The organism is Bacillus sp. S71 (assembly GCF_016625265.1).
Classification (GTDB): domain Bacteria; phylum Bacillota; class Bacilli; order Bacillales; family Bacillaceae_G; genus Bacillus_A; species Bacillus_A cereus.
In genome coordinates this window covers 1-81,091 of record NZ_JACVUW010000015.1, presented here as the reverse complement: position 1 = coordinate 81,091, position 81,091 = coordinate 1, and the positions used below count along the sequence as shown (strand labels likewise).

Here is an 81,091-nt window from a genome sequence, read left to right as displayed (position 1 = left end):
TTCTACTACCACCTGCTTCATTGGTTGTTCTTCCACTTGTGGTTCTGCTACCTCTTGTTGTACTGGCTTATTCTCTACTCGTACATTAGCAGAAGGCTGCATTGCATTTGCTCTAGCTGCATGTCTTTCCATTAATCGTGTTCTATCTTGTTTCAACATAACAACATTAAATGGTACATGACGCTTTTTCTCACGTTTTGGTTCTTCTTTTTTTACAACGGGTTGTTCTTCTGCGACCGGCACTTCTTCTTCAACTGATTGCTCTTCTACGACCGGTGCTTCTTCTACAACTTGTTTATTTTCTTCTGTTTCTGCAATTAAAACATTCGCAAAGCTTTGAACATCGTTCTTTGTCTGTTCATCAGCCTCAGCTACATGTATGAATTCACTGTTTTGTTCAATTACTTCATCTTCTTGCTGAATTTCCTCAAGTGCTACAAATGTCTCTACTACAGGCGCTTTTGTTTCTGCGATCACTTCTACTTCTTCTAGCTCTTCTGTTTCCGCAATTACTTCCACTTCTTCTGACTCTTCTGCTTCTGCGATTACTTCTACTTCTTCTGCTTCTTCCGTTTCTGCAATTACTTCCACTTCTTCTGATTCTTCTGTTTCCGCAATTACTTCCACTTCTTCTAGCTCTTCCGTTTCCACAATTACTTCTACTTCTTCTGACTCTTCTGTTTCTGTAATTACTTCTACTTCTTCTGACTCTTCTGCTTCTGCAATTACTTCTACTTCTTCTGACTCTTCTGCTTCTGCAATTACTTCCACTTCTTCTGATTCTTCTGTTTCTGCAATTACTTCTACTTCTTCTAGCTCTTCTGGTATTTCCACAATGATTGTTTCTTCAAGTTTTTCTTCTGCTTTGACAATCACTGATTCTTCTGGAGCTTGCTTTTCTACTTCAATAGTAGGTTGTTTTATTTCTGTATTACGTTTAATTTCTTCTGATAATATTGTATCCTCGTGCTCTACTTTAGAAGCTACTAATTCTTCTTGTAGATTGTTTTCGTTTAACACCACTACATCTTTTTCTAGCTTAGCACTTTCCATCTGCTCAGCTACTGTTTTATGGAGTAATTCATCCGCTGAAACTTCCTGCGGTGTACTCATTTCTTTAATTACTTCTTTTTCTTCTACTAAAGGCACTTGGCGTTCAATTTCATAACCGTTTTTCTCTAGCCATTGATCAACAACTGATTTTTCTTCTTTTTTGCCCTGTTGGCCTTTCTGTTCAACTACTTCACCTGGAGCAGAAGACGTTGCTTGCCCTTCTGAGAAATCAGATAATTTATATCCTTTTTTCTCTAACCATGCATCAACAACTGCTTTTCCCTCTACAGATATTTCAAGATCTTCTCTTTCTTTTACTTCCTCCTGCTTTTCAACCTTTTTCTCTACTGAAGGACGATTATATCCATAAATTGGCGAAATCATTTCTGTTGGACGAAATGGTCTACGGTTACTCTCTTGCGAAGGTGCAGATGCCTTTTTAACGACAGACTCCCGCACCGGTTCATATTGCACTTCCGGTTCTTCATATGTAGAAACAACCTTTTCCACATACGGTCGTCTGCTTCTTTCCACCTTTATTCCTCTTTGGGCAGTCGGTTCTTCATATGCTACTCCTTGAACAGGTTGTTCTTCAAAGCGATTTACTTCGCTTTCATCCTCTTCATCGAACCCATTATCCGGTACTAAAGGAAAACGGCATTTACCTGCATTCCTACTTGCCATTTGTGCTTCTCTTGCTTCAGTGTAGTGGTTTACACGAGGAATTTTCGGCTGACTTTCAATTTGCTTTGGTACTTCTTTATTCATCGCTGTTTGTTCTTCCTCTTTGTTAAACAGCTTTTTCATCCAATCTAACATGCTTACCACTCTTTCTACTAAATAGTAACATCCTTTATTGTATCAGCATTCGGCAAAAAGTGCAGGTAAAATTAAGCATGTCATATTTATCCACAATATTCTAATTTACGAGTGTTTTCATATGGAAAAACGCAGCCTTTCATGTAAGACTGCGTTTAAGCTTTACTCTTCCGATATGCATCTACACTATCCGTTACACTTTGCAATAAAGAATTTACATACTGCGGGTCAGATAATTTTTTGTCTTCTTCATAGTTTGACATAAACCCAAGTTCTAATAGTACGCCAGGTACTTTGGACCAATTGAATCCAGAAAGGTCATCCCTAAATTTAATTCCATTTACTTTCACTTGCTGATTTTCTCTCATTTTATTTACTATCGTTTGAGAGATTTGAAGACTTTCCGCATAAATCTCTTTCGTATACGGACTTCCTTCTGCCGGCGTCAATACAGCAAATCCACTTTGGTTTGGATTTTCAGAACCATCTGCATGAAGACGTAAAAATAAATTAGCCTTATGATTATTTGCGAATGTCGCCCGTTCTTTATTACTTATATCAACGTCTTGTGACGTTCTTGTCATTAACACTTGTATCCCTTTTTCTTCAAGCTTTTCTTTTAATAAAAAAGCCATTTCTAATACCAGTACAGCCTCTCTCTTTTTCGTCACAACACCTGTTGTACCGTCTGTCACTTTATATTTTTGCGTTGTTGCCCCTGGTCCAATCGGCTCTAAATTTAAATTCGCTTTTTGTTGATGCCCTGGATCAATAACGACGAGAAACTTTCCTTGCTTTTCATTACTCTCTACTTTTTGTTCATTATTTTGCACTGGTTGCTCAATTGGCTGCACTGGCGTAGTTTCTTCTTTCTTTTCCTCGGCTGATACTTCCTCTTGCCTATGTTCTACTTGCGATTCTTCGTTCTTTTCTTGTTCTTGCTGCTTTTCTACCGGTGCGTCTTCTTTGGTATCTTTGTTTTTCTCTTGTATAGAAGATGTAGTTTCTTTTTTCGGCTGCTCTTGTGAACAACCGGCCATATATATTCCAATGAATGCAATCATGCTCATTATTTTTATATACTTCATACTTCTCTCCCATCACTTTGCACCGGATTCAAAGTTTTTCTTATAATTGCCCTATAATCTCATCCATATTTCCAATATAAACTGGCTGCCATGTTTCTGTACCACGTTCTGCAGTATAAACTGGATAAGCGTCATCATCTATATTTACGAAAACTGGATCGCCCATATCCGTTTCATATCCAATTACAATCCATCCTTCTTGCCACTTTCCGTTTTCTTCACTTATTAATGACTTTTTATGTTTATCATATCGGTAACCGATTTGTCCTTTTTCTAATTCACTTTCACTAAACACATATATTTCATAAGTACCTAGCTCAACATCTTGCTGTTTTGAAGTTTCAATTCGTTTTAGAAGTTCTGCGATTTTTGGTTGTTGTTTCATACGTCTATCCCCTTCTATTTTTCTAAATTTTAACTAGTTTGTTTATAAAATACAATATAGATTTTAAGACAAAAGGTGACACCTTTATCATATTTACGATTTTTTGAGTATATCTATCACAACTCTCAATATATTAACGATTCAACACGAAATTTCGACTTACCAACAAAAATGACAAAAAAGAGAGGCTGCCCAAAAGGACAACCTCTCTTTTCTTATATCAATTAAAATTTAAATTCTTGTCCAACTTCAAAACTATCTTCTAATACAAGAATACCTTTTTCTTGTGGAGCGTCTGGAAGCTCTAATTCACGTGCAGAGCAGATCATTCCAGAAGAAGGAACACCGCGAAGCTCAGCTGGTTTGATTAACATACCACTTGGCATTACAGCACCGATTTTTGCAACGACAACTTTTTGTCCTGCATCAACGTTTGGTGCGCCACATACGATTTGTAATGTTTCTGTACCGATTTCTACTTTACAGATGTTTAACTTATCAGCATTTGGATGCTTTTCTTTTTCAGCTACATAACCTACAACAAATTTCGGAGAAAGATCTGCTTCTACTGTTTCTTCAAAGCCGTTCTTCGCTAAAATTTCGTTGATTTTCTCAACAAGCTCTTTCGTTAATGTAAGGTTACCTGTTTCTGTTACTTCTAAATAAGAAGATGCATTAAAGATGTTGAATCCTCCCGTTACGTTGCTTTCACGATCATAAACGCGAGCAACATCTCCTTTGCGATCAAAAGTACGGTTCTCTAAAGTAATATCTTGTAAGGCAACAATTAAAGTGTCACCAATTCCTTCAAGGTTGTAAAAAACGTTCACTTCGTTCATCCTTTCTCTTTTCCATCTGTCTTCTTCCGATTCTTCGCTAAAATAAAGATTGGTTCAAAGTCTCCATCTTCATATACGAATGAAAGTGATGTAATCGGAACATGCCCTTCGGCAAAAAATTTCATTGTCATTTGTGCAATAATATCATAACCGATTTCGTTAACGATATCAGCAATAATTAATACATCTTGGTGAGGAACAGCAACAACCATGTCACCAGAAATCTTTTCACGCATCGATTGTAGTAACGATTCGTTTAAAATACGCGTCGCGTCATATCCATCATTTGTGTTTAAAAAGTAGAATGTATTACCCGCTACTGTGTCTTGTTTAAATTCATAACCTAATGAACGAGCATTGAATAATGCCATTTCACGTACTTGCTGTTCTGTAAGTTCTAATTTTTGTAACAGACGCTCATCGATTAGTCGATACGTTTTATTCGAATCTAACGCATAGTAAATACGTGTTTCCGCCGTATGATCCGTCATAATAAACGGATTTCCTTCTTCTGCTTGTTTCGGGAAAGAAGTAGAGCGAATAACAGGTAAAATTTTCGCTCCGCTATTTTCTTCTTTATGCATCGCAATTAGCGCTTCTTGTACATAATAAGCAACCTCTTCAATTGCTTTTTCTTTATTCACTTCCCATTTTGCCACAACTCCTGGAAGCGATACGTTAATACCTTTTTTAGAGTCTTTCTGTTCAATACGTAGAACTTCTTTCTCGCTATCATACTGAAAGTCCCATTCTGGGCGAGATAATTTCTTCATTAACTCGTCTTTCATCTTTTTACTTGTCATCTTCATCTCTTTTTCCTCCCTTCCAAAAAAATAACCTCCCCCGCGAAGGTAGAGGTTGTTTTACAATTCAATTGGCAAATTGCCTTATTTTAAACCTTCAATAAACTCTTCGATTTGTTCTTGTGTTTTACGATCTTTGTTTACATAGCGACCAGTTTCTTCACCCTTATTGTACGCTACAAAGCTCGGAATGCCAAATACGTCTAATTTTACACATAGATCAATAAACTCATCACGATCTACATAGTAAAATGAGAAATCACTATATTTCTCTTCTACTTCTGGCATAAATGGGTCTACAAAACGGCAGTCTGGGCACCATTCTGCTGAGAACATAAAGACTACATTCTCTTCATTTTTTAATTGTTGGAATTGCTCCATGCTTTCTAATGACTTCATCTATATTTCCTCCTCTAACGAGTGCATGTTTTCATGTTATAATCTTTCTTTTATACTACCATACATCACGCATGGTGCAAGGTTTATGCTTGCTTTTTGTCATACTTATATTGCCCAACAAGTAACTTAACAACGTGTACAAATAATTCCGTGCGATCAACATAATCATCTGTAAAAATACCGATTGCACCTTCGTGACTACGAATATCTTTTCTATGTACAAACTCTTCCATCACTTCACTTAACTCCTTGCCCTCTTCAAGAGGTGCTAAAAAATCATCCGGTAATGTAATACGTGCCCCGCCGGCAACAAATATTTTACCATCACTTGTTGCTAGCGCGCCCCAATTACACATAAATAAACCGTACTCCGTTTTCATTACGCCGCCTTCTAGCCCAATACCAATTTGAGCTCCTCCTTCCTCTAGCGCTCGCTTTGCTCTATTAATCGCTCCTTGCATCGTCTCTTCATCTGAAAACGGCTGATTTGCTACTCCTGAAGGAACAGAAAGAGATGTAATTTCAGCATCTTTCCAAACCTTCTCCACAGCGCCAACCTTCGTTTTATTCTTCGATCCAACTACTACCTTCATTTCGTTCACCTCTATAAAAATTCATCATTCTATTCTAATATCCGCTTCGGCACAAATTAAGTACCAACCACTACCACACACCACCAGGGAATTCCTTCTCCCCATAAAAGAAGGTCGCTTTCTACAATATTACTGGTCCTAAACACAAAAACAGGCTTCTTCTTTCTTCCTATCCGCGGTCTTAATACATCATTCGAGCACCCATTAGGCACTAACCGCCACCACTCATCGCTGGGTCATCTCTTCAACCTAAAAAAAGAAGGGTTTTTCGCCCTTCTTCTCTACGCGTTATTCTTAATTGTCTCTAACGTCGTTTTATCTGTTGTTCTTACAAGCTTCGTAATTAATTCTTTCGCCGCTGCATAATCATCAACATGTAAAATTGAAGCATGTGTATGAATGTAGCGTGCACAAACACCAATTACTGCTGATGGGATACCAGAGTTACTTGTATGTACACGGCCCGCATCTGTACCACCTTGTGAAATAAAGTATTGGTACGGAATGTTGTTTGTTTCTGCTGTATCTAAAATGAATTCGCGCATTCCTCTATGTGTTACCATCGTGCGATCGTAAATACGAAGAAGGGCACCTTTTCCTAATTGACCGAACTGCGTTTTGTCACCAGATGCATCGTTTGCTGGACTTGCATCAAGCGCATAGAAAATGTCTGGTTGAATCATATTTGCAGCGGTTTGCGCTCCGCGAAGACCTACTTCTTCTTGTACAGTAGCACCAGAATATAATGTATTTGGTAATGTTTCATCTTTTAATTCTTTTAACAATTCGATTGCAAGACCACATCCGTAACGGTTGTCCCAAGCTTTCGCCATAATTTTCTTCTCATTTGCCATCGGTGTGAATGGGCAAATCGGCACGATTTGTTGTCCTGGTTTTACACCAATTTCAATCGCATCTTCATAACTATCTGCACCTATATCAATTAACATATTTTTTATATCCATCGGTTTTGCACGTTGCGCGTCACTTAATAAATGAGGAGGAATAGAACCAACAACCCCAATAACAGGACCATTCTTCGTCATAACTTGTACACGCTGCGCTAATAAAACTTGGCTCCACCAGCCGCCTAACGTTTGAAAACGAAGCATTCCGTTTTTCGTAATTTGCGTAACCATGAAACCTACTTCATCCATATGACCTGCTACAAGAACACGCGGGCCAGTTTCGTCCCCTTTTTTCAGACCAAATACGCTACCTAAACCGTCTTGTACAATTTCATCCGCATATTTGCTTAATTCTTGTTTCATAAAACGGCGTACATCATGTTCAAAACCTGATGCACCTTGTAATTCTGTTAACGTACGAAATAATTGCAATGTCTCTTTATTCACGAAGTCCCCTTCTTTCAAACCTTAGTAGAATACCTCTTTTATTGTAACGAAATTTTCGAAATGTTTCTAGTTTCTTCTTTTTTAGCTGTATTTGCTTTATAATTATTATTGGTACACTATTTTTATTTTATAGAATTGAGGTGAATATATGAGCTGGAAAGGTTTAGTAGCAGGTCTTGGCGTTGGGTTCGCAGCTGGTTATCTCGTTGCAAACAAAGTACAAGAACAATCCCATATTTCTTCAGAAAAAGCATTGAAAATGGTGAAACAAGCATTAAGTCATAAAGGTGAAATTACTGGCTCTTGGGTACATATGGTTCCAGAGACATTTGAAAAATATGATGTCGCATATGAAGTTTATCGCGGCGGTCTTACAACAATGTTAGATGATATACAAGAACGATTTGAATTTTTAGTTGATGCTAAAACAGGTACTGTTTTAGAGGTTATAGCAGCATAAAACGGAGGGTTCCCATTAGGTGAACCTCTTATTTTTTTGAAATTGCGGGTATTGATTAAAATTATATCAGCGATTTTTTAAATATATCGACTTACCGGCAAAATTCTATAATAAAAAAGAAGCTGCTCCAATAAATATAATGGAACAACCTCCTATTTTTATGCTTCTATACTCGTTTTCCGTTCTATTTTTTCTACGATATGCCCTTCCTCATTCCACTTCACAGCACGATAATATGCATCATGATAAAACGTAAACCACGCCTCTTTGTCAGCACCATACTTCATCCACTTTTGTTTATTTTCAATCGAGGTCATCGGATAATCATCGTATGCCATTACCCATAATACATTTTGATGCGCGTGCGTCGGCAAGAGATCTGCTAAATGTAGCATCGTTTCCCCTTGACTCTCCAAAGCGATAACTGCATGTCCATCACTATGACCACCCGTATGCGCCATCTTAATTTCATCTGTAATTTCTATTTCTTGCTGGAACGTAACAACTTGATCTACAATCGGTTCCCAATTTTCCTTCCAATATGTATTACGGGATCTAATATTTGGGTTCCTCATTTCATTCCACTCTGTTTCACTTACGTAAACTTTCGCATTTGGAAACGCTGGTACAAGGTGATCCCCATCCCATTTTGTTAGGCCAGATGCATGATCAAAATGAAGGTGTGTCATTAAAACATATTGAATATCTTCTGGCTTTAATCCCTGTTTTTCTAACGATTCATAAACCGATGATTCTTCTGTTACACCTTGATTTCGTTTCATCTTCTCATCCAACTTACCGTTTCCTATTCCTGAATCAATGAGCATATTTCCATCTTTCGTTTGTAAAAGTAACGGATCTGTTCGTAAGTAAATATGATTTGTGTCATTATGTTTATATTTACGTGACCAAAGTACTTTCGGCACAACACCAAACATTGCCCCTCCATCTAAATGTGTATTTCCGCCTTTTAACCACGTTACTTTTATATCTCCAATTTGTAACTGTTCCATTACACATCCCCCTTTCAATTAATCTTAACATAAAATTCTGATTATTTTAGATATAAAAAAACCTATGCATTACTGCATAGGCTCTGTACGATATTTTGCTTCAACTCGGTAAATACGATGACCTTTACTAGAGAATTTCTCTTCGTATTCAGTCATGATGTTACCTTCAAAGTCGCTGTTATGAAGATCTAAGCTTAAGTAAGTTAGTAACATACCATACTCATAAGAGAATATTCAAATAAACCTTGGTTATCTGTTTTGAAATGAATTTCTCCGCCTTCTACTAACACTTCTTCATAATTGCGTAAAAACGTTTTATACGTTAAACGACGCTTCGTATGACGCTTCTTTGGCCATGGATCTGAGAAGTTTAAATAAACGCGATCAATCTCACCTTTTGCAAAGAAAACTGTTAAATCTTCAGCATCTTTATTAATTAACTTTAAGTTCGGCACTTCTTCTTCAATTAATTTATCAAGTGCATCTACAACAACACTTGTGAATTTTTCAATTCCAATATAATTAATATGTGGATTCGCTTTTGCCATATCATACATAAAGCGGCCACGACCTGTACCTACTTCAATATGAATTGGTTGTTCATTTCCAAATACTTCTTTCCAGTTACCAGCGCGCTCCTCTGGGTTTCCGATTACGATATGTGAATACTCGTTAATTCGATCCATTGCATATGGTTTATGTCTTAAACGCATAGATGTCTCCCTCTCTTTACAAAACTATTTTAAAGGAATAATTCCTTCTTTCTTTTTTTAATCAATCTACCAAACAAAAAACCAAGTACGTACGAGCACTCGGTCCGTTTCTTTCAAGTATAAGATGTACCATTTTGATAAAAACTACATACAGCATTAAACATTCCATGACGAAACAGCTTTTTCTCTTACATTTGAAGAGAAAAACAATCGAAAGGATGATCCGTTCATGCCAATTAATCAACAACATCAATTAGAAGTGCTGAAAGATATTTTAGTCAACCACCAAAGTGATTGCTGCGGGACAGTTTCAGAATGCGAGCAATTAGAGCGCCTCATTCAATCGTTACTCGCAAACGATAATATAAGTAGTGACGCTAAAACAATGCTAAACGATGTATATTCTTATAGTCAATCGGGTAAATCTTCCTCTAATTTGGACAACCATATTTCCAATAATCAAGAACAACTTACTCAGTGGATTGCTGGAATGGACAATTTTTCTTAAGTATTATTCTGAAGCAAGTAGTTGCTGTAAATATTGATGCCAATATTCAGCTTCTGCTTGCTGTTTTTTTGTTGTATGCCATTGAATAGACAAAATCGTTTGTGCTATCACATACCATCTCATGCGCCTAAGCAGCGATTCATCCATTTCAATATCATAAAAACAGAGCCACTCACTCCACTCCTGGCGCGGAATGTACCAATATAATAACATACCAAGGTCTAGAGCTGGGTCAGCAATTACAGCTCCATCCCAATCAATTAAAAACAACTCATCTTCATCCGACAATATCCAGTTGTTATGGTTTACATCACAATGGCATACAACGAATTCATTGTATTCAATAGCTTTTAATGAATCCATTAAATATTGAAGGCCTTGCTGAATTGTTTCATCATCCCTTATATCTCCTCTTAAAACGAGTTGCAGTTGTTGTAATAACTCTTGTGCGTGAAGCGGTTGCTTCCCAAGTCTTTGAATCATCTGTACAAGCGCTTTAGAGGAGTGAATTTTCTTCAAAAGTTTCGCAACACGTTCTAGTTTCATATCCTCTGGCTCTAACTTCTGTCCCGGAAGCCATTTTTGAGCAGAAATTACATCACCGTTCGTTACCCTTCTTGTCCAAAGTAATTTTGGAACAATTCCTTCTGCTGACAATACCGCTAAAAAGGGCGATGTATTCCGCTTTAAAAATAACTTCTGTTGTCCGTTTTGCGCAATATATGCATCGCCCGTTACTCCACCAGCCGGTACAAGACTCCACTCTTTTCCTAATAATTGTTCCAACCATTCCATATTCATTACCCGTTAACAAATCCTTATCTTTTATAGTTATGAAAAGAAAAACCGCAACATTTCTACACATGTTGTGGATTCATATATTTTACTGTAAATGAAAAGAAAAATTAGCCTCAGCCAAAAATTCTCTATTTTATTTTACAAAACCTGTCATAGAATGACAACTTATCAAAATCGTCACCTTTGTCAATTCTACATTTATTACATTCTCATCGTCAAGTAGCGATTTGTCACATTATCGTCAATATATACGTGCTAATTGGAGCGAGCCTAAGTTCCTTTCCTCTAAATGAAGAAATTGGCTCTATTTTCGCTTGCTTTTCGTCTACTATCACATGCCACGTTTCTTCTTTCGGAAGTTGCACAGTTTTAGCTTCTAAACCGCTATTAAATAAAACGACAATCTCTTTCCACGGCCCAAACGATTCTGCATGCTCTAGGTGATATGCAAGTACTTCTGTAGATGTTTGTAAAAAAGTCATATGTTTTTTTATAAGGTCTGCGTTTGGTAATCGGAATGCCCCATGCTCTTTACGAATCGCAATTAAACCTTTTATATAGTTAACGGTCTCTATTTCTTTCTCTTTTTGATCCCAATCTAATTGATTGATCTCATCACTTGCATTATAGCTATTTTCATTTCCTTTCTTCGTACGATAAAACTCTTGTCCTGCATGTAAGAAAGGAATACCTTGTGAAAGAATAACCATTGCGCTCGCTAGCAGGTGACGTTTTTTCAAAATCGCTTCTGATTCTTCATTACTGCGCACTAGTTTATCCCACATCGTCATATTATCATGACATTCTACATAGTTAATGCTTTGCGCCGGCTCTAGAAACAGCCCTGTTTCTTTCATACTTAAAAGACTTCCTGCTGCAATATACTGCAAATGATTACAGTCTACATGCCCACCAAATGCAAAACCACGCTTATTTATATGAAATGTACTCCCTTTTATCCCATCACGAAATTGATCATTAAACTGTGCCATATGTGGCATTTTCTTCGCATTATTTAACGTTGCTTTTTCCTCACGAGGAAGCGGTGTTTGTAAGTCCCATCCTTCTCCTAATAACAAAGCATCTCGTTTTATGTTTCGCACTTCTTTTTCTATCATATTCATTGTATCAACATCTAAAATTCCCATTAAGTCGAATCGGAATCCATCGACATTATATTCAGTAAGCCAATATAAAATAGACTCTACAATGAATTTCCTCATCATTTTCCGTTCAGATGCTATATCATTTCCGACTCCCGTCCCATTAGAAGGCATACCATCTTCACCATGACGAAAATAGTATCCTGGAACAAGCTTTTCAAATGATGATAGCTCTCTTTCATAAACATGATTATATACAACATCTATAATTACCCTAATGCCATGCTCATGAAATGTCTCAATCAACTGTTTACACTCTACTATCCTGTTATACGGATCAGAGGGATTTGTAGCATAAAATCCTGTTGGTGCATTGTAATATAATGGATTATAGCCCCAATTATAGGCAGACGAAGGATTCGCCTCATCTACACCACCGAAACAATATAACGGTAATAGTTCAACATGTGTAACACCTAAATCTTTTATATGAGACAACCCTGTTAAAGTCCCATTCCGTCCTGTTGTTCCCTCTTCCATCAATCCTTTATATGTTCCCTTTTGAATCACTCCACTATTTTGATGTATAGTCGCATCACGAATATGCAGTTCATACAATATGGCATCTGTCATTGATTGTAATGGTGGTAATCCTTCTCTTCTTGTTACATTCGTTTTTTCTAAATCGATAACAACACCGTGTTTTCCGTTTACCGTCACCGACTTTGCATAAGGATCTACAGCTTCGTTCCATATTAAATTAATACAAACGAGAAATGTATAGCGTGCTCCGTCTAAATCACCTTGTAATGTTTGAATCCAAACTCCGTTTTCTCCCCTGTACATTTCATGATCGGCATATTCTTTATCGCTCTTATAAATTCTTACTTTCGCAAGCCTTGCAGTCGGGGCCCATACTTTAAATGTCGTTTCTTCTTTTTGATACACAGCACCTAAATCTGTACCTTCGTAATAATACTTTTCATCGAAAATTGTTGTTCGAATAACAGCACCTATTTGTAAATCCGTTTCTTCATTCCGTTCATCTCGTACTGTATAATACTTTCCCACATCTAGCGGCTCTTCTATAAAGCACTCATACTTCGTTGCATCTGGAAGCGCAATCGTATGAGCAATCGGTAAATCTTTCACATTACTTCCTTCTTGCAAACGAAATGTCCGACTTGTTCCATACGCATGTGGGAGCAAAATTGTAATTTTATTCATTTCATCTAAATAGGCATCAAATGGACGTTTTACTTTCAACATAAAAAAATCACCATCATTCTCAAAGTTAAAATAAAGTGAAACTTTAATGAGCGAGATAAAATGAGCTGCAAATGATAAGGCTTTTCTTATCAACAAGACTCTATACAGTAACTCCATTCTTCTCTATAGTATATTCACCTGCATAAAAAACGTTTTCACCATTCTATTTTTGTAATTTTATTTCAGCAATCGATTTATACTTCGGGGTTTCTTTCACGTGGGATTCGTATAAAGTAATTGTATCTGCTTGAAATGATATTTCAGGTACTTCTTTTATACTTTCTAAATGAAACTTTTCTTCTCCTATCCATTTACGAGCAACAGTAATATGTGGATGATACGGGCGTGTTTCTAGAGAAAATCCATTTTCTTCACAAATGACATGTACTTGCTTTTGCAACTGAAACAAATCGTGATTCTCACTTACCTTCGCCCAAAAAATACGGGGCTGATCTTCTCTACCAAACGTTGAAAAACCTTGTAACGTGAACGATAGTTCTTTTGTTTTTGTAAGTGTTTGTAATCCATTCTTTATACCTTTTAACTGTTCTTCTGTCGCACCTCCTAAAAAGGAAAGGGTAATATGATAATCTTCCTTATGTACCCACGAGCGAAATGGTAATTCCTCATTCGTATCCTCTTTATAGTTAGACAGCACTTCTTTTATATGATTTGGTAACGTAATTGCGACAAAATAATGCCTATCCATGTACACCGTCTCCTTCTTTCTATTGTTTCTTTTCTTTCTTATCTCATTCAATTAAAAAGAAGCCGCCCTCTAAAGTAGAGAGCGGTCATTATTCATATATCGGCGATTAAAGTTTCACTTTACTTCGCTAGTTCATGAATTGCTTGCGCATAAATTGCTGTTGCTTTTAATAAGTCTTCAATTTCAATGTACTCATCTTTTTGATGCGCAAGTTCTTCTTTTCCAGGGAATAGCGGTCCAAATGCCACACCAGCTTTTAATGAGCGAGCATAAGTACCTCCGCCGATTGCTAACAATTCAGCTTTTTCACCTGTTTGTTCCTCATATACACGTTGCAACGTACGAATTAACTCGTGATCTTTATCAACGTGATGCGGACGAGAGTTAGAATAGTCTGCTACTGCAAATCCATACGTACCTACATATTCTTTTAACTTTGCAATCATTTCTTCAAAGTTAGTCGTAACTGGGTAACGTACGTTTAATCCTAAATTACCACCATTCTCTTTCTTATAAGAAAGGCGACCAACATTCACTGTTAATGGACCGCTAATTTCATCTTTATAAGCAATAGTAGCTTTTTCACCAAAAATATCACCAGTAAATGTTTCTGTTGCAAATGTCGCAAATGCAGTTGCTTTTCCATCAAGTGAAACTGTAGTTAAGAAGTTTGCTAATAATAAACCTGCATTTTCTCCTTTTTCAGGAGTAGATCCGTGCGCTGAAATTCCTTCTATTTGCAACGTCACTGTATTGCCTTCTATAGTCGATTTCCCTATTTTTTTAGCAGTTTGTAAATACTCTTCATATGCTACTGTAAGTGCATTTACATCTTCTCCTGTAATAACCGCTTCTGCAAAATCAGGAACCATATTTAAACGACGCCCTGAATCAAATGAAACAAGTTCATATGTACCTTTTTTCTCTTCACTACCATTTTGCACAACTTGTATATCAGAAATTCCTTTTTCTGCATTAATAATTGGAAAGTCTGCATCTGGTGCAAAACCGATTGTTGGCATTTCTTCGTTTTTAAAGTAGTGATCTACACATTTCCAATTGCTTTCCTCATCTGTTCCTATAATCATACGAACACGTTTTGAAAGAGGTAAGCCTAATTCTTTCACAATTTTCATCGCATAATATGCTGCCATCGTTGGGCCTTTATCGTCAATTGCACCACGTGCAAAAATCTTTCCGTCGCGAATATCCGCACTATACGCAGGAGTCGTCCAGCCATCTCCTTCTGGTACAACATCAACGTGACAAAGAATACCTACTAACTCTTCTCCTTGTCCCATTTCAAGATGACCTGCATATCCTTCTAAATTTTTAGAAGCAAAACCTTCAGCTTCTCCTTTATGTAACATGAAAGATAGCGCTTTTTCTACACCTTCACCGAATGGTGCGCCTTCTTTCGCCGATTCTTCTTCCCATACACTTTTAATTTGTAAAAATTGTTGTGTATCACGAATTAAATCATCTTTTCGTTTTGCAACTTCTTCAGTCCAATTAATCGCTGACATCACGCATCCATCCTTCACTATATTATCTCTTTCATCATAGCAAACCGAAATCCCTTATGCCATACACGAAAACTAAATACCGAACAATTGTAATATTTCAGACATTTCTTATTAGTTTTTCTTTTATTTTTTCAAAAAAATTTGCAGGAATTTGGCGTTTTACGTAGAATTTTATGTGTTAGTTGACTGACCATATATACAATGTCAACTACCAATATTTTTCTATATAAATATTTGTTAAACTTTTGTAAAATTTAAGTAGATTAAAGCATGAATTTTATCATGTAGAGTACAATGGTAGTAACGACCTTCTTTCCTGAATGGGGTCAAAAAAACTAGTAGAGGAGTGGTTTTCTCTTGAAACCTACAACTACTCGTATGCTAACACGCATTAAATCAATTTATATGTACATCAATGAAAACGGAACGGTAACGACGAAAGACCTTGTAGATGAGTTCGGGATCACACCGCGAACGATACAACGTGATCTAAATGTGTTGCAGTTTAATGAACTCGTGTATAGCCCTTGCCGCGGTAAGTGGACAACAACAGGAAAGAAAGTGAGAATGACCTCATAACGAAAAATAATTGTATGTAAATAAATACATACCCCTTTCTAACTATTAGAAAGGGGTTTTTTCTGCACCTATAAGGGTACTACTTTTCAGTATCTACTTGATATGTTCTTAACATTTCTACTTCTTCATCTGTTAGCTCTCGGTATTGTCCAAGTTCTAGTTCTTCATCTAATACTAACGGACCCATCTCTGTTCTTTTTAGGTAGACTACTTTTTTCCCTACCGCTTCAAACATACGCTTCACTTGATGGAATTTTCCTTCCGTAATCACAAGCTCAATTTCAGAAATATCATCGCTTTTCAATATTGTAAGCGCACCTGGCTTTGTTTCATAGCCATCGTCTAAAATAACACCTTTAGCAAACTCTTTTACATCCTCTTCTGTTACTACTCCTGCAACGTGTGCATAATATTTTTTCGGCACATGCTTTTTCGGAGATAATAATTGATGTGATAACTTCCCATCATTTGTTATCAATAAGAAACCTTCCGTATCGATATCAAGTCGTCCAACTGGGAACGGATCAAAGATTGCATCTTCTAATTCTAATAAATCTATTACTGTTTCATGATTATCATCTTCCGTCGCTGAAATAACACCTTGTGGTTTATGCATCATTAAGTAAACAAACTCTTTGTATTCCACAACTTCACCGTGAATCATAACTTCTTGCTCTTCTACATTTACATGAACTTTCGCATCTTTTACTGGCGTTCCATCAATTTTCACAACGCCATCTTTCAATAATTTCTTTACTTCTTTTCTACTTCCATATCCCATATTCGCTAATAATTTATCTAATCTCACGTTTTTCACCTTCTTTATTTATCATAGAAAAGGGGACGTAATTACGCCCCTCTTGATTTCAACTTTATTTTAAATCTACTACCAAGTTTACGTTGAATTTTATCTAATGCTTCTCCGCCAAATACTCTTTCAAGTACTCCTGTGCGAATTGCTAACAATCCGTAAACAAGACCACCAATACCTGCACAAATCGCAACTGTTATAAGAGCACCAATACGGCCATCAGGCGAAATCATGAAGGATAGAAGCCATTGTGATAGTTTTACAGCAACGACCATGATAAGTGTCAGTACTGCAATTTGGAATGTTCTTTTATATACAACACCGAATGAATAGTGTGCGTATTTTTTAATTTGTCGATTTGTATACCAAACAGAAGCTAAGAAACCAACTGCGGTTGCTAGAATTGCTCCTACTGTACCGAAATAACGAATAAAGATTACGTTACATACAAATTTCAAAATAACACCCATAATAAGCGCGACAATCGCATGCTTTTGCTGATTAATCCCTTGAAGAATTGCCGCTGTTACTGTAAATAAAGCAAATAACAATGCAACTGGTGCATACCACATTAATACTTGTCCACCTAATGGATCTGAGTCATAGAAAGCAGTGTAAATTGGATATGCAAGTGTTGAAATACCGATAACTGCTGGCAATGTTAAAAACATATTTGCCTGGAATGTTTGTGTAATTTGTAATTTCAAATAGCGGTATTGTTTTTCAGTAAATGATTTTGTGATTGCTGGTACAAGCGTTAAACTAAACGCTGTTGCAAGTGATACAGGAATCATAATTAACTTATGCGTCCACATTGTGAAAATACCGAGAGCTCGCTCTGCGATATCACCTTGACCAATCGCCTGCATAATTGAGTTAAATGTCAATGTATCAATTTGTTGATATAAAGGAATTGTTAACCCAATTACAACGTAAGGAATCGCATATGCAAATAACTCTTTAAACAATTGAACGGTGCTTACTGTTGATTCTGGTACAGTTTGTTCAATTAAATATTGATCCAAATATTTTTTACGTTTTAGCCAGTACCAAATTAACACACCGAGTGCTCCAACCGCTGAAACGAACGCAGCAAATGTCGCTACTCCAACTGCTGTTGCAACTGTACCGCCAAGTACTTTAATAACGATAAAACTACCTGCTAATAAAAAGACGATACGAATAATTTGTTCAATAATTTGTGAAACGGTAGTTGGTCCCATAGACTGGTGACCTTGGAAATAACCACGAATTAAACTCGCTGCTGGTACAACAATAAGCGCGAAGCTTACAAGACGAATGATCGTCGTAACTTCTCCTACATTATTGTGTATACTTTGTTTACCAAGCATCGCTTCTGCAAACAATGGCGCCGTCATGTACAGTACTAGGAACGAAAGAACTCCTGTTACTATCATCATAACCATTCCCGAGCGGAACATTCTCCGGCTCGTTTTATAATCGCCAAGCGCATTATATTTGGAAACAAATTTTGAAACAGCAAGTGGCACACCTGCCGTTGCGATACTTAAAAAGATCGTATATGGAATGTATCCATATGTATAGAGCGTTCCGCCTTCTGTTCCTACTAATGCATGAAACGGAAAGACGTAAATCATGCCTAAGAACTTTACTAAAAATGTCCCTAGCGTAACAATAAGCGTTCCGCGCAGAAATTTCGAATCGGACATACAAAAATCCTCCTACATCTACATAAAGTGAAACTATAATTAGTTGGAGACTTCTCTCCTACTCCTTATTAGTTGAACCATTCGAGCATTTACAGGCTAACAGACTCCCTATTTACTTCTCCTAAATCTTGAGGTTTTAGTCTTATCGCCTACAAATGGCAGGATAGTGCTGAACTCTAACTTTTGTATTGTACCACAATTCTCTCATTAAGCAGTACTTCACTCTATTTTTCTTTTAAGGGAAAACATGCTATTCTTTTAGGCAGGAAATGTAGAAAATGAGGTCGATATATTATGCATTATGATGTTATTGTCATCGGCGGCGGTCCTTCTGGGCTAATGGCTGCAATTGGTGCTGCAGAAGAAGGCGCAAATGTCTTACTTCTTGATAAAGGAAATAAACTTGGGCGTAAACTTGCAATTTCTGGTGGCGGACGCTGTAACGTAACGAACCGTCTACCACTTGATGAAATTGTTAAACATATACCAGGAAACGGTCGCTTCTTATACAGCGCTTTTTCTATTTTTAATAATGAAGATATTATTACATTCTTCGAAAATCTCGGTGTTAAATTGAAAGAAGAAGACCACGGTCGCATGTTCCCTGTGTCAAACAAAGCACAATCTGTTGTAGACGCACTTTTAACACGATTAAAAGACTTAGGTGTAAAAATTCGTACAAATACGCCTGTTGAAACGATTGAATATGAAAATGGTCAAACAAAAGCAGTTATACTGCAAACAGGCGAAGTGTTAGAAACAAATCACGTCGTTATCGCTGTTGGCGGAAAATCAGTTCCTCAAACTGGATCTACTGGAGACGGATATGCTTGGGCTGAAAAAGCGGGTCATACAATCACAGAATTATTCCCAACAGAAGTACCTATCCTTTCAAACGAGCCGTTTATACGTGACCGCTCATTACAAGGTCTTGCTTTACGTGATATAAACTTAAGTGTATTAAATCCGAAAGGAAAAGCTATCATTTCTCACAAAATGGACATGCTCTTCACTCATTTCGGCCTATCTGGACCTGCTGCTCTTCGCTGTAGCCAATTCGTCGTGAAAGCACTGAAAAAGTTTAAAACGAATACAATACAAATGAGTATTGATGCATTGCCAGAGGAAAATAGTGAACAACTATTTCAGCGCATGCTGAAACAAATGAAAGAAGATCCGAAAAAAGGAATTAAAAACGTTTTAAAAGGTTATGTTCCTGAACGTTACTTCCTATTCTTATTAGAAAAAAATGAAATTGACGGCAGCGAACAAGCTGGACAAGTTTCTCACGAAAAGATTCGTGCACTTGTGAAAGACTTTAAAGAGTTTACTGTGAATGTAAATGGTACGCAGTCAATTGAAAAAGCATTCGTTACTGGCGGAGGTGTATCCGTGAAAGAAATTAATCCGAAAGAAATGTCTTCTAAATTTACGAACGGCTTATATTTCTGCGGAGAAGTTCTTGATATTCATGGTTATACTGGTGGCTATAATATTACATCAGCCCTTGTTACTGGTAGAATTGCTGGAACGACTGCTGGAGAAAACGCGAAAATGCAATATTAAAAAAAGAAACAGGGATTCCTGTTTCTTTTTTTAATATTGCCATGAAATCATTATCGGCGATTTCTCAAATATATCGACTTACCGACAAAAAGCGACAAACATCTGCTCCATGTAACTTTCCATTGCTTTTTTGTTGCTTTATATACCTTAGTACCTTTATATTTTATATTGTTGAATATTTAAAAAAGGGTAAGGGGAAAACAAATGAGAAAAAAAGTCATGATGTCTTTAATGTTAATGACGTTTCTTTCTGCGGTAGAAGGAACGATTGTTAGTACAGCAATCCCTCGTATAACGAGTGATTTGTCAGGCGTCGAACTTGTTAGTTGGGTATATGCAATTTATATGCTTGCAACAGCTGTTTCGACTCCAATATACGGAAAGCTCGCTGATTTATTCGGTCGTAAAAAGGTTTTACTGATCGGGGCTACAATCTTTTTAGTCGGTTCTGCACTTTGCGGAGTCGTTACATCGATGGAACAATTAATTTTCTTCCGCGCGCTTCAAGGTATCGGTGCTGGTGCTGTTATGCCAATCACAATGACGATTATTGGAGACTTATATAGCGAAGCGAAAGACCGCGCGAAAGCACAAGGTTGGATGAGTGCCGTTTGGGGTGTATCCGGTGTTATCGGACCGTTAGTAGGTGGATTTTTAGTTGATTCCCTTTCTTGGCGTTATATTTTCTTCTTAAACGTCCCATTCGGAATTATCGCTTGCTTAATGATTGTAATTTACTACAAAGAATCTATTAAACCTGCTAAACATCATATCGATTATCTTGGTGCAACAGTCTTCTCATTAAGTACAATCGCTCTACTATATGCATTATTAACAGGTAGCAGTAAGCAAAACTGGGGAGACATAACAATTATCGGCCTATTAATCTTCGCCGTCGTTTCATTTATTATTTTCTTATTCATCGAGAAAAAATCTCCGGAACCATTAATTCCGCTAGCACTTTTCTCTAACCGTACATTATCTACGATAAATATATTAACTCTTATTGCTGGCGCAATGATTATTAGTATTACTGTGTATCTTCCAATTTGGAGCCAGGGTGTTTTAGGAAAAAATGCAACAGAAGCTGGACTCATTTTAATGCCAATTCCTGTTATGTGGACATTTGGTGCTATGTTCTCGGGTAACTTAGTTGGCAAGTTAAAAACGAAACAAATTATTTTACTTGGAGCTAGCATCTTATCAGTTGCTACGTTCTTATTATTTACACTATCAACAAATTCACCATCATTCCTTATTTATGTAGCAGTCGGATTATTCGGCTTAGGAATGGGGCTTGTGACACCGATTTACATGGTAACAATTCAAGCAGCCGTGCCAGCTCATACACGCGGGACAGCTGTTGGTTTAAATACATTTATTAATACATTTAGTCAAACGTTAGGTGCTGCAATATTCGGTACAATCTTTAATACGATGATTCACGCACGTGGTATTAAAAATCTTGATCTTGTATCTGGTGGACATGGCGGTACTACAGCAAACGTAGTAACCGAATCACAATCCGCATTAGCATCAAGCGTACATGTCATTTATATGAGCACTTTCGTATTAGCAGTATTTACATTAATTATTGCTTGGCTTTTATTAAAACCAGCTACACAAACAAGTGAGCAACAATAAAAAGGATGACCATTTTGGTCACCCTTTTTTTATTCTTCATTCTCCACAATATGTTTCAGCATGGATAATTTATTATCCCAAAAACGTTCATAATACGAGAGCCACTGTTGTAATTCTTCTAATGGTTCTGGATGCAAACGATATATCTTCTCTCTTCCGCTTTTTCTTCCACTTACTAAATTCGCTTCCGAAAGAATATGAAGGTGCTTTACAACCGCAGTACGACTCATCGGAAAATGATCCGTTATTTTGGAAATCGGTAACTCTTTGTCACTTAATAACCGTATTACTTCTCGGCGGGTTGGATCAGCAATTGCTTGAAATACATCATATTTCGCTGCTGACGAGGACACTTAGCCTTCGACAACCTTTTTCAGTTTTTCATTTACAATCGCTACCCAACCACCGCTCATTCTATCGCGAATAATAGAGCTCTTCGCATTCGCTTTCGGAAGAATTTCATCAGGATGTTTCCAGCCGCCGTGAATTAACGTAAATTCTGTTTTGTTATCTCCTAAGTCTTTCAAATTAAATGAAACAACCCAGCCATCTGTATCCCATGAGAAAGATAAATGGTTTGGCTCATCAATTTCTAACACTTTACATGGTGATGGCCCAAATGGCGATTGCACATGAAATTCATGCCCTACCTCTAATACAAAATCATTTGGCATAAACCATGACGCAATCCCTTCTGCAGTTGATACTACACTCCATACCTTTTGAATAGACGCGTTAAAAATGATTGTTTGTTTAATATCATTTAATGTATTTTGTTGTTCCATTTTCATTCTCCTTTACTCGGCGTTATAACATAACACCTTTTGGTTTCACTTCGATAATATAACACCTTTTAGTTTCATGTCAATGCTAATTCTTTTACTGTTGAGAAATTCTCAACATTTTTTCAACAGGACAAACACCCTCTTAGCATTTCCTCATAATATACTCACAAAGGCAATACAAAATAAAAACTTCTCTCAACATGAAACTCCATCATTCATATTGAAAGAAACGCCTTACTTATATCATGCGTACTTCGTCTCTCCTCCTTCCCTCAGGGACAATACGCGAGATATGACAAATCAGAAGGAATATGCCCACCATTTGAGTAGGTAGTTATTTCTCTTCTCCTCAACATTTCCTTAGGAGCGAAATGACTACCGACTCACTTTTTTCAAACAAAATAAAAAGGGGTTGAACGCTATGTTCTATTGCATTAACTGCTCTGATATTCACCATGAAAAACATCCGAATGATAAAGTATTTAAAAACGGTTTTTATATTGATCCATTTTTAGGTGATCGTTATCACCTTGGTATGTGTAAAGATGCCCAAAATCATGAAACAGGGGAGCCTCTTTTAACGACAAAGAAATTAGGCGCACCCCAATCTATTATGAATGTATTACCGACACATGTTGTCCCAACATAAAGCATAAAAAAGAGCTGGCTCACCCAGCTCTTTTTTATGCTTTATAAACGATCATTGCTGAAAAACAATAAATTTGGTTTTCATCGTCGTTAATAGAAACACCAACTTGATATTTAATATCTACAAAGTTGCTATCATCAATCTTTTTCAAAAAAACATTTACAGCATCTTCTAAGTCTTTTTCGTGACTTTCATCAAATACTTTCACACGAATCATGTTAACACCGTCCTAGATCGCAGCCCTCCGCCGCTTGATTATTGCCACGGTGCGTATCTATGATGCGATAAAACTTTCCATTCTCATATATATATCCGTCTTCTAACACATATTCTTTATCTTCAGTATAGACATAAAACTTACCTATCATAAATTTACTCGTATATAATTCCAAATAATTTTGTCTAAATTTAGCTACAACTTTATTTGTAATATCAATTTTTATTGTGCGCCCCACCTTCTCTCCCTCCTTTGCAAAGAACGGATTTAGGTATATTGTATTAGCGCTTTTACATTTTATGCTTAAAAATAAGTGGATATGCCTTCTTTCTTCACCTGTACTATTTTTCTAAAAAAATCACGATAAATAAGGTCCCCCAAAAAAACATAAAAAAGCACTTTATCTTATTGACTCGAATATAAATATTATGTTATTATATAAAATTTGACATTTTTACATACGTATGCTACCATTAAAAGTGGTTACCACATATGGAGGTGGATGATTTGTTTCAAATTGGTGATAAAATCGTTTATCCAATGCACGGTGCAGGAATCATTGAAGCAATTGAAGAGAAAGAAATATTAGGTACTTCACGTCAATATTGTGTGATACGCATCATTAGTAAAGATATGCAAGTAATGCTTCCGATGGATCAATTAAAAAAATCGGGTATTCGTTATATCGTTGATCGAGGTACGTTAGATGATATACTTCTTGAATTTCAAAACGGGGAGTCAGACCCATCACTCTCATGGAAACAAAGATATACAATGAATATGGAAAAAATGAAAAATGGCAATTTACAAGATAGCGCAGAAGTTGTTCGGGATTTACTTCGCCGCAATAAAGAGAGAGCATTAAATGCGAGCGAAAAACAAATGCTAGATAATGCACGAAAAATGATGATTAGCGAAGTCGCGCTCGTACAAAATGTTACTGAACATCAAGCAACAGAATTTCTTCAAGATACAATTAATCACTAAATTTAAAATAGCTGGCCGCTATTTTTTTTGTAAAAAAAGGACGAAGAGTTTTATCTCTTCGTCCTTTTATATTACCCACGCCCAGCTTGAAACGATGGATATAACGTCATTCCACCATCTGCAAATAGCGTAATGCCCGTTACATAACTCGCCTCTGAAGAAGCGAGCCAAGTTGCTACTGCTGCAATTTCTTCTGGTTTTCCAATGTAGCCCATCGGTATCATACTTTCTACGTCAGCACGTTTTTTAGGATCAGCAAATTTTTCTGCATTGATCGGCGTATTAATTGCACCTGGTCCTATATTATTTACTCGAATACCTTTTGGCGCATATTCTAGCGCTAACGTTTCTGTCATCAGTTTAATACCACCCTTACTCGCTGCATAGTGCACGAATAGTGGCCACGGAATTTTCTCATGAACACTAGACATATTAATGACAGACCCTTTAATGTCATGTTCTACAAAATATTTAATCGCTTCACGACTTCCTAAAAAAGCACCTGTTAAATTTGTATTAATTACCTTATTCCAATCTTCAAGTGGCATTTCATGCGATGGTACTGCATTTTCTATCCCTGCATTATTAATCATAACGTCAAGCGTACCAAATTCTTTCACAGCAGATTGAATGAGATTCACAACATCTGATTCGACGGTTACATCACCTTTTACAGCAATCGCTTCTCCGCCTACCTTTTTAATTTCTTCTAACACATCATTTGCTTCTGATTCTCGTGAGCGATAATTAATAACCACTTTCGCTTTTTCCTTAGCAAACCTTACTCCCATCGCCCTACCAAGACCAGTTGCTGATCCTGTAATAACGACCACTTTTCCTTCTAAATCACTATACATTTCAATACCTCCTTTAACTTTTTGCTATACCTAACATAATTCCGGCTGCGATAATAAAAACGATACCGACAACGATACCCGTTAATTGGCGTTTCGTTTTCTTTTCACCTAATATAAGGATCCCACCAAGCGTGGAAATAATAATTCCCATTTGCGATAGCGAGAAACTTGTTGCGACTCCAACACGCGGCTGCGAAATGAATAAAAACATATTTCCAGCTGCCCAAATTAATCCTGGAATAATATTTCGGATTGCATATTTATTGAATGGATGATGTTTAAAGGTAAGCAAAATCCCTCCTAATACCATACCAACTGCTTGTGGTAATAAAGCTGACCAACCATCTACGTTAAATAGTCTAATCACTACTACGTAAACTAAATAACCGACTGTTGAAATTAATAAAATTATGATACCTCTTTTAAAATTTGCTGCTTGCTCTGCATTTTTTTCTTCTTCACTTTGAAGTGATGTTAAAATAACACCGACAATAATACAAACGAGCGCTAAAATCCCAAGGACGACCGATATTGTCGTGGACCATTCATGAAATACGATAACGCCAAATAAAGTCGTCGCAACTAATTGAAGTCCTGTTGAAATTGGCATCGTCCTCGAAACGCCCATTAAATCAATACTTTTCAATTGATTCGCCTGACCAAGCGCCCAAAATAAACCTGACACAACTCCAACCCCAATCACAGTAGGTGTTAATACTGGCTTCATAAAAATATAAACAACAATTGAGAAAATAAGTGCTCCAAACGTTGTTCCAAGCGTTTGACTATACGGTCCCCCGCCCAGTTTTACGTTAAATAACACAATACTCCCCCAAAATATAGCTGGTAAAATTGCTAAAAATATATCCATCGCCCATTACCTTTCTCTGTAAAATGTCATAAATTGAAACTTTAATCATCCCGCAAATAGCGGAATAAGTTACCGCTCTCAATCATTAGAATGAGCTTTCATTTTTTCTTTTTTGCGAGCACAAATCTTTTCTACAACATCATTAGAAACATTTTTTTCTCGCTCCACATTTTTTACCTTTATATGATCTAAATAATCCTCCAAAGTAAGTGTAACTTTGTCATTTGGCGGATTATGCGCCCCTTGAAATGTAAGAAATTGTAGCGTCACTTCAAATCTAGGAACAAATTCATCTTTCCTGCCGAGACGCTTTATATTTATAACTGCATCACATTCATATTGATCTTCTGTCACTTGTCTAATAACCGAATAATACCTATTCAATAACGCACTCTCTAAAAGCTGTTCTCTTGATTCTTTCGCGAAAGAATCGCTTGGAGAAGAGAAAAAGATAGAACATATCGCTGTAATAATTACACATATTTTTTTCATAACGTCCTCCTTATTCCTATAAGTTAGTGTTCTCAAAAACGCCATAAAAAAACGACTTCCCCTACTTAGGAAAGTCGTTTTAATGAATCCAATATTAACCACCACTCACTGGTGGTATAAGTGCAACCACATCACCATCTTGGACCCTGTCATCTTCATTTGCGTATTCTTCATTAATCGCAACCATAATTGGCTCTGAAACTGGTACATTATATTCTTTCGCAACAACATCTTTTAACTCTGCAACCGTAATATTTTCTTTCTCTATTTGTAATTCACTTGTTCCTGCCTCTTCTTGCAAGTGCGCAAATAACAATACTCGAATCATACTTATAGCTCCTTCCCAGGCTCTCCCGCCGGATATGGTGTTTTTTCTAATTGATCACCAATCCATGAGTCACCATCTTCCCAAAACTCCTTTTTCCAAATCGGAACAATTTGTTTTATGCGTTCCATAATATATTCGTTTGCTTCATAAGCCGCTTTACGGTGTGGTGTTGAAACAGCAACAACAACCGCTATATCAGAAATTTGCAACGTACCGATGCGATGTGTAATCGCAACATATGTACCCGGCCATTTCTCTTTCACTTCCAGACCAATTTTCTCTAGCATCTTTTCTGCCATCGTCTTATAAGCAACATACTCTAAGTATAATGTACGACGCCCTTTCGTAAACTCTCTAACCGTTCCAATAAATGTTGTAACAGCACCGCATTCACGTCGAATCACTTTCTTCGTTACCTCTTCAATCGAGATTTCTGTATCAATTACTTCATAATATGTATTTGTCATTTCGCACTCCTAACCGTTTGTAAAAACCAGTCTATGTACAACTCTTCTTCTGTTATATGAAATACTTTATATTCTTCTCGTATATTTGCCGGGACATCATACCACGTAATAATCGCCACTATATTTTCTACTTTATGTAAAAGTTCAACGTCTTCCGCAGAACGAAGTAACACTACTTTCGGGTAGTTCTCTTTTTTATAGCCCTCTATTAAAATTGTATCCACTTCAAAAAACTCATATAAGCGAATAATTTCTTGCAAGGACCATTTCTTTCTTAGTGAAGAAAGTGAAAGCAATCCAGCACCTTCTACACTACTTACGACAGCACCAGCTTTACGGTGTCTTTCGCTATCTTTTTGCGCTACTTCTGGAAAACCTCCGTGCCCGTGATGTTTAATTGTAGCAACTTTTATTTCACTTTCAGCTAACACATGCACAATTTTCTCTACAAGTGTCGTTTTTCCGCTATTTTGATATCCTACTATTTGTAAGATTGAAGGGGCTTTGCCCATGGCCAATCACATCCCTCAGAGTGCTCTAACAATAATACGGATACTTTCATCCCAGTCTCAAATCCTCTCGTTCCTCCAGGTAACACGATAAAAGCATTCGCATCTGCAAGTGAAGATACCGCACTCGATTTATCTAAACCAACCGGCATCGCTTGTAACGCCCCGTCCACAATCGTTACGTTTGCTCTTACGAAACGAGTAAATGGATTTGGCTTTGAAAAATCTTTTTGTAAAATAGCATCCGCTCTATATACGTGAGGTTCCTTCGCATACAAATACGTTTTTATAATTGGATGCACAAATAATTCAAAGCCTACATAACAAGCAGACGGATTTCCTGATAAACCGAAAAGTAACTTCCCATCAACTTCAGCTACTGTCGTTACACTTCCCGGTCTCATCGCTATTTTATTAAAGAGTACATTCGCCTGTAACCTTTCATAAATAGCTGGTAAGTAGTCATAATCTCCTACTGATACACCGCCTGTTGTAATTAAAATATCGACCTCATCCATCGCTAATTGAACAGCTGTAAAACATGCATCTAGCTCATCGGCGAGTTGACCATAATAACGAACTTTCCCGCCAGCTTTCATAATTTGAGCTGCGATCATATACGAGTTACTATTTCTAATTTTCCCCGGCTGTAACGGCTCATGTACTTCTAGTAATTCACTTCCTGTTGTTACAATACCGACAACAGGCTGTTTTACAACTTTCACAGTGCTATATCCAAACGTTGCTAGTAAGGCCGCAACACCTGGATTAATTGCAACTCCTTTCTTAACGAGAACTTGATTTTGTTTTATGTCTTCTCCTTTAAACGACACATTGTCACCGTTATTAAAAGGGCGTTTTAACTTCATATATGTTTTCCCGTTCTTCTCAAACCCTTCTGTCAGCTCGAGCATTACGACTGCATTACATTCTTCTGGAATAGCTGCTCCTGTCATAATGCGAATCGCTTTAAAAGCTCCTACTTCTTCTAAAAAAACAGACCCCGCCCCGATTTCTCCTATTACTTCAAATTCAATTGGATTTTCTTGGGTTGCTCCTTTCGTATCTTCTGCTCGAATGGCGAAACCGTCGTAAGGGGAACGATCAAAATGAGGAACGTCATGATCTGAGACAACATCTTCCCCGAGAATTCTCCCGTAACTTTCCATAATAGAAATTTCTTCTACTTCACCATACTTCGCATATTTCATTACCCGTTCTACTGCCTCAGCAACTTGAATTGGAATTCGTTTTTCTACCATCGTTTCTCACCTCATATTTGCAATTTTTTTTATCTCGATTAAACTTTATGTATTCAATAGAAATTACTTCAAGGAGGAATTCCATGTCTTCATTTACACATTTTAATGACCAAGGACGCGCAAAAATGGTTGATATAAGCGATAAAAAAACAACCGTTCGTACAGCAATTGCGTGCTCTAGCATTGTCGTTACGAAAGAAATTTACGATAAAATCTCTCACAATGAAATTGGGAAAGGTGACGTATTAGCAGTTGCGCAAATCGCAGGCATTATGGCTGCGAAACGAACTTCTGATATTATCCCAATGTGCCATCCTTTATTATTAAAAGGTGTTGACGTTTCTTTCGATTGGAAACAATCAGAAGAACAATATCGTTTACTCATTGAAGTAAAAGTTAAAACAGAAGGTAGCACCGGTGTTGAAATGGAAGCTTTAACAGCTGCTTCCGCTACCGCTCTTACTGTGTATGATATGTGTAAAGCTGTCGATAAAGGTATGATTATCGGCGAAACGTACTTACTTGAAAAAACAGGTGGAAAAAGTGGAGATTATACGAGAAATTCATAATCCTCTCTCCGTTGAACCTAAAGGGTTTCCTTTAGGTTCAACCTATATACCTTGCATATAAACTTTTCGCTACATTCATATCATTCGTCCCATGAATAAACGCCCTGCCATCTGTAAATAAAACAAAACGATATTCTTCTACCGGAAATGATAATAAATAAGGTGTCGCCTTTATCTCTACGCTTCTTTGTAAGCGCTTTTTAATTTCTTCTAAATTAAAATTCTTCCGCACACCTGGGCGAATTTGTACTGTATTTCGCCCACATAGCACTTCTGTTTTTGTTTGTGCTTCAAATGTTAAACTCGGATATGTACGTAACCTTCCGCAAGATAAACAAGTATCTTTTTTCTGTCTATTCACTTTAAATGCCATCTGTTGATTATTCCAAAGATCAAACGATAACATCGTTTCACGAAGCGCCCCAAAGTCTTCTACTAATATTTTCAGCGCTTCCGTAATTTGATGCGCAACTACTAATTGTACTGCCGGTTGTATAATACCAGCTGTGTCACATGTTGCTCCGCTCGCCGGATGCTCCATTAAACAGCGAAAACACGGTGTTTTCCCTGGTAAAATTGTATACGTTACTCCGTAACTCCCGACGCAACCACCATATATCCACGGAATATTATACTTTTGTGAAATATCATTAATGAGAAGACGCGTTTCAAAATTATCTGTCGCATCTAATATTAAATCTACATCACGCACTAGCTCTTCCATTTCTTGCACCGTTACATCCGTCACAACCGGATTTATTTCCACCTCAGAATTAATCGCTTGTAAATGTTCTGCAGCCGCTATCGCCTTCGGTTTATACTGCTTCGCATCTTCTTCTGTGTATAGTTGTTGTCTTTGTAAATTACTCCATTCTACATAATCACGATCAGCAATCGTTACTTTTCCAACCCCTGCTCTAACAATCGCTTCTGCATTTGCCGCACCGAGAGCACCAGCACCAATAATAAGCACATGCTTCTCTCTTATTTTTCTCTGCCCTTCTTCTCCAACACCAGAAAATAATATTTGTCTTGAATATCGCTCCTGCATGCGATAGCCCCCTTTCTTATCCTCCTATATAAGACATTTCGATTTTCGGACGATTTTTTGCACTTTCTTCTGTCCGTTCATCCGAATACCTATCTTTTCTATTCATCCATACATCTTGTATAACACTTAATAACTCCTCATCCGAAAGATTTCCTCTAAGAAGTTCTCTTACATTCAAACCCTCTGTCGCAAATAAGCACGTATAAAACTTTCCATCTGCCGAAATTCTCGCCCTCGTACAAGAGCCACAAAATGACTCAGAAACAGATGTAATAAAACCAACTTCAACATTTGTTCCAACATACCGATATCGCTTCGCAACTTCACCAAAGTAATGGGCTTCAGCTGGCTCAAGCGGATACACCTTATGAATCATCTCAATCAATTCTCGCTTTGTAACGACTTGATCAAAATTCCACCCATTTGTACTACCAACATCCATAAACTCAATAAACCGAAGCGTGATTCCTTGCTCTTTAAAATACGCAGCCATCGGAAGTACTTGATGATCGTTCATCCCTTTTTTCACAACCATATTTACCTTTACTTCCAGCCCCGCCTCTTTAGCTGCTATAATTCCCTTAATCACCGGTTTCGTATTAATATTTCGACCATTAATATTCTTAAATATGTCGTCATCTATCGCATCTAAACTAACATTCACTCTATGTAATCCAGCTTCTTTTAATGCCTTCGCTTGTTTCGTTAAATGGATAGCATTTGTAGTTAACCCTATATCTATTAGCTCATCAATTTTCACAAGACGTGCAATAAGTTTTGCTAAATCTTTACGAAGTAGTGGCTCACCGCCAGTAATTCTAATTTTTCGTACACCGATGTTAACAAATAATTTTGCCAAACGCTCAATTTCATCAAAAGTTAGTAAAAACTCATCTTTCAAAAAAGCATAATCTGGCCCAAATATTTCCGCCGGCATACAATATGTACATCTAAAATTGCAACGATCAATGACAGATATACGTAAATCTTGAAGTGGGCGTCCAAAAAAATCTTTAACCATCTCCTGCATCGCCACCCTCCCTTTCTGCCAAATTTCTTTCTTTTCATTCTATTATAATATATTTTCGAACTGCGATGTTTTTGCTCAAGTGAATAAAGTGAAACTTTAAATAATTAGAGGGTATCCACTCCCCCTGGTTAACGAGGTTTACTTACAAATACAAGGATAAAAAACCTTGAAACATAAAAGTTTCAAGGTTTTCTGCTTATTAACTTAATCTAATAATAGTTAGAGTAGCCCCTGGCGTTGCCGTAGATAATGTAGCTAACGCAACTACTCCAAATAATTGTAAGCTAACTGCAGCTCCAGCAGGCAAGTTAGCAATTATTGTTGCACTAAATGAACCAGTAGCGACTGCCGGGGAGTTTATCGTTCCCGCAAGCGGACTGCCATTTACAGTTATACGAGAACTTACAAGTAATCCTGCCGTTAAATTAATTGTATAGGCTATATAATAGTTTCCTGCATTCGCAACTGTAAATACAGTATTTCCACCACTAACGGTTATTCCTGGTCCAATATTTTGATTGTTTGGTAACGGAATATTCGTGCCACCTAACAAAACAGAAATAACACTTCCTGATGTATTATTCGCAAACGCATACGTTGCAGTTGTACTGACTCCGGTCACCCCGGTCGCTCCTGTGGCTCCGGTTGCTCCAGCTCCGGTTGGACCAGTTGGACCTTGGATTCCTTGTGAGCCGGTTGGACCTGTATCTCCAGTTGGACCTTGTGAACCCGTTGCTCCAGTTGCCCCCGCTGGACCTTGGATTCCTTGCGGGCCTTGAATTCCTTGTGGACCTGTCGATCCGGTTGCTCCTGTAGCTCCCGTTGGGCCTTGTATCCCTTGAACTCCTTGGGGACCTTGTGCTCCCGTTGCCCCTGTGTCCCCTGTCGGACCTTGTGGGCCTTGCAATCCTTGCACACCTTGTGGACCGGTTGGACCTATCTCTCCTTGTACCCCTTGGATTCCAGTTGGGCCTTGTGGGCCTGTCGGACCTTGAATTCCTTGTATTCCTTGAATACCCTGTGGACCTTGTGCTCCAGTGGCTCCGGTTGCTCCTTGAATCCCTTGGGGACCTTGTAACCCTTGAATTCCTTGGGGACCAGTTGGACCTATGTCGCCTTGCGGGCCTTGGATTCCCTGTGGGCCTTGATCTCCTGTCGCACCAGTTACTCCTTGTATCCCTTGCGGACCTTGTATCCCTTGCGGACCAGTTGGACCAATATCTCCTTGCACACCTTGGATTCCTTGGGGACCTTGTAACCCTGTCACTCCGGTTGCTCCCGTTTCTCCTGTCGCTCCTGTCACTCCAGTTGAGCCTGTCGCCCCGGTATCCCCTGTTACTCCTGTCGCACCAGTTGCTCCTGTCGGGCCAGGTGGTCCACCCGATGGACCAGTTACTCCCGTCGGACCTGATGGCCCTGTTGGGCCGGACGGTCCTGCTGGTCCTCCAGAAGGTCCCGTTACCCCTGTTGCTCCCGTTATTCCAGTTGGGCCTGTAGTTCCTTCCCCTGTCGCCCCTGTTGCTCCCGTATCTCCTGTGGCCCCCGTCGGACCTTGGATTCCTTGTATTCCTTGAGGACCTTGCACTCCTTGTGCACCCGTCGCTCCTTGAATGCCTTGGATTCCTTGCACTCCTTGGGGACCCATCGGACCTGTTGGGCCAATCCCCCCTTGAGCACCTTGCACTCCTTGGGGACCCTCTGGACCCGTTGCTCCTATTTCTCCTTGTATACCTTGAATTCCAGTTGCTCCTTGTACTCCTGTTGCTCCCGTTATCCCTTGCACACCTTGAATTCCCTGAATTCCTTGGGGACCTTGTGAGCCTGTTGCTCCTACCGGTCCTTGAATGCCTTGTATCCCCTGTGGCCCCTCTGGACCCGTTGCTCCAGCTGGCCCCGGTACTCCTTGTATTCCTTGCGGGCCCTGAAGTCCCTCTGGGCCTTCTGGACCTGTTGGTCCTATATCGCCCATTGGACCTTGTATCCCTTGAACTCCTTGTAGTCCTGTTGCTCCTGATGGCCCTGGTACTCCTTGAATTCCTTGTGGACCTTGATCTCCTGTTGCTCCTGTGGCCCCTTGAGGACCTATAGCCCCCTGTATACCTTGTGGACCTTGATCTCCTGTTGCTCCCGTTCCCCCTTGAATACCCTGAACTCCTTGGATTCCTTGTTCACCAGTTATTCCTGTCGGACCAGGAATACCTTGAATCCCCTGCGGTCCTTCTGGACCTGTTGGGCCAATTGGCCCTTGAATTCCTTGTATTCCTTGCAAGCCCTGTGCTCCCGTACTTCCAGTCGGACCTGTAGTTCCCGTTGCTCCTGTTCCCCCTGTACTTCCTGTAGCCCCAGTACTTCCCGTTGCTCCAGTCGCACCTGTACTTCCACTCGGTCCGCCACCCGGACCTGTCGCACCAGTTGGCCCCGTTGGACCAGGAGGTCCTCCAGATGGTCCAGTTATCCCTGTTGGGCCTGTTATTCCAGTCGGACCTGTTAGCCCCTGACCCGTTGCTCCGGTTGCACCTGTATTTCCACTCGGTCCTTGTGTTCCTTGTATCCCTTGTGCTCCTTGTATTCCTTGTGGACCAGTTGCACCCGGTAACCCTTGGACGCCTTGAATTCCTTGAGGTCCCTCAGGTCCCGTCGCTCCAATTGGCCCCTGTAATCCCTGTATTCCTTGTATACCTTGTGCCCCAGTCGCTCCCGTTGGACCAATCGGACCTTGTAACCCTTGCACCCCTTGAGGTCCTGTCGCTCCAGTTCCTCCTTGTGGTCCTCTCAATCCTTGTGCTCCCTGCTGCCCTTCTGGTCCCGTTGCGCCTATTGGTCCAACTGGCCCTTGAATCCCTTGCACACCTTGAGGTCCAGTCGGACCCATCTCCCCCATTGGACCTTGAAATCCTCTCGGTCCTTGCGGTCCAGTCGGACCTTGTGGACCTGTTGGACCAGTAATCCCTATACCTGTAAATCCAGTTGGAACAGGGGGGAAAGTAGGTCCAATAAGTTCGGGTGGAATTCTAAAATTAGAGCTTAACGAATTTTGCTTCCGATTATTATCACGATTCTTCACACTTTCACCACCTACAAACCGTCTTTTTCATAATAAATAAACCTCTTCTTAATCTATTTACAAAAATAATCTCCAAGACTATTTTTATTTCAAATAAATAAAAACTCCCTTAATTCCTTAAGGGAGTCCTGCAATTGAATCCATATTATCTGTATTAGGGACAGCTTGTGCTATACCCGATGCATTTACACTTTGCCCCATATTTGTTCCTGTTACAGTACCAGCAGGAGTGCCTCTTGTATATGTTGTCGTCACCGAATCACCCGGCTGTAAACAAAGCTTCGTCTCCGTCCCTATTACTGTAACAACATCAATCCAAGTGCACCCCATTGAACCACTATATGATTTCGAAGCAGTAAATGAAGTATCACTCAAATTATCACCTGTAAATATATTCCCAGTATTATTAACAATAACAAATTCTTTTATATGCGCAGGCATAATTACACTCTACCTTTCCTTTATGAACCTAACGTACGTGTACTTGTTGCCAAAGGCGGAAGAAATACCGATGTTCTAATCACCGCTTCTGGCTGCCTTTTTCCATTTAAAAAAATAGCCGCACTCGATCCTCCAGCACCTGCATATACTTTCGCCACAGCTAAAGGCGAGATATCATAACAGTCACCGACATTAACAGCGCCTGTATTATTAATAATTTTCACTTTACGCAAATTAATTCCCATTTCCCCCTCCTCCTCCTTTTTTATACTGTATGCAAAAGAAAAAAACTTGAAACAGACTCGCTTCAAGTTTTTAACTATTAACTATTTCGTTTCACCTTCATATTGAAGCATACCGCCAACCATGTTCACTGTTTTAAACCCTTGCTCATTTAAATAATGACATACATTTTCACTGCGCATTCCCGAACGACAAATAAAGATATATTCATTCTCTTTATTAAAGAAATCTACTTTATGTGGGATATCGCCCATTTTAATATGTACAGCTTCTGGAATCTTTCCTGCCGCTACTTCTTCATCTTCTCTTACGTCTACTAGAAATAACGTTTCTCCATTTTCTAAACGCTCTTGTACCTCTTCTGTAGTAATTGTATTAACTTCTGTCATATGTAGTTCCTCCTTATATACAATAAAACCTTTAGTTTCTTTTTCACAAACATTCTCTACCAATTTTAGCACGCAAAAGAAAGAACGCAAAGAATCGAAAAACTATTTCTCAATTTTCTCTAAAAATTTATTCTTTACAAACATAACTAGCACATTGTATCCTCAATATACTTGTTTTATGAAAGGAGTCGATTAAAATGACGCTTTTTCTTTTCATTATGGGCATTGTGTTCTTACTCGCTGCAATTATTGCTCTTAGTATGAAAAATAATAGAAAAATAAACTCCCCACAAGAAATGTCATTCTTATTTCTATTGCTTAGCATAGCGTTTTTCGGTATAGCAATCGCTACATATATTTTCCGTCTACAAATTATGTAAAAAAAGGTGCCTACTACAAACATTGCACCTTTTCCCCATCATTTGTCTTTTACACAAAACTAGATACTTTCCGATTCAAAAATTCATAAACCTTTTTTTCAAATAAATGAATATCAAATGCTCCTGCCATATGCCCATTTATACTTTCTATCTCATACACTTCCGCATATTTTCCTTGTTTTTGCAAAATATCTACCATTTTATAATTATAACGAGAAGGCTGAAGCAAATCTTGTTTACACGGAATCATAAGTACATTCGCTTCTATGTTAGAAAGAGATTCTTCTAGTGAAGAAAACCCATGTGCAATATCATGCAATAAAACTGCCTTCGCAGTATACATCCATGAATTTGCATCTACTAACTCTATACTTCTATATGTCGCTGTATTTATCTCTTTTTCAAATGATGTTAATGTAGAAAACTTTTCATAAGGTTCTATCTCGATATTATTACGAGGAAATGCCATTTCATAAAAATGCTCATCAAACGCATTCATAAACATCATTCTACTCGCTAAATGAAGCCCCTTTATAGGCTGCTCTTCTCCATATTTTCCATCTTTCCAACTTGGATCCAGTTGAATTGCCTCAATCGCATTTTGCGCTACGTTTACTGACGTAATAATTGGATTTTGTGGGTTCGTAATAACGCCAATCATCCGCTCTACCATATGTGGATAGTGAACCGCCCATTGTTGTGCAATCATTCCCCCCGCCGACGGTCCGATTACAGCGTGTAACCTTGAAATTCCCATACCTTTTATTAACTCATATTGCATACGAGCTACATCAAGAAATGTAAAAACCGGAAAATCCATAGCATATTCTTCTCCAGTTTCTGGATTAATCGATTTCGGTCCTGTTGTAATCACATATGGATTCCTCGCCTGCACATTACAAAGATTATCCGTACATATAACAAAATACTTATTTGTATCAATTGCTTTCCCAGGTCCAATGAGCCCATCCCACCAACCAGACTCCTCATCATGCACTGTATATTTTCCTGCCGCATGACTTGTTGCACTAAAATAATGACAAACCAAAATCACATTTGACCTTTCTCTATTTAACGTACCATATGTCTCGTATCCCATTTGAACAGGAATTTCTCTGCCATTTTCAAACGCAAACTCTTTTAAAACAAATTTCTCTTTTTTTACAATTTGCACAGACTCTCCCTCTCCCCGTTATAGTATGAACTGCTTACTAAAGACTTTTTTCTGTGCAAACTAATCTCCTTCTTCTTTTCATAAATAAATGAATAATATACAAAATTAGCCACAAAATAGCACTATATTACAAGATTAAAGAGGGCGTACATATGATTTGGAATTGGTTACGTAAGAAAAAAAAATCAAATACACCAGAAGCAAACGAAACAGATAACTGGGAGCAGCATTCTAACAATCAAGAGGGTGATAACGAAGAACAGACTAGAAGTATGAAACATAATAAGGGTAAAAATAACGAGCAAAAAGATTCCTCTCAGGATAAGCAACAAAGTGCTAAACAAGAGGATTCTTCTCAGAATAAACAACAAAGCTCTAAACAAAAGGATTCCTCTCAAGGTAAGCAACAAAGTGCTAAACAAGAGGATTCCTCTCAGGATAAGCAACAAAGTGCTAAACAAGAGGACTCCTCTCAGGATAAGCAACAAGCTAAACAAGAGGACTCCTCTCAGGATAAGCAACAAAGCGCTAAGCAAGGTGATTCCTCTCAAGATAAACAACAAAGTGCTAAACAAGAGGATTCCTCTCAGGATAAGCAACAAAGCGCTAAGCAAGAGGATTCCTCTCAGGATAAGCAACAAAGCGCTAAGCAAGGTGATTCTTCTCAGGATAAAAAACAAAATACTAAGCAAGATGAACCTTCTCAAAGTAAGCAACAAAGCTCTGGAGGTAATAGTATTTATGACTTTACAAAACCAGAAAAAGACCGTATTCATTCCCTACAAGATTTAATAGAGAAACTTAAAAAGTCTAGTGATTTTATTAATTACCATACATCTGACGATGAAACGATGCCTTATTGGATTTCTTACTATCGCCCTTCACTTGATGGAGAGAAATTACAGAAATATTTAATGCCTACTCTTTTAGAGAAACCTTGTGCTTCTCTAGAACAACTAAAAGAACATATTCCGATGAGCGGCATTACAATTACGAACGATTTACAAAAAATTGAGGATATGGTTTTAAAGGGGCATGCGATCATTCAATTAAATCAGCAAGATCAAAAATGTATGCTTGCAAACATTGCAATTGATAATTATCGTGCGCCAACCCCTCCTTTAAACGAATCAACTGTTATTGGTCCGCAAGAAGGTTTCGTAGAGGATATTGATACGAACATTAATTTAGTTCGAAAACGTCTTCCTGTTTTAGATTTACAAACTAAAGAAATGATTATCGGCGAGTTTTCCAAAACAAAAGTTGTCATGATGTATTTAGACAACCTCGCTGAAAAAGATAATGTAGATTTTCTCGAGGAATCATTACGCGCTCTTGAATATGATCAAATTAATGATAGTGCTTATATACAAGAATTAATGGGTGAAAAATCGATTTTCCCTCTCTATATCAATACAGAACGTACTGATAGAGTCACAAAAGCACTAATTGATGGGAAAATCGCTATTTTTGTTGATGGTTCTCCAAGCGTTTTACTAACACCTGTATCCTATTTCGATTTTTTCATTTCACCAGAAGACTATAACGTCTCTTGGCTATACGCTACATTTTCAAGGATTTTAAGATTAATCGCCGTTCTATTTTCAATTTGTGCTACACCGTTATACGTTGCAGTTTTAAATTATCATTATGAACTTATTCCAAGTGATTTACTTGAAACTTTAATTTTATCAAGGGCACAAGTACCATTCCCACCTTTAATTGAAGCGCTCTTTTTAGAACTCGCAATTGATTTATTAAGAGAAGCCGGCGCAAGGTTACCGATGAAAGTTGGACAAACACTCGGTATTGTAGGCGGTATCGTAATCGGGCAAGCATCTGTACAAGCTGGGTTAACGAGTAACATTTTATTAATTATCGTTGCACTATCAGCACTCGCTTCTTTTATTACACCTATTTATAAAATGGGTAACGCTGTTCGATTACTACGCTTTCCTTTTCTTATGTTTGCAGAAATAGGTGGATTGTTCGGGATTTCTCTTGGATTTATCTTCTTATTTACTCATCTATTCCGGCTTACTTCCTTACGTAAGCCGTACGCTTTATTTTATCCGACAAGGCAACAATCAGTTAAAGATTCTTGGATCCGTTTTCCATTAACAATGATTGATACAAGAGATGTACAAGCAAGGCCACAACATGTAAAAAAAGCAGCGAAAGGAATTTCAACAAAACATAGATCAGATTTTGATGATTGAGAAATGAGGTGCATTGATGAGTAAAGTTCAAGAAAAATATCAAATATCTCCTATCTTTGTTTTCTTCTTAATTCACGGTGCACAGTTTGGTGCTGGAGTTCTCGGATTCGCTCGAATTATCGCAAAAGCTGCTGGATACGACGGCTGGATGGGGGTTATAATCACAGGAATTTTCATCCATATTCTTATATGGATGATGTATGTCTTATTAAAAGAAACAAATGGGAATTTAGTTGATTTACATCGGCAAACATTTGGAAAATGGCTAGGAAATGGCATTAGCATCATCTTTATGGCTTATTTTTTAATCGTTAGTATTTCGGTCATCCGAACATATGTTGAAATTATTCAAGTATGGATGTTTCCGACCGCTTCCACCTTTATGTTAACACTCTTTTTATGCTTAGTTAGTTATTACATTATTTCCTCTGGATTTCGTGTCATTACCGGTATTTGCGTAATCTCAGTTGGCGGTACATTGGGCTATTTATTTCTTAGCCTATTTGTTTTGAAATACTCACATTGGGATAATTTACTTCCTATATTTACACATTCTTTTTCAGATATTTTAAAAGCAGCGCATCTGTCAATCTACAGTATGACAGGGTTTGAGATTTATCTCATGGTTTATCCTTTTGTGAAAAAACCTATGCAATCTCATAAATTCGCTCAATACGGAGCACTATTTTCAAACCTTTTATATTTATTTAGTACCCTTTTAGCCTTTACCTTTTTTAGTGAGAAGCAGTTGTTAAAAACAATATGGGCACAACTTTCTATGACCCAAGTCATTCAATTACCATTCATAGAAAGGCTAGAATATATTGCAATTTCGGCTTATGCACTCGTTATTATTACAAGTTTCATCCTTCCTTTATGGGCGGCAACGAGAGGAACTCACGAAATATTTCGCGTGAAACAAAGAGGTGTTCTAATTGCTTTCTTCCTTATCACTGTCATTGTTTCACAACTTTTAACAAACAGACATGATATTAATAATTTTATTAGTAATGCGTCAAAAGTTAGTTCTTGGCTCATTTATGTATACATCCCAATCCTATTTATTATTGTGTGGGTGAAAAGAAAATGGAAAAAATCAAAAGCACAAGTAAATTAATACTTATTTCTTGTATAACATTCTTCAGTCTAACTGGATGTTTACAAAAAAATATTATCGATGATGTACAACTTATTCAAGGAAGCGTTTTTGATGTCGCAAAAGATAATAAAGTAAAAGTGACATTCGTTTGTCCCATTCAGAAAAAAGGAAATAAAGTTCAAGTTTTTGAAGGCAGTGCAAATGCGGTAAAACAAGTAAAAGCAGACACATCTTTAGAGTCTTCTCAACCATTTGCTAGCGGACAAATGCGTGTCGCTCTATATACAATAAGACTTGCCAAAACAGGAATGTCTACTTCATTCGATACATTACTTCGAGATGTGAATATAGGGAACGCTTTATATGCTGCTTTATTAGATGGGAATGGTACTGAACTTTTAAAAGGCAAATATTCGACTTCATACAACGTTGCAATTTATATAAAAAAATTGCTAGAACATAACATGGAGACCGGACCTTTACCAGCGGATAATCTACATATAGGAGCATTTCGCTATTATCAAGAAGGAAAAGACTACTATATTCCCATTCTAAAGAAGCATGGTGATAAAATAAAAATTACCGGAATTGGCCTTTTTAAAAAGGATAAATATATCGGTAAAATTGCGGAAAAAGATATGTTCATATTTAAAGGACTATTAGAGAAACATAAATTAGATTCACATGAATTTAAAACAGATTCTGCGTACGTAATGATTAATAATATTCGTTCTGTTCCAACTTACGATATAAAAATTAAAAACGGAAAGCCTTCTTTTTTCATTAACGTTCGTCTTGATGCACGTATTCAAGAACTATCGAAACAAATTAACTTAGAAAATAACAAGAACACAAAAAAGATTGAAAAAAATGTCCAAAAACAATTGGACATACAGGCTGCCAAATTAATTAAGCAGTTTAAATCTTTAAACGTCGATCCTCTCGGGCTAGGTGCAAAGTATAAGCAACATTATCGCCCATTCAAATTAGAAGAATGGAGACAAATGTATAAAGATGTTCCAGTTCATATAAAATACACCGTAAATATTACAAATTCTGGTGTCATTGAATGAGAAATGATTGAACTCCTCTCTCCAGCATGATACAACGGAGAGAGGAGTTTTTTATTATCAAATAGAGAGAGAAGATATTTATGGGGGAGCTTATGTCTAAAAAATTAGTAAAGCCTATTTTAAATGGTATTTTATTTCTCGGCGTCTTTTTATTTGCTCATACATACTTAAAAAATGTTTCCTTCACACGTTACTTGCTTGTCGTTATACCAATGTTACTGGTCGGTATTTTTGGCATCGATCTTATTTCATCCCTTTTAATAAAAAAAGAAGAATAACGAGCGAACATCTTATTTCGATAAGATGTTCTTTTCATTTCATAATCACCTTATGTTACAATAAACTTCGGCATAACGTAAGAAAGGATGAAACAACATGACAAACGAAAAAGGTTTAGATAAAGGATACGAACTTGTTGCGAAAATGCATGAAGTATTCGGACATCCTGTGACAAATACTCCAACAAAATTAACAGAAGAGCGTGCAAAAATCCGTGCGAGTTTTATGCAGGAAGAACTAGAAGAATTTCTAGAGGCAACGACTGTTGAAGATCAATACGATGCACTGATTGACCTTATTTACTTTGCATTCGGCACGTTTGCAGAAATGGGCGTACGTCCTGATAAAGGATTTGAAATTGTAAATAACGCAAACATGGCAAAGCTATTCCCTGATGGAAAACCTCGCTTCCGCGAAGGCGACGGCAAAATTTTAAAACCAGAAGGCTGGCAAGCACCAGAGCCACAACTTCGTGCTGAAATCGAACGTCAGCGCCAAGAAGCTGAAAAAAACTGCTAGGATTTCCTAGCAGTTTTTTATTATGTCTTTTTTTCTGTAGCTCATTAATGACCCACGTGCCCCGCGTGTCCTGCTGCTCCACTAATACTAGCTGCTCCTGCCGCTGCCCCTGCTGCCCCTGCTCCAATTCCACCTGTCCAAGGAGAAGATTGTTGCTGTTGTTGATATTGCTGATATTGTTGGTGCTGTTGGTGCTGTTGACCGTGGTGGCCATGATGCTGGCCATGGTGCTGGCCATGGTGCCCATGATGACCGTGTTGGCCTTGATGGCCTTGATGGCCTTGGTGATGGTGTCCATGATGTTGGCCTTGGTGGTGCTGTCCATGGTGACCGTGTTGGCCTTGATGAGTTTGATAAAGAACAGCTTGCGGATGAATGTGGTGGTGGCCTTGGTGATGTACTTGTTGCCCCTGATGACCATGTTGACCTTGATGATGGTGATGACCTTGATGGTGGTGATGACCATGATGACCATGATGGCCATGTTGGCCTTGATGATGATGATGACCGTGGTGGCCTTGGTGGTGGTGATGACCATGTTGACCGTGGTGGCCTTGGTGATGGTGATGTACATGATGACCGTGAACACCCTGCGGATATCCACCTACTCCTCCTGCTACAACACCTACTCCTGGTACAGGAAATCCTGTCTGTACTCCTCCAACGAAAGATGGAAATGCAGTTGGTACGCCTACTGGTACTCCTCCCGCTGCTCCGCCAACAAATGTCGGGATTCCAGTTTGCACTCCGGCTACCGATGATGGAAATCCTCCTGTTAATGTTGGAATTCCAGTTTGTACACCCGCTACTGATGTAGAAAACCCTCCAGATGTTCCGCCCATCCAGCTCGGAATTCCACCGTATCCTTGTTGTCCTCCTCCCATTAACATCATTTGTTCATAACTATCCGACCCACTCCCGAAGAAACCATGTGGTGCATTATTGTCCATCCCTTTCATTCCTTTCACCTCTTCTACTCAATTTAGCCTACCTTTTTTATCATATTTCCTATAGAAAAATAGGTGTTTGTCTGTATTGGAATTCCGCTCTTTTATTTGTACGTAGTGGAATAATTGAAAATTTAGATGAAGGTGACCCTGAGATTATTTTCTACACAAAAAAGCTCAGAGCATAAACGCTCTGAGCTTTTTTAAATGATTTAGTTTGCAACAACGTTAACAAGTTTTCCAGGAACAACAATTACTTTACGAACTGTTTTCCCTTCAATTTGGTCTTGAATTGCTTCAAGTGCAAGTTGTTCCATTTCTTCTTTTGATGCGTCTTTACTCATTGTTAGTTTTGCGCGAACTTTGCCCATAACTTGAACAACGATTTCAACTTCATCTTCTACAAGTTTAGACTCATCAAATGTTGGCCAGCTTGCATATGTGATTGTTTCATTGTATCCAAGTTTGCTCCATAGCTCTTCCCCAATATGAGGTGCAACTGGTGCAATCATTTTTACGAAACCTTCTACATATTCTTTTGGAAGTGTTTCAGCTTTGTATGCATCGTTGATGAATACCATCATTTGAGAAATCGCTGTGTTGAAGCGAAGCTCTGCATAGTCTTCTGTTACTTTCTTCACTGTTTGGTGGTAAGCTTTTTCAAGCTCTTTATTTGGTGCGTCAGTAATTTTCTCACTTAATTCACCGTTATCTTGAACGAATAGACGCCATACGCGGTCTAAGAAACGACGAGCTCCGTCAAGACCATTTTCAGACCAAGCGATTGAAGCATCTAATGGGCCCATGAACATTTCGTATAGACGAAGTGTATCTGCACCGTGGCTTGCTACGATATCATCAGGATTTACAACGTTACCTTTTGACTTACTCATTTTCTCGTTGTTTTCACCTAGAATCATACCTTGGTTGAATAATTGTTGGAACGGCTCTTTCGTTGGAACTACACCGATATCGTATAATACTTTATGCCAGAAACGAGCATATAGTAAGTGAAGTACAGCATGTTCTGCACCACCGATATAAATATCAACTGGAAGCCATTGTTTTACTTTTTCAGGATCTACAAGTGCTTCGCTATTGTTTGGATCGATGTAACGTAGGTAGTACCAGCAACTACCAGCCCATTGCGGCATTGTGTTCGTTTCACGACGACCTTTTTTACCAGTCTCAGGATCAACAACATTTACCCACTCGTCAATGTTAGCAAGTGGTGATTCACCTGTACCTGAAGGACGGATGTTTTCTGTTTTCGGAAGAACTAATGGTAATTCCTCTTCTTTCACAGCTGTCATTGTACCATCTTCCCAGTGAATTACTGGAATTGGTTCACCCCAGTAACGTTGACGGCTGAATAACCAGTCACGTAGACGGTACGTTACTTTTTGATTTCCTGCGCTCGTTGCTTCAAGCCATTCAATCATTTTTGCGATTGCTTCTTCTTTATTTAATCCATCAAGGAATGCTGAGTTTACGTGTGCACCATCACCTGTGTACACTTCTTTCGTAATATCTCCGCCTTTTACAACTTCCTTCATTGGAAGATTAAATACTGATGCGAATTCATAGTCACGCTCATCGTGAGCTGGAACTGCCATTACAGCACCTGTTCCGTAAGTTGCAAGAACATAGTCAGCGATCCAGATTGGTAATTTCTCACCGTTTACTGGGTTAACTGCGTAAGCACCAGTGAATACACCAGTTTTCTCTTTCGCAAGTTCTGTACGCTCTAGGTCACTCTTCATTTTTACAGCGTTAATGTAAGCTTCTACCGCTTCTTTTTGTTCTGCTGTTGTAATTTCTGCAACAAGTGCATGTTCCGGAGCAAGTACACAGTATGTTGCACCAAATAGTGTATCAGGGCGCGTTGTGAACACCGTGAACTTCTCGTCTGTACCGTCGATGTTGAAGTGTACTTCTGCGCCTTCAGAACGACCGATCCAGTTACGTTGCATATCTTTTAAGCTTTCAGGCCAATCAAGCTCATCTAGATCTTCTAATAGACGATCTCCGTAAGCTGTAATTTTTAACATCCACTGTCTCATCGGACGACGCTCAACTGGATGTCCACCACGCTCACTCTTACCGTCAATGATTTCTTCGTTTGCAAGTACTGTACCAAGTGCTGGGCACCAGTTTACAGGTACTTCATCAACGTAAGCTAAACCTTTTTCAAATAATTTCAGGAAGATCCATTGTGTCCACTTATAGTAGTTTGGATCTGTTGTATTTACTTCACGGTCCCAATCGTAAGAGAAACCTAATGATTTAATTTGGTTACGGAACGTATTAATATTATGCTCTGTAAATTCTGCTGGGCTGTTTCCAGTATCAAGTGCATATTGCTCTGCTGGAAGACCAAATGCATCCCATCCCATTGGATGAAGAACGTTATATCCTTGCATACGCTTCATACGAGATAAAATATCTGTCGCTGTATAACCTTCTGGATGTCCTACGTGTAAGCCTGCACCTGATGGATATGGGAACATATCTAGTGCATAAAATTTTGGTTTTTCTGTCTCATCTGGCGTACGGAATGTTTTATTCTCTTCCCAGTACCCTTGCCACTTCTTCTCAATGTCTTGATGATTAAAGCTCATGAGATACCCTCCTTGAAATTCTATTTATTTTCACCGCCCAAAATACAAAAAACCTCTCATCCCTAGAAAGGGACGAGAGGTTATAGATTCCCGCGGTACCACCCTAAATTAATGTAAAAATATACATTCGCTTAGATCCGTAACGTGGATTAACGGCAATTGCTACTATTAGTTTCACAACTGCAACTCAAAGGCGAGTTCATAACGAAACGTGGATTGACTTGCACCGACCGTCAACTCTCTAAACCAGCTTCTATTACTACTACTCCTTCTCACTGTTATTACACATATAAGTTAAGTGAACTATCCTTCACCTAGTATCTCTTAAGGACTTACTTAAAGCGAGGACTTCTCGGTTAATCGTTACTCTTAATAACTAACGAATTCATCTTAAGACAGCCGAGCTATCTCCCTTGTTCTAAAGGTTGTTTTATTTAAATATATTCTAAAACATGTGAACATGTTCCGTCAAACTAAACTGCAATTTTTTCTTCAACTGTTTCTTCTACTTTTACTCGTTTATCATAAATACTCGTTGCTATAAGCGCTACTACAAGCATTACCATGATTGCTATAAACAATACTTCCATATTGTATAAATCCACAATTGCTCCGCCAACGACCGGCCCGAACATTTTCCCTACAGTCGCCGCACTATTTACGACCCCTTGATAAAACCCTAATTTATCTTTTGGTGCAAGTATATTTGCAATCGTTGGAACCGCAGGCCATACAAATAACTCACCAATTGTTAATGTTACCATCGCAACGAGGAACATCGTAAATTGCTGCGCTTGACTTAACACAATGAATGACGCCGCAAAAATGAAGATTCCAATCATAATTTGCTGTTTTAAAGAACGCTTCATCCAACGAATTAGCATACTAACAAGTGGCTGCGCACAAACAATCATCGCTCCGTTTATCGTCCATAATAAACTATAGTGACGAAGGCTAATATTCAATTCTTGCATATGTGTTGCAATCGCTCCTTGCCACTGTACGTATGTAACCCAGCATAAAGCATATGCTACACACACGATAAGAAGTGCTTTAAATCCAGGTGTAAGTGACCACCCTTTTTTCGTTTCGACTTCTTTTTGCACTCCTGGCTCTTTCTTGTCTTCCATACCACGGAATCCGATAAAAGCAATTAAGAAGAAAACAAAGTATAAAATAAAGTTCGCTAAGAAAATATAATCAAAACGATATGAAGCAACTAAACCACCGCACGCTGTTCCAATCGCAATACCGACGTTTTGTCCAACATACATCGCATTAAACGCTCGTCTTCCGCCCTCTGGCCAAACCGTACCAACCATCGCGTACATCGATGGGAAGACCATCCCAGAACCGAAGCCGATTAACGCTAGCCACACAACATATAACGGCCAACCGTGGAAGAACACAAGACCTAAAATCGATACAAGTGTAATGACAATCCCTACTAAAATTGATTTATAACCGCCCCATTTATCAAATAAAACACCGCCGAGCAAGTTTCCGATTACACCAGTAAGCGAGTTGATCATTAATACCATTCCGGCCACAGATAAAGATTTGCCTAGGTGATCATGCAAATAAATTGTATTAAAAGGCCATAAAAAAGAAGCACCCGTGACATTAATAATCATCCCAGCTACTAATAGCCATACTTTCCTTGGCATAGTTTCCCCTCCTATTCTATTTTTTTCGTTCATATATATAACAGTAAAATTGTAGTCGTTTTTAAATAGGAAGGCAACTGATTAATAGTTGATGAAATTCAGATAATGGTTCGACGGTAAATGAAATTATATTTATCCCTGCTTGAAAATATATCAGCGATTTTGGAAATATATCGACCGCAACTCAAAATAGATCAGCGATTTTTCAATTATATCGACCACAACTTGAAATATATCAGCGATTATTAAAATATATCAACTTACCGACAAAAAACGACAACAGTAACAATATATAAAAGGGTAGACTGCATGAAATTTTCATGCAGTCTACCCTTATTTATACTATCCAACTTCTTTTTCTCGCTTCGCACTTTCTTTAGCGCTCCATTTAAATATTTTATCTAATAAGGAATATATTCTCCCAGATTCTTTCGTTAACAAAGGTCCTAACGATGCTAATATTAAAACATACAAAGCTGAGAATGGTTTAATCGTTGCCATTAAGCCGCCCGCAATTCCAATATTCGCGACGATAATGGAAAATTCTCCGCGTGATACAAGTGTTAAACCGATATTCGTAGAAGCCTTATGCGATAACCCAGCTTTACGCCCCGCTACCATTCCAGCAGTAAAATTACCGATAAGAGTAATGAAAACTGCTCCTAATGCCAACCACACTGCTCCCCCAAGCGAAAATGGGTCTATACTTAAACCGAAGCTGAAAAAGAATATAGCTCCAAAGAAATCACGAAATGGAACAACGAGCTGTTCAATTCGATCACTATGCTCTGTTTCAGAAAAGACGAGCCCCAATAATAATGCTCCAATTGCCTCCGCGACATGAATCGTTTCTGAAAATCCTGCTACAAAGAATAAAATAGCGAATATTACGATAATGAAAATTTCATTGGACGAAATATCTAACATTTTATTTAAGAATCGTGTAGCTTTTCTAGCAACTACAAAGAATAGTAGCATATACCCTACTGCGATTAAAATAGATGTAAGAGCACCTACAAATGACGTTGCCCCTCCGAGTACTAATCCTGAAACGACTGATAAATATACTGCTAAAAAGATATCATCAAACATAATGATTCCTAAAATTAGCTCCGTCTCTTTATTACCAGATCTTCTTAAATCAACAATTACTTTCGCAACAATTGCACTCGATGAAATTGTTATGATCCCAGCAATAATTAATGTTTCTAATAAGGGGAAACCCATTATATATCCGTAAAGTAAACCTAATATAAAATTAAGCGATATATGAACAGTTCCCCCAAAAGCAATTGATTTTCCTGATTTAATTAATTTTTTAATTGAGAATTCTAAGCCTAAATAGAATAAGAGGAATATAACGCCAACACGGCCGAGGAAGGAAATAACTTCTCCGCTTTCAATAAATCTTAAATCGATAAGCCCTAAATCTGGCGCATGTGGCCCCACTAGCATACCGAGTATAATGAGAAACGGAATAATCGAGAACTTTAACTTTGCAGCGAGAATAGCTGCAAAAGCGACTAATACTAACGCAGTCCCAACTTCAAAGATTAAAGTATCCATCGATTATGAATCCCCTCCTACTGAAAGCAACTCATTAATAATTCTTTTTACTTCATGTCTTTCGCCTGATAATACAAGCATATCGCCAGCTTCAATGATAGAATCTGGACCTGGATTAAAGAACTTCTTCATATTCTTTTTCAAAATGGCAATGATCGTTACATTATATGTGTTTCGGACATGTAAACTACCAATTGTTTTTTGTACGACTGGTGCATTATTTTCCACCTTAAACCACTCAATTGATAATCCTTCAAAGGCCATTTCAATCGTATCTAAAGCTTGTGGCCTATATACCATTCCGCCCAATATAGCTGCAATTTGTCTCGCTTCGGAATCACGAAGAGAGACGCTTGAAATACTCTCCTCATGATCAGCATCAAAATGGTACATTTCTCTTCGGCCATCATCATGAATAACGATAACCATCTTTTCATTACCTTTTGTAATCACTTCAAACTTACATCCAATACCCGGCAGTTCACTCTCTCTAATATTCATATTTTCCGCCTCCTAATTTTTTTAGTTACGGCTTTTATAAATCGACATCAATCTCCGTTTTAAAGGTCTCATCCTTTGAGATGCCTAAATACTTTAGCGTCTCTGATGGAGTCGCGTGATGGAAATGTTTTTGCAATAACGCAATCGCTATCCCTCTTTTGTACGCATGAAATCCAAACGTTTTTCGCATTGAATTTGTTCCGATCTTACCAACAACTCCAACTGCTTCTGCAGCATTATGAATTACACGATACGCTTGTTGGCGCGTAATTGAATTTGGCGTTTTATTAGATTGAAATACGTAATTTTCTCTTTTAACGCCAATAGATTGTACGTAATCTAAAAGCGCTTCTTTTACTTTTGTATTTAAATAAATATCTTGTTTAAATTTTTCATCTTTCACAGGAAGAGTATAAAACTCTTTAACAGTCCCGTCTTCATTTAATACATCTTCAAATTTCATACTAAGTAGTTCTGTAATTTTTAATCCTGTGTTAATTCCAATAACAAATAAAAGATAATCTCGCTGGGAGTGCTCTTTTAAATATTTTTTCATAGCCTCAATTTGGCTTATATCTTTTAATGCCTCTACAACTTCCATACATGTATTCTCCTCATCTTATGAACGGTAATTTTCTCATCATGTTGTCCATTTTACCTTATCATGCTATGAGATTTCCATGTATTATCCATTATTTTCACAATATACTTTTGTGATTCAAGCAATTTTCAATTTGGAAATTTACAATTGTACAAATACGTTGTGGTTAGAAAAGAAATAGGGGATAAAAGTTCAGCTTCTTTCTATAGATTGGATTCCTCCTTTCCTTATCCAGCTGCTTCTACTTTCATATTTCGTTACTTATTTACATTATATTATACATTTCAGTAACATTAAAGTGTTTTTTCTGAAAATAATAAAAACCGAGCGATTTCGCTCGGTTTTTTATTAATCTTCTTTCGGAAGAACAATTCCTTTATACAATTGAACTGTAATAAGGTAATAAATCGTGTAAATAACTACGAAAATTACGATTGGTACCCAAATACGGAAGTACGGATCGACTAAAATAAATCCGAAAATATTCATACCAACTAATACGTGAGCGATACCCACAATTGCTGGGAATAAGAATACTAAGAATAACTCTTTATAAATTGATTTCGTTAATAATTCACGGCGTACACCGATTTTACGAAGCATTTGATAACGCGTAATATCTTTTGATGCACCAGAAAGAATTTTGAACATAAGACAGCTTGCCATCATTGCTAAGAAAGCAATTCCAAGGAAGAAGCCCATAAACACTGTTCCGCTCGCAAGACCGTAGAACATGTCATATACTTGATATTTACTACTCATTTGCTCAGCTTTTATATTTTTATATTTAGCTAGCTGCAACTCGTCAAGTTTTTTCCATTCTTTTGTGTGTGCTACGAAATCGCCTGTTTTTCCAGTAAATACGATTCCTTCTTTACCATTTACAGTATCGTACATTTTTTGATCTACAATTTTAATGGCACGATCTTGGTATATATAATATGGTTGGATTGTTCTAAATGCCTCATCCCATTCTTCAGGCATTGCTTTTTCATTTTGAGTTTGTTCTGAGCTCACTCCTGCTACTGTACCTACTGGAGCCTCTCCTGAAATTTCTTTATATTTACCGAAATTCTCTTTACCTACACCATTTCGAATAAATGGCTTATGTTTCTCTAAATCTTCTTTTACATAATAAATATATTTGTCGTCTACCTTATAACGATACTCAGCTTTACTTTTAAATGATATGCCCTCTAAAATTTTCTTCTCTTCAGCTGTAGGATTATGAATAACTGAATCATAAATTTCAAATCCATCAACCGTTTTTATAACGTTATTTTTAAACGCCATACCACCTGAAATTGCACCAGCTCCAAGAGCAACTAACATCGCTACCGTAGCAAGCACTTTCGTTAAGCTATTAATACGGAAATTTAATTGTGCAAATGTAAAAGCATTAAGTCCTTTTTCACTACGCTTTTTATTACTCTTTAACTTTTTAATAATGACTGGAAGGAGTGATCCAAATAGCATGTAAGTACCTGCTGTTGTTGTAATTAATGCAATAAGGATTCCCATTTCTCTTAGTTTTTCCATGTAAATCATTGATGCATAGCCAATTCCTAATAAAATAACCGCTAGGAATGCAACTAAACCTGTCATTTTTCCTTTTACTGCAACACGCTCTGTTTGCGCATCTGCATGTACAAGTTGCAGTACAGAAATACGTGATAATTTAATACTGTTCATAACTGCTGATAATATAAATAGCGCAAAGAAGAAGATGCAAGTAACAGTCATAGATGGCAGGTAGAATGCTTTATAGCCTTCACCAGCAAATTCTAATTGTTTCATTAATAACTGTCCGATACCTTCTGCAAGTCCTATCCCAACCACAAGTCCAATTGCAAGAGAAGCAGCCCCTAATACAATCGTCTCAATAAACATAAGTAATGTAACTTTATGTTTTTTCGCTCCTAACATCATATACATACCAAACTCTTTTTGACGAAGAGATAATAAGAAAGAGTTCGCATATAAAATATAGAAGAACGTTATGATTGCTAATAAAAATGAACCTGCTTGGAATACGAATCCAATTGATTGAATAACTGAGTTGGATTCAATAAACGCTTTATTCAGCGCTAACGTTTGAAACATATAAAAAATTGAGATAGACATGACAAGACCGACAAGTAAGACGATATAATCTTTCAGCTTACTTTTTAGCCCTGACATGGAAAGTTTGAATAACATGCTCTAGAACCTCCTTTCTTACGCTTTTTGTGTACCTAAGTCCGCAAGCACATCTAAAATTTCTTTATAAAACTCTTCACGTGTACCGTCCCGATGAATTTCTTTATATAGCTCACCATCTTGAATGAATAAAATACGCTGACAGTAACTTGCACTATACGGATCATGTGTAACCATCATAATAGATACGCCTTGATCTTTATTTAAGTTTGTCATCGCATCAAGTAAACTCGTTGCATTTTTAGAATCAAGCGCTCCTGTTGGCTCGTCCCCTAAAATAATTGCAGGTTCATGCACTAACGCACGTGCTGCTGCTGAACGTTGTTTCTGTCCACCAGATACTTCAGATGGATACTTTTGAAGTATTTCTGTAATCCCTAACATATCCGCTACTTTTTCTACTTTCGGTCCAATATTACGTGACGCGACACCTTGAAGAGATAATGGAAGTGCGATGTTTTCATAAATAGATAAGTTCTCTAATAAGTTAAAGTCTTGGAAGATGAATCCTAATTTTTGTGAACGGAAATCAGAAAGCTCACCTTGCTTCATTTTCGTAATATCCGTACCCGCAATTTCAACAACGCCGCCCGTTGCTTTATCAAGCGTTGAAATTACATTTAATAATGTCGTTTTACCAGAACCAGATGGTCCCATAATCCCTACAAACTCACCCTCTTGAATTGAGAATGAAACACCTTTTAATGCATGTGATTGGTTCTCACCTTTTTTACCGTACACTTTTTGAACGTTTTTCACGTCTACAACTGGTTTCGTCATATATATCCTCCTACGCTTGTTTTTCCATTACCTATTTTGCGCTTTTTAAAGGAGAACTGCTATTTGTTAACATTACATTTACCTTACACTTTTGTAATATAAAAAGATGAGTGTGTAAGGTTCGTTGATAAATGAAATTTTATTAGCGATTTCTCAAATATATCGGCGATTCGCGAACGAATATCGACTTACCGAAAAAGATGACAATAAAAATGGGCTGTTCCACAAAAGGGACAGCCCACTTCTCTCTTTATTTCTTTAAAGGTGTTACCGTCCAATACGTAACAACTCGCCAAATCCATTCTAATGGACCCATTTTAAAGATTTTCATCCAAATCACACTAAACACAATTTGAATTGCATAAATTGCAATACACACATATAAAGTCTGCATGTACGTTAAGTTTTCTGCAAAGTTAAATACACTTCCTGCGATTAAAATCATTGCAGTTTGTCCAATATAATTCGTTAAAGCCATGCGGCCATAATATTTCAGTGGTGCTAACAATGTTTGAACTGGTTTTAATTGAAGTAATAAAATTAATGCTCCAACATAGAAAGCTGAAATAATCGGTCCAACTGTAACACCAATTTTTAAAAATTGGCTTGCAGCATTCATTGTTCCATCCTCATTCTCAAGTATCATATTTATAAATGGTTCAGCAGGAACGTGCCCATATTGATACCATACAGCTATGACACTTAAAACAAACATAATACCTGTAAAAATAGCGACTTTCTTTATATTTTGCGCGAGATTTTCAAATACACGATATTGTCCTGCAGCAAGCCCTAATAAAATTAAGCCAAGTGGTAATAGTTCTTTAACTCCCATTACACTGAAGGCAATTGTCAAAATAAGTCCTAGTACTAGGTTCACTTCTTTTTTCGCTTTATAAAACGGTAAAACGATTAACCCGCAAATTGCGTATAACGCTAGCGCTTCTCCAGGCTGAAACATTTGATGAATTAAACCAAAAATAAATAGTGCAACTAATCGGCGTAAAAATAAAACATAGCCATTTTTCCCTTTCGCAATCGCTCTTGAAATAAAGATATAAAATCCCACTCCAAATAAGAATGAGAAGATTGAGAAGAAACGACCTTCTACAAATAAATATAAAAATCTTTGATAGCTCGCATCCACTGTATTAGGATCTGGGATTTTAATATGAAGTAGTGCAAGAATATTTACTAAAATAATCCCCAGTAATGCAAAGCCACGAATGTAATCTAACTCATCAATTCGCTTGTTTGTAATATTGTTCCCCATAAAGCAACTCCTTGTATAAAATTTAATCCTTCCTTACTCTACTGGAGAAAGCTGTTCACAACTATCGACAAACCTTACATAAATCTTACATTATTGTCATATAGCAAAATAAAACCAGGTCATATTTCGACCTGGTTTACTCTGATTGTTTTGATTTTTGAGGTTGTCCTTTTTTACTATTACGCTGTTTCACTTGAACAATCGGATCAAGCTCATTCGAAAACTCAGCGTTATGTCCATTTTGCGTTTTTTGCTCTGGGTTATTTTGATCTGAACGTTTCGCCATTACATTCACTCCTTATTAGTGCGGTGTAATAATCATTTGATGTTGCAATTGGCGAATTGCCATACGTGCTCTATTTAATTGCTCACGTTGCTCATCATTCGCATGTTGTTGCATCGTTTGTAAATCGTTATATGCTTGTTCTAATTGCAACTGCGCATCCGAATACTCCATCGTATTATAATGCTCTTGTCTCATACCTTGGTCTAATTGTTCTTTCGCATATTCCACCGCTTGTTCCGCTTGTGTAATATACGATTCAAGTGATTGACGCTCTGCCATAATTGTCCCTCCTTGCTTCAATTCCCCTTTAGTGTGTCCCTTCCTTATGAACCTTATGAGTATGTTATAATGGATTTTGTGTTATTTTGACTCGGCTTAGGAGGGAAAGTAATGAAGGTTCAAAACCCTTTTCCATATACAAACGACAATAAACGTTATCATACATGGAATTATCATTTACGAAATGAATTTGGTGAAAAAATCTTTAAAGTTTCATTAGATGCTGGCTTCGATTGCCCGAACCGTGACGGTACAGTTGCTTATGGCGGTTGTACATTTTGCAGTGCTGCTGGATCTGGTGACTTCGCTGGCGATCGCCGCGATGATGTTATAACGCAATATCATGAAATGAAAGAAAAAATGCGCTCAAAGTGGAAAGATGGAAAATGTATCGCTTATTTCCAGGCTTACACAAATACACATGCACCACTTGAAGTGTTAAAAGAAAAATTCGAACCGCTTCTAGCAGAAAAAGACGTTGTCGGTCTTTCTATTGCGACTCGTCCAGATTGTTTACCGGACGATGTTGTTGAATATTTAGCGGACTTAAATAAACGCACTTACCTTTGGGTTGAACTCGGACTACAGACTGTTCATGAACGTACTGCAAATCTTATTAATCGCGCTCACGATTATCCGTCTTATGTGGAAGGTGTAAATAAATTACGTAAGCACGGCATTCGAGTTTGTTCTCATATTATTAACGGCCTTCCACTTGAAGATTACGACATGATGATGGAAACAGCTCGTGAAGTAGCTAAGCTTGACGTACAAGGAATTAAAATCCACTTACTTCACTTATTAAAAGGAACGCCAATGGTGAAGCAATATGAAAAAGGACAACTCGAGTTCCTTTCTCTTGAGGATTACGTAAGTCTCGTTGTTGACCAACTTGAAATTATTCCAGAAGACGTAATTGTGCACCGTATCACAGGTGACGGTCCACCTGATTTAATGATTGGCCCAATGTGGAGCTTAAATAAATGGGAAGTATTAAATTCCATCGATGCAGAATTTGTACGCCGCGGAAGCTGGCAAGGAAAATATGCAAATGAGGAGAAACAAAAATGAAATTAGAACGTGTATTACCGTTTGCTCGCACTCTCTTGCAAACAGCAGTAAAGGAAGGCGATTACGCTGTAGATGCAACTTTAGGAAACGGCCATGACACTTGCTTCCTAGCTGAAATCGTTGGAGATAACGGAAAAGTATTTGGATTTGATATTCAAAAAGAGGCAATTGAAAGCTCAACAACTCGTCTAAAAGAAAAAGAGCTTTTCGAACGTACTGTTTTAGTTCACGATAGTCACGATACGCTTCTATCCGTATTACCGGAAGATGCAAAAGGAAAAGTAACAGGCGCAATTTTCAACTTAGGTTACCTTCCAGGCGGAGACAAGCATATCGTTACAAAACCGAACTCAACAATCTCAGCGATCGAACAATTATTAGAAGTAATGGCACCTGAAGGTATCATCGTCCTTGTTATTTACCACGGACACCCAGAAGGGCAAGTAGAACGCGACGCTGTGCTTACATTTGCCGAAGAACTAGACCAAAAACAAGCACACGTACTGCGATACGGCTTCATTAACCAGCAAAATAACCCACCATTTATTGTGGCGATTGAGAAGCGATAATATATCAACGATTTTTCAATTATATCTATCGTAACTCAGGATATATCAACGATTTTTTCGATATATCTATCATAACTTACAATATATCAACGATTTCTCGGATATATCGATTGTTCGACAAAACATAACAAAAAAAGACGTGCACTCATTGCACGTCTTTTTTTATTCTCCTATATAATGGATATATACACTATTTAAAGAAAGAAGGATAGAACTTTGCTAGTAGAACTACGGGGAATTCAAAAGAAGTACGGCAAATCACTTATACTAGACAACATTGATTTATCCATTTCAGAAGGAGAAGCACTCGCTATTATTGGCGGGAACGGGACTGGAAAAAGTACTTTACTCAAAATAATTGCAGGATTTATTTCACCTACAGCAGGGACACTTCAAAGAAAAGAACATATACAAATCGGCTATGTACCTGAACATTTTCCTGAAGGGATTCGTTTTACATTAGAGGATTATTTATATCATCTCGGCTGCATTCACGGCTTATCAACAGCATATGTAAGAAATAAAATTCCGATGCTCCTTGAATCTTTTCATTTACTTCATGCAAGGCATTCTCTTGTACGAAACTTTTCAAAAGGTATGAAACAAAAAACAGGCATTATGCAAGCATTACTTACGGACGTACATTTATTAATTTTAGATGAACCGCTTTCTGGGCTCGATCCTAACTCTCAGCAAGAACTAGAACATATTTTACTCTCATTAAAACAACACGGCATATCTATACTCTTCACATGTCATGAAAAACAACTATTAGAAAACTTCGCCGATAGAATTGTGACGTTAGCAAATCATACAATCATAGCAGATACCTTTATACAAAAAGGGGCAGAACAAGTCTATATTGAAGCAATCGTTCACGACACATTTTCAGCGATAGAACTACGGAAACAATTAGGCTTTATACACGTTACACACAATTCAAATCAAAACCTTATTCAATTACAAATCGAAAAGGAATATACAAACGAAATGCTTCAGTTTTTATTACATAAAAAAGCATCTATCACACTGCTACAACCTAACTTTTAAATCGAAAGAAGGTTTATTATGTTTGCGCTTATTCGTTACCATTTTCTCGACTATACAAAATCGTATAAGTACATCCCTCCTATTGCGATGTACTTTGTGAGCTTGCTTTTTGTATATACATATAAACCGACTCCTATTGTACCGACATATTTAGAAACAGCACTCGCACTTTATTTATTATCTGCCTGGATTACAGTCACAATTTTTCATACAGAAGACCCTGTCCAAGAACAAATTACTATTTCACACACAAATAACATTTCAGCATTATACGTTGGTAAATATATTACAGCTCTTCTCATTTGTACTGTGTTATCTTTTATATCCGTAATCTACCCAATTTTTTTGCAAATGTTTAATGAAAAAATGACAGTTTCTTTATTTCTAGTCGGATTTTTCGCTCACATGTCTTTCTCTATACTAGGAATTTCAATCGCAACATTATTTACAAGAAATATAATTCAAAAAGCAAGCACTGCTTGGCTTAGCCTTACATTCATATTGCTTATAACGATCGCATCTATCCGATTTAAAAAAGAATTACTATGGTTTTTCCCCCCTGTCGAAAGCTTTCTCATGCTTGGACAATACAAATATAATATACTGACTCACACGCTATGGCTCACAGCTTGGGCTATCATATATTCATTTTTATTATTTACCTTATTTCTTTTTATTGTTCGCAAAAAACGTTTTTAATTACATTTTAAAGGAGACGAAACAATGATCGGAATACTAGCAGGAATGGGACCAAAATCAACTGGACCATTCGTCGATATAGTTGTAGCAAAGTGCCAAACAATATATGGAGCAAAGCATGATATGGACTTTCCTCATATGATGATTTACTCGTGCCCAACACCGTTTTACATGGATCGCCCTATTGATCACGAAGCGATGAAAAAAGCGATTATTAAAGGAGCACAAAAACTTGAAAGTACTGGCGCAAGCTTTATCGCTATGCCGTGCAATACGGCGCATCTTTATTTTGAAGAATTACAGCGATCTCTTTCTATTCCTATTTTGAATATAGTTGATGAGACGTTAAAAACAATTCCTGAAAATACAAAAAGAGTTGCTCTTCTCGCAACAGAAGCAACTGTTCAAGCTGGGATTTACCAAGATGGGATTGCAAAACGTAATATAGAGTTCATTCATCATGAAAAATGGCAGGAAATGATTAATCAAATTATTACTTGGATTAAATCTGGAGAGAGTGAAGAAGCTCGCGAATTGTGGAATGCGCTCGTTTTACAGTTGGAAGATGAAGTAGATACTGCAATTATCGCATGTACCGATTTGAATGTAGTGGCAAATGAGGATTTTGTTGATTCCTCTCAATGTCTTGCTGAAGCGGTTGTTGAAATGTATTTATCAAATAAGTAGAAACATTTATAAACGTTGAAAACCCTAAAAACTTTTAACTTTCTTCACAATTCTTTCAAAGTAATCACACTTAATCTCGCTATATTAAATAAGTAGTTATTCATATAGGGAAGGTTAGGGGAACTGAAAGTATGAAACAAAATCGTTCGCTTCATTACATTTTTTGGCGTTGGCATTTTTATGCTGGACTTTTTATTACGCCGCTTCTTATTACGTTGTCACTGAGCGGAATTGGGTATTTATTTCGGGAGGAAGTTGAAGATTTCATCTATAAAGATTTATATTTTGGGAAGAGTGCTCAAACAGAATCTATTTCGATGTCTGATTCTATTTCCTTAACAGAGAAAAAATATCCACATTATAGCGTGGCGAAAATTAGTGAGTTTAATGGGGATTATAATACGAGACTTACAATTGCAAATGAGTATACTGGGCAACAAAAATATGTGTATTTAGATAGTAATAATCAAATTGTTGGGGATCAAAACGCAAGTGAAACGTTTGCCAATATAATGAGAGAATTACATAGTTCTCTTTTAGTTGGTGGCACTGTCGTCAACTATACTGTAGAACTTGCAGCATGCTGGACAATCTTTTTAATCGTAACCGGATTGTACATGAGTATACGCCAATTCAAAAACACACCCTCATCCAATAAGCGAGAAAAAGCAAAAAGACGTCATTCTATTATCGGTATTATATTTACAATTCCTCTCTTTCTGCTAATCGCATCTGGATTGCCATGGTCAGGATTTATGGGGAACCAAATTTATAAAATTGCATCTTCTAATGAATCACTCGGATATCCAAAATTGTACATGGCACCGCCTGAATCAAAGGTAAAAGAATTGCCGTGGGCAACAAGAAAAGAAGCTCCTCCTGAATCGAATTCAAATGAACCGAAAGCAATTTCTGTCGATGAATTACAAAAAGGAATTGAAATAAAGAAGCCATATGTTATTTCACTACCAGCTGATCCGAAAGGTGTATTCACTGTTTCAAAATCGAGCGGTTCTGGTATTACAGGGATGCATGTTGCACCAAGTGAAGAGATAACAGCTTACTTTGATCAATATAGCGGGGAACTCATTTCAAAAACGGACTACCGTGATTATGGATTACTTGCACAATGGTTCACTTACGGTATCCCGCTTCATGAAGGACATTTATTCGGATGGCCAAATAAAATATTATGCTTACTAACGACATTATCTCTATTACTTCTTATTTATTACGGAGTAAAAATGTGGTTAGCAAGAAAGCCAAAAGGAAAATTAGCAGCACCTCCAAAGCAAAGAGATAAGAAAAGTATATTCGTTTTCTTTATCATGATGGTTATATTAGGCGCTGTCATGCCTTTATTCGGACTATCTGTTTTAGTTATTTTTGCAATTGAACTTCTTATATATGTATTTTCAAAAATACGATCATAATAAAAAGCATTTGTACTCTCGTGTACAAATGCTTTTTTATTTACTATTTTCTTTTTTTCTACCACTTATTAAAAAGACAATATCTACTATAATAATTGCGCCAATTATTACTTGTGGCACGTAATCCATCACAGTAGGACCACTTGGTCTATTCATCATCATATACATTCCAGTTACAAATGAAATGGAAAGTAGCACAAGTAATGTTACTTCAATATTGTCATATAGCTTTTGAAACAATGGCTTCATTTCCACCACCTTTACCATATTATAACAAAGAAAACCACTCTACATGAGTGGTTTTCTTCATCACTGCGCCATTTTCTTTCGGTACATCTTCCCGTTCCAATAGAAGAATCGTGAAGTGAGGCCTCCGTACTTTACAATGCGCCGTGCCATTTTGTGCATATTCTTTTGTGCTGATACTTTTTGATCTGATAAATAAATACCAAGTAACCCTCGGCTTATAAGGCGATGAAACTTCGCATGAGGCAAATCACCAATGCTCTTCTCTGCTTCTTCTACAAAGTGTTTCATACGATCTAATATAGCTTGCTCGTTTTCATAATAACTACAGAAATTCAAATCCCCGCCTATGCGGTCTTCTTCTTGATCAATGAAATAATCAAGTAAGATATGAAGTCCTTGTACGTAAGGAAAGTATCCTTGTCTAATTTTCGCAATATCTTCATCATGTAATTCATCATGAAATGCATATGCTACAAGGCAGAAGATTCCAAGTGTAGAACCGGCACATGCTGAAAATTCAAACCAGCTCATCTCAGGTAAGTTTTCTTTATGTGCTTCAAACCAATTTTTCAGGCGCGGTTCTCTTTCTTCTAACTTCACGTGTTTATGAATTTGTAAATCACAATAATAACAAGCAAGTTCATGAAGAACAGGAGCAATTTTGTCATAGTGCTTCGTTTTCTTTAAAACATCTTGGCACGTTTCAACAAGTTCATCTAAATAACCACCATCATCTTGATCATCACGGTAACGATAATAATTACCGCCACCTTCCACTTCAGGTGATAGTGCCATTAACATTGATTCATGTAGCGCGGCAAAATCATTCGGATCAAGTGATGTACTGCGATCACATAAATTATCTAAATAGTCACTGATTGTTTGATACGCTACGATAAAACGAATACATTCCTCTCGGTGTTCATTTGCTAGCAGCGATAAAATGCCACCACCCTCACAATGAAACGTTTTATGCTCAATACTTGCGATTGCCTGACTATGAAGCTCATCATTCGGAATATGGTAGGCACGCTCTTTCCACATCGCTAGCTCATGGTGTACAACCGGAAACACATCACGGTATACTTTCGCCATGAGCGTTATGGGATTACTCGGTACGTTCACTTCTTCCTTCATCTCCTCTATTAAATGTACAAATAATGATTTATTTGTTTGTTTTTACTATATTATTGACATGCATTTCAGTAAATGACTGAATATAACTCAAAATTTCATCACGCTCATACTCATTTAATAACTCGTGATAACAATTCGGCCATTCTTTAAAAGCCTTATCACTTATTTTAACATTATCAAACCAAGTGCGGACACGTGTTTTATCTACAAGTTTATCCTCACAAGCTTGCATTAGCAAGAGCGGAACATCTGGAAAATCATCTATTTTTTTATGAGCAATTTCGATAGACTTAATCAATTCACTATACCAACGTACTGATACTTTGCGCAAGAACAAAGAATCATTCTCCATTGCATCTCTCACTTCATGGTTACGTGTTGACATTTCCACCGTAAGATTCGTTGCAAATTGCAATTTTGGAGCCACAACATTTAATATTTTTGAAGCAAATTGAAGCGGAGCAGAGGGTCCAGTCACTACCCCTAAACAAGGCGAACTCAAAATAATACCCTCGACATCTTCTCTCTTCGTTTCTTGCATCATACGAATGACAATAAGACCACCCATACTATGACCGAATAGAAAAATAGGTAATCTATACTTTCTTGCTTCTTTCACCCATAATTTAACTTCCTCTATGTATTCATCAAATGAATCAATATGTCCTCTATTTCTTGAAGTCGTTCCATGTGACGGAAGGTCCCCCATCACGACGTGGTAGCCGATATGATTCCACATTTCCGCAACGGCTTCGTAACGTCCGTGATATTCCATTGCGCCGTGCACAATAACAATGACAGCTTTCGCTTCCTCTGCTTCATAATTCCACATACGGACCTCCTCCATTTCACTCTTTCTCATAATTTGATACACTAAAACTAGTCTCTAGGAAAGGAAGACTTTACATGATATATCCTTACAAAGAAAAAAATCCGAAAATTGCGAGTAGTGCTTTTATCGCTGACTATGTTACGATTACAGGCGATGTTTCCGTTGGAGAGGAATCAAGTATTTGGTTTAATACGGTCATCCGTGGTGATGTGTCACCAACAATCATTGGAGACCGAGTAAATGTACAAGACCAATGTACCCTCCACCAAAGCCCTCAGTATCCTCTTATTTTAGAAGATGATGTTACAGTTGGACATCAAGTTATTTTACATAGCTGTCATATTAAAAAGGATGCTTTAATTGGAATGGGATCCATTATATTAGATGGTGCTGAAATTGGCGAAGGAGCTTTTATCGGCGCTGGAAGCCTCGTTTCACAAGGAAAGAAAATTCCACCAAACACGTTAGCTTTCGGTCGCCCCGCGAAAGTCATTCGTGAATTAACAGAAGAAGACCGTAAAGATATGGAGCGTATTCGTACGCAGTATGTTGAAAAAGGTCAATATTATAAATCACTACAAAAATGATTTTACTGCTGCCATAATACTGGCAGCTTTTTTTATATAAAAACTAACTTTTTCTTTACAAAACATTATTACTCCCTCAACAAAATCTTATTAAAATAAAAGCTAATATCTCCATATATATGTAAACGAGGGAGGAGAATTTTCATGAAGGTCAGTGGATTATATAAAATAGAATGTTACATTTTTAAAGGAATTAATCGCTACTTTGATCAAAAAACATTAAATATCTTTTTCAGCAATATTACCCATATCGGTGGTGCTACTTTCTCCATTGCACTTACACTTTTCTTTTTAATTTTTGCAAAAGGGACTTTACACCAAGCGGCAATCGCTGCTGCTATTTCTTTAGCAATTAGCCATATTCCTGTACAAATATTAAAAAGGTGGTATCCACGAAAACGTCCGTATTTAACAATTCAGGATGCGAAATATCCAGTCCATCCATTAAAAGACCACTCTTTCCCGTCTGGTCATACAACAGCCGTTTTCTCTGTCTTCATTCCATTTATTTGCTATAATCCAAGCTTACTTGCTTTCCTATTACCGTTAGCATTATGCGTCGGTATTTCTCGTATTTATTTAGGGCTTCACTATCCGTCAGATGTATTCGTCGGCATGTGCCTTGGCACTTGCTCTGGCATCATCTCTTTTTATCAATTCATCCCACTTTTCACATAAAGGAGTGATATGATGAGAGTCGCCATTTTTACCGATACTTTTACGCCACAAGTTAACGGGGTTACGAAAACGTTAGAACGATTAACAAGTTACTTTCAGAAAGAACAGATCGCCTATTCTGTTTTCGCCCCTCAACATACAGCTGAAGATAATTTCGTGGCTAATGTGAACAAGATGAGAAGTATCCCGTTAACAATATTATATCCAGAATGTCGCTTTTCTTTTCCTACTCCGCGTATTAAACGGGAACTTCATTCCTTTAAACCTGACATTATTCACATTGCCACACCTTTCAACATGGGACTTTGTGGACTGTATTACGCAAAAAAATTAAACATCCCAGTTGTCGGTTCTTATCATACTGATTTCGATGCGTATTTACGCTATTACAAAATTGAATTTCTCTCCAATATGCTTTGGAACTATTTAAAATGGTTTCATAGTCATATGCAAAAAAATTTCGTTCCCTCCCCTGAAACATTACATCAATTAAAAAATAAAGGCTTTCAGGCCCTCTCCATTTGGGCACGTGGTGTAGATTGCACACTCTTTCATCCAGCTTACAATACAGACCTATTCCGAAAAAAATATAATATTACAGCGAAGTATGTTCTTTCCTATGTAGGACGAATTGCTCCTGAAAAAGATATTGATACGTTGCAAAACCTTATCGTTAAAACATCGCATACTCGAAACGACATTCATTGGCTCATCGCAGGAGACGGCCCTCTAGCAACAAATTTGCGTGAAGCTGTTCCGCAAACAAATGTCACTTTTACTGGCTATTTACAAGGCGGGGATTTAGCTGAAGCATATGCTTGTTCTAACATAATGGTATTTCCATCAGCTACTGAAACATTCGGAAATGTCGTACTTGAATCACTCGCATGCGGTACACCTGTTATTGGTGCAAATAGTGGCGGGGTTAAAAATATTATTACAGATGGAAAAACCGGAATTCTTTGTCCCCCTAAAAATGTGGATGCATTTCTATCATCCATTTATTCTTTATTGCAAAATGAAGAAAAACTTGAGCAAATGGGAATAGCAGCTTCATCTTTTGCGAAATCAAAAAGCTGGGATCAGATCTTTCGCGGCTTACTTAACCAGTATGAAGAAGTCATTCAGCATACCGCATCAGAGTTACTTGCTTGAACAGAAAAACTCCCTTCAAAAACGAAGGGAGTTTATTACACACTTGTAAATTTTAGTTGAATGAATGATACATAAGGTGAAATATCATTTATTTCCATATTCATTATATCAAAAATAAACATAACTAAACAGACTTGTAATAAAAACCCATAAAAATTAATATATGGTTATACAGTATTTTAACTGTATAATGATTTTAAGAATTCCCCTTAAAATCAACTTACTCACATACCTTTATACAGCAATTGTTCCCCAATTCTGTATATCAAAAAAACCTTTCATTCATTTGAAAGGTCTTTTTGAGCCTGCCCATATTCTTCTTTCGTATTTACATTTATAAACCAACCCGCATTCACTTGTACATCTTCTCCAGAAACATACTTCACATTACATTGTGATAAAAGCTGCCCCATACTTCTTTTTTCTTCCTGAAGTAAAGCATAAATCTTTTCTTTCACGCGGTTATGATACGCCGCAAGTAGCGGTTGTTTTCTTCCATTAATAATAGGTACAACCGCATCATATTCATTGTTCGTTTGCTCCAGTAAAATGGTAAACCATTCATGCGAAACATTTGGCGCATCGCAAGGCATAATAGCATACCAATCTGCTTCTATGTATTCCATTCCTGATACAATGCCGGCAAGCGGCCCATTTCCCTTATAGTGCGGAATATCTTCTATAACAGGAACTTGTACGAATTGCTCTACTCGCTCTTTTATATCAGAATGACTGATGACTACAACTTCTTGGAGCACACTCGTCATCTCTTTCAAAATATGCTCAATAAAAGTACTATCTTGCCAGCTCGCTAACGCTTTTGGCTCACCAAATCTACTCGACATACCGCCCGCTAATACAATTCCAGCCCACTTACTCATTGGCGATGCAGCTCAAATGTAATATGGCCTAATTCCGGTAAAATTAATTTATTCATCGCAAGACGAACCGCTCCGCTCGACCCTGGCATCGAGAAAACTACTTTGCGTCCAATTGTACCGCCAATTGCTCTACTTAACATTGCGCTGCTTCCGATATCTTCTAAATAACTAATCATGCGGAACAGCTCACCAAACCCGACAATCTCTTTATCTAATAGAGCTGACACTGCTTCGATTGTTACATCACGCTTCGTAATACCAGTACCGCCATTTGTTAATACAACATCTACATCTTCCCTATGATAACCAGCTAACACTGCTTGCTGAATACTTTCTTTATCATCTTTTACAATTTCATAAGAGGTTACTATATGGCCCGCTTCTTTTAACAATTCATGTAATAGTTGTCCGCTCTTATCCGTTTCTTCCGTACGTGTATCGGAAATCGTAACAATCTTGCAACGCACTTCTTTTGGAGCTTGTTTTTTATGTTCAGTTACACTCATTTTTTATCTTTCCTTTCTTAAAAACTTTTCTTCATTTTATCATACATATCTTTACACAATTATGTATGAAGCCAATCATGCGCCATGATACAATATAAGTATACTAACCCACAAAAAGGAAAGTGCACTTTCTTATACTCCTAGACTACACATCTTTAGCTACTCTTTATATTTTCTACATAATAGAATTCAATTTTAAAACTTGTACTAAAAAATAAATTGGAGGTCTACATAGTATGGAACTTTATAAAAAATTAACAACAACATTCATCCTCTTATTCATCGCTTCAATCACTGTCGGCTTTTCCTTAAAAGGTGCAATTCCATACGCTACATTAGTAAGCATTATATTCGCGACACTATTTTTACTAAGCAGTGCCTTTTGCGCAGGTAAAGCACGTCAAATGAAAGGTTGATTGCATATCTTCCAGAAGAAACCCACCCTTTGTAAATCATGTAAAAAGGAAATACAAACGTATGAAAAGGCATGACTAATACGAAAAAGTATATTGAGCTAGAAGGCGAAGTATATTGCAAATCATGCATTCAAATTGTAAGTAAAACGAAATAAAAAAAGCTTTGCGCTCACCGCGCAAAGCTTTTTTTCATATATTATAGACCAGCTTGCTCTTTTAAAGCTGCAGCTTTGTCTGTACGTTCCCATGAAAGATCTACATCAGTACGTCCGAAGTGGCCGTAAGCTGCTGTTTGTTTGTAAATTGGGCGACGTAAGTCTAGCATTTTAATAATACCAGCTGGGCGAAGATCGAAGTTGTTACGAACTAGTTCTACTAGTACGTCTTCAGATACTTTACCTGTGCCGAATGTATCAACTGAAATTGATACTGGTTGTGCTACACCGATTGCGTATGCAAGTTGTACTTCTGCTTTGTCAGCAAGACCAGCTGCTACGATGTTTTTCGCAACATAACGAGCTGCATACGCTGCAGAACGGTCAACTTTTGTTGCATCTTTACCAGAGAATGCACCGCCACCGTGGCGAGCGTATCCACCGTAAGTATCAACGATGATTTTACGTCCTGTTAAACCAGCATCACCTTGTGGTCCACCAATTACGAAGCGGCCAGTTGGATTAATGAAGAATTTCGTTTCTCCATCCATTAATTCTGCTGGTACTACAGCTTTAATTACGTGCTCTTTTAAGTCGCGATCGATTTCTTCCCATGTAACATCTGGGTGATGTTGTGTAGAAATTACGATAGTATCAACACGTACTGGTTTACCATTTTCATCATACTCAACTGTAACTTGCGTTTTTCCATCTGGACGTAAGTATGATAATGTATCATCTTTACGTACTTCAGTTAAACGGCGAGCTAATTTGTGAGCAAGCGAGATTGGAAGTGGCATTAACTCTTGTGTTTCATTACATGCGAAACCAAACATTAAACCTTGGTCTCCTGCACCAATTGCCTCAATCTCAGCGTCAGTCATTTGACCTTCGCGTGCTTCTAGCGCTTGGTCAACACCCATAGCGATGTCAGCAGACTGCTCATCGATAGATGTTAAAACAGCACAAGTTTCTGCATCGAATCCGTATTTTGCGCGTGTGTAACCAATGCCTTGAATTGTTTCACGAACGATTTTTGGAATATCTACGTAAGTAGAAGTCGTAATTTCCCCCGCTACCAATACTAAACCAGTTGTTACAGTTGTTTCACAAGCTACACGTGCATTTGCGTCTTTTGATAAGATCGCATCTAAAATTGAATCAGAAATTTGGTCACAAATTTTATCTGGATGTCCTTCAGTTACAGACTCAGATGTGAACAGATGACGTTTTTTTGTCATGTGGTAAACCTCCCTACAGTAATTGTATATATTGTACGGAACTCATCCTTAATTTGCCACAAACTGCGACATACATTTATTCTCCCACACAAGCATACAGAAAAACCTTTCCTACTTTACATAGAGGAAAGGTTTAATTTGCTACTTGCATACTGCTTTTTGCCCTTCGCTCTTATCGTTCGAGACCTGTAGCCTCGCACAGGTTTTAGCACCTATTCACCTGCATTTATCAATACAAGTGAGGTTGCTGGGCTTCATCGGGCCTGTCCCTCCGCCAGCTCGGGATAAGAGAGTATCCGTCCCAACCTATACTAAAGAAATGATATTCATTTGTCAATTAATATTCACATTTTCCTGAAAGTTTTTCTCAATACGCCTGAAATGAAATATTAATAGGGAAATAATGCATTCACACAAACAAAAAGAAATAAATAGTATACATTATTTATATAATTGTGTTATACTCTTGTTGGGGATTACGAGAAATATTTCATTAAATGAAAAGGATGGTATATAAATATGAGTACTGTGAATGTCCAAATTGGTTTACACGAATTATTGAACGGAAGCAATGCACAGATTCAACTAAGTGTTCCGCAATTAGTGGAAAAAGTATTAATGCGAAATGAAGGGAAATTAACTTCGACTGGTGCCGTTTCTGCTTCAACTGGAAAATATACAGGACGTTCTCCTAAAGATAAATTTATTGTGAAAGAAGCATCGGTTGCTGACAAAATTGCTTGGGGAGCTGTGAATCAACCGATTTCTGAAGAACATTTTAATAAATTATATACTAAAGTTTTAGAATACTTAAAAGAAAAAGAAGAGTTATTCGTCTTCAAAGGATTTGCAGGCGCTGACCGCAATTACCGCCTACCAATTCAAGTTATTAACGAATATGCATGGCACAATTTATTTGTACATCAATTATTCATTCGTCCAACTGAAGAAGAATTAACAACTCATGAATCAGAGTTCACAATTGTTTCTGCACCGAATTTCAAAGCTGATCCAGCTGTTGACGGTACAAACTCTGAGGCATTCATTATGGTTTCATTCGAAAAACGTATCGTACTAATTGGTGGTACAGAATACGCTGGAGAAATGAAAAAATCAATCTTCTCTATTATGAACTTCTTATTACCTGAACAAGATATCCTTTCTATGCATTGCTCTGCAAACGTAGGTGAAGAAGGCGACGTAGCACTATTCTTCGGTTTATCTGGAACAGGTAAAACAACATTATCTGCTGATCCAAACCGTAAATTAATCGGTGATGATGAGCACGGTTGGTCTGATAACGGTGTATTCAATATTGAAGGCGGTTGCTATGCAAAATGTGTAAACCTTTCTCACGAGAAAGAACCACAAATTTTCGATGCAATCAAATTTGGATCTGTTTTAGAAAACGTTATCATTAATGACCAAACGCGTATCGCCGACTACAACGATACTACTTTAACAGAAAATACTCGTGCTGCATACCCTATGCATGCGATCGACAATATCGTACTACCAAGTGTTGCTGGACACCCAAATACAATTATTTTCTTAACTGCTGATGCATCTGGCGTATTGCCTCCAATCAGTAAGTTATCAAAAGAGCAAGCTATGTATCATTTCTTAAGTGGTTACACTAGTAAACTAGCAGGAACAGAGCGCGGCGTTACATCTCCGCAAGCTACATTCTCAACTTGCTTCGGTTCACCATTCTTACCACTTGATGCATCTCGCTACGCTGAAATGCTTGGTGAAAAAATCGAGAAACACGATGCGAAAGTATTCCTAGTAAACACTGGCTGGACTGGCGGCGAGTACGGAGTTGGTAAACGTATGAACTTAGGTTATACTCGTGCAATGATTCAAGCAGCATTAAGCGGCGAACTTGCAAAAACTGAAACAGCTAAACATGACATCTTCGGTCTTGAAGTTCCACTTCACGTACCAGGTGTACCTGACGAAGTGTTAATGCCTGAACAAACTTGGGCTGATAAAGCTGCTTACAAAGCAAAAGCAATCGAGCTTGCAAATGAATTCAAAGAGAACTTCAAAAAGTTCGAAAGCGTTTCTGAAGATATTATTAACTTAGGCGGTCCAATCGCTTAAATTAAAACTTTCTGTTGGAATAACCCTTTACTCATATGAATAAGTGTCGTGTAACCGTAAAGTTTCGCGTACTCACCGACAAAACCCAATGCGGCTTAACGGTTACACACACTTACATAAAAAAGAAGCTTACGTGAAAACGTAAGCTTCTTTCTATATCTTATATAAGGTGAAATGCTAATCTCTTCATCTGTGATCTAGATTATAAAATTACAGCTTCGAATATATACATTATATCCCTACTCGCTACATCTCTCGGGTTTCACATCGTATGGGGTTAAAAAAGGCCCTGACCGCTTCTATTCGTGGCTGGATCATCTATTCCATCTAAAAAGAAGTCTTTTATCTTTTTATCTCTTTTAGCTCTTTGTTAGTTCTTTCTCATCTTTCATGCTATAGTATCCTAAATTCACAACGATTAAGAAATAACCACCCATAATCCCTACTGCAAATGCCCACATTACCATGTGGTGCTCAATTTCGTACATAATAATAGCACCCAAAATGGCAGCTGCAAAACGGTTAAACATACCGAGTGTCGGTGCTTTCGTCTTCTTTACAATACTATCTCCAAGCTTCTCAATTCTTCTCCCTAAAAGCCAAACGCAATACATACTTACAATAAGCCCAATTCCAGCGCCTAAAAAGTGTGCTGAAAACGGTGTTAACATCCAACCTAGTAACAAAATACCTAGTATATAATACGATTGGATTTTAAATGATCTTAGTGACATACTAATCATGCTGTACCTCTCTTCATTCGTTCTTATCTATCCGACAAAAAATTTCTTTCAAATTCATATTCTTTACATCCATTTCACTCAAATTAAAAACAACATAAACAGTATGTTTATGTTGTTTAAATGTTTTTAGAAAATAATATTATACAAGATTTCAAACATTATATTCTCATATTTTGTGACGGTTTTTCAAACTTTTTTCGTCCATTTATGAAAAAAATGATATCAATCTATGAACATACGGATATGATGTAATAAGCACACAAATAAAGGGGGCGTCTAATGATTTATTTTTTAATGGCTCTCATTCACCTCATTATCCCTGCACTTATTGGACTTTCATTGTATTGGTACACGAAAAATCATAGCATTTTTTACGCTGTCCTCGGTGTTCTTCTTCCAGGTATTATTCTTATTACACTCTTCCGTATTCCATTTTTAAACTTAATTCCACTTATTACTGCTATCTTGTTTCTCATCTTCTTACCAAAAATAAAAAAATAGGAAAGCAGATCATAGGTGATCTGTTTTCCTATTTTGATATAGGTTCCCCTGCAATAGAATGAACTTTTACTTTCTCCGATTTCACAAACCATAGACCGACAAAAATGATAATTCCACCGATGATTTGTTGAAACGATACATATTCATTTGCCCAGACAGCTGCAAATAGAACCGCTACAAGCGGCGTTATATACATATATACCATCGTATGTGACGCCCCAATTTTTTGAACACCAACATACCACATTACTAGACCAAATACTGTTACAAAGAAAATAGAATATAGTAAAGCAAATAGTGTCATTCCGTGAGTAATGTGAAATGGCATGACAAACACATGTGGACCACTTAACAATAATAGCGGAATCGCACCCACTAATGCAGACCATGCAGTAACACGTAATGCTGAATATTTTTTAATTAATGGTCCTGCTAAAACAGGATAAAGCCCCCAGCATATTGATGTAATAAGTCCAATTCCATTGCCATAAAAAGAACTAGTAAGTGAATGTCCTGCTACTAAAACTAAGGCTGCACCAACAAAGGCAGTCATAGAACCGATTAACTTTCGAGAAGAAAACTTTTCTTGTTTCAAGAAAATCGCAAATGCAGTTGTAAAAATAGGTGAAATAGAAATGAGTAAAGAGGCATTTGTAGCGGATGTATATTTGACAGTTTCCATAAATAACGTTTGATACAGTACAATACCTACAACGCTAACGATAATTAATCTAGGTATATCCGTTCGCTCCATATAAACCGACTTTTCAATACAAAAGGTAAGGAGTAACAGAAGCGGTGCCGCCGCCATCATACGAAGTGCAGTAAATTCAATTGCTGTAAATTCTAAAAATCCATACTTTGCAATCGTATAGTTAATCCCCCAAATAATAACAACACTTAAAATTAATAACTCAATTCCCCATCTTCTCATGCGTATCCCCTCCGCAAATAAAATTATACAGAAAATTCAATCACATGTACATTTCATTATGTGAAAAAACCTTTTTACTATTGGGACGTTTTGGTAAATGAAATTATATCGGCGATTTTCTGAATATATCGGCGCAACTCCATTTATATCAGCGATTTTTTCAATATATCGACAATAATAGCGACTTATAAAATAAAAAAATGTGAGTCCAAAATACATTTTGGACTCACATTTCCTTTACTATACTCGAACGTGTAATTTCATATTTGGATTATAAAACTGGCTTGGGCTCTTCAACTGAAAAGTTCCTCCACCTTCATGCCAATCAACCGTTAACTTATCGTCCATAAATACAAGCTTTGTACGATCAGCGATAAAATTCATTGTGCTTGATTCAATATCCACATCGCGCTCATCTTTCTCTGCTACAGCTACTAAATCGATGATTCCGCTCATAACACAACCGCAACCCTCATTATCGTAAAATAACTTTATATATTTCGCTTCACTTGGAATCGTATCCATAATCTTTTTATATGCTGCTTCTGTTACAGTAACGTACATATGTTAATCTTCATCCTCTCTTCTCTTATCATTCATATATTGTATCACCATTTTTCTTAAAAGTTATATACAGAAAATTAAGACTAATATACAATGTATGTGATAAAGTTTCAGCAATCGAGCTTTTATGAGTAGTTCATGCAGAAGAAAGGATGTTTACTATCTGTGTTCAAACTACAACGCTATCCTATGTTATTAGGTCTATTTAGTATTTTCTTCATTTCTAGCGGAATGCTATTACAGCATGTACTTCCCTATTCTCCTTCTATTAGCTGGATTCTAGGTTTTATTTGTTTCCTATCCGCTTCTTATTTTGCTACGAAGAATATAAACAACTCATAAAGCAAGAATCATCTTAAGGAGGATTTTTAAACATGCCAGCCTTAAAAAAAATAGAGCAATCACTCGATCACTTATTTCAAATTGAAAAATACGGAAAAGATAGCGCCTTTAGTCGATTTATCCCAGCCGTATATGATCCTATCAAATTTCCTTGGCAACAATTTTTCGAAGCAAATTTTGTAGATTTATTTAACGGCCTTATGATGCACGGATCTGAAAATGTAAACAAAGTATTTTTAGCTGTATTCCCTACAGATGACGTTCTGGAAACATTCATTTCACAATCCACACCCGGTGATTTACTCTTTATGCACCATCCCCTTGTAATGGAGTGCGGTGATCCAATTGGAAGATCAGGCCGCGGTTTCATACCAATTCCTGGAAAATATTTGCAAGGAATAAAAGAAAAACAACTTTCTATATATACATGTCACGTACCAATGGATTTTCATCAAACGCATGGAACGAGTATTTCAATTGCAAAAGCATTAAACGCTACTGTAGTGGACGACTTTGCATATGGAGGTCCAGAACAAGAACCAGTTGGCCTTATTTGTGAAATAGATGAAACATCAACAGAAGCACTCCAAAAACATCTAAAACAACTCTTCCAGATTCCTTACACAGACTTCGAAGGTAAACGACATGATTCCATCAAAAAAATCGCAATTATCGCTGGATGTGGCGATGTTGTATCTTTAATGAAGGAAGCAGAAGAAAAAGGTGCTGAAGCATATATTACAGGAGAAATCCATTGCCATATCGACAATGATTACGGCCGACATAAATACTCTCTCATTATGGATTATGTAAAAGAAACGAATATGTCTCTAATTGGGGTATCACACTCTGCCTCTGAATATTTAGTGAAAGAGACATTGATGTATGATTGGTTTAAAGAGAATTTTGATGTGGATGTTATTTTGCTTCCGCAGGAGAAATGGTGGCTCTAACACTATCATTTTTTTAATTTATATACACAATACAACCGACCACAAAAAAATAGATAAATGAGAAAGCACATGTACCTACGTAAATGCTTTCGTTGTGCCGAAAAATGAACCTACTGGTAGCACCGACTTTACTGGTGCTACCAGTATTACAGCTGGAAACCTATTTTTGTGAGAGGATACAACCGCTCTTTATATTCATACTGCAAGTGCTGTATATTCTGTTTTTCTAATTACTAACATATAGCAATTCATTTCATAAAAAAAGACCCGAGATTCGGGTCAACAAATAGAAATATAAATGAACTACAACAAATAACAGACAAAGCCATTATATATTTTTCGTAGTAAAACATCCATTAATTTCTTTTTACACTATCAATATATTATTTTTCGTTATCGTCCTCTTTTTTAGAACGTCTACCTAAGAAGAATACAAGAACTAATAATATAATTAACAGTAGTACTCCGCCGATAATGTAATATAGTGTGTAGTCTTTTTTCGCTTCTACCGCTGTATCATTTAACTTATCAGCTGTCTTTCCTTCAATTGTAAATTTCTTCGTCCATTCCCATTTTTGATCGCCATCAGTGGCTTTCACTTCTACTCGGTACGTTCCTGGATCAAATGCTTTGTTTTCCCAGCTAATAGCGTAATCAAAGTTTGAGTTTGGCGCCATTCTTAAATTTTCTTTTTTCGCTTCAAATAAAATGTCTGTACCTTTTTCTTTATATACCTTTGCATCAACACTTAAATTTTTTAACATTGCTGGCTTTACGTTTTGTAAATTTGCAGTAACAACGTTACGCCCGTTAATTTGTGTTGGCTTTACTTCGTTTAATTTCATGTCTGGTTTTACTTCAGCATCTGTTTCTTTTAAAACAACACCAATTGCGTATGCATATTTATTTTCAATTTGCACACCTTCATCTTTTTTCTTTGCATTCTCATCTTCTTTTTCTTTAAAGTATAAACCACCTAAAATAACACCATCAAACGACTCATTTGGCATTTCTAGGTTTATATCAACTGTCACTATGCTGTTAGCTGGGACTTTCGTTTCTTTTGGCATTTTAGCAATTTTAGAAAACGGATATTTCAAAGTAGAATCCGTTTTTGGTTCTACTGTACTATAATCTGTAATACCATTGCTATTCGTAATTGCTGTATTAGCAAACGATTCTACCACAACTTCTTTATTCGTATCATTTTTCATTTGGACTTGAATTGTTTGCTTTTGTCCAGGTTGCATTTTCAAATCAAAATACGTTTGATTTTTATCAATTTGATTTTCTGGTATAACTGCTGTCACAGCGAATTTCATTTCAGCTGCATATACTGAAAAAGCGTTTACCATGAAGAATGTAATTAATAGTAAGCTAGTAAATAGTTTTTTTACCATCTCTTATGTAATCCCCTTCATATCCATTTTATAGACAAGAAAGAGACAAGGTTAAAGCCATTCCCTTATCTCTTCTCATTTTCCTCTTTTATCTTAAAATTCCTCTTACTTACATAGGAGCGTCTGTTAGTTCCCAAGTTAGTGAAGTTGTGTATTGTGTTTGTTCTTTTTTCGTTTTACCTGGTACAGATAACTCTACGCTTTGTTTCGCTTCTGTTGCATCTTTACCAAACGTATTTACCCATGTACCCATACCTTGGTTTTCTTTTGCATCGATTAAATCAGATGCTGCACCACTTGGATTTAATGTGATAGATTGTTCTGCTGTTGGTGCGTCGCTACCTGCATTTGATTTCAAAGCTGAATTTTTTAATGTTAATGCCGCGCCATCCAACGCTTTATCATCTGCAGTTTTGAATTGACCATTTTGTTTTACTGTTAAATGCCATCCAGCATTTGTACCACGATTATCTGTTACTTGAACGTAGTTCGGCACGTCAATTACAGAACCGTCTACTTTTTTCTTTACTTTATCTAATTCTGCAAAGTAGATTTCGTTATTCCCTGATGCTTTTTGTGTTTTAAAGTTGAAGTTAGATACATAATCAATACTTAGTGGACCATCTGTACCTTTTTTATCTGGATCAACTGGATCTACAGTTTCATCTGGATTCTCTGGATTAACAACATCAATTTTATCTGTATTTTTCTCGAATTTAATGAATGCTTTTGAGTCTAATTTCCCGCCATCTTTCTCAGCTGCAAATGCAGACGTTCCTACTGATACTGATGATAATGTTACCGCTCCAATTAATGCTATTTTTGCTAGTTTCATAGTTTTATACCCCTTTATGATCATTTTTAAAATTCAGTCATTCTTAATTTTCAATCTTGCATAAGCTTAGTTTGGTGTATCTTCTAAAGTCCAAGTTAACTCAGCTGAATATTTCGCACCTTTTTCTTTCGCTGTCGTACCTGGTACGAATAAGCTCACACTCTTTTTACCTTGTTCTGTTCCTTTACCGAATGCAGTCGTCCAATCACCCATACCTTTATTCTTTGCGGCAGTAGTAATTTCCACCGCATCTCCACCTGGAGCTAGCGTTACTTTATTTTTAAATGTTGTAGGTGCATATTGTGCATCAGTTACAGAATTTACAGCTGGGTTACTTAAGCTTAAAGCTGCATTCGTTAACTCACTATTACCACTTTTAAATTGTGCATTTTGCTTTACTTTCAATTTCCATCCTGCATTTGTACCACGGTTATCTGTTACAGATACGAAGTTAGGTACTTCAACTGTTTTGCTCCCTTGTTTCACTTTATCCAATTTTGCAAAGTACGTTTGATCATTACCAGAGATAACTTGCTCGCCGAAGTGTAAGTTAGAAACGTAGTTAATACTTAATGGACCTTTTGTTCCTATTTCATGGTCACCAGGGTTCTCTGGTGTAACTTTTTCATTTGGATTTTCTGGATTGTTTGGATCTGTTGTGCTTGTATCTTCAATAAACGTTACATCTGTTTTTGATTTCATATTTGCTTTCTCTTCCGCAAATGCTGAAGTTCCTACTGCTGCAACTGATGTTAATGATACTGCACCGATTAATGCTAATTTTGCTAGTTTCATATGTACCTTCCCCTTTTCTCTGTTTTCATCTATTTTTTATTTTGAATACACTTGCTTCCCCCTAATTCTTTTGAATACATATAGAGATAAAACAATCGAAAACAATCCTATATATTGTTTGAAGTCCCGTGTCTGGCCTCCTGTTTTCGGTAAATATTTATCTCCATTTTTATTTTTATCAACTGTCTCTTTTTTTGTATTTATCTTTGTCGGATCAGTTGATGTATTTGGTGTATAGCTATTCGAAAATGTAATACCCGCTTTTGAATTCGTACTTGTAGCCGTTACTACATTTGCCATAAGAAACGGCACACATATAACTGTGGAAACGATAATACCAACTATTTTTTTCATTACTCTCTCCTTTCTAAAATTTATATATTTCATATATTTTTAGAGAGGAGCATCGGTTAATGTCCATTCTAGCTGTCCAGCATATTTAGTATTTGCTTTGACATTCGGCCCTGGTTTTACTTGTAAATGAATTCCTTCGTTTTCCTTCCAATTTAGTGAAACCTCCTCGTCGTTTTTAGAAGTATACGAGAATGCTTCTATACTAGAAGTACTTAAAGGTGTATCCTTTCCATTTCGTTTGTAAATCAATGCTCCTGTCAATGTGTCATTTTGTGCTGAAGTTAATGGTGTGATTTCCTTTACATATACACTCCATTTTTGCTTTTTAACACGATCATCGGTTACCTTTAAAGGATTTGAAATCGTCTTCGGTGCGTATGTCGTTGTTTTCGATGGAATTGTTAAATCTCCAAATGTAATTTCTTTTGGTACGTCTACTAACTTTAAAGTCCCATCAACGACAGTAACCGGCACTTGAATCTCCGCTTGTACACCTTGCTTCGTTTCAATTACAACCGTTACAGTATGATTCCCTATTGTTTTGGTATCTGGAATATTGATTAACTTCACTACTGATATTGGTTTATCTACATCCAAATTTGTATCTACAGATAAATCTGTCACAAATTTAGAAATATCCATTTTTGTTAAATCTGTTCCTTGCACTACTTTTTGTGGGACTGGTTTCCCAGTTGGAATACCTTTATACCTTATTTTTGCGATTCCATCTCGATTACTATCTTGTCCATTCTTATCGCCATCTAAATAATTTTTAGATGACACCGGTATTTCAAGATAACCATCTTTGTAATATTTCATTACATTAGCACCTTTTACAGGAGAACCTGTAATTGTCATTTCATAAATTTTCCCGTTGAATTCTTCTGTTTTTAGCGCATTTACTTTCGCAACCGCAGTGACTTTATTGTTTGTCCTGCTAATATCAAAGAAGCTACTTACATCATCTCCACTCTCCACATCTTGAATGGAAACATCATTCACAGTAAAATCCTTATTCACTTCACTTTCTAATACAAAAGATTTCGCATAGTGAATCTCTTTCGATTGAGCAGGCATATTTTGATATACCTTATAAGAAAGTTGACGGGAATTATCTTCCACAATATCTCCTATTACACTTGGAGCTGGAATTTCAATTTGTGCAATCGCTAATTGGTCGTATGATACATTAACACCTGAAGCATTTAATCTAACTTCTAGCGGTAATTCTGTTAAATTATCAAATGTAATTGTCATATCTGCTTCTGGAGTAGCTACTGGACCTGCTGTGCCAGAAAACTCGATTTTATTATTCCCTTTGTCTTGATACCTAATTGAACTCGTATCATACACGTATAAATTCGTTAAATGACTACCATCATTACGTAACGTTACATTTTTATAACTATTTATCCTTTTGAAATTCCACATTGCCGTTAATGGTACTTTTTTACTTGTTCCGTGTTCATAAAATTCAAAGGAAGCATTATAAGTTTGTCCTGACCTTCCGTTCCCATATAATTGTAAAAAGTTTTTTGCATCACCTTTAGTTATTGGTGTTTTAACATCTACAGATGAAGCTGTCATAGAGTGAATATTAATACGGACATCAATCCATTTCCCTTGATATTCACCAGCTTTTTTTACTAATACGTACTGTTCTCTATTTGAATTTCTAAATGTATATTGACTTTGACCAGTTCTGTCATTGCTACTACCCTTTACCTCATATGTTACTTGTGGGCTCCAAACAAATCTAAAAGCATATTTACCCGAGATAGAAGGCCCTTCACCTGTTCTATTATTTATTACCTTTACATTTGGATATTTAAGAATACTTGTAACAGGACTAGCAGCTAGTAGAGATTGGCTCTTTAATACCTTCTCAGCTTGAATAGCAGGTAATTCCTGATTATTTTCGTTTATCCTATTGCTCTCTTTTAATTCATTTTCCTTTGGTACGAGTTCTTCATTAACCTTTTCTTTCGCTAAAGTCTTCGTTTCTTTTGGAACTTCAGCATTAGTAGAATTTATTTCTTGTTTTTTATTTTCTTCCGATACTTTCACTTTTTCACTTATTTCTTTTCTCATAACTTCCTCTGAAGCCTTTGGATTTTCATCAGAAATGGCTACATTTAAAGCCTCTTTTTTCTCTACAACATGTAGAGAAGGAGATTCAATTTTCTTTTCATCCCCTTCAAACTTCACTATCGGTTCAAATTTGTACTCTCCAGCTTTTTTCATTTGAATGACTACATATACGTCACCGATAAAATTACTTTGTTCATTCTTTTCAATTTTTACAATGTGATCTTCTGTTACTGAAATGTTTTGAATCGCTTTATTGTTTTCGTTCATTTTTTTCGTTTCTGCTTCATTGAACAGCTGTTCATTAGATAATTTCAGCTCGATATTAGCATCTTGTTTATTTGTATTTGTAATCTTTAATACTACATTTTCATCAACTTTTATTTCTTGTTTATCCATATGAACGATAAAACGTCCTTGCTCGTCGTTTGTAACCGCATAAACTTTCGTTGCAGAGTAATCTAGCACACCAACTTGCGTAAATAATATTCCTCCAGCGAGAAGTATACGCCCAAATTTACCTATTTGATTTTGCAATGTACTTCCCTCCCTCACTTCTTATGAACCGAATATTTCGAACATTAAATTTATTATTCAGCTAAATTTACAATCATAATGTGTATTCCTAGAAAATAAAAAGCCTGGTTGCCTTTTCGATTTTCATACATCACAACATGTGTGAAAATCCAAACTGCAACCAGACTATCATAGTAATTTTCATTACCTTAGACT

At 37.2% G+C, this 81,091-nt stretch carries 85 protein-coding genes, 3 pseudogenes, 1 riboswitch and 1 other annotated feature; of the genes and pseudogenes, 29 read left to right on the top strand and 59 right to left on the bottom strand.

Annotated elements, in window-relative coordinates; genetic code table 11:
* The 8 genes and pseudogenes from IBT51_RS23755 to IBT51_RS23720 all read right to left on the bottom strand — a co-directional run.
* Window positions 1-1,872 (bottom strand): annotated as a pseudogene (locus IBT51_RS23755) (DNA translocase FtsK); the annotation flags it as partial.
* A 155-nt stretch (window positions 1,873-2,027) separates the two neighbouring features.
* Complete coding sequence (locus tag IBT51_RS23750) at window positions 2,028-2,960, bottom strand: N-acetylmuramoyl-L-alanine amidase (RefSeq protein ID WP_053563536.1); 933 nt, start codon at window positions 2,958-2,960, stop codon at window positions 2,028-2,030.
* 40 nt (window positions 2,961-3,000) lie between these two features.
* Complete coding sequence (locus IBT51_RS23745; RefSeq protein WP_053563535.1) at window positions 3,001-3,345, bottom strand: hypothetical protein; 345 nt, start codon at window positions 3,343-3,345, stop codon at window positions 3,001-3,003.
* Window positions 3,346-3,569: 224 nt separating this feature from the next.
* Window positions 3,570-4,184: a YtpR family tRNA-binding protein gene (gene ytpR, locus IBT51_RS23740; RefSeq protein ID WP_001006777.1), complete on the bottom strand. Its 615-nt coding sequence runs from the start codon at window positions 4,182-4,184 to the stop codon at window positions 3,570-3,572.
* Window positions 4,181-4,993, bottom strand: coding sequence for a DUF1444 domain-containing protein (locus IBT51_RS23735; RefSeq protein WP_000784605.1), 813 nt, complete (start codon window positions 4,991-4,993; stop codon window positions 4,181-4,183). Before IBT51_RS23735 ends, ytpR begins: the two co-directional genes overlap by 4 nt.
* 78 nt (window positions 4,994-5,071) lie before the next feature.
* Complete coding sequence (locus IBT51_RS23730) at window positions 5,072-5,386, bottom strand: thioredoxin family protein (protein WP_000838193.1); 315 nt, start codon at window positions 5,384-5,386, stop codon at window positions 5,072-5,074.
* A gap of 83 nt (window positions 5,387-5,469) precedes the next feature.
* Window positions 5,470-5,979 carry a DUF84 family protein gene (locus IBT51_RS23725; protein ID WP_069356316.1) on the bottom strand — a complete coding sequence of 170 codons (510 nt, stop codon included), beginning with the start codon at window positions 5,977-5,979 and terminating at the stop codon, window positions 5,470-5,472.
* A 281-nt stretch (window positions 5,980-6,260) separates the two neighbouring features.
* Window positions 6,261-7,334 carry a M42 family metallopeptidase gene (locus IBT51_RS23720; protein ID WP_001031517.1) on the bottom strand — a complete coding sequence of 358 codons (1,074 nt, stop codon included), beginning with the start codon at window positions 7,332-7,334 and terminating at the stop codon, window positions 6,261-6,263.
* Between the two features lie 148 nt (window positions 7,335-7,482).
* Here IBT51_RS23720 and IBT51_RS23715 point away from each other — a divergent pair, with 148 nt between their 5' ends.
* A complete protein-coding gene (locus IBT51_RS23715; protein WP_000118541.1) occupies window positions 7,483-7,794 on the top strand; it encodes a PepSY domain-containing protein in 312 nt (103 codons plus the stop codon).
* A gap of 158 nt (window positions 7,795-7,952) precedes the next feature.
* On the opposite strand, the gene IBT51_RS23710 is transcribed toward IBT51_RS23715, so the two are convergent.
* Window positions 7,953-8,807 (bottom strand): YtnP family quorum-quenching lactonase, encoded by an 855-nt coding sequence (locus IBT51_RS23710; RefSeq protein WP_048656117.1) that lies wholly within the window; start codon window positions 8,805-8,807, stop codon window positions 7,953-7,955.
* 69 nt (window positions 8,808-8,876) lie between these two features.
* Window positions 8,877-9,520 (bottom strand): annotated as a pseudogene (gene trmB, locus IBT51_RS23705) (tRNA (guanosine(46)-N7)-methyltransferase TrmB).
* Between the two features lie 229 nt (window positions 9,521-9,749).
* On the opposite strand from trmB, the gene IBT51_RS23700 reads away from it, so the two are divergent.
* On the top strand, window positions 9,750-10,028 hold the full coding sequence (locus tag IBT51_RS23700) for a YtzH-like family protein (protein ID WP_001122235.1): 279 nt from the start codon (window positions 9,750-9,752) through the stop codon (window positions 10,026-10,028).
* Window positions 10,029-10,031: 3 nt separating this feature from the next.
* On the opposite strand, the gene IBT51_RS23695 is transcribed toward IBT51_RS23700, so the two are convergent.
* From IBT51_RS23695 to pepV, 4 genes are all read right to left on the bottom strand, one after another.
* On the bottom strand, window positions 10,032-10,829 hold the full coding sequence (locus IBT51_RS23695; RefSeq protein ID WP_200458595.1) for a phosphotransferase family protein: 798 nt from the start codon (window positions 10,827-10,829) through the stop codon (window positions 10,032-10,034).
* Between the two features lie 227 nt (window positions 10,830-11,056).
* Complete coding sequence (gene pulA, locus IBT51_RS23690; protein ID WP_075718683.1) at window positions 11,057-13,198, bottom strand: type I pullulanase; 2,142 nt, start codon at window positions 13,196-13,198, stop codon at window positions 11,057-11,059.
* A 163-nt stretch (window positions 13,199-13,361) separates the two neighbouring features.
* A complete protein-coding gene (gene thpR / locus IBT51_RS23685) occupies window positions 13,362-13,907 on the bottom strand; it encodes an RNA 2',3'-cyclic phosphodiesterase (protein ID WP_000373843.1) in 546 nt (181 codons plus the stop codon).
* 119 nt (window positions 13,908-14,026) lie between these two features.
* Window positions 14,027-15,433 carry a dipeptidase PepV gene (gene pepV / locus IBT51_RS23680; protein WP_069356318.1) on the bottom strand — a complete coding sequence of 469 codons (1,407 nt, stop codon included), beginning with the start codon at window positions 15,431-15,433 and terminating at the stop codon, window positions 14,027-14,029.
* 357 nt (window positions 15,434-15,790) lie between these two features.
* Here pepV and IBT51_RS23675 point away from each other — a divergent pair, with 357 nt between their 5' ends.
* Window positions 15,791-16,012 carry a DeoR family transcriptional regulator gene (locus IBT51_RS23675; protein ID WP_000805512.1) on the top strand — a complete coding sequence of 74 codons (222 nt, stop codon included), beginning with the start codon at window positions 15,791-15,793 and terminating at the stop codon, window positions 16,010-16,012.
* 79 nt (window positions 16,013-16,091) lie between these two features.
* On the opposite strand, the gene IBT51_RS23670 is transcribed toward IBT51_RS23675, so the two are convergent.
* Both IBT51_RS23670 and IBT51_RS23665 read right to left on the bottom strand, forming a co-directional pair.
* Window positions 16,092-16,820 carry a pseudouridine synthase gene (locus IBT51_RS23670; protein ID WP_001234948.1) on the bottom strand — a complete coding sequence of 243 codons (729 nt, stop codon included), beginning with the start codon at window positions 16,818-16,820 and terminating at the stop codon, window positions 16,092-16,094.
* A gap of 41 nt (window positions 16,821-16,861) precedes the next feature.
* The gene (locus IBT51_RS23665) at window positions 16,862-18,514 is read right to left on the bottom strand and encodes a putative polysaccharide biosynthesis protein (protein WP_001284026.1); all 1,653 of its coding nucleotides are present in this window, start codon (window positions 18,512-18,514) and stop codon (window positions 16,862-16,864) included.
* A gap of 294 nt (window positions 18,515-18,808) precedes the next feature.
* On the opposite strand from IBT51_RS23665, the gene IBT51_RS23660 reads away from it, so the two are divergent.
* Together IBT51_RS23660 and IBT51_RS23655 are read left to right on the top strand one after the other, a co-directional pair.
* Window positions 18,809-20,080, top strand: coding sequence for a BaiN/RdsA family NAD(P)/FAD-dependent oxidoreductase (locus tag IBT51_RS23660; protein ID WP_000558859.1), 1,272 nt, complete (start codon window positions 18,809-18,811; stop codon window positions 20,078-20,080).
* Window positions 20,081-20,284: 204 nt separating this feature from the next.
* Window positions 20,285-21,724, top strand: coding sequence for an MDR family MFS transporter (locus tag IBT51_RS23655; protein WP_001228030.1), 1,440 nt, complete (start codon window positions 20,285-20,287; stop codon window positions 21,722-21,724).
* A 29-nt stretch (window positions 21,725-21,753) separates the two neighbouring features.
* Here the strand turns inward: IBT51_RS23655 and IBT51_RS23650 are convergent, their stop codons facing one another.
* Window positions 21,754-22,077: an ArsR/SmtB family transcription factor gene (locus IBT51_RS23650; protein ID WP_000098837.1), complete on the bottom strand. Its 324-nt coding sequence runs from the start codon at window positions 22,075-22,077 to the stop codon at window positions 21,754-21,756.
* Complete coding sequence (locus IBT51_RS23645; RefSeq protein WP_069356322.1) at window positions 22,078-22,509, bottom strand: SRPBCC family protein; 432 nt, start codon at window positions 22,507-22,509, stop codon at window positions 22,078-22,080.
* Window positions 22,510-22,930: 421 nt separating this feature from the next.
* Between IBT51_RS23645 and IBT51_RS23640 the strand changes: the two genes are divergently transcribed.
* A complete protein-coding gene (locus IBT51_RS23640) occupies window positions 22,931-23,158 on the top strand; it encodes a DUF3973 domain-containing protein (protein ID WP_016080023.1) in 228 nt (75 codons plus the stop codon).
* Window positions 23,159-23,192: 34 nt separating this feature from the next.
* Here the strand turns inward: IBT51_RS23640 and IBT51_RS23635 are convergent, their stop codons facing one another.
* Together IBT51_RS23635 and IBT51_RS23630 are read right to left on the bottom strand one after the other, a co-directional pair.
* Window positions 23,193-23,375, bottom strand: coding sequence for a sporulation protein Cse60 (locus tag IBT51_RS23635; RefSeq protein WP_000621751.1), 183 nt, complete (start codon window positions 23,373-23,375; stop codon window positions 23,193-23,195).
* Between the two features lies 1 nt (window position 23,376).
* Entirely contained in the window at window positions 23,377-23,613 is a 237-nt protein-coding gene (locus IBT51_RS23630) for a DUF2553 family protein (RefSeq protein WP_000533806.1), read from the bottom strand.
* A gap of 254 nt (window positions 23,614-23,867) precedes the next feature.
* Here IBT51_RS23630 and IBT51_RS23625 point away from each other — a divergent pair, with 254 nt between their 5' ends.
* Complete coding sequence (locus tag IBT51_RS23625) at window positions 23,868-24,362, top strand: CarD family transcriptional regulator (RefSeq protein WP_000451442.1); 495 nt, start codon at window positions 23,868-23,870, stop codon at window positions 24,360-24,362.
* 71 nt (window positions 24,363-24,433) lie between these two features.
* On the opposite strand, the gene IBT51_RS23620 is transcribed toward IBT51_RS23625, so the two are convergent.
* The 7 genes from IBT51_RS23620 to IBT51_RS23590 all read right to left on the bottom strand — a co-directional run bounded on the left by IBT51_RS23620 (window position 24,434) and on the right by IBT51_RS23590 (window position 29,148).
* On the bottom strand, window positions 24,434-25,219 hold the full coding sequence (locus tag IBT51_RS23620; RefSeq protein ID WP_000286698.1) for a glucose 1-dehydrogenase: 786 nt from the start codon (window positions 25,217-25,219) through the stop codon (window positions 24,434-24,436).
* 13 nt (window positions 25,220-25,232) lie between these two features.
* Window positions 25,233-26,090: a glucose uptake protein GlcU gene (glcU, locus tag IBT51_RS23615; RefSeq protein ID WP_000350865.1), complete on the bottom strand. Its 858-nt coding sequence runs from the start codon at window positions 26,088-26,090 to the stop codon at window positions 25,233-25,235.
* Between the two features lie 78 nt (window positions 26,091-26,168).
* Window positions 26,169-26,582 (bottom strand): DUF3888 domain-containing protein, encoded by a 414-nt coding sequence (locus IBT51_RS23610; protein ID WP_000717656.1) that lies wholly within the window; start codon window positions 26,580-26,582, stop codon window positions 26,169-26,171.
* 94 nt (window positions 26,583-26,676) lie between these two features.
* The gene (moaD, locus tag IBT51_RS23605) at window positions 26,677-26,910 is read right to left on the bottom strand and encodes a molybdopterin converting factor subunit 1 (protein WP_000621772.1); all 234 of its coding nucleotides are present in this window, start codon (window positions 26,908-26,910) and stop codon (window positions 26,677-26,679) included.
* Between the two features lie 2 nt (window positions 26,911-26,912).
* Complete coding sequence (moaE, locus tag IBT51_RS23600; RefSeq protein ID WP_000185943.1) at window positions 26,913-27,377, bottom strand: molybdopterin synthase catalytic subunit MoaE; 465 nt, start codon at window positions 27,375-27,377, stop codon at window positions 26,913-26,915.
* Window positions 27,374-27,889 (bottom strand): molybdopterin-guanine dinucleotide biosynthesis protein B, encoded by a 516-nt coding sequence (gene mobB / locus IBT51_RS23595; protein ID WP_071713777.1) that lies wholly within the window; start codon window positions 27,887-27,889, stop codon window positions 27,374-27,376. The genes moaE and mobB overlap by 4 nt, the downstream gene beginning before the upstream one ends.
* On the bottom strand, window positions 27,859-29,148 hold the full coding sequence (locus IBT51_RS23590) for a molybdopterin molybdotransferase MoeA (protein ID WP_098678560.1): 1,290 nt from the start codon (window positions 29,146-29,148) through the stop codon (window positions 27,859-27,861). The genes mobB and IBT51_RS23590 overlap by 31 nt, the downstream gene beginning before the upstream one ends.
* Before the next feature lie 83 nt (window positions 29,149-29,231).
* Here IBT51_RS23590 and moaC point away from each other — a divergent pair, with 83 nt between their 5' ends.
* Entirely contained in the window at window positions 29,232-29,717 is a 486-nt protein-coding gene (gene moaC / locus IBT51_RS23585; RefSeq protein WP_000094153.1) for a cyclic pyranopterin monophosphate synthase MoaC, read from the top strand.
* Between the two features lie 37 nt (window positions 29,718-29,754).
* Here the strand turns inward: moaC and IBT51_RS23580 are convergent, their stop codons facing one another.
* The 6 genes from IBT51_RS23580 to IBT51_RS23555 all read right to left on the bottom strand — a co-directional run bounded on the left by IBT51_RS23580 (window position 29,755) and on the right by IBT51_RS23555 (window position 35,935).
* Complete coding sequence (locus IBT51_RS23580; protein WP_016080015.1) at window positions 29,755-30,768, bottom strand: molybdopterin-synthase adenylyltransferase MoeB; 1,014 nt, start codon at window positions 30,766-30,768, stop codon at window positions 29,755-29,757.
* A 16-nt stretch (window positions 30,769-30,784) separates the two neighbouring features.
* Window positions 30,785-31,798 (bottom strand): GTP 3',8-cyclase MoaA, encoded by a 1,014-nt coding sequence (gene moaA, locus IBT51_RS23575; RefSeq protein WP_069356324.1) that lies wholly within the window; start codon window positions 31,796-31,798, stop codon window positions 30,785-30,787.
* A 199-nt stretch (window positions 31,799-31,997) separates the two neighbouring features.
* Window positions 31,998-34,862 (bottom strand): BclA-related collagen-like exosporium protein, encoded by a 2,865-nt coding sequence (locus tag IBT51_RS27265; protein WP_200458596.1) that lies wholly within the window; start codon window positions 34,860-34,862, stop codon window positions 31,998-32,000.
* Window positions 34,863-34,979: 117 nt separating this feature from the next.
* Window positions 34,980-35,303 (bottom strand): hypothetical protein, encoded by a 324-nt coding sequence (locus tag IBT51_RS23565; RefSeq protein ID WP_001110852.1) that lies wholly within the window; start codon window positions 35,301-35,303, stop codon window positions 34,980-34,982.
* Window positions 35,304-35,323: 20 nt separating this feature from the next.
* Window positions 35,324-35,548 carry a spore germination protein gene (locus IBT51_RS23560; RefSeq protein WP_000512463.1) on the bottom strand — a complete coding sequence of 75 codons (225 nt, stop codon included), beginning with the start codon at window positions 35,546-35,548 and terminating at the stop codon, window positions 35,324-35,326.
* Window positions 35,549-35,629: 81 nt separating this feature from the next.
* Window positions 35,630-35,935, bottom strand: a complete 306-nt coding sequence (locus IBT51_RS23555; RefSeq protein ID WP_000141254.1) for a rhodanese-like domain-containing protein — start codon at window positions 35,933-35,935, stop codon at window positions 35,630-35,632.
* Between the two features lie 197 nt (window positions 35,936-36,132).
* Between IBT51_RS23555 and IBT51_RS23550 the strand changes: the two genes are divergently transcribed.
* The gene (locus IBT51_RS23550) at window positions 36,133-36,315 is read left to right on the top strand and encodes a hypothetical protein (protein ID WP_000171889.1); all 183 of its coding nucleotides are present in this window, start codon (window positions 36,133-36,135) and stop codon (window positions 36,313-36,315) included.
* 49 nt (window positions 36,316-36,364) lie between these two features.
* Here IBT51_RS23550 and IBT51_RS23545 read toward each other — a convergent pair whose 3' ends face one another.
* The gene (locus tag IBT51_RS23545) at window positions 36,365-37,489 is read right to left on the bottom strand and encodes a homoserine O-acetyltransferase family protein (protein ID WP_197235280.1); all 1,125 of its coding nucleotides are present in this window, start codon (window positions 37,487-37,489) and stop codon (window positions 36,365-36,367) included.
* Between the two features lie 152 nt (window positions 37,490-37,641).
* Here IBT51_RS23545 and IBT51_RS23540 point away from each other — a divergent pair, with 152 nt between their 5' ends.
* From IBT51_RS23540 to IBT51_RS23520, 5 genes are all read left to right on the top strand, one after another.
* Entirely contained in the window at window positions 37,642-39,708 is a 2,067-nt protein-coding gene (locus tag IBT51_RS23540) for a spore germination protein (RefSeq protein WP_200458597.1), read from the top strand.
* A 16-nt stretch (window positions 39,709-39,724) separates the two neighbouring features.
* Window positions 39,725-40,825 carry a spore germination protein gene (locus tag IBT51_RS23535; RefSeq protein ID WP_069356327.1) on the top strand — a complete coding sequence of 367 codons (1,101 nt, stop codon included), beginning with the start codon at window positions 39,725-39,727 and terminating at the stop codon, window positions 40,823-40,825.
* On the top strand, window positions 40,795-41,880 hold the full coding sequence (gerHC, locus tag IBT51_RS23530) for a spore germination protein GerHC (RefSeq protein ID WP_197235282.1): 1,086 nt from the start codon (window positions 40,795-40,797) through the stop codon (window positions 41,878-41,880). Before IBT51_RS23535 ends, gerHC begins: the two co-directional genes overlap by 31 nt.
* Before the next feature lie 92 nt (window positions 41,881-41,972).
* A complete protein-coding gene (locus IBT51_RS23525; protein ID WP_000038781.1) occupies window positions 41,973-42,158 on the top strand; it encodes a hypothetical protein in 186 nt (61 codons plus the stop codon).
* Between the two features lie 97 nt (window positions 42,159-42,255).
* Window positions 42,256-42,678: a pyrophosphohydrolase domain-containing protein gene (locus tag IBT51_RS23520; RefSeq protein ID WP_000180554.1), complete on the top strand. Its 423-nt coding sequence runs from the start codon at window positions 42,256-42,258 to the stop codon at window positions 42,676-42,678.
* A 44-nt stretch (window positions 42,679-42,722) separates the two neighbouring features.
* On the opposite strand, the gene IBT51_RS23515 is transcribed toward IBT51_RS23520, so the two are convergent.
* Window positions 42,723-43,637 carry a hypothetical protein gene (locus IBT51_RS23515; RefSeq protein WP_200483292.1) on the bottom strand — a complete coding sequence of 305 codons (915 nt, stop codon included), beginning with the start codon at window positions 43,635-43,637 and terminating at the stop codon, window positions 42,723-42,725.
* 95 nt (window positions 43,638-43,732) lie between these two features.
* On the opposite strand from IBT51_RS23515, the pseudogene IBT51_RS27130 reads away from it, so the two are divergent.
* Window positions 43,733-43,813 (top strand): annotated as a pseudogene (locus tag IBT51_RS27130) (GNAT family N-acetyltransferase); the annotation flags it as partial.
* A 24-nt stretch (window positions 43,814-43,837) separates the two neighbouring features.
* Here IBT51_RS27130 and leuS read toward each other — a convergent pair.
* The 10 genes from leuS to IBT51_RS23465 form a co-directional block, all read right to left on the bottom strand.
* Window positions 43,838-46,246 carry a leucine--tRNA ligase gene (gene leuS / locus IBT51_RS23510; RefSeq protein ID WP_063548820.1) on the bottom strand — a complete coding sequence of 803 codons (2,409 nt, stop codon included), beginning with the start codon at window positions 46,244-46,246 and terminating at the stop codon, window positions 43,838-43,840.
* Between the two features lie 65 nt (window positions 46,247-46,311).
* Window positions 46,312-46,531: a binding site (T-box leader), on the bottom strand.
* 188 nt (window positions 46,532-46,719) lie between these two features.
* A complete protein-coding gene (locus IBT51_RS23505) occupies window positions 46,720-47,913 on the bottom strand; it encodes an MDR family MFS transporter (protein ID WP_001137538.1) in 1,194 nt (397 codons plus the stop codon).
* Window positions 47,914-48,255: 342 nt separating this feature from the next.
* Entirely contained in the window at window positions 48,256-49,479 is a 1,224-nt protein-coding gene (locus IBT51_RS23500; protein ID WP_000380176.1) for a cation:proton antiporter, read from the bottom strand.
* Window positions 49,480-49,482: 3 nt separating this feature from the next.
* Complete coding sequence (locus IBT51_RS23495) at window positions 49,483-49,980, bottom strand: cation:proton antiporter regulatory subunit (protein WP_001026053.1); 498 nt, start codon at window positions 49,978-49,980, stop codon at window positions 49,483-49,485.
* A gap of 34 nt (window positions 49,981-50,014) precedes the next feature.
* Window positions 50,015-50,581: a tyrosine-type recombinase/integrase gene (locus tag IBT51_RS23490; protein ID WP_000454210.1), complete on the bottom strand. Its 567-nt coding sequence runs from the start codon at window positions 50,579-50,581 to the stop codon at window positions 50,015-50,017.
* Window positions 50,582-50,929: 348 nt separating this feature from the next.
* Window positions 50,930-52,780, bottom strand: coding sequence for an FtsX-like permease family protein (locus tag IBT51_RS23485; protein ID WP_088024867.1), 1,851 nt, complete (start codon window positions 52,778-52,780; stop codon window positions 50,930-50,932).
* An 18-nt stretch (window positions 52,781-52,798) separates the two neighbouring features.
* The gene (locus tag IBT51_RS23480) at window positions 52,799-53,560 is read right to left on the bottom strand and encodes an ABC transporter ATP-binding protein (RefSeq protein WP_000165835.1); all 762 of its coding nucleotides are present in this window, start codon (window positions 53,558-53,560) and stop codon (window positions 52,799-52,801) included.
* A 250-nt stretch (window positions 53,561-53,810) separates the two neighbouring features.
* Entirely contained in the window at window positions 53,811-54,833 is a 1,023-nt protein-coding gene (locus IBT51_RS23475) for a DUF418 domain-containing protein (protein ID WP_069356334.1), read from the bottom strand.
* Between the two features lie 136 nt (window positions 54,834-54,969).
* Window positions 54,970-55,119, bottom strand: coding sequence for a hypothetical protein (locus IBT51_RS23470; protein ID WP_001129340.1), 150 nt, complete (start codon window positions 55,117-55,119; stop codon window positions 54,970-54,972).
* A gap of 15 nt (window positions 55,120-55,134) precedes the next feature.
* Window positions 55,135-55,398 (bottom strand): YtzC family protein, encoded by a 264-nt coding sequence (locus IBT51_RS23465; protein ID WP_000840869.1) that lies wholly within the window; start codon window positions 55,396-55,398, stop codon window positions 55,135-55,137.
* Window positions 55,399-55,509: 111 nt separating this feature from the next.
* On the opposite strand from IBT51_RS23465, the gene mnmL reads away from it, so the two are divergent.
* From mnmL to IBT51_RS23435, 6 genes are all read left to right on the top strand, one after another.
* On the top strand, window positions 55,510-56,469 hold the full coding sequence (gene mnmL / locus IBT51_RS23460) for a tRNA modification radical SAM protein MnmL/YtqA (RefSeq protein ID WP_000868033.1): 960 nt from the start codon (window positions 55,510-55,512) through the stop codon (window positions 56,467-56,469).
* Window positions 56,466-57,038 (top strand): tRNA 5-(aminomethyl)-2-thiouridylate-methyltransferase MnmM, encoded by a 573-nt coding sequence (gene mnmM / locus IBT51_RS23455; RefSeq protein ID WP_000764492.1) that lies wholly within the window; start codon window positions 56,466-56,468, stop codon window positions 57,036-57,038. The genes mnmL and mnmM overlap by 4 nt, the downstream gene beginning before the upstream one ends.
* Before the next feature lie 216 nt (window positions 57,039-57,254).
* Window positions 57,255-58,088: an ABC transporter ATP-binding protein gene (locus IBT51_RS23450; protein ID WP_088024864.1), complete on the top strand. Its 834-nt coding sequence runs from the start codon at window positions 57,255-57,257 to the stop codon at window positions 58,086-58,088.
* A gap of 18 nt (window positions 58,089-58,106) precedes the next feature.
* Complete coding sequence (locus tag IBT51_RS23445; RefSeq protein ID WP_043935246.1) at window positions 58,107-58,787, top strand: hypothetical protein; 681 nt, start codon at window positions 58,107-58,109, stop codon at window positions 58,785-58,787.
* Window positions 58,788-58,811: 24 nt separating this feature from the next.
* Window positions 58,812-59,474, top strand: a complete 663-nt coding sequence (locus tag IBT51_RS23440; protein WP_200458599.1) for an aspartate/glutamate racemase family protein — start codon at window positions 58,812-58,814, stop codon at window positions 59,472-59,474.
* A gap of 131 nt (window positions 59,475-59,605) precedes the next feature.
* On the top strand, window positions 59,606-60,907 hold the full coding sequence (locus IBT51_RS23435) for a PepSY-associated TM helix domain-containing protein (protein WP_098236127.1): 1,302 nt from the start codon (window positions 59,606-59,608) through the stop codon (window positions 60,905-60,907).
* Window positions 60,908-60,943: 36 nt separating this feature from the next.
* On the opposite strand, the gene IBT51_RS23430 is transcribed toward IBT51_RS23435, so the two are convergent.
* From IBT51_RS23430 to IBT51_RS23420, 3 genes are read right to left on the bottom strand one after another with little or no spacing between them, the layout of a single operon-like run.
* Entirely contained in the window at window positions 60,944-61,156 is a 213-nt protein-coding gene (locus IBT51_RS23430) for a hypothetical protein (RefSeq protein WP_197242854.1), read from the bottom strand.
* 60 nt (window positions 61,157-61,216) lie between these two features.
* Window positions 61,217-62,281 (bottom strand): tetraprenyl-beta-curcumene synthase family protein, encoded by a 1,065-nt coding sequence (locus tag IBT51_RS23425; RefSeq protein WP_053563513.1) that lies wholly within the window; start codon window positions 62,279-62,281, stop codon window positions 61,217-61,219.
* A 40-nt stretch (window positions 62,282-62,321) separates the two neighbouring features.
* The gene (locus tag IBT51_RS23420) at window positions 62,322-63,125 is read right to left on the bottom strand and encodes an alpha/beta hydrolase (protein WP_000267421.1); all 804 of its coding nucleotides are present in this window, start codon (window positions 63,123-63,125) and stop codon (window positions 62,322-62,324) included.
* A 74-nt stretch (window positions 63,126-63,199) separates the two neighbouring features.
* Here IBT51_RS23420 and IBT51_RS23415 point away from each other — a divergent pair, with 74 nt between their 5' ends.
* From IBT51_RS23415 to IBT51_RS23405, 3 genes are all read left to right on the top strand, one after another.
* Complete coding sequence (locus tag IBT51_RS23415; RefSeq protein ID WP_000640208.1) at window positions 63,200-63,712, top strand: gamma carbonic anhydrase; 513 nt, start codon at window positions 63,200-63,202, stop codon at window positions 63,710-63,712.
* A gap of 144 nt (window positions 63,713-63,856) precedes the next feature.
* Window positions 63,857-64,390 carry a phosphatase PAP2 family protein gene (locus IBT51_RS23410; protein WP_000868578.1) on the top strand — a complete coding sequence of 178 codons (534 nt, stop codon included), beginning with the start codon at window positions 63,857-63,859 and terminating at the stop codon, window positions 64,388-64,390.
* A 12-nt stretch (window positions 64,391-64,402) separates the two neighbouring features.
* A complete protein-coding gene (locus tag IBT51_RS23405; RefSeq protein ID WP_200458600.1) occupies window positions 64,403-65,545 on the top strand; it encodes a glycosyltransferase family 4 protein in 1,143 nt (380 codons plus the stop codon).
* A gap of 278 nt (window positions 65,546-65,823) precedes the next feature.
* Here IBT51_RS23405 and IBT51_RS23400 read toward each other — a convergent pair whose 3' ends face one another.
* Both IBT51_RS23400 and IBT51_RS23395 read right to left on the bottom strand, forming a co-directional pair.
* On the bottom strand, window positions 65,824-66,426 hold the full coding sequence (locus tag IBT51_RS23400) for a molybdenum cofactor guanylyltransferase (RefSeq protein WP_078400711.1): 603 nt from the start codon (window positions 66,424-66,426) through the stop codon (window positions 65,824-65,826).
* Window positions 66,423-66,932, bottom strand: coding sequence for a MogA/MoaB family molybdenum cofactor biosynthesis protein (locus IBT51_RS23395; protein WP_078400712.1), 510 nt, complete (start codon window positions 66,930-66,932; stop codon window positions 66,423-66,425). The genes IBT51_RS23400 and IBT51_RS23395 overlap by 4 nt, the downstream gene beginning before the upstream one ends.
* A 236-nt stretch (window positions 66,933-67,168) precedes the next feature.
* Between IBT51_RS23395 and IBT51_RS23390 the strand changes: the two genes are divergently transcribed.
* The gene (locus IBT51_RS23390; protein ID WP_000424797.1) at window positions 67,169-67,348 is read left to right on the top strand and encodes a hypothetical protein; all 180 of its coding nucleotides are present in this window, start codon (window positions 67,169-67,171) and stop codon (window positions 67,346-67,348) included.
* A gap of 196 nt (window positions 67,349-67,544) precedes the next feature.
* On the opposite strand, the gene metK is transcribed toward IBT51_RS23390, so the two are convergent.
* Window positions 67,545-68,744, bottom strand: a complete 1,200-nt coding sequence (gene metK / locus IBT51_RS23385; protein ID WP_000163117.1) for a methionine adenosyltransferase — start codon at window positions 68,742-68,744, stop codon at window positions 67,545-67,547.
* A 169-nt stretch (window positions 68,745-68,913) separates the two neighbouring features.
* Window positions 68,914-69,035: riboswitch (SAM riboswitch) on the bottom strand.
* 228 nt (window positions 69,036-69,263) lie between these two features.
* Here metK and pckA point away from each other — a divergent pair.
* A complete protein-coding gene (pckA, locus tag IBT51_RS23380) occupies window positions 69,264-70,850 on the top strand; it encodes a phosphoenolpyruvate carboxykinase (ATP) (protein WP_053563510.1) in 1,587 nt (528 codons plus the stop codon).
* Between the two features lie 359 nt (window positions 70,851-71,209).
* On the opposite strand, the gene IBT51_RS23375 is transcribed toward pckA, so the two are convergent.
* Entirely contained in the window at window positions 71,210-71,593 is a 384-nt protein-coding gene (locus IBT51_RS23375) for an ATP synthase subunit I (protein ID WP_000624926.1), read from the bottom strand.
* A gap of 279 nt (window positions 71,594-71,872) precedes the next feature.
* Here IBT51_RS23375 and IBT51_RS23370 point away from each other — a divergent pair, with 279 nt between their 5' ends.
* Window positions 71,873-72,094 (top strand): hypothetical protein, encoded by a 222-nt coding sequence (locus IBT51_RS23370; RefSeq protein WP_000639042.1) that lies wholly within the window; start codon window positions 71,873-71,875, stop codon window positions 72,092-72,094.
* A gap of 28 nt (window positions 72,095-72,122) precedes the next feature.
* On the opposite strand, the gene IBT51_RS23365 is transcribed toward IBT51_RS23370, so the two are convergent.
* Both IBT51_RS23365 and IBT51_RS23360 read right to left on the bottom strand, forming a co-directional pair.
* Window positions 72,123-73,028, bottom strand: a complete 906-nt coding sequence (locus IBT51_RS23365; RefSeq protein ID WP_088024859.1) for a DMT family transporter — start codon at window positions 73,026-73,028, stop codon at window positions 72,123-72,125.
* Between the two features lie 240 nt (window positions 73,029-73,268).
* A complete protein-coding gene (locus IBT51_RS23360; RefSeq protein WP_000289570.1) occupies window positions 73,269-73,592 on the bottom strand; it encodes an iron-sulfur cluster biosynthesis family protein in 324 nt (107 codons plus the stop codon).
* Between the two features lie 138 nt (window positions 73,593-73,730).
* On the opposite strand from IBT51_RS23360, the gene IBT51_RS23355 reads away from it, so the two are divergent.
* Both IBT51_RS23355 and IBT51_RS23350 read left to right on the top strand, forming a co-directional pair.
* Window positions 73,731-73,934 carry a hypothetical protein gene (locus IBT51_RS23355; protein WP_140155681.1) on the top strand — a complete coding sequence of 68 codons (204 nt, stop codon included), beginning with the start codon at window positions 73,731-73,733 and terminating at the stop codon, window positions 73,932-73,934.
* 32 nt (window positions 73,935-73,966) lie between these two features.
* Complete coding sequence (locus tag IBT51_RS23350) at window positions 73,967-74,887, top strand: Nif3-like dinuclear metal center hexameric protein (protein ID WP_200458601.1); 921 nt, start codon at window positions 73,967-73,969, stop codon at window positions 74,885-74,887.
* A gap of 383 nt (window positions 74,888-75,270) precedes the next feature.
* On the opposite strand, the gene IBT51_RS23345 is transcribed toward IBT51_RS23350, so the two are convergent.
* The 5 genes from IBT51_RS23345 to IBT51_RS23325 all read right to left on the bottom strand — a co-directional run bounded on the left by IBT51_RS23345 (window position 75,271) and on the right by IBT51_RS23325 (window position 80,896).
* Window positions 75,271-76,287 (bottom strand): WxLIP family cell surface protein, encoded by a 1,017-nt coding sequence (locus IBT51_RS23345; RefSeq protein WP_095690109.1) that lies wholly within the window; start codon window positions 76,285-76,287, stop codon window positions 75,271-75,273.
* A 109-nt stretch (window positions 76,288-76,396) separates the two neighbouring features.
* Window positions 76,397-77,122, bottom strand: a complete 726-nt coding sequence (locus IBT51_RS23340; protein WP_000761506.1) for a WxL domain-containing protein — start codon at window positions 77,120-77,122, stop codon at window positions 76,397-76,399.
* 66 nt (window positions 77,123-77,188) lie between these two features.
* Window positions 77,189-77,917: a WxL domain-containing protein gene (locus IBT51_RS23335; protein WP_000761531.1), complete on the bottom strand. Its 729-nt coding sequence runs from the start codon at window positions 77,915-77,917 to the stop codon at window positions 77,189-77,191.
* A gap of 36 nt (window positions 77,918-77,953) precedes the next feature.
* Window positions 77,954-78,271 (bottom strand): EF2685/EF0750 family sortase-dependent surface protein, encoded by a 318-nt coding sequence (locus tag IBT51_RS23330; protein ID WP_000724871.1) that lies wholly within the window; start codon window positions 78,269-78,271, stop codon window positions 77,954-77,956.
* 39 nt (window positions 78,272-78,310) lie between these two features.
* Complete coding sequence (locus IBT51_RS23325) at window positions 78,311-80,896, bottom strand: WxL domain-containing protein (RefSeq protein ID WP_200458602.1); 2,586 nt, start codon at window positions 80,894-80,896, stop codon at window positions 78,311-78,313.
* Window positions 80,897-81,091 lie beyond the last annotated feature (195 nt).

Bases quoted from the DNA above. Each gene is read 5' to 3' on its own strand.
- IBT51_RS23750 (WP_053563536.1), bottom strand. From the start codon at position 2,960: ATGAAGTATATAAAAATAATGAGCATGATTGCATTCATTGGAATATAT.
- IBT51_RS23745 (WP_053563535.1), bottom strand. From the start codon at position 3,345: ATGAAACAACAACCAAAAATCGCAGAACTTCTAAAACGAATTGAAACT.
- ytpR (WP_001006777.1), bottom strand. From the start codon at position 4,184: ATGAACGAAGTGAACGTTTTTTACAACCTTGAAGGAATTGGTGACACT.
- IBT51_RS23735 (WP_000784605.1), bottom strand. From the start codon at position 4,993: ATGAAGATGACAAGTAAAAAGATGAAAGACGAGTTAATGAAGAAATTA.
- IBT51_RS23730 (WP_000838193.1), bottom strand. From the start codon at position 5,386: ATGAAGTCATTAGAAAGCATGGAGCAATTCCAACAATTAAAAAATGAA.
- IBT51_RS23725 (WP_069356316.1), bottom strand. From the start codon at position 5,979: ATGAAGGTAGTAGTTGGATCGAAGAATAAAACGAAGGTTGGCGCTGTG.
- IBT51_RS23715 (WP_000118541.1), top strand. From the start codon at position 7,483: ATGAGCTGGAAAGGTTTAGTAGCAGGTCTTGGCGTTGGGTTCGCAGCT.
- IBT51_RS23710 (WP_048656117.1), bottom strand. From the start codon at position 8,807: ATGGAACAGTTACAAATTGGAGATATAAAAGTAACGTGGTTAAAAGGC.
- IBT51_RS23700 (WP_001122235.1), top strand. From the start codon at position 9,750: ATGCCAATTAATCAACAACATCAATTAGAAGTGCTGAAAGATATTTTA.
- IBT51_RS23695 (WP_200458595.1), bottom strand. From the start codon at position 10,829: ATGAATATGGAATGGTTGGAACAATTATTAGGAAAAGAGTGGAGTCTT.
- pulA (WP_075718683.1), bottom strand. From the start codon at position 13,198: ATGTTGAAAGTAAAACGTCCATTTGATGCCTATTTAGATGAAATGAAT.
- thpR (WP_000373843.1), bottom strand. From the start codon at position 13,907: ATGGATAGGCATTATTTTGTCGCAATTACGTTACCAAATCATATAAAA.
- pepV (WP_069356318.1), bottom strand. From the start codon at position 15,433: ATGTCAGCGATTAATTGGACTGAAGAAGTTGCAAAACGAAAAGATGAT.
- IBT51_RS23665 (WP_001284026.1), bottom strand. From the start codon at position 18,514: ATGTCCGATTCGAAATTTCTGCGCGGAACGCTTATTGTTACGCTAGGG.
- IBT51_RS23660 (WP_000558859.1), top strand. From the start codon at position 18,809: ATGCATTATGATGTTATTGTCATCGGCGGCGGTCCTTCTGGGCTAATG.
- IBT51_RS23655 (WP_001228030.1), top strand. From the start codon at position 20,285: ATGAGAAAAAAAGTCATGATGTCTTTAATGTTAATGACGTTTCTTTCT.
- IBT51_RS23645 (WP_069356322.1), bottom strand. From the start codon at position 22,509: ATGGAACAACAAAATACATTAAATGATATTAAACAAACAATCATTTTT.
- IBT51_RS23640 (WP_016080023.1), top strand. From the start codon at position 22,931: ATGTTCTATTGCATTAACTGCTCTGATATTCACCATGAAAAACATCCG.
- IBT51_RS23635 (WP_000621751.1), bottom strand. From the start codon at position 23,375: ATGATTCGTGTGAAAGTATTTGATGAAAGTCACGAAAAAGACTTAGAA.
- IBT51_RS23625 (WP_000451442.1), top strand. From the start codon at position 23,868: ATGGAGGTGGATGATTTGTTTCAAATTGGTGATAAAATCGTTTATCCA.
- IBT51_RS23620 (WP_000286698.1), bottom strand. From the start codon at position 25,219: ATGTATAGTGATTTAGAAGGAAAAGTGGTCGTTATTACAGGATCAGCA.
- glcU (WP_000350865.1), bottom strand. From the start codon at position 26,090: ATGGATATATTTTTAGCAATTTTACCAGCTATATTTTGGGGGAGTATT.
- IBT51_RS23610 (WP_000717656.1), bottom strand. From the start codon at position 26,582: ATGAAAAAAATATGTGTAATTATTACAGCGATATGTTCTATCTTTTTC.
- moaD (WP_000621772.1), bottom strand. From the start codon at position 26,910: ATGATTCGAGTATTGTTATTTGCGCACTTGCAAGAAGAGGCAGGAACA.
- moaE (WP_000185943.1), bottom strand. From the start codon at position 27,377: ATGACAAATACATATTATGAAGTAATTGATACAGAAATCTCGATTGAA.
- mobB (WP_071713777.1), bottom strand. From the start codon at position 27,889: ATGGGCAAAGCCCCTTCAATCTTACAAATAGTAGGATATCAAAATAGC.
- IBT51_RS23590 (WP_098678560.1), bottom strand. From the start codon at position 29,148: ATGGTAGAAAAACGAATTCCAATTCAAGTTGCTGAGGCAGTAGAACGG.
- moaC (WP_000094153.1), top strand. From the start codon at position 29,232: ATGTCTTCATTTACACATTTTAATGACCAAGGACGCGCAAAAATGGTT.
- IBT51_RS23580 (WP_016080015.1), bottom strand. From the start codon at position 30,768: ATGCAGGAGCGATATTCAAGACAAATATTATTTTCTGGTGTTGGAGAA.
- moaA (WP_069356324.1), bottom strand. From the start codon at position 31,798: ATGCAGGAGATGGTTAAAGATTTTTTTGGACGCCCACTTCAAGATTTA.
- IBT51_RS23565 (WP_001110852.1), bottom strand. From the start codon at position 35,303: ATGCCTGCGCATATAAAAGAATTTGTTATTGTTAATAATACTGGGAAT.
- IBT51_RS23560 (WP_000512463.1), bottom strand. From the start codon at position 35,548: ATGGGAATTAATTTGCGTAAAGTGAAAATTATTAATAATACAGGCGCT.
- IBT51_RS23555 (WP_000141254.1), bottom strand. From the start codon at position 35,935: ATGACAGAAGTTAATACAATTACTACAGAAGAGGTACAAGAGCGTTTA.
- IBT51_RS23550 (WP_000171889.1), top strand. From the start codon at position 36,133: ATGACGCTTTTTCTTTTCATTATGGGCATTGTGTTCTTACTCGCTGCA.
- IBT51_RS23540 (WP_200458597.1), top strand. From the start codon at position 37,642: ATGATTTGGAATTGGTTACGTAAGAAAAAAAAATCAAATACACCAGAA.
- IBT51_RS23535 (WP_069356327.1), top strand. From the start codon at position 39,725: ATGAGTAAAGTTCAAGAAAAATATCAAATATCTCCTATCTTTGTTTTC.
- gerHC (WP_197235282.1), top strand. From the start codon at position 40,795: ATGGAAAAAATCAAAAGCACAAGTAAATTAATACTTATTTCTTGTATA.
- IBT51_RS23525 (WP_000038781.1), top strand. From the start codon at position 41,973: ATGTCTAAAAAATTAGTAAAGCCTATTTTAAATGGTATTTTATTTCTC.
- IBT51_RS23520 (WP_000180554.1), top strand. From the start codon at position 42,256: ATGACAAACGAAAAAGGTTTAGATAAAGGATACGAACTTGTTGCGAAA.
- IBT51_RS23515 (WP_200483292.1), bottom strand. From the start codon at position 43,637: ATGAAAGGGATGGACAATAATGCACCACATGGTTTCTTCGGGAGTGGG.
- leuS (WP_063548820.1), bottom strand. From the start codon at position 46,246: ATGAGCTTTAATCATCAAGACATTGAGAAGAAGTGGCAAGGGTACTGG.
- IBT51_RS23505 (WP_001137538.1), bottom strand. From the start codon at position 47,913: ATGCCAAGGAAAGTATGGCTATTAGTAGCTGGGATGATTATTAATGTC.
- IBT51_RS23500 (WP_000380176.1), bottom strand. From the start codon at position 49,479: ATGGATACTTTAATCTTTGAAGTTGGGACTGCGTTAGTATTAGTCGCT.
- IBT51_RS23495 (WP_001026053.1), bottom strand. From the start codon at position 49,980: ATGAATATTAGAGAGAGTGAACTGCCGGGTATTGGATGTAAGTTTGAA.
- IBT51_RS23490 (WP_000454210.1), bottom strand. From the start codon at position 50,581: ATGGAAGTTGTAGAGGCATTAAAAGATATAAGCCAAATTGAGGCTATG.
- IBT51_RS23485 (WP_088024867.1), bottom strand. From the start codon at position 52,780: ATGTTATTCAAACTTTCCATGTCAGGGCTAAAAAGTAAGCTGAAAGAT.
- IBT51_RS23480 (WP_000165835.1), bottom strand. From the start codon at position 53,560: ATGACGAAACCAGTTGTAGACGTGAAAAACGTTCAAAAAGTGTACGGT.
- IBT51_RS23475 (WP_069356334.1), bottom strand. From the start codon at position 54,833: ATGGGGAACAATATTACAAACAAGCGAATTGATGAGTTAGATTACATT.
- IBT51_RS23470 (WP_001129340.1), bottom strand. From the start codon at position 55,119: ATGGCGAAACGTTCAGATCAAAATAACCCAGAGCAAAAAACGCAAAAT.
- IBT51_RS23465 (WP_000840869.1), bottom strand. From the start codon at position 55,398: ATGGCAGAGCGTCAATCACTTGAATCGTATATTACACAAGCGGAACAA.
- mnmL (WP_000868033.1), top strand. From the start codon at position 55,510: ATGAAGGTTCAAAACCCTTTTCCATATACAAACGACAATAAACGTTAT.
- mnmM (WP_000764492.1), top strand. From the start codon at position 56,466: ATGAAATTAGAACGTGTATTACCGTTTGCTCGCACTCTCTTGCAAACA.
- IBT51_RS23445 (WP_043935246.1), top strand. From the start codon at position 58,107: ATGTTTGCGCTTATTCGTTACCATTTTCTCGACTATACAAAATCGTAT.
- IBT51_RS23440 (WP_200458599.1), top strand. From the start codon at position 58,812: ATGATCGGAATACTAGCAGGAATGGGACCAAAATCAACTGGACCATTC.
- IBT51_RS23435 (WP_098236127.1), top strand. From the start codon at position 59,606: ATGAAACAAAATCGTTCGCTTCATTACATTTTTTGGCGTTGGCATTTT.
- IBT51_RS23430 (WP_197242854.1), bottom strand. From the start codon at position 61,156: ATGAAGCCATTGTTTCAAAAGCTATATGACAATATTGAAGTAACATTA.
- IBT51_RS23420 (WP_000267421.1), bottom strand. From the start codon at position 63,125: ATGTGGAATTATGAAGCAGAGGAAGCGAAAGCTGTCATTGTTATTGTG.
- IBT51_RS23415 (WP_000640208.1), top strand. From the start codon at position 63,200: ATGATATATCCTTACAAAGAAAAAAATCCGAAAATTGCGAGTAGTGCT.
- IBT51_RS23410 (WP_000868578.1), top strand. From the start codon at position 63,857: ATGAAGGTCAGTGGATTATATAAAATAGAATGTTACATTTTTAAAGGA.
- IBT51_RS23405 (WP_200458600.1), top strand. From the start codon at position 64,403: ATGAGAGTCGCCATTTTTACCGATACTTTTACGCCACAAGTTAACGGG.
- IBT51_RS23400 (WP_078400711.1), bottom strand. From the start codon at position 66,426: ATGAGTAAGTGGGCTGGAATTGTATTAGCGGGCGGTATGTCGAGTAGA.
- IBT51_RS23395 (WP_078400712.1), bottom strand. From the start codon at position 66,932: ATGAGTGTAACTGAACATAAAAAACAAGCTCCAAAAGAAGTGCGTTGC.
- IBT51_RS23390 (WP_000424797.1), top strand. From the start codon at position 67,169: ATGGAACTTTATAAAAAATTAACAACAACATTCATCCTCTTATTCATC.
- metK (WP_000163117.1), bottom strand. From the start codon at position 68,744: ATGACAAAAAAACGTCATCTGTTCACATCTGAGTCTGTAACTGAAGGA.
- pckA (WP_053563510.1), top strand. From the start codon at position 69,264: ATGAGTACTGTGAATGTCCAAATTGGTTTACACGAATTATTGAACGGA.
- IBT51_RS23375 (WP_000624926.1), bottom strand. From the start codon at position 71,593: ATGATTAGTATGTCACTAAGATCATTTAAAATCCAATCGTATTATATA.
- IBT51_RS23370 (WP_000639042.1), top strand. From the start codon at position 71,873: ATGATTTATTTTTTAATGGCTCTCATTCACCTCATTATCCCTGCACTT.
- IBT51_RS23365 (WP_088024859.1), bottom strand. From the start codon at position 73,028: ATGAGAAGATGGGGAATTGAGTTATTAATTTTAAGTGTTGTTATTATT.
- IBT51_RS23360 (WP_000289570.1), bottom strand. From the start codon at position 73,592: ATGTACGTTACTGTAACAGAAGCAGCATATAAAAAGATTATGGATACG.
- IBT51_RS23355 (WP_140155681.1), top strand. From the start codon at position 73,731: ATGCAGAAGAAAGGATGTTTACTATCTGTGTTCAAACTACAACGCTAT.
- IBT51_RS23350 (WP_200458601.1), top strand. From the start codon at position 73,967: ATGCCAGCCTTAAAAAAAATAGAGCAATCACTCGATCACTTATTTCAA.
- IBT51_RS23345 (WP_095690109.1), bottom strand. From the start codon at position 76,287: ATGGTAAAAAAACTATTTACTAGCTTACTATTAATTACATTCTTCATG.
- IBT51_RS23340 (WP_000761506.1), bottom strand. From the start codon at position 77,122: ATGAAACTAGCAAAAATAGCATTAATTGGAGCGGTAACATTATCATCA.
- IBT51_RS23335 (WP_000761531.1), bottom strand. From the start codon at position 77,917: ATGAAACTAGCAAAATTAGCATTAATCGGTGCAGTATCATTAACATCA.
- IBT51_RS23330 (WP_000724871.1), bottom strand. From the start codon at position 78,271: ATGAAAAAAATAGTTGGTATTATCGTTTCCACAGTTATATGTGTGCCG.